We start from the raw sequence: 111157 nt of genomic DNA, 5'->3' as shown, positions 1-111157 counted from the left end.
GAGATCGCGCGGCAGGAATGGCGTATCGACCGGCACGCTGAGCAGCATATCCGCGCCCTGCTCCGCCGCCCAGTCGAGCGCGCTCAGGAGCCCCGCCAGAGGCCCCTCGCCGCGCCGCTGGGGCGGATCGGGCAGCACGGGGATCGGGGCGAATCGTAGCGCCGCGCCATTGGCCGAGATCGCGAGTCTGGCCACCTGCGGGCCGATCCGGGCTGCGACATGGGCGAACAGCGGTCGCCCGGCGAGCATCACCGTCGCCTTGTCGACGCCGCCCATGCGCCGACCCTGCCCGCCTGCAAGGATCACCGCGACCACACGCGGCCCGACATCTTCGCCAGCGGTCAAGATGATTGCCTCCAATACAATCGCGCGCTTTGCCTTTGCCCGCATCCTTCCCTATCTGTCCCGCAACTGAGAACGGGAGACAAGCATCATGTCGGACATGACCGCGAACGGGACGGCCCCGAAAGGCACGATCCGAGCCGCCTATTGGCGCGGATTTCGGCATGGTCTGCCGTTCCTCCTGGTAATCATGCCCTTCGGGCTGTTGTTCGGGGTGGCGGCGACCAGTGCGGGGCTCGATCTGGCGCAGGTCATGGGCTTCTCGGTGATGGTCATCGCGGGCGCTGCGCAATTCACCGCGCTGCAGCTGATGGGCGATCACGCGCCGGTTCTGCTGATCCTCGCGGCCTCGCTTGCGGTCAACCTGCGCATGGCGATGTATTCGGCAGCGCTGACGCCGCATTTCGGCAAGGCGAAGACATGGCAGAAGGCGCTGGTGGCCTATTTCATGGTCGATCAGTCCTATGCGATGGCGGCGAACGAATACGAGGCCGAGCCGGAGATGAGCCGCGCCGAGAAGCTGGCCTATTACGCGGGCGTCTGCAGCCCGATCTGCCCGAACTGGTATGTCGCGACGCTGCTCGGCGCGCTGGTGGGGGCGAAAATCCCGCCGGAATTCGCGCTCGATTTCGCGGTGCCGATCACCTTCCTCGCGATGATTGGACCTGCCCTGCGCACGCTCGCTCATGTCGCAGCGGCGGCGGTCTCGGTCGTGGGCGCGCTGGCGTTGAGTTTCCTGCCCTCGGGTGTGGGGCTGATGATCGCCGCGGTCGCCGCGATGGTGACGGGCGCGCAGGTCGAGCTTTGGGTCGCGCGTAGAAAGGCGGTGCGGGAATGAGCGGGTATTCGGACGCCCTGATCTGGGGAATCATCATCGCGCTGGGGATAGGCACGTTCTTCCTGCGTTTCTCTTTCATGGGCTTTCTCGGCGACCGGCAATTGCCGGAATGGGCGCTGCGCTACCTGCGCTATACGCCGGTCGCGGTTCTGCCGGGGCTGGTGGCGCCGCTGGTGCTGTGGCCTGCGGCCACGGGCGGTGAGACCGACCCTGCACGGATGATCGCAGCCTTCGCAACGCTTGGGGTCGGGATTGCGACGCGCAACACGCTGTGGGCGATTCTCAGCGGGCTCGCCGCGCTTTACCTGTCACTGTGGCTGGTGGGGTGAGCCGCGTCTCGGAGGGCTTCCAGTGGAAGCCCTCAGCGGCGAACGCGCCGACCGTGGAGGCGCCGGGGCGCGATTGCTGAAAGTGCAGATCGGGGGCTCCAGCGAAGCCACCGAAGCGGCGAACGCGGATTGCGCGAGCAATGCGCCGGGGACGCCCCACTAACTCCGCCTTAGGCCTCCAGAGGGCCGCGCCCGACCTCGGGTGGGCGCTTTGCAGCGCTCGGTGGCTGGGTGCTTTATCTCGCAAGCCCGAAAGACGCACGTGCCTGCACTGACATCGCCGATGCGCCCTCCCCGGGGGAGGTCGGGCGCGGCCCGGGCCGCTTCGCGGCTGATCCGGGCATAGGTCCCTCGCAACCGACAAAGAAAAAGGCCGTGCCCGGAGGCACGGCCTTCTAACCGTCAAGGTCAGGCGATCTTACTTGATCTTGCCTTCCTTGTATTCGACGTGCTTGCGCACGACCGGATCGTATTTGTTCACGGTCATTTTTTCGGTCATGGTGCGGGCGTTCTTCTTGGTCACATAGAAGTGCCCGGTGCCCGCCGTCGAGTTCAGACGGATCTTGATCGTCGTCGGCTTCGCCATTGTTTATCTCCTAGCTCCGGGCATCGAAAAAACTACGCACCCGCGGAATCCTTGAAGCCCGCCTTTTAGCGATGCGCGATGCGGAGTCAACCGGCAAACCGGGCCGCAGGCTGAAAATTCTTCGCCCACGGCTCAGAAAGCGGTGACGCCCTTTCCGCTCAGATCAGCGGCTTGCCCATCGTCTCGTGAATCTGGGCGACTTTCTCCGTCTCGAGGCCCAGCGCCGCAGCCAGATTCGCCAGATATTGCTTCTCTGCCTCGGTATCGACGGTGATCGGCAGAAGCGCAGACGAATAGACCTGCGACTTCATGTGATCCGAGGTGGCATTGGCCAGAGCGGTGATGTCGATCGGGCCGTCGAGTTCGGATTTCACGAAGGCGATCTCTTCGTCGGAGGCGTCGGACAGGTGATCGAGGATGGTCTGGCGCTCGGTCTCGTCGATCTCGCCATCGGCTTTCGCGGCCTGAATCATCGCGCGGATCATCAGCTTGGCCTGATCCTCCATCATCGCGTTGACCGGTGTGCCCGAGGTCACGGACCCGAGCATTTCCGAGATATTGCCTGCGCCCGTTTTCGCAGCGCCGGTCATGGCACCGATCAGCGCGCCAAGCCCCGCCTCGGTCGCCGCCGTCGCGGAGGCTGCCTGAGAGCCGAACTGGCCGAAGAGACCGCGCACGGTCTCCTTGCCGCCGGGCATGCCCATCTTCTCGGCCCACTCGCCCATCTGGTCACCCATACCGCCGGGCTCGCCCGCCTTGCCGAGCGCATCCTTCATGCCGTCGAGACCGCCCATCTTGTTGAAACGCTCCACGCCCTTGGCGGCGGCGAAGCCCACCGCGAGCGTGGCCAATGTCTTCACGAAGCTCATATCATTCCCCCGAAATGCGGTTTCCTGTTGAGACAGCTTCGCGCGCAGGGACGCGCTTGGCTAGAAAAAACTCACGCGATTTACAGCTTGGCAACCACGTCGGCGAGCATCTGGCGTACCTGGCTCGCGACTTCGGTGAGGTCGTCATTCTCGACCGCGAGCATCGAGGCCACGGGATCGACGGCGCTGACCTCGATCCCGTCCTCCACCTCGCGCAGCACCACGTTGCAGGGCAGCATCGCCCCGATCCGCGGCGCGACGCCGATCGCCTCATAGGCAAGCTTGGGGTTGCAGGCGCCGAGGATCTTGTAGCGCGGCATGTCCTTGTCGAGCTTGGCCTTCATCGTGGCGGACACGTTGATCTCGGTCAGCACGCCGAAGCCCGCCTCGGCCAGCGCCTCGCGCACTTTCGCCTCGACCTCGTCGAATGCCCCGGTCATCACCTTGTCGATCGTATAGCCCATGGCAATCTCTCTCCCCTAGTTGGTCTCGGCTGTTCGCGCCTTTGCGTCGAGCGTGGCCAATTCGATGCGAAACGCAAGTCACGATCATGGAGAGGCCTGTGCTTCAATGCGCGCTCACTGTGCCGCAGTAGCGGGAACCCGTGCGGGCGGTGGCTTGTTCCTTGCCCTCGATCTTGAAGCGAAAGAAGAATTTGCGCGGATGGCCTGTAAGCCGGATTTTGTCCCGGGGGCTTGCACCCCCATGGATGACCATTCCTCTCGCCCTGCGATTGCTCACAGGGTCTAGCTGCCAACCCGGACCGCTCGGGGCGAAGCTCCCCTGCCGTCACCGCAAGCGGCGCAGCGCGCGATCCCTATTCGGCGTTGCTCCCGGTGGGGCTTGCCGTGCCGGTCCTGTTACCAGTCCCGCGGTGGGCTCTTACCCCACCGTTTCACCCTGACCCCGGCCGAAACCGAGGCGGTTTGTTTTCTGTGGCGCTTTCCGTCGGGTTTCCCCGCCCGGGCGTTACCCGGCACCGTTGCTTCATGGAGTCCGGACTTTCCTCGGGCCCCCGGCTACCCGCATACACGGGGCTACGGGAACTCGCGGCCATCCAGCCATCCGCGCAAGGCAGCAGATAAACACTCGCCCCCGCGCGGTCAATCGCCCCCGCGCACGCATGTTCCGTCAGCAAGAAACGCCGCCCCCGCATCACGAGGCCGTGAAATTTCGGGAGCAGTCCGTGCAACCACTTGCTTTTCAGGTGCGGCACGTTGACGCTGGCCGTCCATGAAGTGAAAGGGAGATCACGATGGTAAAGGGAGGACTCCGCCTCGGCCTTGCGCTCGCGGCGATGGTTTGGGCATTGCCCGCTATGGCGAATGAGAAAATCGCCATTCAGGTCAACAGCGCCGATCCGCAAGTGATGAACATGGCGCTGAACAACGCGCTCAACATGATCAAATATTACAAAGACAAAGGCGAAGAGGTCCAGATCGAAATGGTCACCTACGGGCCGGGGCTCAACATGCTGCGCGCCGACACCTCGCCGGTGAAAGCCCGCGTCGAGGAAATGGCGATGCTGGGCGAACCGATCCATTTCCGCGCCTGCGCCAATACGCTCGCGGCGATGACCAAGAAGCTCGGGAAGGAGCCTCCTATGGTCGAAGAGGCGGAAATCGTCCCCTCCGGCGCGGCCTATCTCGTCGATCTGCAACGCGATGGCTACGCCTATCTGCGGCCCTGACGGACGAAAGCGCGGGTGGCCCTTCGCTTTCCGCGCGCTTCGGTTTGAATCGCGACCCAACTCGCCCCGCACGGTATCTCGTGCGGGGCGGTTTACGTTACAGGCAGGGCTGTTTGATTGACCCCCCGGCAGGATCGGCTATCCTCTTGACAAACAAGAGCAGAAACGGGCCCGCATGACCGCCCTCTCCGAATATGAACGCCTCGAGGCGATCGGTATATGGCGTCCCGATGCGGACGCGCAGCGCCGCGAGGTGATCCTCTCGCTGGGCGACGCGACGCTTGTGCTGTCGGAGGCGCGCTCCGGCACGGCGCTCGCGCATTGGTCGCTGCCTGCCATGCATCGCCGCAATCCCGGCAAACGCCCCGCGATCTTCGCTCCTTCCGAGGAGCCGGGCGAAGAGCTCGAGATCGAAGACGAGACGATGATCGCCGCGATCGAGAAGGTCCATGCGATCATCGCGGCAAAGCGCCCGCACCCGGGGCGGCTGCGCGGTGTGCTCATCGGGGCGGTGCTGCTGTCAGTCGGCGCCGTGGCGCTGTTTTGGCTGCCCTCGGCGCTGGTCGATCATGCCGCGCGCGTCGCCCCCCAGGCGAAACGCGTCGAGATCGGCCGCAAGCTGCTCTCCGAGATGGTGAAAATGACCGGCTCGGCCTGTCACAGCCCCGGCGGCGATCGCGCCCTCTCCGCACTGGCGGAACGGCTGCCCGGACAATCGGTCATCGCGGTCCTGCCGCAGGCGCTCGAAGGGGCGCGGCTGTTACCGGGCGGGATGACGGTCGTCGGACGCGATACGATCGACGGGCCGGATACGCCCGAGGTCGTCGCGGGCTACATCATCGCCGCGCAGAACAGCGCCGCCGGAGGGCGCCCGCTGCACCGGATGCTCGACCGTCTCGGCCCCGCGGCAGCTCTGCGGCTGCTGACGACAGGCGATCTTCCCGAGAGCGGGCTTGCCGAATATGCGCAGGACCTGCTGCAGCATCCCCCGGCGCGGGCCGATGGCGACACGCTGCTGCGCGCCTTCCGCGACGCCGGGGTCAGCGCGACGCCCTATGCCTACGCGCTCGACCCGACCGGAGAGTCGGTGTTGGGCCTGATCGAGGCCGACCCGTTCAAGGGCCAGCCTGCGCCGAAGCCGGTTCTGGAAGATGCGCAATGGGTGGCGCTGCAGGACATCTGCTCTGCGCAATGAAAAACGGCCCCGAAGGGCCGTTTGATCTCTCCCGAAATTTCACGCCGCGTCAGCGCACGAGCGCATCCGGGAAGCCCGCCCGACGCGCCGAGGCCAGCGCCGAATTCAGCTTCGCGGTATCGTAAAACGGCCCGGCATAGACCACCGTCAGCTCCTGCGTCTTGGAGGTCGCGACCGGCAGTCCCAGCGCCTGCAGACGCTTCGTTGCAGCGGCGACATTCGCGACATTGCCGAAGCTGCCGACCTGCACATATTGCTTGCCGTTCGAACCGACCGGCGCGACCGATTTGCTCGACACGGTGACGGTCGGCACCACCACGATGCGCGGCTTCGGCACCGGCGGATAAGAGCCCTCGACATAGACCTGATCCGGCGTCGCGGTGGGGCGAAGCTGCATCGGCGTCTCTTCGGTCCAGCGCGCGCGCATCTGTGCATTGCCGTGGACGGTGCGCGGGCCGCGATAGGGGTTCAGCCGCCCATCGTCGAAGGCATTCGTCCAGCCATTCTGCGGCTTGGGCGCGTGGGTCATCACCGGGGCGAGCCCACCGACGCTCACGCTGTGAGACACGCGCGACGGATCGCGCAGCACAGGCGGAGAGGTCGGGGTCGGCGAATAGGGCGCGCGCATCGCGGCAGTGGCGCGGGCCGCAGGGTTCGCAGCCACGGTTACCGACGCAACCGGCACGGTGGGCGCCACGCTGGGCGTATGGCCGCAGACGATGCCGCGGTCGCTATTCATCTGCGGCACCCAGCGCACGGCGCCGCCATAATCCGCGCGCACGAACACGCAGCCCTGACTGTCGACATATTGCGGATCGGTATAGCTCGCCGGGGGCATTTCGGCGGGCGCATATTGCTGCGCCTTCGACTCCGATGCGAAGCCTCCCAGCCCCAGCGTGAGAATCGCGCACAGACCAGCCGCCGCCCCTGCTTTCAGTCGCATATCCACCCCCTGATGTTTTCAAGGGGAGGATAGCCGGGTTTGCCTTTGAGTAAAGGGTGTTGGCCTTACTTCGTCCCGAACATCCGGTCGCCCGCATCGCCCAGACCCGGCACGATATAGGCGTGATCGTCGAGCCTCTCATCAAGCGCGGCGGTCACGATCGGCACATCCGGATGCGCCTCTTTCATGCGCGCGACGCCCTCAGGGGCGGCCAGCAGGCACATGAAGCGAATGTTCTTCGCACCCTTTTCCTTGATCAGGTCGATCGCCGCGACCGAGGAGTTTCCGGTGGCCAGCATCGGATCGACCACGATGGTCAGACGATCTTCGAGCTCGCTCGGCAGCTTGCAATAGTATTCGACCGGCTTCAGCGTCTCGGGGTCGCGGTAGAGGCCGACAAAGCCCACGCGCGCCGCCGGGATCAGCTCCAGCACGCCATCCAGCAGACCGTTGCCCGCCCGCAGAATCGACACCAGCGCGAGTTTCTTGCCTGCGAGGATCGGCGCGTCCATCTCCTGAAGCGGCGTCTCGATATTCTTCGAGGTCAGTTCCAGCTCCGAGGTGATCTCATAGGCCAGCAGCAGGCTGATCTCGCGCAGCAGACGACGGAAGGACGCGGTCGACGTGTCCTTCTCGCGCATCAGGGTCAGTTTGTGCTGCACCAGCGGATGTTTGACGACGGTCAGATGGTCACTCATTGTGTTGTCCCTCACAGAAAGCTTTTGCCCGGCCCTTGCGCCGGAATGTTCAGATGCGTGGCGAGCGAAGCCGCGAGATCCACATAGCCCACATTGCCCACGCTGCGCGACCCGATACCGGGGCCCGCGCCCAGAACCGGCACGCGTTCGCGGGTGTGATCGGTGCCGCGCCAACTTGGATCGTTGCCGTGATCGGCGGTGAAGATCGCCAGATCGCCCGGTTGCAGGCGGTCGAGGAATTTGGCCGCCACCGTATCGAACCATTCCAGCGCGCGGGCATAGCCCGAGATGTCGCGGCGATGGCCGTAGAGGCTGTCGAACTCGACGAAATTGGCGAAGGTGAGCGAGCCGTCCTCGGCCTCATCCGCCAGCCGGATCAGGTGATCGGCCAGATCGGCATCGCCCTTGCCCTTGTGCAGATGCGTGATGCCGCGATGCGAGAAGATATCCCCGATCTTGCCGATCGCATGGGTCACGCGGCCCGCATCATAGGCCCAGTCCAGCAGCGTCGGCGACGGCGCCGGGATCGCGTAATCGCGGCGGTTCGGCGTGCGGGTGAATTGCCCGTTCTCGCCGATGAACGGCCGCGCGATCACGCGCCCCACCTTCATCGCGTGGAGCGTCGGCGCGAGCCCCTCGCAGAGCTTCAAAAGGCGGTCGAGGCCGAAATGCTCCTCATGGGCTGCGATCTGGAAGACGCTATCGGCGGAGGTGTAGCAGATCGGCCAGCCGGTGCGGATATGCTCGTCGCCCAACTCCTCAATGATATTGGTGCCCGAGGCGTGGCAATTACCCAAGATGCCGTCCGTGCCTGCGATCTCGCAGGCTTTCGCGACCAGATCGGGCGGGAAGCTGTTCGTCTGATCGGGGAAGTAATGCCATTCCCACGGCACCGGCACACCGGCCAGTTCCCAATGGCCCGAGGGCGTGTCCTTGCCGGGAGAGATCTCGGTGGCCGCGCCCCAGAGCCCGACAGGTTCGACCATCAGCCCCGGCGCCTCCTCGCCCGAGGCGAGCTTCACGCCCGCGCCCAGACCAAGCCCTGCCAGCGTCGGCATATTCAGCGGACCCGAACGGCCTTCCTCAGCGCGCCCCTCAGCGCAGGCCTGCGCGATATGGCCCACGGTATTCGCGCCCGTATCCGGCGCACCGTCGTTGAAGAAGCGATCCGCATCGGGCGCGCCGCCGATCCCGACGCTGTCCATCACGATCAGAAAGGCGCGGCTCATTGCACATCCTCCGGGCCGATCCGCTCGTGGATCAGGGGCGGCTCTTCGGGGGCCTCGTCACTCAATTCGATCGCGGCCAGAAGGGCGGCTTCGGCGGCATCGGCGTCGCGGTCATTCGCGGCATGGATCGTCACCAGCGGCTCGCCCGCGGCCATGTCCTCGCCCAGCGCCACGATCTCCCACAGACCGACCGAGGGGTTGATCTTGTCGGTGCCGACCAGACGCCCGCCGCCCAGATGCACCACCGCCTCGCCCACCGCGCGGGTGTCGATGCGGCTGACGAAGCCCGCGCGCGGGGCCTCAACCGCCCGGATCACCGGGGCCGAGGGTAGTCGGTCGAGGAAGCGTTCGACGAAATCGCTCGGACCACCCAACGCCGCCACCATCTTGCCGAAGACCTCGACCGCGCGCCCGTTGCTGAGCACCTCGTCGATCCGCGCCGTGCCCTCGACCGCGTCCTTGGCCAGCCCCGCGAGCACCAACGCTTCGCCGCCCAGCGCCGCAGTCACATCCCACAGCGCCTCGTTCACGCCGGTGCCGGTCAGCGTCTCCATCACCTCGATCACCTCCAGCGCATTACCCGCCGAATGGCCCAGTGGCTGGTCCATATCGGTTATCAGCGCCGTAGTCTTGCAGCCCGCGCCATTCGCGGTGGCGACAAGGCTCTGCGCCAGCGCCTTCGCATCCTCAGGCCGCGCCATGAACGCGCCCGAGCCGACCTTCACATCGAGGGTCAGCCCTTCCAGCCCGGCGGCCAGCTTCTTCGACAGGATCGAGGCGGTGATCAGGTCGATGCTCTCGACCGTGCCGGAGATGTCGCGGATCCCGTAGAGGCGCTTGTCGGCCGGGGCGATCTCGCCCGTGGCACCGACGATCGCGCAGCCGACTTCGGCCACGACCTTGCGCAAAGCGCCGATGCCGGGGGTCGCGTCATAGCCGGGGATCGCTTCCATCTTGTCGAGCGTGCCGCCGGTATGGCCCAAGCCCCGCCCCGAGATCATCGGAACGTAGCAACCACAGGCCGCCAGCGCCGGCGCGAGCAGCAGCGAGACGGAATCCCCCACCCCACCAGTCGAATGCTTGTCGATCACCGGGCCGGGCATGTCCCAGCGCAGAACCTCGCCGGAATCGCGCATCGCTTGCGTCAGCGCGACGCGCCCCTCGGTGCCGATGCCTTTCAGCAGAACGGCCATCGCGAAGGCCCCCGCCTGCGCATCCGAGACCGAGCCATCGGCCAGACCGCGCGCGAACCATTGGGCTTGATCTGCGCTCAGGCTTTTGCCGTCGCGCACCGATTGAATAATGCTGCGGGCGTCCATCAGGTGTTTTCCATATGGCTCATGTCGAAGCGACCGGGCAGCAGATCGCCCACCGTCGTGTCGAGCCGCTCGCCCTCGGTGGTGGCCAGCGTCACCGGCGTGTCGTGGCGCGCGAATTCCGCCAGCTTCTGACGGCAGCCGCCACAGGGCGGCACGGGCGTCGGGCTGTCGGCGATCACGGCGACCTCGGTGATCTCGGTCTCCCCGGCCGCCACCATCGCGGCGATCGCGCCAGCCTCGGCACAGGTGCCTTCGGGATAGGCCACGTTCTCGACATTCACGCCGCTATAGATGGTGCCGGACGCCCCGCGCACCGCCGCACCGACCTTGAATTTCGAATAGGGCGCATAGGCGTTTTCGCGCACCTGACGGGCAGAATCGAGCAACGACATCGGCGGTCTCCGGGCCATGGCCGGAGCGTAAAATTTGTCCAGCCGGTTGAGTTCTCCCGATCCTGCGCCGCACCTGCGCCGGATGCAAGCGCTCACCTCGCGCCATCCGCCGCCTCGCGCGGAGTTCATGCCGCAGCGTAATTTCATGGGGTTGCAATCACCCCCTTCGTGCTATCTAGAACGGCGGGAGAGTCGCGCGCGAAAAATTAGTTTAGCGCTAAACCAGTTTCGGGAGGATCTCATGGAAGAGCTGCGTCAGGACAACCTGCGTCAGTCGGCACTGGACTATCACGCCAAGCCGAAACCCGGAAAACTGGAAATTCGCGCGACGAAGCCGCTCGCCAACGGACGCGATCTGGCCCGCGCCTATTCCCCCGGCGTGGCGGAGGCCAGCCTTGCGATCAAGGAAGATCCCGACACCGCACGCGACTATACCGCGCGGGGCAATCTGGTCGCCGTCGTCACCAATGGCTCGGCCGTGCTGGGCCTTGGCAATATCGGCCCGCTCGCCGCGAAGCCGGTGATGGAAGGCAAGGCGGTCCTGTTCAAGAAATTTGCCGATATCGACTGTTTCGATATCGAAGTCGCCGAGAAAGACCCCGAGAAGCTGGCCGAGATCGTCTGCGCGCTCGAGCCCTCTTTCGGCGCGATCAACCTCGAAGACATCAAGGCCCCCGACTGCTTTATCGTGGAGAAGATTTGCCGCGAGAAGATGAACATCCCGGTCTTTCACGACGACCAGCACGGCACCGCGATCGTCGTGGGGGCCGCAGCGACCAACGCGCTGCGCATCGCGAAGAAGAACTTCGAGGACATCAAGATCGTCTCGACCGGCGGCGGCGCGGCCGGCATCGCCTGCCTTAACATGCTGCTGAAGCTGGGCGTGAAGCGCGAGAATGTCTGGCTCTGCGACATCGAGGGGCTGGTCTACAAGGGCCGCGAAGCTGACATGACGCCGCAAAAGGCGGAGTATGCGCAGGACAGCGATCTGCGCACGCTCGACGATGTCATCGAGGGCGCGGATATGTTCCTCGGCCTCTCCGGCCCCGGCGTGCTGAAGCCCGAGATGGTGCAGAAGATGGCCAAGCAGCCGATCATCTTCGCGCTGGCGAACCCGAACCCGGAAATTCTGCCCGACGTGGCCCGCGAGGTCGCGCCCGATGCGATCATCGCGACCGGGCGCAGCGACTTCCCGAACCAGGTCAACAACGTGCTGTGCTTCCCCTTCATCTTCCGGGGCGCACTGGACGTGGGCGCGACCACGATCAACGACGAGATGCAGATCGCCTGCGTCGAGGGGATCGCGAAGCTCGCGCGGCAAACGACCTCTGCCGAGGCCGCTGCCGCCTATCGCGGCGAGAAGCTGACTTTCGGGGCGGATTACCTGATCCCGAAACCCTTCGATCCGCGGCTGATCGGCATCGTCGCCTCTGCCGTGGCGAAGGCCGCGATGGAGACTGGCGTGGCGGCCCGCCCGCTGGAAAATCTGGATGCCTACAAGGTTCAGCTCGACGGCTCGGTGTTCAAATCCGCGCTGCTGATGCGCCCGGTCTTCGATGCCGCCGCGACCGCAAGACGTCGCATCGTCTTCGCCGAAGGCGAGGATGAGCGCGTGCTGCGCGCCGCCAACGCGATGATCGAGGAGACCACCGACACGCCGATCCTGATCGGTCGTCCCGACGTGATCGAGATGCGCTGCGAACGGGCGGGGCTGCCGCTCGATCTGGGCGCGGTCGAGATCGTGAACCCCGAAAACGACCCGCGCTATCGCGACTATTGGGGCACCTATCACGAGCTGATGGCCCGGCGCGGCGTCACCCCCGATCTGGCGCGCGCGATCATGCGCACCAACTCCACCGCCATCGCCGGGGTCATGGTCCATCGCGAGGAAGCGGATTCGATGATCTGCGGCACGTTCGGGCAATATCTCTGGCACCTGAAATACGTGCGCGAAATCCTCGCCCGCGACGGGCTGCATGCCCAAGGCGCGCTGAGCCTGATGATCCTCGAAGACGGCCCGCTTTTCGTGGCCGACACCCATGTCCATCACGCGCCCACGCCCGAGCAGATCATGGAGACGGTCTGCGGCGCCGCGCGCCACGTCTCGCGCTTCGGCCTGAAGCCGAAGATCGCGCTGTGCTCGCATAGCCAGTTCGGCAATCTCGACAGCGACTCGGGCGAGCGGATGCGCGCCGCGATGAATCTGCTGATCAGGCGCGAGGTGAATTTCGACTTCGAGGGCGAGATGCATGTCGATGCGGCTCTCGATCCCGAGACCCGCGCCCGGCTGATGCCGAATTCGCGCTTCGAGGGGGCGGCGAACGTGCTGGTCTTCGCCAATACCGACGCGGCCTCGGGCGTGCGCAACATCCTCAAGATGAAAGCAGGCGGCCTCGAAGTCGGGCCGATCCTGATGGGGATGGGCAACAAGGCGCATATCGTGACGCCCTCGATCACCTCGCGCGGGTTGCTGAACATGTCGGCCATCGCGGGCACGCCGGTCGCACACTACAGCTGAGTCGCGTGCACCTGCGAAATTTGCAAACCCCTCCCAGGCTGCAAAGAAGCTGAATACTCGCCCGCAGTTTGCAAAAGTTTGCGGGCGATTTTTCGCGCTTTCTGCAAATTTTTTGGCGTCGCACCCGATTGTGCGCGGTAACATTCTTGCGCCAACGCGTTGCGCTTCGTAACACATCTCCAAATTCCTGAGGAGGAGATGTTCGCATGGGCTACAAAGAGGTCTATTCCGCCTGGCAGGCCGATCCCGAGAAATTCTGGATGGACGCCGCCGAGAAGATCGACTGGGACGAGAAGCCCTCGAAGGCCCTGTTTGACGGAAACGCGCCGCTCTACGAATGGTTCTCGGACGGGATGGTCAACACCTGCTGGAACGCGGTCGACCGCCATGTCGAGCAAGGGCGCGGCGATCAGATCGCGATCATGCATGAGAGTCCGATCACCCACTCGACCAAGGGCATCACCTACAAGGAACTGCAGACCCGTGTGGCCTCGCTCGCGGGCGCGCTGAAGATGCGCGGCGTCGAAAAGGGCGACCGCGTCATCATCTACATGCCGATGATCCCCGAGGCGCTGGAGGCGATGCTCGCTTGCGCCCGGATCGGCGCGGTCCATTCGGTCGTGTTCGGCGGCTTCGCGGCGCACGAGCTCGCGGTGCGGATCGACGACTGCACCCCCAAGGCGATCATCGCGGCAAGCTGCGGCCTCGAGCCCGGGCGCACCGTGCATTACAAACCGCTTCTGGACGAGGCGATCGAACAGGCCGAGCACAAGCCGGAATTCTGCGTCATCTTCCAGCGCGAACAGGAAGTGGCGAAGCTGATCGAGGGGCGCGACTTCTCGTGGCACGGCTTCCAATATGGCGTGAAACCCGCGGACTGCGTTCCCGTCGAGGGCAACCACCCGGTCTACATCCTCTACACCTCCGGCACGACCGGCCAGCCCAAGGGCGTCGTGCGCCATACCGGCGGCCATCTCGTCGCGCTGCAATGGTCGATGAAGAACATCTACAATATCGAGGCGGGCGACCGCTTCTGGGCGGCGTCCGATGTCGGCTGGGTCGTGGGCCACTCCTACATCTGCTACGGCCCGCTGATCGCGGGCGCGACCACAGTGGTGTTCGAGGGCAAGCCGATCGGCACCCCGCATCCGGGCGTTTTCTGGCGGATCATCCAGAACAACCGCATCAAGAGCTTCTTCACCGCCCCCACGGCGCTGCGCGCGATCAAGCGCGAGGATCCGAACGGTGAATGGATCAAGCGCTACGCGCTGCACGATCTGCAGGCGCTGTTCCTCGCAGGCGAGCGGGCCGATCCCGCGACCGTCGAATGGGCGCAGAAACATCTCGGCGTTCCGGTGGTCGATCACTGGTGGCAGACCGAGACCGGCTGGGCCATCGCCGCGAACCCGATCGGGATCGAAGAGCTACCGACCAAGGTAGGCAGCCCCTCAGTGCCGATGCCGGGCTACGACATTCAGGTGCTCGACGAGGGCGGCCATCCGGTCGAGACGGGCCAGCTTGGCGCCATCGCGATCAAGCTGCCGCTACCTCCGGGCACGCTGCCGACGCTGTGGAACGCCGAGGCGCGCTTCAAGAAAAGCTACCTCGAGCAATTCCCCGGCTATTACGAGACGGGCGACGCGGGCTATGTCGACGAGGACGGCTATCTCTACATCATGGCGCGCACCGATGACGTCATCAACGTCGCGGGCCACCGTCTCTCGACCGGGGCGATGGAAGAGGTCCTTGCCGGACATCCCGATGTTGCCGAATGCGCCGTGATCGGCGTGGCCGACGACCTGAAGGGGCAGACGCCGATGGGCTTCCTGTGCCTCAATTCGGGCTGCAACCGCCCGCATGAAGAGGTCGTCAAGGAATGCGTGAGCCGCGTGCGCGAGCAGATCGGCCCGGTCGCGGCCTTCAAACTCGCCACCGTGGTGGACCGCCTGCCGAAGACCCGCTCGGGCAAGATCCTGCGGGCCACGATGGTGAAGATCGCAGACGGGCAGGAGTGGAAAATGCCCGCGACGATCGACGACCCCGCGATCCTCGACGAGATCACCGAGGCGCTGAAAGGGCTTGGCTACCCGAAGAAATGAGCGGCGCTCATCATAAGCAACGCTCATTGTGAGCGAAGCAGATAAGCACCACATCAAAAGTTTACGCCAGAGTTAAGAAGCCGCATCCACAATGGGTGCGGCTTTATGTTATTGTTTATGCTATCGAAGGTTAATTTGAGACCCGTACCCCGGAACCATCCATCGAGGGGTTATTTTGACGAACCGAAAGTTGCCCGATCCCGCTGCGCAGGAGCCATTCGCATCGTTGCGATGCGATCTCGGTCCTTTATGGCAGCACGATCTGCGCGCCGCGCTTGCAGATGTGATGTGCGGTCTGGATGCGGCGCTCGCCGATCCGGGCGGGCAAAGCACGCATGGACAATTGGAGCGCGCGCGCGAAGCGGCGAACGATCTGGCACAGCTTCTCGATCTGGACGGGGCGAAGGAAACTGCGCCCGCCGTGCCGAGCCATGAAGTGGCAAGCAAGCTTTCCGACGTCCCCGAGGCAAGCCCCGCTCCCCCGCATTTGGTCATTGCCGATGCGCTTGAACGGGTGCGCCGCCGCTGGACAAGCGCGGCCCATGTTCGGGGCATGTCGCTCGCGATCCACATGGCCCCTGATCTGCCGCCCGTTCTGGCGATCGATCGCGTGCCGCTCACCCGCATCTTCGCCAATCTGATGCGCAACGCGCTGTGCTATGCCCAGCGCGGCACGATCCACCTGTCGCTCGACTTCGACCCGACCGAGGGGCTGCTGCTGACCGTGCGCGACGAGGGCGATGGCTTCCCAGAGGAACGTCTGCGCGCGCCAGCCTGCGCAGGGCAGCGCAGCGAGCCCGCCACGTTCCGCAACCCCGAGGGGCAAGGTCTGGGCCTCGCGATCTGTCACGCGCTGGTGGCAGAGGCCGGCGGCAAGATCGACCTCGCCAACGCGCCGCAAGGCGGAGCCGAAATCCGCGTGTCGCTCCCGGCCCGTCCCGTCGATATCAGCTCCACGATGCGCGATGCCCCCCTGCCCGATCTGAGTGGGTGGAACGTGCTCGTCGCCGATGACAGCGAGATGAGCCGCGCCGTGCTCGAACAATTCCTGAGCGCGATGGGCGCGCAGGTGACCGGGCTGCGTCGTGGCGACAGTGCGGCCGCGCAACTGCGGGCCGAACGCTTCGATCTCGCGGTGCTGGATGTCGAGATGCCCGGCTGCCGCGGCCCAGAGGTGATCGCCAGCATTCGCCGCTCCGGCCTGCCTTGGGCGGACCTGCCGATCATCCAGTGCAGCGGCTATCGCGACGTCGAGAAAGGCGCGGCCGATGCCTGCCTGATCAAGCCGGTGCTGGGCCTGCAGCCGATCCTGCGCGCCTTGGAAGAGGCTGGTTGCATGACGACCGTGCCACGCGTAACGACGCCGCCGCGCGGTTTGCTCGCCCATCTGCGTCTTGCCGAGAAGGCATTGCCAGCGGGGCTCGGGCAGGAACTGATCGCCGATCTCGAGACGGTACGTCACGGGCTGTCGCTCGCACTGCCCCCTTTCGACCTCTGCGCCCTGCAATTGCTGAGCCATAAGCTCAGTGCGGTGGCCGGAGTGGCGGGTGATCACCCCCTCTCGCGGCATGCACGCGCGCTTGACAGTGCAACCCGACATGGGACTTATGAAGATATTCAAGATCTTGGCCGGGTCGCCCTCATTTTCATCGACCGGCTGATAGCCACCACCCGAAATAATTTGAACGCGAAGACTGATTTACAGCATGAGAACTAGTGACTCCGATACGACCACCCCGGACAGGGATACCAGCTCCAAGACGGATAGTCCGCAACACGGCCTCAGTCGAAACGGGCGGAACAGCGTCGACACCGAGACCGAACATTTTCTATTGATCGAAGATGTGGGATCGCTCCGGGCGATCTATGACGCCTATCTGCGCAACGCCGGCTTCATCACCCATCTCGCGGCAAGCGCCGAGGAAGGGATGCGCATCTTCCGCGACAACCCGATCCGCATGGTGCTGCTGGACCTGATGCTGCCCGATCGCGACGGCGACACGCTGATCGCCGAAATGCTGGCCCTGCGCCCCTATGCGGCGATCATCGCAGTCACTGCCGACCGCTCGATCGATCGCGCGGTGCGGGCGATGCAGGAGGGCGCGATCGACTTCCTCGTCAAACCGATCGACGAACCTCGCCTCAGAAGCGCCATTGAGAGCGCGCGCAGCCTGTCGCTGCGTTCGGATGTCGACGACGCGAGCGCCAGCGAGGAGACGGTCGGGGACTTCGTCGGCAACGCGCCGCAGATGCGGGCACTCTACGCCCGGACCCGCGCTGCCGCCCGCTCGACCGCGCCTGTCTATATCTGGGGCGAGAGCGGCACCGGCAAAGAGCTTTGCGCCCAGGCGGTTCACGCCACGAGCCCCCGCGCCGATGGCCCCTTCATCGCGCTCGATTGCGGCGCCCTGGCCGCCGAACGCGTCGACAGCGAACTCTTCGGCCATAACCGCGGGGCCTTCCCGGGCGCTTTGGAGGACAAGGACGGCGCGCTCCTCGCCGCCGATGGTGGCACGCTTCTGCTCGACAATATCTGTGAACTTGCCCCCACCGCGCAGATCAAGCTGCTGCGGTTCCTGCAGAGCGGCCAAGTCAAACCGCTCGGCGCCAGCCAGCCGGTCGACGTCAATGTGCGGATCGTCTGCGCGGCCAAGAGTTCGCCTACCGCCATCCTGCAAAACGGCGTGCTCCGCGAGGACCTCTATTACCGGCTGATGGTGCTCACGATCGAGATGCCGCCGCTGCGGATGCACCGCAAGGATATCGGTCCGCTGGCAAGGATGGCGCTGGAGCGGTTCGCCTCCGAGGAGCAGCGCGACTTCAGCGGGATCGAGCCGGAGGCAATCACCCGGCTGGAGGACCGCCCGTGGCCCGGCAATGTCCGTCAGCTTATGAACGTCATCCGCGCAGCGATCGTGATGCATGAAGGGCCGGTGCTGCGCGCTCATATGCTGCCGGAATTCGATCCGACGACGAGCCGGGCTGCGTCCACCACCGCTCCAGCGGCCGATCCTTTCGCGGACCGTACTCTGGCCGAGATCGAGCGCGCCGCGATCGAGGCCGCAATCAAACGGCATGACGGATCGATCCCGCGCGCGGCGCTGGAACTGGGGGTCGCGCCCTCTACGATCTATCGCAAGCGCGACGCGTGGCTGTCGAAGGACTGAGCCTCAGGCGAACTGTTCGCGCATCAGCCGCTCTTCGAGCCCGTGACCGGGGTCGAAGAGGATGCAATGCTCGATTTCCGGCTCGGAGCGCACCTCGACCCATTTGACCGGCTTGACCGAGCGGCTGTCCGCATCGGCCATGACCGGGCGCTTGTCGGGTTCGAGAATATCGAAGCGCACCAGCGCGGAGGATGGCAGGATCGCGCCCTGCCATCGCCGCGGCCGGAAGCTCGCGATGCCGGTCAGCGCCAGCACGTCCGAGCCGATCGGCAGGATCGGCCCATGCGCGGAGAAGTTGTAGGCGGTCGATCCGGCGGGGGTCGAGACGATCGCGCCGTCGCAGACCAGCTCCTGCATCCGCACCTTGCCGTTGATCGAGATCTTCAGCTTCGCCGCCTGCGGGCCCGCGCGCAGCAGCGAGACCTCGTTGATGGCGAGCGCCTCATGCAGCAACCCGTCCTGGGTCTCGGCCTTCATCGACAGCGGATTGATCACCGCCTGCTCCGCCGCTTCGAGCCGCGCGGGCAGATCGTCGGCGACATAGTCGTTCATCAGGAAGCCGACCGAGCCGCGGTTCATCCCGTAGACCGGCAGCCCCGTGCCCTCGTGCAGGCATTGCAGCATGAACCCGTCCCCGCCAAGCGCCACGATCACATCGGCCGCATAGCGCGGCACCTGCCCGTAGCGCGCGACCAGATCGGCCTGCGCCGCCTGCGCCGTCTCCGCGTGGGAGGCCGCGAAATGGATATGGGTATACTGGTTCGCCACCGCGCGGTCCTCCTGCTTGTCCAAGGTGTTGCAAGGGCTTGGACGAAAGACAAGCGTCAATCCGGCGCGGAAATGACCGATTTGGTCGTTTGTCTGCTTTCAGCCCTGTGAAATCTGCGCTAAACGGTCGGCGACCGGATCTTTGCGAGGAATGGCCATGAAAGACCAACGCGATGCGGGCTTCTTCACCGAAAGCCTCTCCAGCCGTGACCCCGAACTCTTCAAGTCGATCACCGATGAACTCGGTCGCCAGCGCGACGAGATCGAACTGATCGCCTCGGAAAACATCGTCTCAAAGGCGGTGATGGAGGCGCAGGGTTCGGTGATGACGAACAAATACGCCGAAGGGTACCCGGGCAAGCGCTACTATGGCGGCTGCCAATATGTCGACGTCGCGGAGAACCTCGCGATCGACCGCGCCAAGGAACTCTTTGGCTGCGAATTCGCCAACGTCCAGCCGAACTCGGGCTCGCAGGCGAACCAGGGCGTGTTCACCGCGCTCGTGAAGCCGGGCGACACCATTCTCGGCATGAGCCTCGATGCGGGCGGCCACCTGACCCACGGCGCCAAGCCGAACCAGTCGGGCAAGTGGTTCAACGCGGTGCAATACGGCGTGCGCAAGCAAGACAGCCTGCTGGACTACGATCAGGTCCGCGAACTGGCGCTCGCACACAAACCGAAGCTGATCATCGCGGGCGGCTCGGCCATTCCGCGTCAGATCGACTTCGCCAAGTTCCGCGAGATCGCGGATGAGATCGGCGCGTATCTCATGGTCGACATGGCCCACTTCGCGGGTCTCGTGGCCGGTGGTCAGCACCCCTCGCCCTTCCCCTATGCCGATGTCGCGACCACCACGACGCACAAGACCCTGCGCGGTCCGCGTGGCGGCATGATCCTCACCAACAACGAGGAGATTGCGAAGAAGGTGAACTCGGCGATCTTTCCGGGCATTCAAGGCGGTCCGCTGATGCATGTCATCGCCGGCAAGGCCGTGGCCTTCGGCGAGGCGCTGCGCCCCGGGTTCAAGGACTACGCCGCTCAGGTCGTGAAGAACGCTCAGGCGCTGGCTGACGAGCTGATGAAGGGTGGCCTCGACATCGTCACCGGCGGCACCGACACCCACGTGATGCTGGTCGACCTGCGCCCGAAAGGCGTGAAAGGCAACGCGACCGAGAAGGCTCTGGGCCGCGCGCATATCACCTGCAACAAGAACGGCATCCCGTTCGACCCGGAGAAACCGATGGTCACCTCGGGCATCCGTCTGGGCACCCCGGCGGGCACCACCCGCGGCTTCGGCGAGGAAGAGTTCCGCGAGATCGCACGCCTGATCGTCGAAGTGGTCGACGGGCTCGCCGCGAATGGCGAAGAGGGCAATGGCGAGGTCGAAGAGGCCGTGAAAGCCAAGGTCGCGACGCTGCTCAGCGGCTTCCCGATCTACCCCGAACTGTGATCCGGTTCCGAGATTGAGTTGAAGGCCCCCGCGATCCGGGGGCCTTTTTCATGTCTGGGGGGTGTGGGGCGATCAGATCGCTCCGGTCCAGACCATCGCGGCCAGCAAGGCGCCGCCCACGATCACCACAATCACGGCGATCGAACTGGCGAGGCCAAGCGCAGCGGCGCGCAGCCGCTCCGCCGCGCCCAGCGGTTCGAGATAGTCACGACAGGTCGCGAAAGCGCCCTCCACCCGGCGGGCATCCAATTGCCGGGCGATCTTGGGCGCGTGCGCTTTGCGCTCGGCATCGACCAGCACGAGCGCCGCCTTGCGCACCTTGCGCGGCAGCGCCCGGGCCCGCGAGGCGACCCGCGCCTCGAGTGTCGGCCCCTTCGCGCCCAGCCGCTGCGCCAGAAGCCGCGAGACCTGCCCTACCATCTGATTGATCTTTTCCGGCCCCATCCGGCCCTCTCCTTACGCAGCGTTCAGCAATTCCGCACCGGACGCTATCCGCCGCGCGAGATCAGCGCAACTGCGCGCATGGACGCAGATTTTTTCGCATCCGCTCTGGAAGCGCCCCGGGAGGCGATCTAGCTTAGGCGCCATGTTGAACACGACCCCCTACACCTCCGACAGCAATCCCGGCGCGCGACCGCTGATCATCGCCCCCGGTCTTTTCGGATCGGCCCGGAACTGGAACGCGATCGCCAAGCGGCTGAGCGCGGACCGCCCCGTCATCGCGCTCGATATGCGCAATCATGGCGACAGTTTCTGGGACGACGATCACAGCTATCAGGCGATGGCAGGCGATATCGCCGAGGTGATCGAGGCGAATGGCGGGGTCGCGGATGTGCTGGGCCATTCGATGGGCGGCAAGGCGGCGATGACCCTCGCCCTGACGCAGCCGCAACTCGTCGCGCATCTCATCATCGCGGATATCGCGCCCGAAAACTACGATCATGGCGACAACCACAGCGCGCTGATCGAGGCGATGCAGGGGATGGATATCAGCGACCTCACCTCTCGCTCCGCCGCGGACGAGCGGCTGGGAGAGCAGGTCTTCGATCCGGGCACCCGTGCCTTCCTGCTGCAATCGCTGGTGCTGCGCGACGGCCCGCCGCGCTGGAAGTTCAACCTTGCCGCGCTGAAGGCGAATATGGACGACATCCTCGGCTGGCCCGAGGCGCTGGAGGGCAAGCAGTACGACGGCCCGACGCTGTTCTTGTCGGGCGCGGACTCGCATTACGTGCGGCCGGAAATGCACGACCGTATCCGCGGCTTCTTCCCGCAGGCGCGTTTCGAGGAAATCGACAATGCGGGGCACTGGCTGCACGCCGAGAAGCCCCGCGAGTTCGAAGCCGACGTGGCGCGTTTCCTCAACTCCGCGAACTGAGGAAACCGCGCCGCTGCGCTCACGCGCCCGGCTTCATCATCCGCCGGATCAGGTGATCGCGCTTGACGTATTGGTGATAGAGCGCCGCCGCCACATGCAGCCCGGCCAGCCACAGCAACACCGTGGTCAGGATCGAGTGCGTCTCGGCCGCCAATCCAAGCTGCCCGTAATAGGCCACGAGCCCCGCAATCGGGATCGCGAACAGCAGCGCATAAAGCAGCCAATGGACTGCAGCCGCGCCGCGCCGGAAAATGGCGGGATCGTTCTCCGGCGGCTCGGGCGCGCCGTGGCTCGCGCGCAGTATCAGACGCCAGATCGCAAGCACGAGCACCGCGATACCGAGGACGATGTGACCATAGGTCAGAACCCCGGCGCTCGCCGATCCGCTCTCCATGAGGTCGTGGAAGGTGTGGCCCATCGCGTCATTGAACAGATACTGGACGATGAGCAGCAGAACGACGGCCCAGTGGAGCCAAATCTGGGTTTTCGAATAGCCGGGAGCGTAGGACATATTACCTCTTTGAATTGACGAAACGCCGCCGCGCCTCGCCGGACTAGCGCGGCGAAGGCGCAGAGGTTCCGCCCTTCACGAAGTTGGGATTTTCCCGACGCCTGTGCCGCCCGCGCCGTCAGGCGTTTTCGCGGATCATTTTGGCGATATACCACGCAACTGGCACGGCGACGAGGAACCCGATTACCGCGGAGACGATCATCGCGTTGGTCGTGAACATGTTCATCGTCAGCGCGGCAGTGATGAGAATACCCGCGAGGGTCGGTCCGACGAGGGCGTAGATGATACCGAAGAGGCGCATGTCTGATCTCCATTGAGCGGCGCATTTCGGTCGCCAGACTGACTCCGATCACGCGGATGTGACCTTGATCCGCATCAAGTCCGCGCGGTCGCCGCTGCGGCAGGGCGTCGCATCAGCAATCGAGCTGGAAGCGCGCCTCGCCCGTATCGCCGGGCAGCGAGGGCGATCGGTAGAGCCCGCCCGCCGGTCCCGCGACCTTGCAGCCCGAAACCTGCTCTGCCGCGCGGATCATCAGCGGCGGCACGCGCCCCCGCTCTGCCCGGCTTAGATAGCCCATGCGCACCACCTCCGCCCGGTCTCCCTTGAGGAAGACGACGAAGTCGATGCCGTCGAGCGTGAGGTCATGCCGCGATGCCCCGAAGAACTGCGGCGCCGGAGAGGCGCAGCCCGTGAGAAGACCAAGAATAAGGAAAAACGGGGCTTTAGACATTGAAAGGCTCCGGGGAGGGACAACCCGGAGCCTTTCAGAGCTTAATTAACAAGAAGTTAACCAGCTCGGGCGGAGTGTGCGGCCCCCGCGAGGGACAAAGCAGGGGCCGCAAGACCGTTCTGACAGGGATCATGCCTGGCGGGGCGGCCAGAACGGGTCATTCCTTTTGATACGCCGCTCGGTCCAGAAACCTGCGGGAATTCCTAAGACAAGGCCGACGATCACGGCGAACGCGAATTCCTGCCATCCGACAAAGCCGAAAGTCAGAGCTGCGATCACCACGACCCCGGTCACGACGAGGGCCGAGAGGGCGGCGAGGAAAAGGCGCAGAGGCTTCTTCATTCGGGCTCTCCCTTATGTGTTCGAGGGCAAAACGCCGCTCCTTGCCTCCAGTTCCACGGAACCGTAAATTTTTTCGTACGTTGGCCGGTGATGGCTTAATAGGAGAGCGAAAGAGATGACGAAATCGGTTCAAATGGCGGCAATGACCGTGATCCTTCTGGGCCTCGCGGCCTGCAACACCGTGCAAGGCGCAGGCCAGGACCTGTCCGTTGCAGGCAATACGATCGCGGGCGAAGCGCGTCAGGCGCGCTAAATTCCAAGCCTGACAGCCAAACGAAAAAGTCAAAGGCCCCGGAGTTTTCCGGGGCCTTTTTCTTGCCTCTGACGTCAGGGACGCGCCCGGCTCAGTAATTCACATGAGCGACACGGTCCTTCATCGACTCGCCCGGGTCCGACGACAGCAGGATCTTCGCGCCTGCGACCAGCGCGTTGCCGCTCTCCCAGATTTCGGCCTGATCCGGATCGAAGCGCAGCAGCACCAGCTTGGGGTCATCCTTGCCCTCGTACCAGGCGCCGATGAAGGGGTTCCAAAGCCGCTCCACGGTCTCGGGGTCGGTATGTTCGGTCAGACGCCCCGTGACGGTCGCGAAGACCTTGTGGCCCTTGTCCGAGAAGGTGAACATCGCCCCTGCTCCGGGGGCCAGCCCGTCCATCAATTCCGTGTCGCGCGCGGTGAAGAACCAGACAGGGCCGGGCTTCTCCTCGACGATCGCCGTCATCGGGCGTGGCGCTGCCGTCTCGACGCCCGCGCGCGCGAGCATCACGGTGCGATCCGATGCGAGCGCGTCCCAGAAATCTTTTTCGATCTTGGCTTGGTCGGTCATATCGTTTCCTCCTGAAATAGGTCTGGGAGGAGAACGTGGGGGTGGCGTCGCATGTTCCGACTTGAAGAAAAGCGCGGCAACCGCCGCGCTTTTCCGAAGATCAGTTAGGTGCAGGTGTTCGGAACACCTTTTGAGACAAGCTCTTGCCAATCAGCGCCAAGCTGCTCCCGCGCCGAAAGAGCGTTGCGCGCCTCGGGCGAACCCTCAGGGATCATGCGCACAACCATGCCCTGAGCGTAATTCGTGTTGAAACCGCTGAAGATATCGCCCTGCATCCCCATGTCCGAGCGGTCACCCATAATGATGAACTTGTCGCCGCCGCGCCGGATCACCTCGATCGCTGCGGCCCGGAATGCAACGTTGCGTGCGCCTGTCGGACCACAAGCCGGGGCGGCATGCGTGTCGATCTTGAACGTATCGCGCGACATTGGCTGCACATCGGTTGTCGCACAGCCCGCAAGGGTCAGCGCGGCAAGGGTAACAATAAGGGAGTATCTATTCATTTCACTGCTTTCTTAATGGCTTAGTGTTTTGTGATACACGATATCTCTCGCCCAAATCGGGCGATGAAACGGCATCAAAGCAGTTGAAATCTGTTATGCGCTCACAACTATGTGAGGAGAGGTGAGGCGACCTAGCGTCACCTCACTCATCCATCTTCAGCGCCGCGATAAACGCGCTCTGCGGGATTTCGACCTTCCCGAACTGGCGCATCTTCTTTTTACCGGCTTTCTGCTTTTCCAGCAGCTTCTTCTTCCGGCTCGCGTCGCCGCCGTAGCATTTCGCGGTCACGTCCTTGCGCATCGCCGACAGGGTCTCGCGCGCGATCACGCGGCCACCGATGGCGGCCTGGATCGGGATCTTGAACATGTGACGCGGGATCAGGTCTTTCAGCTTTTCGCACATCGCGCGGCCGCGGGCTTCGGCGCGGTCGCGGTGGACCATGATCGAGAGCGCATCGACGGGCTCGTCATTGACCAGAATCGACATCTTCACGAGGTAGTCCTCGCGATATTCGGTGATCTGGTAATCGAAGCTGGCATAGCCCTTGGTGACCGATTTCAGGCGGTCGTAGAAGTCGAACACGACCTCGGCGAGCGGCAGGTCATATACCACCATCGCGCGGCCACCGACATAGGTCAGGTCCTGCTGGATGCCGCGGCGGTCCTGACAGAGCTTGAGCACATCGCCCAGATATTCGTCCGGCACGAGGATCGTCGCCTTGATGCGCGGTTCCTCGATATGGTCGACATAGGTCAGGTCGGGCATGTCGGCGGGGTTGTGAAGCTCGATCACCTCCCCGTCCTTCATGTGGATCTTGAACACGACCGAGGGCGCGGTGGTGATCAGGTCCAGATCGTATTCCCGCTCCAGACGGTCGCGCACCACTTCGAGGTGCAACAGCCCGAGGAAGCCGCAGCGGAAGCCGAAGCCGAGCGCTGCCGAGGTTTCCATCTCCGCCGAGAAGCTCGCATCGTTCAGCTGCAGTTTCTCGATCGCGTCGCGCAGCGCCTCGAAATCGTTCGCATCGACCGGGAAGAGACCGCAGAACACCACCGGGATCGAGGGTTTGAAGCCCGGCAGCGCCTTGGCGCAGGGCTTTTTCTCATGGGTGATCGTGTCGCCGACCTTGGTATCGCGCACCTGCTTGATCGAAGCGGTGAAGACGCCGATCTCACCGGGGCCAAGCTCGTCGATATTGACCATCGCGGGTTTCAGAACGGCGAGACGGTCGAGCTTGTAGGTCGCTCCCGTCTTCATCATCTTGATCTGGTCGCCCTTCTTGATCACGCCATCCATGACGCGGATCAGAACGACGACGCCCAGATAGGGGTCATACCACGAATCCACCAGCATCGCTTTCAGCGGCGCGTCGCGGTCGCCCTGCGGCGCCGGCAGACGTTGCACGATAGCTTCCAGCACGTCCGGGATGCCCAGACCGGTCTTCGCCGAAATCTCGACGGCATCCGAAGCGTCGATCCCGATCACGTCCTCGATCTGCTCTTTCACGCGCTCGGGCTCTGCCGCGGGCAGGTCGATCTTGTTCAGGACCGGCACGATCTCGTGATCCGCATCGATCGCCTGATAGACGTTGGCCAGCGTCTGCGCCTCGACGCCCTGCGAGGCATCGACAACCAGCAGCGAGCCCTCGACCGCCTGCATCGAGCGCGACACCTCATAGGCGAAGTCGACGTGGCCGGGGGTGTCGATCAGGTTCAGCACATAGGTTTTGCCATCCTTGGCGGGATAGTCGATCCGCACCGAGTTGGCCTTGATCGTGATGCCGCGCTCTCGCTCGATATCCATCGCGTCGAGGAGCTGGTCCTTCATATCGCGTTCGGCCACGGTACCAGTCAGCTGAATAAGCCGGTCGGCGAGCGTGGATTTACCGTGGTCGATATGCGCCACGATGGAGAAATTGCGGATGCGATCAAGATCAGTCATGGGCGCGCGTATACAGGGGAAAAAGCGGGCCGGGAAGAGGGATTGAACGCCATCTGCCATTGACCTCGGCCCGGTCGCGTCCGACATATCCCTGAGACACGAAACACGGGAGACGCAAGATGATCTATTCCGTTCCGAACATGACCTGCGGCCACTGCAAAGCCTCGGTCGAAGCCGCGATCGAAGAGGTCGGCGGCAAGGCCGATGTCTATCTGGAAGATCGCGAGGTCGAGGTGGAAGGGCTGCCCGAATCCACCGTGATCAGCGCCCTGAAAGGCGCAGGCTACGAGGCCACCCCGGTCGAAGAGTGATCTGGAGGGCGAACGCCATCCAGATGTAGTGGGCCCGTGCACGCGCAACGCGACGACTAGAAAACGGGTTCCCTCCCCTGCCCCGAACCGGCGGAATCCTGCCTGTTTTGTTGCCCGCTTTTTGAATTTGAGTTAGAATCGCGGACAAATGAGCAGGCAGGATCGGCAATCACATGCCGGCCGCAACGACAAAGGGGCAGTAGATGATTTTCAAGACCACACTCGGACTCTGTGCATTCTCGGGCGCCATGGCGCTTGCTTCGATGGCTTCGGCCGGGCCGATCGACAACGCGTGTCAGAAAGCGGGCCGCGCCAGCAATCCCGGCACCTGCGGCTGCATCCAGCAAGTCGCGGACATGACGCTGAGCCACCGCGACCAGCGCCGCGCCGCCAGCTTCTTCCACGATCCCGACCGCGCGCAGGAAGTGCGCATGTCCGACCGCCAGTCGGATTCGGACTTCTGGGACCGATACAAGAATTTCGCCGCGACGGCGGAAGGCTTCTGCAAGTAAGCGCTTGATCGGCGGCGTGCGGTCTACTGCCCGCGCCGCTTTTCTTCCTCGTCGGCCAGCAGGTCGGCGATCAACTGATCCGCGCCCGCCTCGATCAGATCGAGGGCTCCATCGAAATTGCGGGTGAAATAGGGATCGGGCACATCGCGCGGCCCGTCCGGCCCGTCGATGAACATTTGCACCTGTGCGCGCATCTCGCGCGGCGCCCCGTCGAGCACATCGCGCAGGTTATTCTCATCCATCGCCAGGATCACATCGAACCCGTCGTAATCGGCGGGCTGGATTTGCCGTGCGCGCAGGCTGCGCATGTCGTAGCCGCGCGCTTCCGCCGCCGCGATCATCGGATCGTAGGGCGGCTCGCCCAGATGCCAGGTGCCGGTGCCTGCACTGTCGAACTCGATATCGAGCCCCGCTGCGGCGGCCTTGTGACGGGTCACCGCTTCGGCGGCGGGCGAGCGGCAGATGTTGCCAAGGCAGAGAAAGAGGATACGCATAGGGGAAGTGATAACGGAGGGCGCAGCGATGGCCAAGGTCGTGATTCTGACCGGCGCGGGAATTTCTGCCGAAAGCGGCATCCGCACGTTTCGCGCAAGCGACGGTCTGTGGGAAGAACACCGCATCATGGACGTGGCGACGCCGGAGGGCTTCGCGCGCGACCCCGCGCTGGTGCACCGCTTCTACAACGCGCGCCGGGCGGCGGCGCGGGCGGCCCAGCCGAACCCCGCCCATCTCGCGCTGGCCGAGCTGGAGGCCGATCCGGGCCACGAGGTTCTGGTGGTGACGCAGAATGTCGATGACCTGCACGAGCGCGCCGGGTCTCAGAACGTGATCCACATGCATGGCTCGCTCTTCGGCGCGCTGTGCCACGCGTGCGACCATCGCTGGCCCGCGCCCGAGGCGATGCAGCCGCAAGACACCTGCCCCGAGTGCGGGCGCAAAGCCACGCGACCCGACATCGTCTGGTTCAACGAGATGCCCTATCAGATGGATCGGATCATCCACGAGCTGGAGGCGGCGGACCTGTTCGTCTCGATCGGCACAAGCGGCAATGTGTATCCAGCGGCAGGCTTCGTGCAGGACGCCGCGATGTGCGGGGTGGAGACGCTGGAGCTGAACCTCGACCCCTCGGCGGGCAGCACGATGTTCGACACATCGCGCCAAGGCCCGGCAAGCGTGCTGGTCCCTCAATGGGTGCGCGAGCGGCTGGGGTCGCGGTGAGAGGAACGCGGGGCGGCTGACCGCCCTGCCCTCTCGTCAGTAGCTGTATTCGGCGTAGATCTTGCTCAGATCGCCATTCCACTCGCCGTGATATTTCTCGAGAAGCTCGTCGGCAGGCACGCGGCCCGTCTCGACGCTCTCTTCCAGCGCGTTGAGGAAATGGGTCTCGTCGGGGATCATCCCGCCCGCGCCGGGCTTCGCCCGCGCCGCCAGACCGGATTTCGCGATCGCCACCGTCTCGCGTGCGAGGTCGTGCAACTTCACGCCGTTGAACTCGCCCTGCAGCGCATCGACCGCCGCCGCACGGCGCAGACCTTCGCGGGTCTCGTGATCGAAGCCCTTCACCAGATCCCATGCCGCATCCAGCGCGGTCTGGTCGTAAAGCAGACCGACCCAGAGCGCGGGCAGCGCACACAGACGCCGCCACGGGCCGCCATCGGCACCGCGCATCTCGATGAATTTCTTCGCGCGCGCCTCGGGGAAGACGGTGGTCAGGTGATCGGCCCAATCGCTCAGCGTCGGCTTCTCGCCGGGCAGCGCGGGCAGCTCGCCCTTCAGGAAGTCGCGGAAGGACTGGCCCAGAGCGTCGATATATTTGCCGTCGCGATAGACGAAATACATCGGCACATCGAGGACGTAGTTCACGTAAGCCTCGTAGCCCGCGCCCTCTTCGAACATGAAGGGAAGCATGCCGGTGCGCGCATCGTCGAGGTTCTGCCAGATATGGCTGCGCCACGATTTCATGCCGTTGGGCTTACCATCGAGGAAGGGCGAATTGGCGAACAGCGCCGTCGCGACCGGCTGCAGCGCCAGCGCCACGCGCATCTTCTGCACCATGTCGGCTTCCGAACCGAAGTCGAGATTCACCTGCACGGTGCAGGTGCGATACATCATTTGCGTGCCCAGCTCGCCCACGCGGCCCATGTAATCGGTCATCAGCCGATAGCGCCCTTTGGGCATCATGTGCATCTGGTCCTGCGTCCAGATCGGGGCCGCGCCCAGACCGATGAACTTCACACCGATATCGTCGGCGACCGACTGCACTTCGCGCAGGTGTTCGTTCACCTCGTCGCAGGTCTGGTGGATCGTCTCGAGCGGCGCGCCCGACAGTTCCAGCTGACCGCCCGGCTCGAGGCTCACATTCGCGCCATTCAGTTCCAGCCCGATAATCTTGCCCTGCTCTTCCACCGGCTTCCAACCGAAGCGGTCGCGCAGACCTTCCAGCATCGCCTTGATCGACCGCGGGCCGTCATAGGGCAGCGGCAATTGCTTGTCCGCGCAATAGCCGAATTTTTCATGCTCGGTGCCGATGCGCCAGTCGTCGCGCGGCTTCTCACCTTCGGCCAGATATTCGGCCAGTTGCTCGAAGCGCTCGATCGGGCCACCGCCCTGCTGCGGAATGGACATGTCTTTTCTCGCGTCGCTTTATGGAGCGCCACAGGTGGCGCGGGGGCTAGCTCAAGTCAAGCGTGAAACCTGTTTGCGGGTCCAGAGGCTCTGTGCGGCAGTCTTTTGGTCAAGCGCGGCAGAGATCTTCCCCATATCGATCCCCGGCAAGCTCGCGAAGGCATCGTAGAGCGCATCCGCCCCCGCCGCGTCGAGCGGGATCAGCAGCGCCTCGCCCGAGAGGCTGCGCAGCCGCCAATATTGCTGGCCCTGCAGCGTCAGCAAACGGATTTCCGCCAGTTCGCGCAGCGGCAATTCGCCGCCCATCCCGAGGGCCGAGACATTGCTGCCCGGCCCTGCAATGGCGCGCGCCCGGCTGGCCGCGAAATAGGAGATACGGCCCTCGTCGATCTCGACCAGACCCGGCGCATTTGTTTCACGCGCGAAGCGCAACCGACGCCAGCCGATCAGCGCCCAGCCGAGCCCGAGCGCGACCGCGACCAGTCCCAGCGGCATCAGGATCAATCCGCCGAGCCAGATCAGCCACGCACCGAACGCCACCACGACGCCAGCCGCGATCACCTCGCTCCAGCGCTTGAACCCGTCTGCGACCTCGGGACGGATCACCGCCAGTCTCCCAGCGCCGATTGCCACAACGTGATCGCCGCGCAGACCGCCGTATCGGCGCGCAGGATGCGCGGGCCGAGACTGACGGGGGTCACGAAATCGAGGCTGCGGAGCGCTTCGCGCTCGGCCTCCGAGAACCCGCCTTCGGGACCGATCAGGATCGCCCAAGGGCCGGGCTGGAGCCCCGCGAGCGTCTCTGCAGGCCCAACCAAAGCCTCGTCGGCCCAGAGGATGCGACGGCTCGGATCCCAGCCATCCAGCAGCTTCTTGAGACCCTGCAAATCCTCGACCGGGGGCACATAGGTGCCCAGACATTGCTCTGCCGCTTCCTTGGCATGGGCCTGCAAGCGGTCCTGCCGGATGCGCGCGGAATTGGTGAACTCGGTCTGCACTGGCAGCACCTTGGCGCAGCCCAGCTCGGTCGCCTTCTCGACGATGAAATCGGTGCGCTCTTTCTTGATCGGCGCGAAGATCAGCCAGAGATCGGGCGGCGCGAGCTGCGGCGCGGCCTGCTCGACGCAGGCCAGAATACCGCGCTTCTTGTGGGCCTCGACGACCTCAGCCGTCCACTCGCCATCGCGCCCGTTGAACAGCGCCACACGGGCGCCCACGGCCAGCCGCATCACCGCAAAGAGGTAATGCGCTTCGTCCTGAGTCAGAGGCACGGCTTGCCCCGCGCCCAGCGGGTGCTCTACACAGAGCCTGATCTTGGCACGTTCCATGAGGCGGACTGTATGAGCGGAAAAACCGAAACGCCAGAGGCGGCAAACGCGAGCACGGGCGAGCCCCCGAACGACGCGAACGGCACGGTTGCGGATGCCTATCGCGGCAACTGGGTCGACCGGCTGGCCCCGGCATGGACGCGGCCCTACCTGCGGCTCAGCCGTGCCGACCGACCGATCGGGACATGGCTGTTGCTCCTGCCCTGCTACTGGTCGATCGCGCTGGCGGCATCCTCGACGGGCGGCTTCATCTGGTGGGACCTTTGGCTTGCCATCGGCGCTTCCATCGGGGCTTTCCTGATGCGCGGCGCGGGCTGCACATGGAACGACATCACCGACCGCGACATCGATGCGGGCGTGGCCCGCACCCGCTCGCGGCCGATCCCCTCGGGGCAGGTCTCGACGAAACAGGCGCTGGCCTGGGCGGTGATCCAGTCGCTGATCTCCTTCGCGATCCTGCTGACCTTCAACACGCCCGCGATCATGCTCGGGATCGTCTCTCTCGGGCCGGTCGCGATCTATCCCTTCGCCAAGCGCTTCACCTGGTGGCCGCAGATCTTTCTCGGCATCGCGTTCAACTGGGGGGCGCTGCTGCTATGGGTCGCGCATACCGGCAGCCTCAGCTGGCCGCCCGTCGTGCTTTACTTCGCGGGCATGGCCTGGACGCTGTTCTACGACACGATCTATGCGCATCAGGACAAAGAAGACGACGCGCTGATCGGGGTGAAATCCACCGCGCGGCTCTTTGGGGACGATAGCGCGAAATGGCTCGGCGGCTTCCTGATGACTTCTGTTGCGCTGATGACCATCGCGGTGATGGGTGCGCTGCTGCCCGGCGCGCCGCCGCTGCGCCTCGCGATCTCGCTGCTCGCGCCCTGGGCGATGGGGTGGCACATGCTCTGGCAGATGCGCCAGCTCGATATCGACGAGCCGGACACCTGCCTGAAACTGTTCCGCGCGAACCGCGACACGGGCCTCATCGCTGCGCTGTTTCTCGCCGTTGGCGCAATCGTGTAACGGCGTTTCGATTGATCCCCGCGCCCCTGCGCCTTAAGGAAACGGGATAAAGATTCCCTGGGGGAGGGCCTGAGACCGATGCGCAGCCGCGCCACCTTGTTGACGATCGCCGCCTTTGTCCTCGCACTCGTCGTCTCCGCAGTCATTGCGGGCGGCGCTGCGACCGTTGTCGAGAAATCCACGAAACAAGAAGTACGCGTCGCGATGGAGGCGCAGGGCTACGGCTGGATGCGGATCCATACCGACGGGCTGCAAGTCCTCCTCTCCGGTACCGCCCCGACCGAGGCCGAGCGCTTCCGCGCCGTCTCGGAGGTCGACAAATACGTCGATAGCTCGCGGGTCGTCGACAATACCGACACGCAGATCACCAAGCCGATCACGCCCCCCGCCTTCTCGCTGGAGATGCTGCGCAACGAGAACGGCATCTCGCTGATCGGGCTGGTGCCCTCTTCGGTCGACCGCGATGCGATCGTCGAGAAGCTCTCGAAAGTCGCGGGCGAGGATGGCGTCACCGACATGCTGGAGAGCGCCGATTACCCGGTGCCCGGCGGCTGGGACGAGGCGATGCAATTCGCGATGACCACGATCGAGACGCTGCCGCGCTCTAAGATTTCGGTCACCGCCGGCAAGGTCTCGGTGCAGGCGATCACCGACAGCCCCTCCGAGAAAGGCCGGGTGGAGACGTCGCTCGCACGCCGCCGCCCCACCGATCTCAAGCTCAGCTTCGACATCTCCGCGCCGCGCCCCGTGATCACCCCCTTCACGCTGCGCTTCCTCATCGACGACGAAGAAGGCCCGCATTTCGACGCCTGCTCCGCCGATAACGAGCGCGCGCGCGACCGCATCCTGACTGCCGCCCGCGCGACAGGCGCGAAAGGCACGCTGACCTGCACCATCGGCATGGGCACCCCGTCGCCCGATTGGTCCAAGGCCGCGCAGATGGCGATCAAGGCGGTCGGCGATCTCGGCGCGGGTTCGGTGACCTTCTCCGATGCCGATATCGCACTCGATGCCCCCTCGACCGTCGATCAGCAGAAGTTCGACGATGTCGTGGGCGAGCTGGAATCGAACCTGCCCGGAGTGTTCTCGCTCAAGGCCAAGCGCGAACCGGCCCCCGATGCGAAAGCCGCCGAGGCCAGCTTCACCGCGACCCGCGACGGCGACGGCCATGTCGAGCTCAAGGGCCGCGTAACCGATGCGCGCGAACGTCAGACCATCGAAAGCTACGCCCGCGCCAAGCTCGGCCATGACAATGTCCATGGCGCGACCCGCGTCGACAAGGAGCTTCCCGCCGGTTGGCCGGTGCGCACGCTGGCCGCGCTCGATGCGCTGTCGGTGCTCCATGACGGCAAGGTCACGGTCACCCGCGACGGCATCTCGGTCAACGGCATCTCGGGCGATCCGCAGGCTTCCGACACGATCTCGCGCATCCTGACCAGCCAGCTTGGCGAAGACGCGCAGATCGACCTGAGCGTGAAATACGACAAGCGCCTCGATGAGCAGCTCGCCCTGCCCACCGGCAAGGAATGCGTCGCGCGCCTCAACGAGACGCTGCAGAAGAAGAAGGTCGATTTCGATCCGGGTTCGGCGCAGGTCGCCTCGGAAAGCCTGGACGCGCTCGACGCTTTGGCAAAATCGATGAAGAACTGCACGGACTTCAAGATGGAAGTGGCCGGTTACACCGACAATCAGGGCCGCGAGGAAATGAACCTGCAACTGTCGCAACAGCGCGCGCAGGCGGTGATCCGCGGGCTTCTCGACCGTGGCGTGCTGATCGGCAATCTCGAAGCGAAAGGCTACGGCGAAGCTCAGCCGATCGCCTCGAACGACACCGAGGCAGGCCGCGAGAAAAACCGCCGGATCGAATTCGTCCTGCTGGACGAGGCGCCGGTGGGCGACGACGCGCTGCCTGATGCCACCGCAGATGCGACGGGCGCAGCAGACGATGGCGAGCCGCATTGGAACGGCGCCGTGACCGACGACGGTGCGCCCGCCACCGAAGACGGCGCGCAAAGCGAAAACGGCGATGGGGACACCGCCGCCAAACCGGGGGAAAACACCCCGCAAGAAGAAGAAATTCCGGTCGAGACGCCCGGCGATCAAACGCCGCGCCCGCAATCCCGGCCGGAGGACCTGTCGAAGGGCTGAAGGGACGTCATATGAACAGAACCGAATTCATCATCGCCACAGCGATCATCCTTTTCGTGGCTTTCGCGCTCGGCTGGTTCGCGAGCTGGTTGATCCACCGCCTCACCCGCGTGAGCCAAGCCGATATGGGCGAACTGGAGCAGATGGCGCAGGCGTTGCATGAAGCCGAGGAGACCCGCGATCAGGCACTCGTCTATGTCGAGCAGCGCGAGGCGGAACTGGCCAATCAGCTCAGCCAGACCGAGGCGGAACTGCGCGCGGCGATGGATGGTCTGCGCGACGCGCGCCACGAGGCCGAGGAACTGCGCGCCTATATCGAGCGCTCGAAAGAGGCCTGAGCCATCGCAGCCCCGCGCTCGCCGAGGGCGCGGCATCGCGGCCACGCCCGGCGAAACTCGGACATCTCGCGCTTTGGCCCGCCTGTCGAAAGTGGTATCGCCCTCTCTGTCCGCCATGCGCGGCAGCCCCGCCAGCCAATAGGTGCGCCATGCTCCAGACCCTTCCCGTGATGCGCGTCCCCACAGGCACACCCGCATGAGCGCCGACCCGATGCCCCGAGCCGCAGGCCGCGCCCTTCCCGATGCGATCTGGCCCCTGAGCATCGTCGCCTATTTCGCCTTCCAGACCCTCTACCGCACCGCCTTGGGCGGCGCGCTCGGGCTCGACGATGCGCAGATGATCTTCGATGCGCGCAGCTTTGAGTGGGGCTACGGCCCGCAATTGCCGCTCTTCGCATGGCTGCAACATCTGGTCTTCATGGTGACCGGGCCGACGATGTTCGGCCTCGCGGTTCTGAAAAACACCCTGCTCTGCGGCACGGTCTTGACCTGCTACGGGCTGATGCGCACGCGGCTCGATCCGCGCCGGGCATGGGTCGCGACGCTGGGCCTCGTGCTGCTGCCGCAGATCGCGTGGGAGAGCCAGCGCGCCCTGACCCATTCGGTGCTTGCGACCTTTTCGGCGGCGCTGTGCTTCGCGACGATCTGGTGGATCGCGCGCCGCCCCAGCCTTGCGGGCTTCGTGACGCTCGGACTGGTGCTGGGCATGGGGCTGCTGTCGAAATACAACTTCGTTCTGCTGCCGATCTCGACGTCCCTCGCGCTGATCGGCTTTCCGGAGCTCCGTGCGTCCTTCCGCGACCGTCGCCTGTTCCTGTCCCTGCTGATCGCCGCCGCCATTGCGCTGCCGCCGTATGTCTGGATCCTGAACCACCCCGAGATCGCCTTCGCCTCGGCAAAGAAATTCGACGCCGCCGAAGACGTCTCACTGGGCGCGCGGCTTGTCGGTCCGGTTCTTGCAACCGGTCAGGGTGTTCTGAATTTCCTCGCTTTGCCGCTGCTGGTCGGCGGGCTGCTATACTGGCGCTACCGGGAGAGCAAACCCGACGCGCCGCAACCGCTGCTGCGGCTGATGCTGCGCGTGATGGTGATCGGGCTCTTGCTGCTGCTGATCGGTGCGCTTGCGGTCGGTGCGGGGCAGATCAAGGATCGCTGGCTGCAACCGCTGCTGTTCCTCGCTGGGCCCGCGCTTGGCCTTTGGCTCCTGCCCCGGCTTAGTGCGACCGGGCTGCGGCGGCTGCAACAGGTCTACGCGGTGCTGCTCGTGCTGGTGATGATCGCGCTGCCGATCCATTTCTTTCAGGGCAAGAGCCGTAACGCGGCCCCCTTCGAGACGCTGGTGCCGCAGCTGGTGGCCGCCGTTGGCGCGGATGCGACACTGATCGCGCCGCAATGGGAGGGCGCGAATATCCTCTATCGCGCGCCTCAGATGACAGTTCTGAATGCCAGTTCGGACTTTACGAAACCTATGCCCGACGGCCCGGCCTTCGTGATCTGGGACGGCACGAATGCGACAACCGGCGCGGACCTTCTGCGCGCCACTTACCCCGATCATCCCGACTGGACGACCGGAGAGGTGCAGCAGCTCGCGGCCCCCTACCCCTTCGCGGATGGAAAAAACTTCACCCTCTCCTTCGCGCCGGTCGTGAAGCCCGGCGATCAGCCGCGCTGAGGGGGGCGGATCTGCGGGAGCGCCGCCTTCACCAGCGGATGCAGGTCCAGCTTGTCGGCCGCCGCAAGGAATGTGTCGCGCATCGTGGGCGCCCAGTTGGCATTGATGTGATCGGCCACGGCATGCGCCTGATCGCCGGGCTGGCTCTCGAAGAACTGTGCGATCTGATTGGCCATCCCGGCGAGTTTCTCAGGCTTCATGCGGTGGCCTCCTGCGGCGCGGTATAAAGCGCGAGGCCCCGGCCTGCGCGCGCGATAACGGTAAGGCCCGCGTCCCTCGCCTCGCTCACCGCAAGCGCGGTCGGGGCGGACGGACCGACGATCACCGGGATACGTAGCGTCACGACCTTCTGGATCAGATCGACCGAGAGCCGCGAAGTCATCACTAGCGCGCCGCCTGCGGGATCGATCCCTTGCCGGATCAGCGCCCCGATCAGCTTGTCGAGCGCATTGTGCCGCCCGACATCCTCGCGCGTCAGCACGATCCCCTTGCCCGGTTGCCAGAAGCTCGACGCATGGGCGGCGCGGGTCTCGTCCTGCAGCGGCTGGTGGTCGCGCAGGGTCTCGAGCGCCTCCGTGGCCTGCTCCGGCGACATGGTGAATCGCGGCGGTGCGACCGGCGGAAGCTTACGGCGCGCTTCTTCCAGCTGTTCGATGCCGCAGAGCCCGCAGCCCACCGGGCCCATCGTAGCGCGGCGGCGTTCGGCAAAGCGTACGCCCGCAGGTGCTGCCAGCCAGTTGCGGGCCTCGATCCCGGCCTCGGTCACCTCGAGCTCTTGCCGGGTGATCTCGGACGCGTCCGCGATCAGCCCTTCGGAGAGCGCGAAGCCTAGGGCGAAATCCTCCAGATCGGCGGGGCTTGCCATCATCACCGCCTGCGTCACCCCGTCGAAAGACAGCGCCACCGGCACTTCCTCGGCGAGCCGCTGCACCGCGCCGCTGGGCATGTCCCAATCGGTTGCCGTCATTCAGCCGCCTCGACGCGGCGTGTCAGCTTGGTCTGTGCCGTGTAAAGCTCCTGCCAGTCCGAGGGCCCGTTCGACAGCCCGACCTGCACCGCCGTCACCTTGTATTCCGGGCAGTTCGTCGCCCAGTCGGAATTGTCGGTGGTCACGACATTCGCCTGCGTGTCGGGGTGGTGGAAGGTCGTGTAGACGACGCCGGGCGAGACCCGATCCGTGATCGTCGCGCGCAGGCTCGTCTCGCCCGCACGGCTCGCCAGACGCACCCAATCGCCGTCGCGGATACCGCGGGTCTCGGCGTCATGCGGGTGGATTTCCAGCCGGTCCTCGGCATGCCAGACGGAGTTCTCGGTCCGCCGCGTCTGCGCGCCCACGTTATACTGCGACAGGATGCGCCCGGTCGTCAGCAGCAGCGGGAAGCGCGGTCCGGTGCGTTCCTCGGTCGCGACATAGGCGGTGCGGATGAACCGCCCGGAGCCGCGCACGAAGCCATCCTCATGCATCACCGGCGAGCCTTGCGGGTGCGCATCGTTGCAGGGCCACTGCACCGACCCCACGCGATCGATCAAATCATAGGTGACGCCCGCGAAGGCCGGAGTCGTGCGCGCGATCTCATCCATGATCTCGGAGGGGTGGGTGTAGCTCCACCCCGCGCCCAGCGCATTGGCCAGCGCCTGCGTCGCCTCCCAATCGGCCAGCCCCGCCTTCGGTGCCATGACCTTGCGCACCGGGTTGATGCGGCGCTCGGCATTGGTGAAGGTCCCGTCCTTCTCGAGGAAGGTCGAGCCCGGCAGGAAGACATGGGCGTAGCGCGCGGTCTCGTTCAGGAACAGGTCATGCACGATCACACACTCCATCGCGGCGAGGCCAGCGGCCACGTGATGGGTATCGGGATCGGATTGCAGGATATCCTCGCCCTGAATGTAGATCGCCTTGAAGTCCCCCGAGACGGCGGCGTCGAGCATGTTGGGGATGCGCAGCCCCGGCTCGGGGTCGAGCGTGACGCCCCATTCCACCTCGAACCCGTGGCGCGCGGTATCGTCCGACACATGGCGGTAGCCCGGCAATTCATGCGGGAACGAGCCCATATCGCAGGAGCCCTGCACGTTGTTCTGCCCGCGCAGCGGGTTCACGCCCACACCGGGTCGCCCGATATTGCCGGTCATCATCGCGAGGTTCGCAATCGCGATCACGGTGGTCGAGCCCTGGCTATGCTCGGTCACGCCCAGCCCGTAATAAATCGCCCCGTTGGGCGCCGCCGCATAGGTGCGCGCGGCCTGACGCAGCGCCTCGGCCGGAACGCCTGTCAGTTCTTCGACGGCTTCCGGCGAGTGGGCCGGATCGGCGGCGAATTCGGCATAATCCGTCCATTCGTCCCAGTCGCAGCGCGCGCGGATGAAGGCCTCGTCGAACAGCCTTTCCGTCACGATCACATGGGCCATCGCGGTCAGCACCGCGACATTGGTGCCGGGACGCAGCGGCAGGTGATGCCCCTCGCCCATATGCGGGGTCTCCAGCAGGTCGATCCGGCGCGGGTCGACCACGATCAGCTTCGCCCCCTGCCGCAGCCGCTTGCGCAGCCGCGAGCCGAAGACCGGGTGACCATCGGTCGGATTCGCCCCGATCACCACGGCGCAATCCACCTGCTCGACAGAGTCGAAATCCTGCGTGCCCGCAGAGGTTCCGAAGGTCTGCTTCAGCCCGTAGCCGGTCGGCGAATGGCAGACGCGGGCACAGGTGTCGGTGTTGTTCGTCCCCATCACCGCGCGGGCAAGTTTCTGCACGAGGAAGGTTTCCTCATTGGTGCAGCGCGAGGAGGTAATGACACCGACGCTGTCCTTGCCGTGCTTGGCCTGCGCACGCTTGATGCCGTTCGCGGCAAACTCCAGCGCCTCTTCCCACGACACTTCGCGCCACGCATCGGTGATGCTGTCGCGGATCATCGGGTTGAGGATGCGATCGCCGTGGTTCGCATAGCCCCAGGCGAAGCGGCCCTTCACGCAGCTATGGCCGCGGTTCGCCTTGCCCTCTTTCCACGGGACCATGCGCACCAGTTGGTCGCCGCGCATCTGCGCCTCGAAGGAGCAACCCACGCCGCAATAGGCGCAGGTGGTGACCACCGACCGCTCCGGCACGCCGATCTCGTCGACGGTCTTCTCCTGCAGGGTCGCGGTCGGGCAGGCCTGCACGCAGGCACCGCAGCTGACGCAATCGGAGTTCAGGAAATCCTCCGTCCCGGTCGAGATGCGGGCGTCGAAGCCGCGCCCATCCACGGTCAGCGCGAAGGTGCCCTGCACCTCTTCGCAGGCGCGCACGCAGCGCATGCAGACGATGCATTTCGACGGGTCGTAGAAGAAATACGGATTGGAATCGTCGCGCGGGATGTAGAGCGGATTGGCCCCCTCCGCCGCGCGCGTCTCGACATGGTTCTCGCCCGGCGCATAGCGCACGTCGCGCAGGCCCACGGCCCCCGCCATGTCCTGCAATTCGCAATCGCCATTCGCAGCGCAGGTGAGGCAATCCAGCGGGTGATCGGAGATATAAAGCTCCATCACCCCACGCCGCAGCCGCGCAAGCTGATCGGTCTGGGTCTTCACAACCATGCCCTCGCGCACGGGGGTGGTGCAGGACGCAGGCGTACCGCGCATTCCTTCGATCTCGACCACACACAGGCGGCACGAGCCGTAAGCATCCAGCATGTCGGTCGCACACAGCTTCGGCACGGTGATCCCGGCCTCGGCGGCGGCGCGCATCACGGAGGTGCCCTCGGGCACACTCACATCCATGCCGTCGATCACCAGCGTCACGGGCGGGCCCGATTTTTCAGGCGTGCCCATATCGGAGAGTTTCGGCCCGTGCACTCCGTCGGGGATGATAAAATCCTTCATTCCGCAGCCTCCTGTGAGAGCGAGAATTCTTGCGGGAAAAGCCGGATCGCCGAGCGCACCGGGTAGGGCGTGAAGCCCCCCATCGCGCAGAGCGAGCCCTTCTCCATCACTTCGCATAGCTCATGCAGCAACTCGATCGCCGCCGGATCGCCCGCCGCCACGCGGTCGAGCGTCTCGATGCCGCGCACCGCGCCGATCCGGCAAGGCGTGCATTTCCCGCAACTCTCGATAGCGCAGAACTCCATCGCGTAGCGGGCGAGCGCGAGCATGTCGGCGCTGTCGTCATGCACCACGAAGCCGGCATGGCCCACCAGCCCGCCCTGATCGGCGAAGGCCTCGTAGCAGACCGGCAGATCGAAATCGTCGGGGCCGTGATAGGCGCCCAGCGGTCCGCCGACCTGCACCGCCTTGAACGGACGGCCCGAGGCGGTACCGCCGCCGATCTCGTTGACCAGCGTGCCAAGCGACATCCCGAAACCGGTCTCGAACAGCCCGCCATGTTTGACATTGCCTGCGATCTGGATCGGGATCGTCCCGCGCGAGCGACCCAGCCCGAACTCGGCATAGGCTGCGCCACCATGGACCAAGATCCACGGCACGGCGGCCAGCGAAAGCACGTTATTGACCACGGTCGGCCTGCCGAACGCGCCTTCCAGCGCAGGCAGCGGCGGCTTGGCGCGAACCATCCCGCGCTTGCCTTCGAGCGAATTCAGGAGCGAAGTTTCCTCGCCGCAGATATAGGCGCCCGCGCCGACGCGAACCTCCAGATCGAAGGCCGGTCCCTGCCCCATCAGGCTGTCGCCGATGATCCCCGCAGCGCGCGCCGCCTTGATCGCCGCGTTCAGCGTGCGGATCGCGTGCGGATATTCCGAGCGGACATAGATGAAGCCCTTGGTCGCGCCGACCGCGAGCCCGGCAATCGCCATGCCCTCGATCAGGCAGTAGGGATCGCCCTCCATCAGCATCCGGTCCGCGAAAGAGCCGCTATCGCCCTCATCCGCGTTGCAGACGATGTATTTCTGCGGCGCCTCCGCCCCGGCGACGGTCTTCCACTTGATCCCTGTCGGGAAACCTGCCCCACCGCGTCCACGCAGACCCGAGGTCGTGACCTCCTCGATGGTGTCCGCGCCGCCCAGTTCCAGTGCGCGTTTGAGACCCTGCCAGCCCTCATCCGCCTCGTAATCGGCCAGAGACAGCGGATCGGTGCGCCCGCAGCGCGCGAAAGTCAGACGGGTCTGTTGCGCGAAGAAGGGAATTTCCTCGACCGGGCCGAGCGCCTTCGGGTGATCGCCGTCCTCGAACAGCGCGGGCACGTCCTCGGGCACCATCGGGCCGAAGCCGTGGCGCACACCGTCGCGCTCGATCTCGACCAGAGGCTCAAGCCAGATCATCCCGCGCGTGCCGTTGCGGATGATCTCGACGCTCTCGCCGCGCAGCCCGGCCGCCGACGCGATCGCGGCAGCGACCTCATCGCCCCCACAGGCGACAGAAGCGGCATCGCAGGGAACCCAGATCTTCATGCCGAGACCTCCGCGACCAGAGCCTCGATCCGCTCGGGCGTCGCCCGCCCGACCAGTTGATCGCCCACCATCGCGGCAGGCGCACAGGCGCATAGCCCGAGGCAATAGACCGCCTCAAGGGTCACATCGCCCCTCGTTTCCCCGACTTTCATGCCCAGCGCCCGCTCCAGCCGCGCGATCATCTCGGCCCCGCCCATCGACTGGCAGGCCTCGGCGCGGCACAGCTTGATCACATGCTTGCCCGCGGGCGCATCGCGGAAGTCGTGATAGAAGGAGACGACGCCCGCCACCTCGGCCCGGCTCAGACGCAAAGCATCGGCAATGGGCTGGTAGCAATCGGCGGGCACGCAGCCGTAAGCGGCCTGCACATCGTGAAGAATGGGCAGCAGCGCACCTTCGCGCCCCGCATGATCCGCCAGAATCACGGCGAGCCTGTCGTCTTCGGTCATATCCATCCTCCCGGCCCCGATGATGGGGCGAGCATGCCCCGGCCAGCAAGTCACGACTGGTTCAATCGCGAACAGGCGCGGACAGGAACCGTCATCGCTGCGCTTGCGCGGGCAGGGGTGAGCCTCTACATCCCTCACATGAGCCTGATCCAACGCCTCCCTTTCGTCAAGAAATCGCCCTTCGTCGCGGTTATCCGTTTGCACGGCGCCATCGGCGTCTCGCGCCCCGGTGCGCCCGGCCTGTCGGATGCCGCCATGGCCCCGATCATCGAGCGCGCCTTCGCGCGCGGCAAACCGGCCGCGGTCGCTCTGCTGATCAATTCGCCCGGCGGATCGCCCGTGCAATCGGCGCTGATCGCGGGACGCATCCGCAGGCTTGCGGATGAAAAAGGCATTCCCGTCCATGCCTTCGTCGAAGACGTCGCGGCTTCGGGCGGCTACTGGCTCGCCTGCGCCGCAGACCAGATCTGGGCCGATCCGACCTCGGTCGTGGGCTCGATCGGGGTGATCTCGGCAGGGTTCGGCCTCGACGAGTTCATCAACCGCCACGGCATCCAGCGCCGCGTTCATACGGCAGGCGGCTCGAAAAGTTTCATGGACCCGTTCCGCCCCGAGAAGGACGAAGACGTCGCGCGGCTCAACAAGCTGCTCGACGACATGCATGTCTCGTTCAAGGAGCATGTGCAGTCGCGGCGCGGCGCGAAGCTGCCCGAAGATCGCGACCTCTTCACCGGCGACATCTGGACCGGGCGGCAGGCGCTGGCCGAAAACACCGGGCTGATCGACGGGCTCGGCCATGCGGTGCCGAAGCTGAAAGAGATCTACGGCGAGAAGACCCGCATCGTGCCTTACGCGCCCAAACGCTCGATCTTCCGGCGCTTCGGCGCGCAGATCGGGGGCGAGATGGCTGCGGCCACCGCAGGCGCTCTGATCGATACCGCCGAGGAACGCGCGCTCTGGGCGCGCTACGGGCTGTAACCGGATGCTCATCAAGGGCATGACACTCTTCCTCGTCGTCATGGCGGTGCTCGCCATGTTCGGCAAACTGCGGATGCCGAAACTCAAGGGCCCGCGCGGACCCGGCAGGCTATCGGCCCGTTGCCCCGACTGCGGACGTCCGAAAATCGGCCGGGGCCCCTGCCCCTGCAAGACGACCTCCAATAGCAAGAGTGCGAAGACGACGGAGCGCCGTAAATGATCTGGGATTTCGGCGAGATCATTGCCGGGCTGGTACTGCTGGTCGTGGCGGGTGACCTGCTGGTGAAAGGCGCAGTGGCAATGTCGCTGCGCCTTGGCATTCCCGCGCTGATCGTCGGCCTGACCGTGGTGGCCTTCGGCACCTCCGCGCCCGAGCTGATGGTCTCAGTCGCCGCCGTCCTCGATAAGGCACCCAGCATGGCGCTCGGCAATGTCGTGGGCTCAAACATCGCCAATATCCTGCTGGTGCTGGGCCTGCCTGCGATGATCTCCGCGATCCGCACCGACTTGCACGACACGCGCGAGAGCTTTGTGCTGATGATGGGCGCGACGATCCTCTTCATCCTCGTCTGTTTCATGGGGCCGATCGGGTGGGCGCAGGCGCTGCTTCTGCTCTTCGCGCTCGGCATCATCCTGTTCCGGCAGATCCGCGAGGCGCGCGCCCATCGTGCCAATCGCGGCGCGGGCTCCGGTCCCGAGACCGAAGCCGATGAAGAGGTCGAGAGCGTCGATCCGAAAATGCCGCTCTGGCGCATCGGGCTCTACGTTCTCGCAGGCCTCGTGGGGCTGCCTCTGGGGGCGAGCTGGCTGGTCAGCGGCGCGTCGGAAATCGCAAGCGCGATGGGCGTCTCGGATGCGGTGATCGGCCTGACGCTGGTCGCGCTCGGCACCTCGCTGCCGGAGCTGGCCACGTCAATCACCGCGGCGATGAAGGGCCGTTCGGACCTCGCGCTCGGCAATGTCGTGGGCTCCAACATCTTCAACCTGCTTTGCATCATCGGCGTCGCGGGCCTGTTCGGCGACATTCCGGTGCCGAGCCAGATGCTGCATGTCGACCTTTGGGTGATGGCGGCGGCGTCGATCGCGCTTGCCCCATTCATCTTCGGCAACCGCGTGATCACCCGAGGCATCGGCATCGCTTTCACCGCGGCTTACCTGGCCTATATGGTGGCCCTCTTCATTGGAGGCAGCGCATGAAACGAGCATTGGTGACAGGCGGCGCGAAACGGCTGGGACGCGCGATGGCGCTCTATCTGGCCGATCGCGGCGTGGACGTCGCAATCCATTATCACGGCTCCGCAGAGGACGCGGAGGCAACAGCGGCGGAGGCCCGTTCGAAAGGCGTGCGCGCCGAGATCGTGCAGGCCGATCTGCTGGACGAGGCCGCGACGGCGGAACTGGTGCCCCGCGCGGCGCAGGCGCTCGACGGGCCGCTCGATCTGCTGATCAACAACGCCTCGATCTTCGAATACGACACGATCCGCTCGGCCACGCGCGAAAGCTGGGACCGGCATATCGGGTCGAACCTGCGCGCACCCTTCGTGCTGATCCAGCATTTCGCGGCGCAGGCCCCGGAAGCCGACCGCTCGGGCGCGGAGCCCAAGGCCCGCGCGCTGGTGATCAACATGGTCGACCAGCGGATGCGCAAGCTGACGCCGGAGTTCATGACCTACACGCTCGCGAAGATGGGTCTGTGGATACTCACGCAGACGAGTGCGCAGGCGCTGGCTCCCGCTATACGTGTGAACGCGATCGGCCCCGGCCCGACCCTGCAAGGCGCCCGCCAGTCTGAAGAGCACTTCAACCGGCAGCGCGCGGCGACGATCCTCGAACGTGGCGCAGACCCCGCAGATATCGTCGCGGCGCTGGGATATTTCATGGACGCACCCGCCGTCACAGGGCAGTTGCTCTGCGTCGATGGAGGCCAACATTTGGGCTGGCGGACCCCCGATGTATTAGGTCCGGAATGAGCCTGAAAACGAATCGCAGGCCAAAGTTGTGCACTGCGCGGCGGCTTGTAACAGTACCGTCACAAAAGTAGTAATCCTTTCAATAGCTTGGCGAGTGTGCGAAAAATTTCTCAATGAAATCAACGCACTCGTAACTTGCTCAAAAAATGAGCAAACACTCTATCAACCCTTATATTAAGGTCGGAACCCACGGTCCCACATGTTTGCCAACAGAGTTATCCCCAAATTTCGTGGACATGTTTTTCCTTGAAAACGTCTTCGCGAGGTTGCAGCCACAGGGGAGAATCGAAGCCTGCTCATGAATGACGATGTAAACAGCAATGACGCCCTCGATCCCCCGGCGGCCACGCGCCCGCAACACGGGATGACGGGCCATGCGCTGATCGCGGATTACCTCAAGCGTCTAGACGGCTCGCCCGGCGTCTATCGGATGCTGAACGCGAAGGGCGAGGTGCTCTATGTCGGCAAGGCGCGCAACCTGAAGGCGCGCGTTTCGAACTATGCACGCCCCTCGGGACACTCGGCGCGGATCGCCCGGATGATCCATGAGACCGCCTCGATGATGTTCCTCACGACGCGGACCGAGACCGAGGCGCTGCTGCTCGAGCAGAACCTGATCAAGCAGCTCAAGCCGCGCTACAACGTGCTCGCGCGGGACGACAAAAGCTTCCCCAATATCCTGATCGCGACGGACCACCCCTATCCGATGATCAAGAAGCATCGCGGCGCGCGCAAAGAGAAGGGCCATTACTTCGGTCCCTTCGCGAGCGCGAGCGCGGTGAACCGCACGCTCAACCAGCTGGAGCGGGTCTTCCTGCTGCGCAACTGCTCGGACTCGATGTTCGAGACCCGCACGCGCCCCTGCCTGCAATATCAGATCAAGCGTTGCTCGGGGCCCTGCGTCGGCAAGATCTCCGAGGAGGAATACGCAGCGCTCGTCGACGATGCGAAGCGGTTCCTGCAAGGCAAGTCCACCACGATCCAGCGCGAGCTGGCGGAGCAGATGCAGCAGGCCTCCGACGATATGGAATTCGAGCGCGCCGCTGCGCTCCGCGACCGGATCAAGGCGCTGACCAACGTGCAGCAGAGCCAGGGGATCAACCCGCGCAGCACCGCCGAGGCCGATGTCATCGCGCTCCATCAGGAGGGCGGGCAGGCCTGCGTGCAGGTCTTCTTCATCCGCGCGAACCAGAGCTGGGGCAATCACGACTTCTATCCCAAGACCGGCTCCGGCGCCGAGGCGCCTGAAATCCTGCAGGCCTTCATCGCGCAGTTCTACACGAACCGCCCGCCGCCGAAGCTGATCCTGCTGTCGCACCCCGTCGAGGATGAGGAGCTGGTGAGCGAATTTCTCTCGGAACGCGCCGAACGCCGCGTCGAGATCACGGTCCCGCAGCGGGGCGAAAAGGCAGAGCTGGTCGAGAATGCCGCGCGCAATGCCCGCGAGAGCCTCGGTCGGAAAATGTCGGAATCTGCCGCGCAGGCGAAACTGCTGGCGGGCGTGGCAGAAGCCTTCGGGCTGGAGAAGCCGCCCGAGCGCATCGAGGTCTACGACAACTCGCATATTCAGGGCGCACATGCCGTCGGCGGCATGATCGTCGCGGGGCCTGAGGGCTTCATCAAAAGCCAGTACCGCAAGTTCAACATCAAGAACGCGGACCTGACGCCGGGCGACGATTTCGGGATGATGAAAGAGGTGCTGACGCGCCGCTTCACCCGGTTGCTGAAGGAAGACCCGGAGCGCAAATCCGAGGCGTGGCCCGATCTTCTGCTGATCGACGGTGGCGCCGGGCAGGTTTCGGCGGTGCGTGAGATCATGGACGAGATGGGCGTGAGCGACGTCGCAATGGTCGGTGTCGCGAAAGGCGTGGACCGCGACCACGGCAAGGAAGAATTCCACCGCACGGGTCAGCGCCCCATCGCCCTGCCCCGGCAATCGCCGGTTCTTTATTACATCCAGCGCCTGCGCGACGAGGCGCACCGCTGGGCCATCGGCACCCACCGCGCGAAACGCGCCAAGGCGCAGATGGCGAACCCGCTGGATGAAGTCCCGGGCATCGGCGCGGCCCGCAAGCGCGCGCTGCTCGCGCATTTCGGCTCGGCCAAGGCGGTCAGCCGCGCCGCTCCCATCGACCTGATGGAGGTCGACGGCATCTCCGAGGCGATGGCCGAGACGATCCACAATTTCTTCAACGAGAAGGGCTGAGATGACCGATCACAGCCGCCACCCCCGCGCGCTGACCCGCGTGGCCGATCTCGAACGCGACGGGCTAACCTCCACGGAAGCGCGCGCAGATCTGGAGCGGGTGGCCGAGGAATTCCGCATCCGCGTCACACCCGAGATGCGCGAGGCGATTGCCGATCCGACCGATCCGGTGGCCGCGCAATTCGTGCCCTCCGCTGGCGAACTGCTCACCCGTCCCGAAGAGCTCGAAGATCCGATCGGCGACGACGCGCACTCCCCCGCTCCGGGGCTGACGCATCGCTATCCCGACCGGGTGATCCTGCACATTACGAAGACCTGCGACGTCTATTGCCGCTTCTGCTTCCGCCGCGAGACGGTGGGCGAAACCGGGCCGCTGCCGGAAAATCAATTGACGCAGGCGCTCGATTATATCGCGGCGACCCCGGCCATTCGCGAGGTGATCCTGACCGGGGGCGATCCGCTGACGCTCTCGACGCGCAGGCTCGGCGCGGTGCTCGACTGCCTCTCTGCAATCGCGCATCTCGACCAGATCCGGCTGCATACCCGCGTGCCGGTCGTCGCCTCCGAGCGGATCACCGAACAGCTCTGCACGATCCTGCGCGCCGCGCCGACCGCGTGGATCGTGCTGCACACCAACCACGCGCAGGAACTGACGCCCGCCGCCCGCGATGCTATCGCGCGACTGGTGGATCACGGCATCCCGATGCTGTCGCAAACCGTGCTGCTGCGGGGCGTCAACGCCAGCGCCGACGCGCTAGAGGCGCTGTTCCGCGCCCTCACCAAGCTGCGGGTCAAACCCTATTACCTGCACCATTGCGATCTCGCGCGCGGCACCTCGCATTTCCGCACCTCCATCGCGGAAGGCCGCGCGCTGATGGCCGAGCTGCGCCGCCGCTGCTCGGGGACGATGCTGCCAACCTACGTGCTCGACATCCCCGGCGGGCACGGCAAGGTGCCAATCACCTCGGAACACTTCGCACCGGGCGACAGCCCCGGAGATTGGTGCGTTACCGACCGCAATGGGACGGTGCATGCATATCGCGATCCCGCGACCCGTTAACGCGCCCTCTTCCGCTTTGCGAACCACGCAGCTAGGTTGCCTCCCATGAAATGGACCCTTCCCAATATCCTGACTGTGCTCAGGCTCTTGGCTGCCCCCGGTGTGGCGGTCTTGTTCCTTTATTTTTCTCGCCCATGGGCCGACTGGCTGGCGCTTGCGCTCTTCATCAGCGCGGCGATCACCGACTGGTTCGATGGCTATCTCGCCCGGGCGTGGAAACAGGAGAGCCGCTTCGGCGCGATGCTCGACCCGATCGCCGACAAGGCGATGGTGGTGATCGCGCTGGTGGTGCTGACCGGCTATTCGGGCATGAACCCGTGGCTGATCCTGCCCGCCACCGTAATCCTGTTCCGCGAAGTCTTCGTCTCGGGGCTGCGCGAATTCCTCGGCGCGGATGCCGGGCGGCTGCGGGTGACCAAGCTCGCAAAGTGGAAGACGACCGCGCAGATGGTGGCGATTGCCGTGCTGTTCCTCGGCACCGGGCTCGCCTATCTCGAACAGGGTCAGGCCCCGCGCGCCGGCGAGGGCGATATCCGCTTGGGCGCCACGCCTGCCGATTTCGCGACCCATGTCGGCCTCGCGCTGATCTGGATCGCCGCCGTTCTGACCGCGATCACCGGCTGGGACTATTTCCGCAAGGCCCTGCCCTATCTGAAGGAGCCGAGCCATGATTGACGTGCTCTATTTCGCCTGGGTCCGCGAACGGATCGGCGTTCCGCGCGAAAAGGTCGAGACGCAGGCCGCAACCGTGGCCGACCTCGTCGAGGAGCTGAAGTCGCGCGAGCCGCGCTACGAGGCGGCTTTCGCGGATATTTCTGCGCTGCGCGTCGCGCTCGATCAGGATCTGGCGGAGTTCGACGCGCCGCTCGAAGGCGTGCGCGAGGTGGCCTTCTTCCCGCCGATGACAGGGGGCTGAGATGAAAGTCTCCGTTCAGGCCGAGCCCTTCGATCTGGGCGCAGAACTTGCCGATTTCGGCACGGGCCGTGCGGATGTCGGCGCCGTCGTCAGCTTCACCGGCATCGTGCGCGACGACACCGGCGCGATGGAGGCGCTGGAGCTGGAGCATTACCCCGGCATGACCGAACGCGCGATCGCTGGCATCGTCGATCAGGCGGTCGAGCGTTGGTCCCTGTCGGATGTGACCGTGATCCACCGCCACGGACGGCTGGGCGTGGGCGAGCAGATCATGATGGTCGCCACCGCCGCGCGCCACCGCGTCGCGGCGTTTGAAGCCGCCGAGTTCCTGATGGATTACCTCAAATCCCGCGCGCCCTTCTGGAAGAAGGAACACGGGCCCGAGGGCACTTCCTGGGTCGCCGCGAAGGATGAAGACGAGGACGCGCTGAAGCGCTGGTGATCAGTCGCCCAGCTTGGCGTGCACCTCGTCCAGATCGACCTCTCCAATCGGCAGCTTGTTGTCCGGATCGTCGAAATCGTATTGGAACAGCTGGAAATCCTTCTTGTAGATTTCCCAGATCAGGTGGCGCGACAGGTCATCGAAATAATCGCTCACCTTATGCGCGCGCTTCGGCCCGTGCCCTTCGGATTCGTTGAACCGCGGCACCTCGGCCAGATCGACCTTCACCGGCGTTTCGACCGCGTCGAGCACCGACTGCATGCCCTCGTTGAATTTCTCGGTGAAGAAGATGTTGTCGTAGCGCCCGCCATTGACGATGAAGGTCGAGATGTGACCCGACATGGCCGACCAGTGAATGTCCGGCTCCATCGGGCGGCGCCAGCGGATCGTGTCGCGCGCAAACAGAAGGAAGCGGCGGAACGAGGCGATCTGGTCGAAATCGAAATTATCCTCGGGCGAGCCGACCTCGATCCCGTATTTCTGGATCAGCTGCGGCACCAGCTTGCCGCGATAGCGTTTGCCGTTGCGCTGGATGCCCGCGATCTTGTCGAAGAAGGACGACAGGATGCGCTGATAGGGATTGCGCACGCAGGTGAAGGCGTAGCTTTTGTGGGCCACCACGTTCTCGGTGATCGGCTGCTGGCTTTCGTCCTGCGACCACTTGTGCAGCCCGGCCTTGGAATCGTGGATGTCGCCGTCGAAGAATTTCCCGTGATCGGAATAGAACATGATCTGCCCGATGGAGGAGCAGGCGCATTTCGGCACGACGCGATACACCATGCTTTCGCTCTCGGTCATCCAGGTTCCGGGAAATCCCATTCAAAGCCCTCCAGAAGGTCGCATACCCGTGACCGGGTAACGCAGACATAATAAATATCGAGTAAAGAGCAAAGAAGTCCTGTCTTTTCAACGCTCATTCCGGCTAACAAGTCGGATAATACCAGCAAGTGACATCGCATCGTTTCCCGTATGGCCCGAATCGCCTTTATTCTTCTGACCCATAAGGATCCTGACGGGATCATCGCGCAGGCGGAACGGCTGACGCAGACGGGTGATTATGTGGCGATCCATTTCGACGCGCGCGCCAAGCCAGAGCATTACCGCAAGCTGCGCAGCGCGCTCGATGCCAATCCCAATGTCACTTTCGCGAAAAAGCGCGTCAAATGCGGCTGGGGCGAATGGAGCCTCGTCGCCGCGACTCTGGAAGCAGTAAAAGCCGCGGTCGCCGATTTCCCGCGCGCCACGCATTTCTACATGCTCTCGGGCGATTGCATGCAGATCAAATCGGCCGAATACGCGCATAACTTCCTCGATGCGGAAGAGGTCGATTATATCGAAAGCTTCGACTTCTTTTCGTCGGGCTGGATCAAGACGGGGATGAAGGAAGACCGGCTGGTCTATCGCCACTGGTTCAACGAGCGCAATCAACCCAAGCGGTTCTACCTCGCCTATAACCTGCAAAAGCAGCTGAAGCTGTCGCGCGAGGTGCCCGGCGATCTTCAGATGATGATCGGCTCGCAATGGTGGTGCCTGCGCCGCCGCACGATGGAGCAGGTGCTCGATTTCATCAAGGCGCGGCCCGATGTGATGCGGTTCTTCCGCACGACATGGATCCCCGACGAGACCTTCTTTCAGACCATCGTCCATCACCTGATCCCCGAGACCGAGATCCGCACCCGGACGCTGACCTTCCTGATGTTCACCGATTACGGGATGCCCGCGAATTTCTACAACGACCATTACGATCTGCTGCTGGCGCAGGATTACCTCTTCGCGCGCAAGATCAGCCCCGAAGCGCGCGACCTGAAGCAGCGTCTGGGCGAGTTGTGGACGCGCGAAGGCGTCGAGTTCGCCGTTTCGAACGAGGGCCGCGCGCTGCATCGCTTCCTCACCGGACGCGGCCGGATCGGCCGTCGCTTCGCACCGCGCTTCTGGGAGGCGGAGGCGACCTTGGGCCGCGAGCGCACGCTGACCCTGATCCTGTGCAAGAAATGGCATGTCGCGAAACGGCTGGTGACCGAGTTCCGCAAACGCTCCTCGATCCCCGCGCTCGATTACGTCTTCAACGAGATGGGCCCCCTGCCCGATCTCGGCGGCATCGAGACCAGCCCGGAAAAGCGCAACCGTCACCGCCGCGCGCTGATGCGGATGGTCTTCGACCACGAGAACGCCGACCGCATGGTGATCTGCGTCGATCCCGCCGAACTGGACGTGATCGAGGATTTCACCCGCGACAAATGCCAGACCCGCATCCTCGAGATCGAGTGTCAGTTCTCCGACGACTATCTCAAGGGTCACGCGCAGCGCGTCGGCCTCGCGGGGCAGCATACGCCGCCACAGGTGGTGGAGCAGATGCTGCCGACGATCCGCGCCGATCTGCACCACGAGTCCGAACGGCTCCGCGATGCCGAGTTCGAGAATTACGCGCTCATGCGCGAGGGCGGCGAGATCGAAGACAACGCCCGCGCGCTGGCCCATGCGCTCGACATCCCTTCCGATATGGCGCAGGAATTGGCCGAACTCGACTACATCTTCCGCGATTGAGGAGAGAGGCCATGGCCTATACCTATGACGACCAGAACATCTTCGCCAAGATCCTGCGCGGCGAGATCCCGAACGACACCGTTCTGGAGACGGAGCACACGCTGGCTTTCCGCGACATCGCCCCGAAAGCGCCCGAGCATGTGCTGGTGATCCCGAAAGGCGCCTATGTCGCGCTCGATCATTTCTGCGCCGAAGCCAGCGATGCCGAGATCGTCGATTTCCACCGCACCGTGGCCGAGGTCTGCAAGATGACCGGCGCGAGCCCGGGCGAAGGCGGCGAGGGCTATCGCGGCATCACCAATGCGGGCGAGAACGGCGTGCAGGAAGTGCCGCATTACCACCTGCACATTCTCGCAGGTCGCCCGCTCGGGCCGATGCTGCTGATGCGCTAAGTCTGGCGGCGCGCCCTAGGCATGGGCGCGCCTAAGAGGCTCAGATGAGGCCGCGCTCTGCAAACAGCGCCTTCACATCGATCTCGGGCCGTGCGCCGTAATGGCCGATCACCTCGGCCGCCGCAGCGCAGCCCATCTTGCCCGCAGTCTCTAGGCTCTGCCCCGTCGCGTAGCCGTAAAGGAAGCCGGCAGCGAACTGATCGCCCGCGCCTGTCGCATCGACCGGCACCACGCGCTTGACCGGAACCGTCGCGCGTTCCTCGCCACGGATCAGGATCACGTCGTCGCCCGAGCGGGTGCAGACCACCAGCTCGCATTCCTCAGCGGCCTGCTTCAGCGCCGCGTCCAGATCGGTCTGGTAGAGCGATTCCCATTCATGCTGGTTGCCGATCACGTAATCCATCTGGTCGCGCACGAGACGGCGGAAATCGGCGCGGTGACGATCGACGCAAAACGGGTCCGACAGCGCGATCCCGGCCTTGCCGCCGCCCCGGTGACAGCCCTGCGCCGCCTTCAGGAACGCGGCCTTCCCATGATCCTTGTCGAAGAGATAGCCTTCGAGGAACAGGATCTGCGTGTTCTCCACCACCTCGAGGCTCACATCCTCGGTCGAGACCTCCGCCGAGATCCCCAGATAGGTGTTCATCGAGCGCTCACCGTCCGGCGTCACGAAAATCATCGAACGCGAGGTCGGCAGCTCGCCATCCTTCACTGGCGGGTTCGGGAAATCCGTGCCCTCGCCATGCAGAGCCGCCTCGTAGAAGCGCCCCAGCGTGTCGTCGCGCACCCGGCCGATAAAGGCGGTCGTGAGCCCGAGATTGCCCAGCCCCGCGATTGTGTTGCCGACCGAGCCGCCCGGCGCCTGCGTGCGCTCTTTCATGGCACCGTAGAGCGTCTCGCCGCGTTCACGCTCGATCAGCTGCATGATGCCTTTCTCGATGCCCATATGCTCGAGAAAGCTGTCGTCGCATTGCGCGATCACGTCCACGACGGCATTGCCGATGCCGACGACCTGATACTGTTTCAAAGGTTTTTCTCCTCAAACTGGCACAGATCCTTGATCGGACAGGCCTGACATTTGGGTTTGCGCGCCACGCAGATATAGCGACCGTGCAGGATCAGCCAGTGATGGGCGTGGCGCTGGTATTCGACGGGCACGTTGTCTTCGATGGCGCGCTCGACCGCGTCCACATCCTTGCCCGGACAGATGCCGCTGCGGTTTCCGACGCGGAAGATATGCGTGTCGACCGCCTGCGCGGGATGGCCGAACCACATGTTCAGCACGACATTCGCGGTCTTGCGCCCCACGCCCGGCAGCGATTGCAGCGCGGCACGCGAGGACGGCACCTCACCGTTATACTGATCGACGAGGATCTGGCTCAGCTTGATGACGTTCTTCGCCTTCTGCCGGAACAGACCGATCGTCTTGATATGCTCGGTCACGCCCTCGAGGCCCAGCTCCAGCATTTTCTCGGGCGTGTCGGCCACGGCGAAAAGTTTCCGCGTCGCCTTGTTGACCCCCGCATCGGTCGCCTGCGCAGACAGCGCCACGGCCACCACCAGCGTATAGGCGTTGACGTGTTCGAGCTCCCCCTTGGGATGGGGTTCCGAGGCTTCGAACCGCGCGAAGACCTCTTTCATCGTGGCATAATCGAATTGCTTGGCCATGCTTTCCTAATGCCCGCCACGCGCGCGAAGGGCAAGGCCACCCGTGAAACCGCAGCTTTCGGGTCGCGCGCCTGCCGCCCGCGCCTTAGGATCGACCAGAACCAAGAGGTGCGTGATGAACGACCACAGCGACATTGCCGAGAGCTACCACTATCAGGTCATCGCCCGCGCGCTGGCCGAGATCGACGCAGCACAAGCGGCGGGTGAATTGCTGACGCTCGAAGCGATCTCGGCGCGGCTGTCGATGAGCCCCGCGCATTTCCACCGGCTGTTTTCGGCCTGGGTCGGGGTCTCTCCGAAACGCTACCAGCAATATCTGACGCTCGACTTCGTGCGTGAATTGCTGAGCCAGCGCCTGCCGCTCGACGAGGTCGCCGACCGCGCGGGACTGTCGGGCACGGGGCGGCTGCACGATCTGGTGCTGCGCTGGGAGGCGATGACGCCCGGCGCGTTTGCCCGCGGCGGCGAAGGTGTCGCGATCCGCTGGGGGCGGTTCGACAGCCCCTTCGGTCCGGTGATCGCGATGGGCACCGATCAGGGTCTCTGCGGTATGGGCTTCACCGCCGAGATGGGCGAACGCGAGACCTTTGACGACCTCGCCCGCCGCTGGCCCGACGCCTGCTTCACCGAAGACCCCGAGCCGCTGCGTCCTTGGGTCGAGGCCGCGTTCAGCCGCCACGGCGAGGCGAAGCTGACGCTGATCGGTGCGCCCTTCCAGATCAAGGTCTGGGAGGCGCTGCTCTCGATTCCTTCGGGGCAGGTCACCACCTATTCCGACATCGCCGAGGCGATCGGCAACCCCAAGGCCGTGCGCGCCGTGGGCACCGCCGTGGGCCGCAACCCGATCTCCTTCCTGATTCCCTGCCACCGCGCCCTGCGCAAATCGGGCGGATTGGGCGGCTATCACTGGGGTCTGGGCGTCAAACGCGCGATTCTGGGCTGGGAAGGCGCCCGCGCAGAGGCCGATTGAGCGTCCCTCCGCCGCTTCTACCGCCAGATGATGCGCGGATTTCCGCGCTTCACGAAAAGGGCATGGAACCTGCGCGAATTTTACGCGTATCTTCCGGCAAGCCTCGAGACATGGGGCGACCAGAGAAGGCAGAGACAGAACATGACCACCGTTCTCAAGACCAAAACCATTCTTCTGAGCGCCGCCGCTGCGATGGCGCTTACCGCTTGTGTGCCGGGCGGCTACACCGGGGCGAACAACCCCGACCAAAGCCCGAACGCAAACCGCAATGCCGGTGCGATCACCGGTGCGCTGATCGGCGGCGCCCTCGGCGCCAAGAGCAAAGGCGACGAAAAGCTGACCAAAGCCGCAGCCGGCGCGATCGTCGGCGGCGTGATCGGCGGCGCGATCGGTTCGCAGCTCGACCGTCAGGCGCAGGAACTGCGTCGCGACCTGACCACCAACGGCGTCAGCGTCGTGCGTCAGGGCAACCAGCTGATCGTGACGATGCCGCAAGACGTGCTCTTCGCGACCGACAGCGCGGCCGTGCGCCCCGATCTGCAGCGCGATCTGTACACGCTCGCAGGCAGCCTAAACCGCTATCCGGACACCACCGTCGAAGTCGTCGGCCATACCGACAACACCGGCGATGCGGCCTACAACATGCGCCTGTCGCGTCAGCGCGCGCAGTCGGTGGCCAATGTCCTGATCAACGGCGGCGTTCCGAGCTACCGCGTGATCCCGACCGGCCGCGGCGAGGATCAACCTATCGCGAGCAACCTGACCGCCGAGGGGCGTCAGGCGAACCGCCGGGTCGAATTCATCATTCGTCCGAACAACTAAATCGCTCATCAGAGTGGGAAAAGGGCCGGGGAAACCCGGCCTTTTTTCATTGCCGACGACCCGATCTGGTCATACATCTTTACCACATGGAGGGGTGCATGCCATTTCAGAAGATCGAATCCGAGAAGCTCGCGAATGCTGTCGTGCGCCAGATCGAGCAGCTCATCCTGCAGGGCATTCTGCGCCCCGGTGAGCGCCTCCCCTCCGAGCGAGAGCTGTCCGAACGTCTCGGCGTGTCGCGTCCGAGCCTGCGTGAAGCGGTCGCGGAGCTACAGGAGTCGGGTCTTCTGACCACACGCGCCGGGGCCGGGATTTATGTCGCCGAGGTGCTCGATTCCGCCTTCTCGCCCGCGCTGATCCGGCTGTTTGCGCGCAACGATCAGGCGCTGTTCGACTACATCTCGTTCCGCCGCGACATGGAGGGGCTCGCCGCCGAGCGCGCGGCGCAATGCGGCTCGGATACCGATCTCGCGGTGATCCAGACCCTGTTCTCGCAGATGGAAGCGGCCCATTCCAAGCGCAATCCCACGCAGGAGGCGCAGCTCGATGCGCAGTTCCACATGGCGATCATCGAGGCGAGCCATAACGTCATCATGATCCACATGATGCGCGCGATGTTCGACCTGCTGGCAGAGGGCGTATTCTACAACCGCTCGATGATGTTCCGGAACCGGGGCACGCGCAGCAAGCTGCTCGACCAGCACCGGGCGATCAACGAGGCGATCCAGCGCCGCGACGCCTCTGCCGCGCGCAAGGCCATCGCGGCCCATATGGAATTCGTCGAAGTCGAGATGGCGGCGATGCGCCGGGCCGAGCGCAACGAAGCCACCGCGCGCTTACGTCTCGAACATAATCGCTGAGCCCACATAACCTCTGAGCTCAAGACAAAGAAAAACCCCGACCCATCGGACCGGGGTTTTCAATGTCACCCGTTAGGGGGAGATCAGTTCAGGCGCTGTTCGACTTCCGAAAGCGAGCTGTCGATCATCGCGGCACGGTCCGACGCGCTCAGCTGCTTGGCGAGCACGTCACCAGCGGCGGCCACGGCGACCGACACGGCACGGTCCTTGACCTCTTTCAGAGCCTGCGCCTCGGCCGAGGCGATCTGCTCGTCAGCGGCCTTCAGGCGGCGCTCGATCGAGACCTTCAGGTCTTCCTTGGCCTTCTCGGCAGCGGCTTCGGCGTCGCGCTTGGCGGCGGCGACGATCTGGTCGGCCTGCCCCTGCACTTCGCGCGATTTGCGCTCGTAGCTGGCGAGAACTGCTTGCGCCTCGTCACGAAGCTTGCGCGCTTCGTCGAGATCCGAGCGGATGTTCGTCGCGCGCTTGTCGAGCATCTTGCCCAGCATGCCCGGCACCTTCGCGTAGAGCACGATGCCCACGAAGATGATGAAGGCGATGGTCACGATGAAGTTCGTGTTCCAAAGCGAGAAGAACGGGCCCGTCGCTGCGAAGGCGGGCTGTGCCGCCACGAACGGAAGGAGAAGCGAGAGTTTCTTCATCGTCTTACCCTTTCAGCCGTTGTTCGACAGCCGCGTTGACAGCCGATGCGTCCGAATTGCCACCCAGAGCCGCGACGATCTCGCCGGCGGTGTCCTTGGCGACCTGATCGACCGCTGCAAGCGCGCCGTCACGGATTTCCGCGATGCGGGCTTCCGATTCCGCGGAGCGTGCGGCGATCTCGGCATCTGCCTTGGCGATAGCCGCGTCGAGGTCCTTTTGGATCTCGGCCTTGGTTTCGCCTGCGATCTTCTGCGCCTGAGCGCGTGCTTCGGCCAGAGCCTTCTCGTAAGCGGCTTCGGCCTCTTCGGCCTTGCGCTTGAAGTCTTCGGCCGCGGCGATGTCACCCGCGATCGTGCCCTGACGATCGGCGAGAACTGCCTCGATCCGGGGCAGTGCGATGCGCGTCAGCAGCCAGTAGATCGCGACCAGAGCGACCACGAGCCAGAAGATCTGGTTCGGGTAGCTCGAGAAGTCGAGCTGCGGCATACCGGCCTTTTGCGCGGTATGTGCCGCGCCTTGGGCCGCATCAGCGGCTGCGTGCGCTGTATTTTGCGTTTCGCTTGCCATGTCGTCCCTCGACCCTGATCACAAATCCCCTTGCGGGTCACGGGATGGGCTCCGAATGAGCCCACCCGCCCTCAAGGAAAAGCGTGCTGGATCAGACGGCGAACATCAGCAGCAGCGCGACGAGGAACGAGAAGATCCCGAGCGCTTCTGCGAAGGCGATGCCGATGAAGAGGGTCGCGGTCTGGCCAGCGGCCGCCGAGGGGTTGCGCAGTGCGCCCGACAGGAAGTTGCCGGCAACGTTGCCCACACCGATAGCCGAGCCGCCCATGCCCATGCAGGCCAGACCAGCGCCGATGTAAGCACCCATTTGAACGATATTGCCTTCCATTGTCGTAACTCCTTGAGGTTGGAAGTGGCAGAAATTTGGTGAACTGGTTCGATCCGTTATCCGGTCAGTGTGCCGGGTGAAGCGCGTCGCGCAGATAGACGCAGGTCAGGATCGTGAAGACATAGGCCTGAATGAAGGCCACGAGAACTTCGAGCCCGTACATCGCGGTGATCGCGAGGATCGACAGCGGGGTGACGGCGATGCCGACGCCCGAGAACAGGATCAGCGGCGCGAAGGCGGCGAAGACTTTCATAACCGCGTGGCCAGCCATCATGTTGCCCGCAAGACGAATGGAGTGGCTGACGGGGCGCACGAAGTAGGAGATGATCTCGATGATCGCGAGGATCGGGCGCAGCGCCAGCGGCGCCGAGGCCACCCAGAACAGGCTCAGGAAGCCCGCGCCGTTCTTGACGAAACCGATCACGGTCACCGCAACGAACACGGCGATCGCCAGCAGACCGGTCACAGCGATATGCGAGGTCGTGGTGAAGCCGCGCGGCAGCAGGCCGAGGAAGTTCGAGAAGACGATGAACAGGAAGACCGTGAAGATATAGGGGAAGAACTTCAGCGCGTCCTTGCCCGCCACGTCCTCGACCATCTTGTGAATGAAGCCGTAGGACAGCTCCGCGATCGACTGGGCGCGCGAGGGCACCACGGCACGGCCGCGGGTGCCGATGACGAGCATGAAGAAGATCGCCAGAACGGCGATCGCCATCCACAGCGTCGCATTGGTCGGCGTGTACCAGTGCACCGGGCCATCGCCGAAGAGGGGCTTAACGATAAACTGATCCATCGGGTGGAAGGTCAGTTCACTGCGCATTTCCTGTTCAAGAGTTGCCACGGTCGTCTTCCTCTTCATCGGCCATGTCGGCCGCACGCTCTTCGTTCATTTCCTTGGCCGAGCGAAGCATCACCTTCACCCCGGCCGCGAGCCCGAGAAGCGTGAACAGCACCATCATCCAAGGCATCGTGCCCATAAGCACATCCAGCCCGTATCCGATGCCGAAGCCGATCCCCAGCCCCGAAACCATTTCGATCACCATACGCCAGGCCATATTCGCCTGGGACAGATGATGATCGGCACGTTGCGGAGGCGGCTCTTGCGTCTTTCTCACTGCCGCAAGCTTCTTCTCAAGCGCTGCGAGGCGCTCGGGATCGGGCTCGTCGGAGCGGTGATCAGGCATGGTTCGGCCCCCACTCAGGTCTCGGCCGTGATAGCCGTGGCCCCCGCCTGAGTCAATTCCGGATAGGCCCCTTAAAGCACCCCACAACCCATTGATCCGTAACGATTTTGAAAATAGGCCTCAAATTCGCGCCGCGCCAAGCTCACGCGAATGCGAGCAATCGCATATTCAACCGATCGGTTGACGTTTATCGCGCGCCACCCCATCAAGGAGCTATGCTACCGCCGCCCACCCCTTCTCTCGATGCGATCTTCGCCGCGCTCGCCGATCCGACGCGGCGGACGATCCTGACGATGCTGCTCGAAGACGACATGGCGGTGACCGACGTAGCCGAGCCCTTCGAGATGTCGCTCGCGGCCGTCTCCAAGCACCTCGCGATCCTGACCAATGCCGGGCTGATCTCTCAGGAGAAACGCGGCCGGGTGAAATGGTGCAAGCTGGAGCCGCTCGCGATGTCCGCCGCCACGACATGGATCCAGGGATTCGGCCAGTTCGAGCCACTGGATTTCGACGCGTTCGAGAAATTCCTCGAAGCTGAACTGGCGCAGATCGAGATCGAACCGGAGGAAATCGGGCCGGTGGAGAATGGGCAAAGCGACGCGCCGCCCGGCAGCGCGCCGCAACACGATTAAATCGAGCCCGCCTCGACCATGTAATTGTTCGCGGTACACATCGCCGCATCGTCCGAGGCGAGGAACAGCACCATCCGCGCGACATATTCCGGCTGGATCAGATCGGGCAGGCATTGGTTGCGACGATGATCCTCCAGCGCCTCGGGCGTGGCCCAGAGCGTTTTCTGCCGATCCGTCATGATCCAGCCCGGCACGACCGTGTTGACCCGGATCCGATGCCCGCCCAATTCGCGTGCCATCGTGCGGGTCAGCCCGTGCACCGCCGCTTTCGCCGTCGCATAGGCCGGAAAGCCGCTGCCGGCCTCCCACCACGAATTCGAGCCCATATTGATAATCGATCCCGCCCCTTTCGAGATCATGTCCGGCGCAACCGTCTGGATCGCGAAGAACATGTGGCGCAGGTTCGTGTGCTGGCGCTCGTCCCAATACTCGGCATCGATCTCGCGCCAGTCGTGACGGTCGTCGCGCGCGGCATTGTTCACCAGCACATCCGCCGGGCCAATTTTCTCGCATAGCCGACCCAGCGCCTCTTTCATGGCGGCGATGTCGCGCAGGTCGCACAGCTCGTAATCGACGCCGAACCGTTTCGCGATCGCCGCGCTCCCCTCGGCATCACGGTCGAGAAACCCGACCTTCGCCCCTTGCGCGGCGAAGCCTTCGACGATCAGCGCCCCGATCCCCGAGGCGCCCCCGGTCACGATCACGGATTTGCCTTTCAGGCTTGGATAGTTCGCGAATTCCGGCATCTGCTCCTCCTCTTTTCGCGGCGAGCATCGCGCCCGACGCCACGACTGTCCAGACGGCGGCGACAGGGCCTGCGTCACAAATCCTTCGCCCCGGCGTCAGCGGGCTGTCACAGCCCGAGGTATTATGACGCCCGAAGCCCCGAGCCGACGACCCGCCGTCCGACACGGCACCTCGCCCTCAGGGCCTTCGTCACATCAAGTCACATTTGGGGGTATATATGCCACGCCTTTCCCGTTCGTTCACGCTGTCCGCAGCGCTCACCGCTGCCCTTCTCTCGACCGCGCTGGTGGCTCCGGCCCATGCGCAATCCGCCTCCGATGCGGGCGTTCTGAAGGTCGCGCTCTGGGGCGACGAGTTCTACAGCAAGGACCCCGAAGAGAAGGCGAACTGGATCGACCAGACCGTCGCCTCGATGAACGATCACGATCTCGACTTCACGATCTTCGCCGGCGACACCAAGAGCGGCAGCAGCGAATGCACCGATCAGGCGATCGGGGCGGACGTGCAGGCGATCTTCAACCGCCTCGACATGCCGACGCTCTACGCCCTCGGCGACAATGAGTGGGTCGACTGCCACCGGACCAACAACGGCAGCTACGACCCGGTCGAGCGGCTCTCCTACCTGCGCAAAACCTTCTTCGATGCCGCGAAGTCGCAGGGGTCGAACCCGATCGACGTCGAACGTCAGGGCGCTCCGGGCGAAGCCTACAGCGAGAACAGCCGTTTCGAGCGCAACAACGTGATGTTCGTCGCCCTCAACGTGCCGGGCAGCAACAACAACCTTGTCGCGACCGACAAGCAATGCACCAAGAAGTCCGACCGCACGCAGGCCGACTGCGATGCCGCGACCGCGGAATACGAAGCCCGCAATCCGAAGAACGTGGAATGGCTCAAGGAGTCCTTCGCGAAGGCGCGCGAGAACAACGACGCGGGCATCCTGATCGACATTCAAGCCGACATCTTCTTCCCGTTCGAACTGAGCGACGGCGGCTACGAAGACGATTTCCTGCCGACCCTCGACGACAAGAATGGCTTCACCGATTTCTACAAGACCCTCGTCGAGGAGACGCATAACTTCGACGGTCAGGTCCTGCTGGTCCACGGCGACTCGCATTACTTCAAGGTCGACAAACCGATGCTCCAGTCCGATGGCCGCAGCACCGCGAATTTCACCCGCGTCGAGGTCTTCGGCAGCAGCGACAACAGCTGGGTCGAGATGACGGTCGATCCGAAATCCGATGGCGTATTCTCGTTCCAACCCGTGGTGCTGAAGCAGTAAGCCGCGCCTATCGTGGGAGATCGTCGGGTCTCCGGCAGCTCACACCAACCTTTAAGATACGGGCGGCGGTTCATCCGTCGCCCGTGTTCCTATTAATGCCTCAACGACGCGACCCGTTGCACCGCAACGACAAAGGCCGCCCCCGATGGAGCGGCCCTGATCTTCGCGATGGCGACAACTTACTTGCGGTTGTCGTCCTCATCCTCGTCGTCATCGTCCTCGGGCAGGTTGAAGAAGCTGTCCGCGTCCGAGTAATCGGCGTTATCCGCAGCATCGTCCTCTTCCTCGGTCTCCTGCTTGAGATCGGAGGAGGAGAAGTTCTCCAGACCGGCGATGCCGGAGGGCAGGCGCGGCTCGTCGGGCATGCCCAGCGACTGCTCGGTCGAGACCAGCTTGCGACGCTCGTCATCGCTCATCACGCCTTCGGCGGCGGCTTTCTTCGCGGCCTTCTGCACTTCGATATCCAGTTCCGACTGGCGGCACAGACCCAGCGCGACCGGATCGATCGGGGTCATGTTCTGGATGTTCCAGTGCGTGCGCTCGCGGATCGACTGGATCGTGGGCTTGGTAGTGCCGACGAGACGCGCGATCTGCGCATCGGCCAGTTCCGGGTGGAATTTCACCAGCCACAGAATCGCGTTCGGACGGTCCTGACGCTTCGACAGCGGCGTGTAACGCGGGCCGCGACGCTTGTCCTCGCCGACGGCAGCTTTGTTGAACTTCAGCTTGAGCTTGTGCATCGGGTCTTTCTCGGCCTTATCGATCTCTTCCTGATCGAGCTGGCTCGAGGCGACCGGATCGAAGCCCTTCACGCCGGTTGCGACGTCACCATCGGCGATGCCCTGCACTTCCAGTTCGTGCAGGCCACAGAAATCCGCGATCTGCTTGAAGCTGAGCGTCGTATTGTCCACCAGCCACACGGCGGTGGCCTTTGCCATCAGGGGCTTGTTCGTCATTGCAGCCATCCTTTACATATCTCTCCCGGGCCGAGAAATCGGCTGCGGCGCGGGAATTCCCTGCCGCGGTCCATTTCTGGAAGGGGAATTGCCGCCTCATATAGTCAATCGCGCGTCAGGAGAAAAGAGAAAATGACTCGTTTGAGCCTTCTGGCCGCAGCCCTGCTTGCGCTTTCGACCGCCGCCCTGCCCGCCCATGCCGAAGGCGAGCGCGCGGGCGATTTTGACTATTACGTCCTCTCGCTGAGCTGGTCGCCCACTTGGTGCGCCCTGACCGGCGATGCGCGCAACTCTCCGCAATGCGATCCGAAGCACGATCATTCTTTCGTGCTGCACGGGCTTTGGCCGCAATACGAGCGCGGCTGGCCGAGCTTTTGCCGCACGCCGCATCGCGATCCCTCGCGCCAGCAGACCGCCGCGATGGAGGATCTGACCGGCGCGCCGGGGCTGGCCTGGTACGAGTGGAAAAAACACGGGCGCTGCTCGGGCCTGTCGGCCACGGACTATTTCGCGCTGGAACGCGAAGCCTATGCGAGCATCGAAATCCCGGAGGTGCTGGCCAACCTCGACCGCGACGTGAAACTGCCCGCGAAGGTGGTGGAGCAGGCGTTTCTGGAGGCCAATCCCGGCCTCGATGCCGACGAGATCACCATCACCTGCAAATCGGGCCGCATTCAGGAGGCCCGCATCTGCCTGACCAAGGATCTCGAGCCGCGCAAATGCGGCTCCGATACGATCCGCGATTGCAGTCTGCCCAACGCACTGATGGAAAAGGTGCGCTGAGGGATCAGTCCTCGAGCGGCGGCTGGCGATCTTCCAACGTCGGCAGCTTATGCGTCGCCGCAACGTCGTGGCTGTGGTCTTCCTCAGCCTTGCCCGCGGCACAAATCCACGCCTTGGCCTGATCCAATTCGCTCAAGCGGAACAGCTTGACCGTGCCGGGGATCATCGGCGCGAAGGCCTGCACGCCCCAGCGGATCCAGTCGACATCGCTGACCAGCGCCACCGCGGCGAAATCGCCCAGATGCGACAGGCCCAGCTTGGTGTCGTCCCATGCCGCTTTTGCGGTGTAGCCGTCGAATGCGTCGCCGATGATATAGAGCAGCTTCACCTTGCCCTCGGCGGCGATCTTGGCCTCCACCGCCGGGATCAGATGCTGCTCGTAAGCCTCCGCGCCGATCGTGCCCTTGGCCTCGAATGCCAGCACATCGGCCGGATACCCATCCAGAAATTCAAAGCGTCCGTCGCTCATGACCGCCTCCCCTCGTTGGTCCGCGCACGCCGGAAGCATACACCCGGCGCACGCGGGACGAAAGTTCAGCCGCCTGCAACTTCCAACACGATCTTGCCAATATGCTGGCTCGTCTCCATCCGCTCATGGGCTTTTGCAGCCTCGGCCAGCGGGAAGGTGCTGTCATGGATCACGCGCAGCTTGCCCGAATTGATCATCGGCCAGACATTGGCGCGCAGCTGCCGCGCAATCTCGGCCTTGGCCGCATCCGATTGCGGGCGCAGCGTGGCCCCGGTGATCGTGAGACGCTTCACCATGACCTGCGCGAAGTTGATCTCGGCCTTGGGTCCGCCGAGGAAGGCGATGAAGACGAGGCGGGCATCATTGGCCATCGCCTTGATATTGCGCGCGATATAGTCACCGCCCACCATGTCGAGCACGAGGTTCGCCCCGCCTTCGGCCTTCAGCACATCGACGAAATCGCCCGTCTTGTAGTTGATCGCCGTCGCGCCAAGCTCTTCGCAGACCGCGCATTTCTCGGGGCTGCCTGCCGTGGTGAAGACCCGTGCGCCCAGCGCCGTCGCGATCTGGATCGCCGTCGTGCCGATCCCGGAAGAACCGCCATGCACCAGGAATCGCTCGCCCGCCTGCAATCCGCCGCGCATCACCATGGTCGACCAGACGGTGAAGCAGGTCTCGGGCAGACAGGCCGCCGATTTCAGATCGAGCCCCGCAGGCACGGGCAGCGCATGTTCGGCCGGACAGGTCACATACTCGGCGTAGCCGCCACCGGGTAGCAGCGCGCAGACCTGATCGCCCACCTCCCAATCCGTGACACCCGGCCCGATCGCCGCGACCCGGCCCGAGCATTCCAGCCCCGGCAAATCCGACGCGCCCGGCGGCGGGTTGTAGGCGCCCGCGCGTTGCAGCGCATCGGGGCGGTTCACCCCGGCATAGGCCACCTCGATCAGGATCTCCCCATGGCCCGCAACCGGCACGGCGCGGGTGACTTCCGTCAGCACCTCCGGCGCGCCATGTTCGGAAATCTCGACGCAGCGCATCTCGGTCGGCATCTCGACAGGTTTCATCAATGCGCCTCCCGGCCCGGCATGTCGTCAGTGCCTTTCGGCGCACGGATGCCGCCGAGAAGCTTCGGCAGGAAAGGCAGCTTCATCGCCGCGCCTTTCACCTTTTCGAACTGCATCACATCCTCGATGCGGCGGTCGAGGAAGGCCCAGGTGTCGGCCTTGCCCTCGCTCTCATCGCCCATCCAGTAAAGCACGGTCGAGCTGTAGACCCCCGAAAGCGTCATCCGCTTCGTGTACCAGTTGTAATCCTCGCTGACGTCGCCCAGCGCGCGCCAGATCTTGTCCGAGGTCTCCCAGATCAGCTTCGAGCCGGTCGTGGCATTCTGCGGCAGCGCGAAGATCGCGGCCCCGCGGCGCACCAGCTCCGGATCGGCCTCTTCCAGACGGAAGCGCACGGCGGTCGCGATCCGGTCGCGGAACTTCATCCCCGACAGATCGGCCTCTTCCAGACGCTTGAGCATCGCGGCATCGCCCTCGCGGTGATAGGCCACCGCCAGATCGACGGCGCCGCGCGGACACACGACCCGCGCCAGCCCCGGATCGAGCCCCAGGTCGGAGACCGCGAGCTTGAAGGCAGGCTCGGACCAGCCGTCGAAAGGCACATGCGGCTTGATCGCCGCCAACAGCTCGGATCGCGTGCGGTCCATATCGAGATGGTCGTTTTTCATCGCGTTTCCTCTCTCAGCTTTGGCGGTAGACAAACCGCCTTTTGGTGACTATATGGAGCGCTCCTGCAAGCAACTGCAACTCTAACTTAGGAAGGTGGTGACACCACATGCAGGTCAGCGTTCGCGACAACAACGTCGAACAGGCGCTCCGTGCTCTGAAGAAAAAGCTTCAGCGCGAGGGTGTGTTCCGCGAGATGAAGCTCAAGCAGCATTTCGAGAAACCCTCGGTCAAAAAAGCGCGCGAGAAAGCCGAAGCCGTCCGCCGTGCCCGTAAACTGGCACGCAAGAAGGCTCAGCGCGAAGGCGCGCTCTAAGCGCACCGCTCCGCGTCTGCAAAGGCGCCTGAAAATGCTGGCGGGCTTGCCCGCACCGATGACCCCCGAGGCTTGGCCGCGGGGGTTTTTGGTTTCTGGAAGACACCTCCACAAGAAAGCACGGCCGCCGCCGCTTTGATCTTGCCTAAAGCGCCGCGCCCCCTACCCTAGCGCCAGCACTTCGTTCTGGCGGGAACCGCTTTCACATGTCCGATATCCGGCCCGTCCTGCATCTCTTCGGCCTGATCCTCGCGGCCCTCGGGACCGCGATGCTGGTGCCCGCGGCGCTGGACTTCAGCGACCTCAATCCGAACTGGCAGGAATTCTTCGAGGCAGCGGTCGAGACCGCTCTGATCGGGATGGTTCTCTCGCTCGCGACCCGAACCAAAAGCGCGAACGGGCTCAACACGCGGCAAGCTTATCTGCTCACGGCGGCGATCTGGCTCGGTCTGCCGATCTTCGCAGCCCTGCCCTTCATCGAGGGCGCGCCGCACGCGACGTGGACCAACGCCTATTTCGAGGCCGCCTCGGGCATCACCACCACCGGCTACACAGTCTTCGAACATCTCGACACGCTGCCGCGCGGGGTGGTGCTCTGGCGCGGGATGCTGAACTGGTTCGGCGGGCTGGGGATCGCCTTCGTCGCGATGATCTTCCTGCCGGTGCTGCGCATCGGCGGTATGCGCTATTTTCAGGCCGAAGGGTTCGATACGCTGGGCAAGGTGATGCCGCGCGCCCATAACATCGCGCGCTCGCTGCTCTGGGTCTATGTTTCGCTGACGCTGGCCTGCGCAATCAGCTATGCCGCCGCGGGCATGAGCTCGTTCGACGCGATCTGCTACGCGATGGCGACGATCGCGACAGGCGGCTTCGGCACCCATGACAGCTCCTTCGCGAGCTTTTCGCCGGGCGCGCAATATGCCGGTGTCATCTTCATGCTGGGCTCGGCGCTGCCCTTCATCCGCTATGTCCAGCTTGGCCGCGGCGATCTGCGCCCGTTCTGGGACGACCCGCAAATCCACGCCTTCCTGCGCTGGTTCGCCCTCGCGCTCGCAGCACTCCTGATCTGGCGCTACACCCACGCGCCCGACGGGATCGAACCAACCTTCCGCTCCGCCGCCTTCAACCTTTCCTCGATCATGACCGGCACCGGTTTCGGCACCGCCAATGTCGCAAATTGGGGGAGCTTCGCGATGGTGCTGGCCTATTGGGTCGGGCTGATCGGCGGCTGCACCGGGTCAAGCTCGGGCGCGCTCTCGGTCTTTCGCTGGCAGGCGCTCGGCGCGGTGATCCGCGCCGCCGTGCGCCGCCTTCAGATGCCGCACCGAGTCCTGCAACCGCGCCTTGGCGACAAGCTGTTGGAGGAGGACGTGCTCTCCTCCCTCATCCTCTACTTCACCGGCTACATGCTGACGCTCGGCCTGATCTCGGTCGGGATCTCGATGACCGGCGCGGATTTCGTCTCGGCGCTCTTCGCGACATGGGGGGCGCTTGGCAATATCGGCTATGGGGTCGGCCCACTGACCGATCGCACCGGTACGATGATCGATTTCAGCGACGCCGCGACATGGCTGCTGACGCTCGCAATGCTGCTGGGCCGGATCGGGATGCTCGCGATCCTCGTAGTGTTCCTGCCGCGCTTCTGGCGGGCCTGAGCCTCAGACCGGCATCGCCGTGGTCGAGACTACGCATTTGAGCGAAAAGCTCGACTGAATCTGCGCCACGCCCGGAATGTTGGCGAGCTTCGCCCGGTGCAGCCGCGCGAAATCCTCGGCATCGGCCGCCACCACCTTCAGCAGGTAATCCGCAGCCCCCGCCATCAGGTGACATTCGAGCACCTCGGGCACCTGCTTCACGCCCTTCTCGAACGCGTCCAGAACCTCGTCCGCCTGGCTCGACAGCTTGATCTCGACATAGACCGTCGTGGTCCGCCCCAGCTTGCGCGGGTTCAGCAGGGCGACGTAATCGCGGATGTAGCCCTCCTCCTCCAGCCGCTGCACCCGGCGGTGGCAGGCCGAGGCCGACAGGTTCACCCGCTCGCTCAGCTCGGCATTGGAGATTCGCCCCTGCCGCTGCAAAACCTCCAGCAGCCGACGATCTGTCGCGTCCAGCTTGTCGCTCATGCAATATCCTGCCGATCTTTGCGCATTTCATCGAAGATACGAGCGACCCACCCCGCCCACAACCGGCAAATTGGCAAAGCACTTGCTTGTGACGGAGCGCATACTGGGGGCAGGACGTTTCCATTTTTTGGAGGAGGACACGCGATGAAGATCGGAACGGTGCGCGAGATCAAGGCGCAGGAATTCCGCGTCGGGCTGACCCCGGCTGCGGCACAAGAGGCGGTGGCCCATGGCCACGAGGTGCTGGTCGAGACCGGCGCAGGTCAGGGCGCGGGCTTCACCGACAGCGATTACGAGGCGGCTGGCGCGAAAATCCTCGGCGATGCGGCGGATGTGTTCGCGCAGGCCGAGATGATCGTGAAAGTGAAAGAGCCGCAGGCCTCCGAGCGCGCGATGCTGCGCGAAGGCCAGCTTCTCTTCACCTATCTGCATCTGGCCGCCGACCCGGCGCAGACCCATGACCTGATGAAATCGGGCGCGACCTGCATCGCCTACGAGACGGTGACCGCGAAGGACGGCACCCTGCCGCTGCTCGCGCCGATGTCCGAAGTGGCCGGTCGCCTCGCGCCGCAGATGGGGGCCTGGACGCTGCAGAAAGCCAATGGCGGGCGCGGCGTGCTGATGGGCGGCGTGCCGGGCGTGTCGCCCGCGAAGGTCGTCGTGATCGGCGGCGGCGTCGTGGGCACCAACGCCGCGCGCGTAGCTGCCGGGATGGGGGCGGATGTGACCGTGCTCGACAAGTCGCTGCCGCGTCTGCGCTATCTCGATGACACGTTCGGCGGCACCTTCCGCACCGCCTATGCTTCGAAGGCCGAGACCGAAGCGCTGGTCGCAGCCTCCGATCTGGTGATCGGCGCGGTGCTGATCCCCGGGGCCGCCGCCCCGAAACTGGTGACCCGCGAGATGCTGAAGACGATGAAGCCCGGCGCGGCGATCGTCGATGTCGCAATCGATCAGGGCGGCTGCGTCGAGACCTCGCATCCCACGACTCATGACGACCCGATCTACGAGGTCGAGGGCGTGATGCATTACTGCGTGGCCAACATGCCCGGCGCGGTCGCGCGCACCGCGACCCTCGCCCTGTCGAACGCGACGCAGCCGTTCCTGCTGGCGCTGGCCGACAAGGGATGGGAGCGCGCCTGCGCCGAGGATCCGCACCTGGCCGCGGGCCTCAACGTCCATGCGGGCAAGGTGACCTACAAGGCTGTGGCAGAAGCGCTCGACCTGCCGCTCGATGCGCCAGACGCGGTGAAGCACGCAGCCGAATAAGGGTCGCCCTGCCCCACGAACGAAACGGCCCGGAGCTTTGCCCCGGGCCGTTCTCATATCTGCCGGCGACGTCTGCCTGAGACGCCCCGCGCCGTCACTTCCGAAGCGCGTCGCGAATCTCGAGCAGCACGTCGAGCTGGCTCGGCCCGGTTTCCACCGCGGGCGCGACATCGTCGGGCTTCTCCGCCGCGGCCTTCACGCGATTGACCATCTTCACCAGCATGAAGACGACGAACGCGATGATGAGGAAGTTGATCACTGCCATCACGAAGGCACCATAGGCGAAGACCGACGCCCCCGATTTGCGCGCCTCGTCAAGGCTTGCCCCCGCGGGAACCTCGCCGGAGAGCACGGCATAATTATTGGTGAAATCGACCCCGCCCGTGAACAGGCCGATGATCGGGTTGATGATGTCGCCGACGAGCGACGTGACGATCGCAGTGAAGGCCGCGCCGATGATGATACCAACCGCCATGTCCATGACATTGCCCTTGGCGATGAAATCCTTGAATTCCTGAATCATTTCAGACCCTCTTTCCGATGCGCCTTTTGCGCCGCAACAGGCTAGCACGATCTTCGGGTCTGCATAGCCTCCAACGCAGGGCATAGCTGGCCGTATCAAGATGGGATCGCGGCTCAGCAAAGTCTCCGGCGCGCATCCTCGACAAGGCGGCGGGCGACCTGTGCCGCCGTGGTCCCAGTATCACCGCCGCGGCGAGGCGAGAGAGGCGAGGCGACCGGCAAGGCCGCGAAGCCGTCGCTGAGACGTGCGCGCGCCTCCTGCCGGGCGATATCGGCGATGGCTTCCGCATCGAAACGCAGCGCCTGCTGGATCTGATCCGCCGCGTCCTCGCACGGCCCTGCCCCAGCGCGGCCACACGCGCAGGCACAGCCGAAATGGTCTGGCATCTGGGAAATGTTGCGCAGGCGGCGTTGTGCGGCGCGGATGCGCTCGCAGGCCGCGTCGCGCTGATCGGCGCGCAGGGAAAGCTCGAGCGGCAACGTCTCCGCCAGAGTCGCGCGCTCTTCCTGCAGCCCTTCGGCCGCTACGCGCAGGGCCGCTGCCGTGTCCGGCTCGGCCGTTTCCGCATCCTCAAAGCAACCCGAAATCATCTCGTCCAAGACCGCGACCCGGTGACGTGCGATCAGGTCGGCCGCCTCGGCAAAGGCGAGATCGGAGACCGCCTGCCGCAACTCTTCCAACGCGCGGTCGACGGCGCAATCGCCCGGCCCGTGCAGCGCAGTCAACGCACGCTGTTCAAGCGCGATCGACGTAGCTCCGTATTCCTGTCCAACCATGGCGGCATCCCTTTCTGGTAACCGCATCAGGCTGGCACAACGGAATGAACGAAAGGTGAACCTTCGTCCGCCTTTCGCCGCCACATCTAAATTTCAAAGATTTATCAGTCGTTTGACCGAAGCGCCTTCGTGAGGGCCGGGAACATTTCGGCATTCGACGCGATCACCGAGCCCGATTCGAGAACGCCGCGACCTTCGCGCACGGCTTCCACGAAACCGCCCGCTTCCTTCACGAGGAGCATGCCCGCAGCCACGTCCCACGCGTTCAGCCCGCGCTCCCAATAGCCCTCGTAGCGGCCCGCCGCGACATAGGCCAGATCGAGCGAAGCCGCACCCCAGCGCCGGACACCCGCGCATTGCGGCATCAGCTTGGCAAGGTCCTTCAGCGTCGCCGGAAGCGTCGATTTGCCGCCGAAGGGCACGCCGGTCGCGAAGACCGATTCGATCATCTTGTGACGGCCCGATACGCGCAGACGGGTGTCGTTCATGAAAGCGCCGAGGCCCTTCTCGGCGAAATACATCTCGTCTTTCGCCGCGTCGAAGACCACGGCTGCGATGATTTCGCCCTTATGCTCCAGCGCGATCGAGATCGCCCAATGCGGCAGGCCGTGCAGGAAGTTCGTGGTGCCGTCGAGCGGGTCGACGATCCAGCGGCGGGTCGGGTCGTCGCCCGCCTCTTCGCCGGTTTCCTCGCCGATCCAGCCATAGGAGGGGCGCGCCCCGCGCAGCTCGTCCTTGATGATCTTCTCGGATTCGCGGTCGGCCTTCGAGACGAAATCACCCGGGCCCTTCGAGGAGACCTGAAGGTTCTCGACCTCGCGGAAATCCTTGACCAGCGAGCGGCCTGCCTTGCGGGCGGCCTTGATCATCAGGTTGAGGTTTGCGCTGCCTTGCATCTCTGGGCTCCTTCGCGTTTCAAGCGGTCGCCTTACAGGGGTTGCGTGGAAAATCCAAGACCTTTGGCGCGTCAGGCAAACTGAGGAGGGGCTCTGCCCCGCTCGCTGCCGGCCCTTCGCTTGCGCTCCGGGCGTTCGGCGGAGCGACCTTCCACTGGAAGGCCGCCATTTTCCGCCTCACCCCCCGGGATATTTCGGTCGAGAAGAAGGCTCAGGCGCGTTGCAGCTTCACCGGCTCGGTGCGCGCAAGCCGCAGGAAATGCGCCATGAAGGGCTGCGTCGCGTCCTCGGAGCGCGTCGCGGCATAGAGCCGCTTGGTCAGCCCGTGTTCGGTCACCGGCTTGGTGATGTAGTCGGGTTGGTATTTCACCTCGCGCAGCACCCAGTCGGGCAGCACCGCCACGCCGCGATTCGAGGCGACCAGCATCAGGATCACCGCGGTCAGCTCCACCTGCCGCACGGCTTTCGGTTCGACCCGGGCAGGCGTCAAAAGCTGCGTGAAGATGTCCGAGCGGCCCCGGTCGATCGGATAGGTGATCAGCGTCTGATCCGCGAAATCCTGCGCCTCTATATAGGGTTTCGCGGCCAGCGGCGAATTCGCGGCGGCGATGAAGGTCGGCGCGTAGTCGAAGAGCGGGTTGAAAGTGACGCCGTCGATCTTCTCGGGATCCGAGGAGATCACCAGATCGACCTCTTCGCGGCTCAGCGCGGGCAAAGCGTTGAAGGCCAGACCGGGCCGGATATCCACGTCGATATCGGGCCAGGCGTGGCGGAAGCGCTCCAATACCGGGAACAGCCAGTCGAAACAGGCATGGCACTCGATAGCGATGTGCAGGCGCCCCGCGCGGCCCGACCGCAACGCGTCGAACTCGGCCTCTGTCGCGGCGATCTCGGGCAGGATGCGTTCGGCCAGCCGCAGCAGCTTCTGCCCCGCCGCCGACAGCTTCAGCGGCTTCGAGCGACGCACGAACAGCTCCACCCCGGTCTGGTCCTCGAGCCCTTTGATTTGGTGCGACAGCGCGGATTGTGTTATGTGCAGCACGTCCGCTGCCTTCGCGAGCCCCCCGGCATCGTGAATCGCCTTGATTGTGCGCAGGTGACGGAACTCGAGATGCATCTTGTTGTTACACTCATAACGATTTTGAAGATTATGAGTTTGTCTCACAAAGCCCGATCTGGCACAAGAGAGCGAACGAAAGGATAGATTCCCATGACGACGCCCAAGGTCAGCTTCGAATTTTTCCCGCCGAAGACGCTCGATGCGTCGTTCCGGCTGTGGGAAACCGCGCAGGTTCTGGCACCGCTGAAACCCGAGTTCACCTCCGTGACCTACGGGGCGGGTGGCACGACGCGCAAGCTGACCCATGAGGCGGTCGGCACGATCCACAAGAATTACGGCCTCAATGTCGCCGCGCACCTGACCTGCGTGGAAGCGACCAAGGCCGAGACGATGGAGATCGTGGACGCCTATGCCGAGGTCGGCGTGACCGAGATCGTGGCGCTCCGGGGCGATCCGCCGCAGGGCGCCAAGCATTTCACGCCGCATCCCGAGGGCTTCGCCTCTTCGGTCGAGCTGATCGAGGCGCTGGCCGAGGATGGCCGCTTCACGATCCGCGCGGGCGCCTATCCCGAGCCGCATCCCGACGCCGCCGACAATATGGCCGACGTGCGCTGGCTCAAGCGCAAGGTCGAGGCGGGTGCGACCTCGGCGATCACGCAGTTCTTCTTCGAGCCCGAGACCTTCTTCCGCTTCCGCGACGCCTGCGAGAAGGAAGGGATCGACGCGAAGATCATCCCCGGCATCCTGCCGATCCAGTCGTGGAAAGGTGCCAAGAAATTCGCGCAAAGCTGCGGCACCTCCATCCCCGCATGGGTCGAGGAAGCCTTCGAGGCCGCGATCCGCGACGGGCGCGAGCATCTTCTGGCGACCGCGCTGTGCACCGAGTTGTGCGACAAACTGATCGAGGGCGGCGTGGAAGACCTGCATTTCTACACGCTCAACCGCCCCGGCCTGACCCGCGACGTCTGCCACGCGCTGGGTGTGACGCCCGATACGGTGCTGGAGAAAGTGGCCTGAAAGGGCGTTTGAGCGGATTGAACGAAGGGGCCCGGCTGGGCCCCTTTTTTCTTTTACGGTGGCGAGGCGGGTGTGCGGTTTCAGTTTTGCGGAACTCACCAAGCGCAGATTGAAAGTTCGTCATCCTCCCAACATGCACGGTCCCCGTGAGAACGATTTAACTCGTGCAGTCGACCGTGCATGTGGCTAGCGTAAGCTTCTTCGGTCCAGAGACCCAAAGCGTGCTCCCGGTCAACGAGATCGACAGAAGCTGCGTATTTCGCGTTCCCCGTCACGATGGTGAACGAACCCTGTTCCCGAGCTTGAAAATAACAAGTTCCATTGTGATAGATTTTGCCATGATCCGCGATACGGCAGATAATTTCTCGAGGGCTAGCGCCCTCAGGATCCATGTATGGCATGTAGGGCTCATCTGCATACAAAGCACAGGGCAAGAAACCAAGTAATAGAGCGGAAACCGCCGAAAAGGTTTTCTCAAGCATAATCTCTCCTTCAGTGATGCGAAGATCATTGGAGGAATAATGTGGCAATAATTCGGCTCTTTTCTCCCTTGCGACACTGCATTTTGTACCTCCAACAAATGGGAACAGAAGATGCCGACTTTCGGCGCGATCGGAAGCGCTCTATCTTCCCCAATTCCTGCCCCGGAAAAGGAACCAAAGATGCCCGACCAGTATTTTGCCGAAGGACCCGACGATTTCCTCCCGCTCGAGGAGGTCCTCTCGATGTCGGGGCTAGACTACGTCCGCAAGATGGTCACCGGCGACGTCCCCTCCCCCACCGTGCAGAAGCTGATGGCCTATCGGATCACCGAGGCCGAGGAAGGCCGCGTCACCTGTCGCGGCACGCCGGGCCATCCGCAGACCAACGGCTATGGCGGCATTCACGGCGGCTGGTATGCGATGATGCTCGATACGGTGATGACCTGCTCGGTGATCACCGGGCTGAAGAAGGGTCAGACGCAGACGACGCTCGAATTCAAGGTGAACCTGATCCGCGCGATCAAGCCCGGCACCGAGGTGATCGGCGTGGGCCAGCTCGATCATATCGGGCGGTCAACCGGCGTCGCGCGGGGTGAGATCCGGGGCGCCGAGGATGGACGCCTCTACGCGACCGGCACCGCCACCTGTTTCGTCATGACGCCCGATATCTGAGGCAGGGGCGGAGCCGCGCGCGAGGCGGCGAATTTCGGGGCGCAGGATGCGCGGTCGGAAAATCGCGCGCGAGCCTTCGGGCAAGACGACGCTCTCATGCAGCCCCTCAGAAGGATCGCGCCCCACGACACGCGGCGCACGCAGCCAGAACAGCTTGCTCCATCCGGTCCATGTGCCGACGGATGGCGCATTCGGATCGCGCGGGAACTCCGCCTGCCAGCCGGGCGGCAGGCTCAGGCCCAGCGACTCGGCGCGTTCCAGCATCCACACGAGCGGAATATTGGCGAGCGGCCGGGCATCGCCGAAATGGCCCAACATCCCGCCGATATCGCCATGCGCACCGCGAAACCAGCGCTGCTCGATCCGGGTCGCGGGAGGCGCTGCCTCCGAAGCCCCCTCGTCGCTTTCCCAGACCAACGGCTCCAGCACCGAGCGCCGCTCGTCGAGCGCGAGCGCCTGAAACCCGTGGCGCACATGATCGCTCAGGTGGTGGTCGTGAAACCGCACGCGCTCTTCGCTGACGATCCAGAAGAACGGCACGCGGATGCCCAGCGCCTGCACCGTGTCGAACGCGCCGACCATCTCGATCTCGACATTCTCGTGGCACAGGCTGTTGCGAAAGCTTTGCAGGATGTCCGCGGGCGTCTCTTCCTCGTAATGGCGCCAGGCGAGGCGGGTGTTCCGCTCGATCGCATGTTCCGGACGCAAGAGACCGATCCGCCCGATCATCCCGGCGAGCGAGCGCGCCGCGAAGGCGCCCCGAGAATAGCCGATCAGGAAAATCCGGTCGCCCGGACGGTAGCGCATCGCGAGCCAGCCATAGGCGCGTGAGATCTGCTGGTTCACGCCCCAGCCGAACCAGACGTCCGACATGTCGTGCCAGTCCCGCCAGCGCAGCCCGCGCCCGTAATAGACCGACACTTTCGGCGCGGCCCGGCGCAGGAAGCGATAGATCAGCCCAATCGAGGTGAGGCGGTCGGGCCGCAGCGAGCCGAGCGTCCCGTCGAGCAGCACGACATGATCCACCGGCCCGCGGCCCGCACCAGCTGCCGCGCGCGCCTCGGCCCGTTCCGGGCTGCGGCGACGCAAGGCAGAGATCACACGCTCGAAGAGACCGCGCATATCAGCGCTCCTCAGATAAGTTGGGCTTATACTATCCAATGTAGGATAAGTTTCTCTTATCTTCAGGGGCAATCGCGGCAGTTTGTTGACCCGATCGTGCCCGCCGCGCTTTTTGGACCGGCGCGCACGGGGTTTTCCTTGCCGCCTGCGCGGGCTAAACAGCCCTCAAGCCGAGCCAAGGATGCCTGACATGACGATGGACAAGACTTTCGATGCCGCGAGCGCCGAGCCGCGGATCTACGCGAAATGGGAAGAGGCCGGAGCCTTCAAGGCCGGGGCCAACGCATCGCGCGACGAGACCTTCTGCGTGATGATCCCGCCGCCCAACGTGACGGGCGCGCTGCATGTGGGCCACGCCTTCAACAACACCGTGCAGGATATCCTCGTGCGCTGGCACCGGATGCGCGGTTTCGACACGCTCTGGCAGCCGGGTCAGGACCATGCGGGCATCGCGACCCAGCTGATGGTCGAGAAGGAACTGGCCAAGACCCAGCAGCCCAAGCGTGTGGAGCTGGGCCGCGAGAAATTCCTCGAGAAGGTCTGGGAGTGGAAGGGCGAATACGGCTCGACCATCATCAACCAGCTCAAGCGTCTGGGCTCGAGCTGCGACTGGTCGCGCAACGCCTTTACGATGTCGGGTGCGCCCGGTGCGCCGGAGGGCAACGAGGGCAATTTCCATGACGCCGTGATCAAGGTCTTCGTCGACATGTACGAGAAGGGCCTGATCTATCGCGGCAAGCGGCTGGTGAACTGGGATCCCCATTTCGAGACCGCGATCTCCGACCTCGAGGTGGAGAATATCGAAGTCGCCGGTCACATGTGGCACTTCAAATACCCGCTCGCAGGCGGTGAAACCTACACCTATGTCGAGAAGGACGAGGACGGGAATGTCCTCTTCACCGAAGAGCGCGATTACATCTCGATCGCGACCACCCGCCCCGAGACGATGCTCGGCGACGGTGCGGTTGCGGTTCATCCCTCGGATGAGCGTTACGCGCCGATCGTCGGCAAGCTCTGCGAGATTCCGGTGGGCCCGAAAGAGCATCGCCGCCTGATCCCGATCATCACCGATCAATACCCCGATCCCGAATTCGGCTCGGGCGCGGTGAAGATCACCGGCGCGCATGACTTCAACGACTACATGGTCGCCAAGCGCGGCGGCATTCCGATGTATCGCCTGATGGACACCAAGGGCGCGATGCGCGCCGACGGGCTGTCCTACGAGGAATGCGCGGCCCGCGCGATGGACATCTCGAAAGGGGCCGAGTTCACCGAGGCCGAGATCGATGCGCTCAACCTCGTGCCCGAGGAACTGCGCGGGCTCGACCGGTTCGAGGCGCGTGAGGCCGTGATCCGTCAGATCACCGACGAAGGCCTCGCGGTGACGATCACGAAGACCGTCACCGACGAAGACGGCAACGAGACGGAAACCACCGTTCCGTATGTCGAAGACAAGCCTATCATGCAGCCCTTCGGCGATCGCTCGAAAGTGGTGATCGAGCCGATGCTGACCGATCAGTGGTTCGTCGATGCCGAGAAGATCGTGGGCAAGGCGCTGGATGCGGTGCGCAACGGCGACACGGTGATCATGCCCGAGGCCGGCGAGAAGACCTATTTCCACTGGCTGGAAAACATCGAGCCGTGGTGCATCTCGCGCCAGCTCTGGTGGGGTCACCAGATCCCGGTCTGGTACGGTCTGGATATGGACGCGCCCGATTTCCGCGATGACGAGGGCGACGGCACGATCGACCTCGTGGAGATGGGCCGTCTGCTCGTCGAGACCAAAATGGTGCATCGCGACGACCGCTACCACTGCGCCTCCGATTTCGAGAGCGTCATCGGCTGGTTCAAGGCGCAGAATGCCGAGCTGCCAACGCCGCTGAACGTGGCGCGCATCGTCGAGGTGGAAGACCGCCACAAGGCGATCGAAGTGCTGGCCGCGAGCCTCGCGCAATACGAGATGACCGAGGATCCGACGCAGCTCGTCTACCCGGTCTGGCGCGATGCCGATGTCCTCGACACCTGGTTCTCGTCGGGGCTCTGGCCGATCGGCACGCTCGGCTGGCCCGAGGATACCGAGGAGATGCGCAAGTATTTCCCGACCGATGTCCTCGTGACCGGCTTCGACATCCTGTTCTTCTGGGTGGCGCGGATGATGATGATGCAGCTGGCCGTCATGGATCAGGTGCCTTTCCACACCGTCTACCTGCACCAGCTCGTCCGCGACGAGAAGGGCAAGAAGATGTCGAAAACGACGGGCAACGTGATCGACCCGCTCGAGATCATCGACGCTTACGGCGCGGATGCGCTGCGCTTCACCAATACCGCGATGGCGGCGATGGGCGGCGTGCTGAAGCTCTCGGAAGAGCGCATCAAGGGCTACCGGAACTTCGGCACGAAGATCTGGAACGCGACGCGCTTCGCCGAGATGAACGGCGTGTTCGACGGCCCGGTCGTGACCGAGATTCCGCAGCCCACCCACACGGTGAACCGCTGGATCATCGGCGAGACCGCGAAGATCCGCGAGCAGGTGGACGAAGCCTTCGCCGCCTATCGCTTCAACGACGCGGCGCTGGGGCTTTACGGCTTCGTCTGGGGCAAGGTCTGCGACTGGTATGTCGAGTTCGCCAAGCCGCTGTTCGACGGCGAGCATGCGGAGGAAACCCGCGCCACGATGCGCTGGGTGCTCGATCAGTGCTACACGCTGCTGCACCCGATCATGCCCTTCATCACCGAAGAGCTGTGGGAGTTGACCGCGCCGCAGGGCGACCGCGCGAAGATGCTCGTCCATGCCGATTGGCCGGAGTACAAAGCCGCCGATCTGGTGGACGAGGCCGCCGACCGCGAGATGAACTGGGTGATCGACCTGATCGAGGCGATCCGGTCGTCGCGCACGCAGATGGGTGTCCCGGTGGGTCTGAAGCTGCCGATGGTTCTGGCCGAGGCCGATGACGCCGCGCGCGCGGCGCTCGCCAATAACGAGGCGCTGATCTTCAAGCTGGCGCGCATCGAGAGCATCACCGAGGCACCGATCCCGAAAGGGGCGATCTCGATCCCGGCGCAGGGCGCGCTGTTCGGGTTGCCGCTGGAAGGCGTGATCGACATCGCCAAGGAGAAGGCGCGTCTGGAGAAGGCTCTGGGCAAGATGGAGAAGGAAATCGGCGGCATGAAGGGCCGTCTGAACAATCCGAAATTCATCGCCAATGCCGATCCCGAGGTCGTCGTGGAAACCCGCGAGAACCTCGCCCGCGCCGAGGAAGAGGCCGAGAAAGTGCGTCAGGCCGTGGCGCGTCTGGCCGAGATGGGCTGAGCGAGGCCTTTAGCGATCAGGGCCGCGCCTGACCCTCGGGTGGGCGCGGCTCAACATGTGAGGTCCGCACTTTATCTCACAAGCCCGAACGACGGATGAGCGCGCGCGATATCGCAATGCGCCCTCCCGGGGGGAGGGTCGGGCGCGGCCCGGGGCTGCTCGCCCCGTGCCATGAGCTGAACGGAGGCCTTAATCCGACACTTCCTTCATCGTGAAGGCCACGCCCGAGGCGACCACGCAGATCCCCGCATAGACGATCAGCACCATTTCCGGCCCCGCCATCGCGAGCGCCGAACTTGCCGCCCCGAAGGCCAGCAGCATCACCCCCACGGTCGTATTCGACACCGCTGTATAGGCCGCGCGGTCATCCCTGGGCGACATATCCACCAGATAGGTCGAGCGGCCCAGCCGCACCCCTTGATAGCCGATCATCAGCCCGAACAGCGCCACCGGCGATGCCCAGATCGTGCCCATCAGCCCCGACCAGCCCAGCACCACCGCCAGCGCCAGAAACGCGGCTGCGACCAGCCCGGTGAAGATCAGAACCTTGCGCGAGGACCGATCCGCGAGCCGCCCCCAGATATAGGAGCTCACCAGCGAGGCCAGCGCCGAGGCCAGCACCATCGCCCCCAGGGCGCCGAACCGGTTATCGCCCGCCTGGGCCGCGAGCAGCACGATATAGGGCGGCGCGAGCGCGGTCGGCAGCAGCAGCACCCGCGCGATCACAAACTTGCCCAGATCGGCGTCGTTCCACAGCAGGCTCAACTCGGACAGGCCGATGCTGGCCTTATCCTCGCCCGGCTGGTCTTCTTCCGTCAGCGTCGAGAACAGCGCCGCCGCTGCGACCCAGAGCACGGCGGCCAGCGAGATCGCCCCGATCACGAGGCTCATCCGCTCCACCACGCCGGTCATCAGGATGATCGCGAACAGGATCACCCCGGCGGCCGAGACGCTCGTCGCGATCCCGGTCGTCGTGCCGCGCCGCGTCCGGTCCACGGTCTTTCCCAGCACATCCTTGTAGCTCACCGAGGACAGCGAGCGCGCAATCGCCAGCACGCCCAGCGTAACCAGCATCGCAAGCCCCGCGGCCATCCCCTGCATCGTCAGCGCGATCACCACGATCGCAGCCGCCGCCAGCCCCTGGATCAAGCTCCCCGCCGCCCAGGCCCATTTGCGCTGCGGCATCTGGCGGACATGCGGCGCGGTGAACAGCTGCGGCAACAGAGAGCCCGCCTCGCGCACCGGCACCAGCCAGCTGACCAGCGCGGCGGGCGCGCCCACCGCCTGCATCAGCCAGCTCAACACCAGTTTCGGATCGATCAGCCCGTCGGCGAGCTTCGTCATCGACAACGAGCCGACATGGCGCAGGAAACTGCCGGGTTCGTGCTCGGCGGCGCTCTCGCTCAACTCCTTCACATTTCCCGGGCGGTCCCCTGTCAGCGTCTCGAACAGGGAGGTGGAGAAAGAGGTGTCGCTGGCGCTCATCGGCTGGCTTCCCAAACATATGTGATTTTTAAAGATTACGCCGGGACAAGCCCTTAGCCTAGTCCCCGGTTCCGGTGTTCCGGCTTCCCTCGCTACCTATTGAAGCGCCCTCTTGCCGCATGACCGCTTTGCGCTTACGCCTGTAGCCATGACCGGACCCCGATATACCCGCCTGATCGACAGCCTTCCCGCCACCGTGCCCTTCGTCGGGCCCGAGGAACACGAGCGCCTTGCCGGCCGCCGCTTCGCCGCGCGGCTGGGTGCGAATGAAAACGGCTTCGGCCCCTCGCCGCGCGCGATTGCCGCGATGGCGGCGGCGGCAGGCGATGTCTGGAAATACGGCGACTCGACCAGTTTCGAGCTGCGCACGGCGATTGCCGAGCATCACGGTGTCGCGGTCGAGAATGTGCTGGTCGGTGAAGGGATCGACGGGCTCCTGGGCTATCTGTGCCGTCTGGTGATCGAACCCGGCGACCCTGTCGTCACCTCGGACGGGGCCTATCCGACCTTCAACTACCACGTCGCAGGCTTTGGCGGGGTGCTGCACAAAGTGCCCTATGCCGATGACCACGAAGACCCGCAGGCGCTGATCGCGAAGGCAGCGGAGGTGGGCGCGAAGCTCGTCTATATCGCCAATCCCGACAATCCGATGGGCACCCATCACCCGCGCGAGACGATCGAGGCGATGATCGAAGCCGTGCCCGAGGGCACGCTGATGGTGCTGGACGAGGCCTATGTGGAATTCGCCGACGACGGGACCGAAGCGCGCATCGCCGGCGACGATCCCCGCGTAATCCGGATGCGGACCTTCTCGAAGGCGCATGGCTTGGCGGGCGCGCGCGTGGGCTATGCCTTGGCCGCGCCCGAGCTGATCGCGGCCTTCGACAAGATCCGCAATCATTTCGGCATGTGCCGCATTTCTCAGGCAGGCGCGCTGGCCGCGTTGCAGGACAAAACGTGGCAGGCCTATATGCGCCTGCTGGTGGCCGGTGCACGCGACCGGATCGACGTGATCGCAAGGGAGAACGGGCTGAGCACCCTACCCTCGGCCACGAATTTCGTCGCCGTCGACTGCGGGCAGGACGGCGATTTCGCGCGGGCTGTACTGCGGGAACTCGATGCGCGCGCGGTGTTCGTGCGGATGCCTTTCGTCGCCCCGCAAAATCGCTGCATCCGGGTTTCAGTCGGACCGGAGGCCGAGCTCGACGCCTTCGCTGCGGCTCTGCCCGACGCGCTGAAAGCCGCCCGCGCGCGCTGAGCTGCGCGCCCTCTCAGACACAATTCCGCCGATCAAATCGGCAAAAAAGCACCGGCGTCGGCGCGTCTCGCCGCAAGGTGAGTTGCGCCGACTCGGGGGCGCGCCCATGTTTTGCTCAACAACAGGAGCAGACCCATGAGCCGCAAGACTCGCAACGCCCGTATCGCAATGCTTAGCCCGCTGGCCTTTGCCTTGGCCTTCGGCGCTTATGCAGGCATGACCCAATCCAGCCGCGAGATGAAACTCTCGACGTCACGCACCGAAGCCCCGCAAATCTCGCGTGAAGCTTCGGAAGAGGTCGAACAGCTCACCGACTGGCTGGAGCGTCACGGTCAGGCCTGACCGGCGCCTTTCGCAATCGCGCCGGCCGCCGCGGCGATGCCGCCGGGGTTGTGCGGGATTTTCAGCGCCTGCATCCCGGCCTCCATCGTCGCCAGCGCGCCCAGCGTCATATGGGCGTTCACGTGGCCCATATGAGCGACCCGCAGGAAATCGTTGGCCTCGGGCGTGCCGGGTTCGGCCATCCCGAGCCCGATCCCCAGCGTCACCCCCGCCTCGCGCTCCAACCAGCTGCGCAGCCGCTGGGCATTACCGCCTCCGATCCGCGCCGCAGTCACCGAATGGGCGCGATGGGCCGGGTTCGCGATGTTGAGCGCGATGTCGCCCTCCTGCCCCCAGGTCTCGAAAGCCGCCCAGACGGCGGAGGCGAGCGTCGCGTGACGCGCCCAGATATGGGTCAGCCCCTCTTCCTCGAGGATCATCTTAAGCGATTCATCGAGGCCAAAGAGGTGATGGGTCGGCGAGGTGCCCCCGAAATACTGATAGACCATTTCGGGGAAGGCGCGCGGCTGCCAGTCCCAATAGGGGGTGACCATATCGGCCTCGCGGCTGGCGGCCAGCGCCTTGTCGGAGAACCAGACGAAGCCCAGACCGGGCGGCACCATCAGGCCCTTCTGGCTGGCGGCGACCATCACGTCGACGCCCCAATCGTCCATCCGGAACTCGTCGCATCCCAGAGAGGCGATGCAATCGACCATCAAGAGCGCCGGGTGACCCGCCGCGTCGATCGCCGCGCGGATCGCCGGCACGTCGTTGACCACCGAGGTCGCGGTATCGACATGGGTGAGCAGCACGGCCTTGATCTCGTGGGTCTTGTCGGCCCGCAGCGCCTCTTCGACCTTTGCAGGATCGGCCGGTGCCTTGATGCCGAATTCCAGCCGCTGAACGTCCACGCCCATCGTGGCCGCGTTGCGCGCCCAGATATTGCCGAAGCGCCCGGTCACGAGGCTCAGCGCCTTGTCGCCGCGCGAGAACACGTTGGAGATCGACGCCTCCCAAGCGCCGTGCCCGTTGGCGATATAGATCGCGACATGGGACGAGGACATCGCCACCCGACGCAGGTTCGCCGCGACCCGCGCCGCGATCTCCTCGATCTCGCCTTCGTAGATATTGGGCGCGGGACGATGCATCGCGGCCAGAACACGGTCAGGCATCGTCGAGGGGCCGGGAATGGCGAGGTAGGGGCGACCTTGGGCAAGGCTCATCGGGTATCTCCGTCTGGCACAACGGACAATCGGTAATCCCGCCCGCCCGCCGCGTCAATCTCGCGCCCGGCTTGCACGTGCCCCCTATCTCGCGGTAATTCACGGGCTTAACCGCGTGCCGAATGGCGCGCCTATCGCATGGTGCCTCGTGGCCAAGACTGCAAATCCTTACACGTCGAAACACCTCGCGGGCCGGATGTGGCGCGATTATCTGCTCAAGCACTGGCCAATGATCGGCGTGTCGATGGTGCTTCTTATGATCGAAGGCTCGACGCTGGGCGCGCTGAGCTGGATGCTCAAGCCGCTCTTCGACAAGGTCTTCGTGCAAGGCGAAAGCGATCTGATCTGGTGGGTCGGCGCCGCGATCTTCGGGCTGTTCCTGATCCGCGCCGTGACCTCGGTGGCCTCGCGCACGGTGATGACGAGCGTCTCGCTGCGCACCTCTAGCGATATGCAGATCGACCTGTTCCGGCACATGCTGCGGCTCGACCAGCATTTCTATCAGGCCAACCCGCCCGGCGCGCTGATCGAACGCGTACAGGGCGACACCTCCGCCGTGCAGAACGTGTGGAAGATCTTCATCTCCAGCACCGGGCGCGACGCGGTCTCTCTGATTTCGCTGTTCGGCGTCGCGGTTGCCATCGATCCCGGCTGGACGCTGGGGGCCGTGATCGGCGCACCGCTCCTGATCCTGCCGGTCGCGATGGCGCAACGCTATATCCGCCGCAAGACACGCCAGATGCGCGAAAGCTCTTCCGAACGCGCGACCCGGCTCGACGAGGTTTTCCACGGCATCGCCGCCGTGAAGCTCAACGGGATCGAGGAATATCAGGCGGGGCGCTTCGCCCGACTCGTGAACGAAGTCCGCATCGCCCAGATCAAGACCACCTTCATCTCGGGCCTCGTGCCCGCGATGATCGACATCATCACCGGTCTCGGCTTCTTCGTGGTGCTGATCCTCGGCGGCCAGCAGATTCTGGAGGGCGAGCGCTCTGTCGGCGATTTCATGTCCTTCTTCACCGCGATGGCGCTGGCCTTCCAGCCGCTGCGCCGTCTCGCGAATTCGGCAGGTGCGTGGCAAACGGCGGCCGCGAGCCTCGAGCGGATCTATCGCCTGTTCGACACCCAACCCGCGATCACCTCGCCTGCGCAGCCTGCCGCCCTGCCCGAGACCACGCGGATCGAATTCGACGACGTGCATCTGCATTACGGCGACAAGCACGTCCTGCGCGGCCTCAGTTTCGTTGCCGAACCCGGCCAGACCACCGCGCTTGTTGGCCCCTCGGGCGCAGGCAAGACCACCGTGTTCAACCTGCTGACCCGGCTCGTCGATCCCGATAGCGGGCGCATCACGCTGGGCGGCACGCCGCTGAACGCTCTCGGCCTTGCCGAACTGCGCCAGCATTTCTCGACGGTGTCACAGGATTCCGCGCTGTTCGACGAGACGATCCGCGAAAACGTTCTGCTCGGGCAGCAGGAGGTCGACCCTGACCATATCCAGACCGCGCTCGAAGCGGCCCATGTGACCGAATTCACCGACCTTCTGCAAAACGGCATCAATACCGGCGCTGGCCCGCGCGGCTCGGCGCTCTCGGGCGGGCAACGCCAACGGGTCGCCATCGCGCGCGCCGTGCTGCGCGACGCGCCGATCCTGCTGCTCGACGAGGCGACCTCCGCGCTCGACACTGTCTCCGAGGCCAAGGTCGCGCAAGCACTGTCCGACCTGAGCGAGGGTCGCACGACGCTGGTCATCGCCCACCGCCTGTCGACCGTGCGCAACGCCGACAAGATCGTCGTGGTGGTCGAAGGTCAGGTCGTGGAACAGGGCACGCATGACGAGTTGCTGGCCAAGAACGGGCCCTATGCCGGGCTCTGCCGGATGCAGCTTCTCGATTGAGTTGGCATTCCCGTCCTGGCTGCCTACATGGGCGGGGAAAGGAGACCTCTATGGCCGAGCGCATTCTCTACGAGATCACCGGTGCGGATCGCGAGCACTTCCTGCAAGGGCTAGTGACGAACGACGTGAGCCACGTGAAAGACGGGCTGGTCTATACCGCCCTGCTGACGCCGCAGGGCAAATACCTTGCCGATTTCTTCCTGCTGGCGCGGGGCGAGGCGATCGTGCTCGATATCGACGCCAGCATCGCCGAGGCGACGATCAAGCGGCTGGGCATGTACAAGCTGCGTGCGGATGTCGCGATCGCCCCCTCCGATCTGAAGGTCTATCGCGGTACCGGGCCCGCGCCCGAGCGCGCAATGGCCGATCCGCGCCATCCCGACATGGGCTGGCGGCTCTACGGGGACGAAGCGGGCGATGACGGCACCGATTGGGATGCGATCCGGGTTGCGCATTGCATCCCTGAGACCGGTATCGAGCTGACCCCCGACACGTTCATCCTCGAGGCCGGGTTCGATCGGTTGGCCGGCGTGGATTTCCGCAAAGGCTGCTATGTCGGCCAGGAAGTCACCGCGCGGATGAAGCACAAGACCGAGCTGCGCAAAGGCTTCGTCACGGTCGATGTCAAAGGCCCCGCCGAGCCGGGAACCGAGATCACCTCGGACGGGCGCAGCGTCGGGCGTCTTTTCACCCGTTCCGGCGATCGCGCGATCGCCTATCTGCGCCTCGGGCGCGCATCGGGCGAGATGTCGGCGGGTGACGCGGTGGTCACTTATTTATGACCAGCAAGGATCAAATGTTTCGGAAAGCGCAAGCCCCATCCATGCGTTTTACGGAACATCGTGACGCAGAGGAAACGACCGCAAGAAATCCTTCGTAATACGAACGAATTCGCGCGATCTGAAGGCCATCAATAGAGCGCAATTTCAATCACTTAGAAGACCATCTAGGCCTTTGTGCGTTCGCGCTTCGCAAATAGCCGGCCTTGAATTCCAGCGGCACACGCTTACTTCGCGTGCATTGCGATCCCTTGTAAGGGGGCTAGCTTTTGGTGAACGGCAAAGGTGATATGCGCCAGGCGCATACCTGCCATGTGACCCAAGGCATATCGAATCGGGGGCCGAACGGCCTAGATGGCCCTCACGCCAGGAAACGCAAGAGCAATAACAAAGGACGGAAGAATGCGCGATTTCGTTGACGGCTCGGCCTTCAATTACGAGCAGGGCCAACGAGCCCGCAAACTGTTCGCCGCTGTGGTTCTCGCGGCGCTGGATGATGCGATTGCAGACGACAAGAAATACGGCAACGGTCCCGAGCAGATCGCCCGCTGGGCACGCTCGCGCGATGGTCGTGAAGTTCTGTCCTGCGCCGGCATCGATCCGAACGAGCGCGTCGTCCGGGGTTTGATGGAATTCGTCGGCAAAGGTGTCCGCACGTCGGTCGCCCTGTCGCGCGAAGAAAGCGAACGCCGTCTCGCCGCGATTTCGGACGAGCACGAGGCCGAAGCCGCCTGATCCTGTCAGGCGCCACGGCGACAGTTGGATACACAAAACGGCGCGTCCCACAGGGCGAGCCGTTTTGAATTTCTTGGGCGTGTTCTTCTCAGCGATCAAGAAGGGCGGTTTGCGCTCCCTTCCGTGCGAGAGCTTCCCAGTCAATGTAAGCCATGATCGCACCGCGTAGGGCAAAGTCGCATCGCGTACCCTGCCCCGGCTTTTCCCCGACCCGAAAAGCTTCAGTCCAGATCGCGGCTCATCAGAGCGCGCTGCACTTCGCGACGCACCATCTTGCGCAGATTGCGCGTGATCTTCGCACCGAGCGCGCCTTGAAGCTCTTCGCGCAGCAGCGACGACACGAGGTGCCGAAGCTGGGTCTCGGTCATCGATTGCGCCAGCGGATGCAAGGCGGCATCGGGCTGGTCCGAGGTGGACGCAAGTTCGGCCTCGAGCGCGGCGATCTCATCCGCCTCGAAATCTTCCTCGAGCGACGCACGCAGCTCCGCATAGCTGGACGTCCGCGGCTCCGGCTCCGGGGCACGCGCCCCGGCATCGCTGAGATGCAGGCGACGCGGCGGTGTGTCAGCCGCGGTGTCGCTCGCCTGCATGAACTCGGATGCACTGTCAGTGTCGTCGTCCATCTCGGGCGTGAGATCTTCCCAATCCTGCGCTGCGGTGGCGTCCTGCAGCGACTCAGGCTCTGCCTCGGCCCCCGGCGGCACGTCGAAGCCGATCACGGCCTCGGTCCCGAAGGTCTCTTCCTCCGCGCTGATGTCTTCCGGCTCGGCCTCTGAAGGAGAGGCGTCATCGAAATCGAGGCCCGCCAGAGGATCATCCTCGGCGCTTTCAAGCGTCTCGCTGGCGATATCCGTGTCACCATCCGCCGCGTCGGCTTCCGGCGCTTGGGGCGCGACAAAGCCGGCCACGTCCTCCCACTCTGCGCTGGTGAAGGTCTGCTCCGGATCGGAGCCCTGATCCCAAACCGGCGTAAAACTTTCGGGCAATTCGGTCAGCGGCGCGGTGCCTGCCGGTTCGAACCGGTCGCCCGTCTCGGATTCGTAATCGGCACCATCGCGCGCCACTTCTGCCTCAAGCTGGGCGAGCGAGCCCTCCAGCCGCTTGAGCTCATCGTCAAAGCTGCCCTGCGGCAATTCCGCCTCCGAAGGCCAGGGCTCGGCCTCTGCATCATCGAATTCGGGTTCAAAATTCTGCGGCTTGCGACGGGCCTCGGACAGCTGTGCAGGCTCCACCGACTCGGTGGGCGCCTCCGACAGTTCGACGGCGTCATCCTGCGCCGCCGCGGCTTCCTCTTCCGGCGAAACACCCGGCGCGGACCATTCGAGATCGTGGATATCGCCTTTCGACCCCGCCTGAGACTCCGACACGAGATGCGCGGGCGTCAGAACCAGCGGATCGGGCATCGAGCGCTCCCCTTTCGAGGTTGGATAACTCTCGGCCACACGCGGGCTGTCCTGCGACACCAGTCGCCGGATCGATGCCAGCACATCTTCGATTTCGGGTCTGGGTCGGGTATCAGCCATGATCACTCCATCCTGCCGCGCGCACGCGCGCCTGTCCAGCCGTGACGGATCCGAAACTGCGAGGGACACCCGGAGGCTGCGATGCCTGCGCCACAGCGGCGCGGCAGGCGGGCCCGAAAGCCCGCCGAAACACCGTTCGGTCGTTACTGGCCGATGGCCTTGAGCACACGATCCAGACGCTTGCCCTGCGGGCTGAGCGTGAGGGGCGCGGTGCGGACCGAGTTGTAATAGGCCGCGGGATCATAGGTCGGAATTCCAAGCTTCAGGTTTTCTACCGTCAACAGACCCATAGCGGACAAAAGTTGATAATAAGCTACCTGCAGAGTGGCCGCCGCGTCGATCCGGCCCGCCTGCGCATCCAGCAGGTCCTGTTCAGCCGAAAGCACGTCGAGCGTGGTGCGCGCGCCCAGAAGCGCCTCTTCCTTGACGCCCTGATAGGCGGTCCGGGCTGCGGTGATCTGCTGATCGTAAGCCGAAATCTGCGCCTTCGCGATGTCGATCGCCGCCCAGGCGTTGGCCACGTTTTGCGAGACAGTCACACCGGCCTGGCTCAGCTGCGCGCGGGCCGATTGATCGTTCGCCACGGCCTGACGCTGCGCCGAAAGAAGCGCGCCACCCGAATAAAGCGTCTGGTTCAGCTCGATCCCGGCGGATTGCGTCTGCACGCCCTGCTCTTGCTGGCGCAGGCCAAGCGAACCGGTGATTTTCGGCAGGCGATTGGCGCGGGCGTAATCCACACCGAGGTCATAGACCGCGACGGTGTGCTGCAGCTGCTTGATGCTCGGATGGGTGCGCAGCGCGATGTCGCGCGCCGCATCCAGCGAACCCGGCAGAGACGGACGCTTCGGGAAGGCCGCGAGGTTGCTCGGATAGTGGCCAGTGGCCGCCTTGTAGGCCTCGCGTGCGGAGCGCAGGTTGCCCTGTGCCGCAGCGAGCGAGGCACGGGCGGACGCGAGCTGAGCCTGTGCGAGCGACACGTCGGTCTTCGTGACTTCACCAACTTCGAAACGGTCGTTCGAGGCCTTGAGTTCTTCGTTCAGGACGCGCGCCGAGTTCTGGTTGATCGCGACCTGCTCGGAGGCCGATTTCACGTCCGAATAGGCCTGAATCGCCGAGAGCAGCACGTTTTGCTCGACCGAGCGCAGACCCTCGCGGGTGGCCAGCACGGTCTCTTTCTTCATCGAGACATTGAGCTTGTTGCGACCGAAATCGAACAGCGTCATCGACGCACCGAGCGAAGTCGAGGCGCTCTGCGAGATCGCCCCCGTGGCGTCGGAATTCAGGTAATCGTAGCTCGCGGTCCACTGCAGGACCGGGCGCAGATTCGCGACGGCTTGTGCGACGTCTTCATCGGCGGCCCGCAGCGCGGCCCGGTTCTGCTCCAGCAGGTTCGAATTGCGATATGCAGAGACCAGCGCATCGGCGAGCGTCTCCGCCCCTGCCGCGGCCGGCCCAAATGCGGTAGCCGCGACCAAAGCGGTCATAGTCAGAGTCTTGCGCAGCATCGAATATCCCTCGTTTCCTGTATCGCCGCAGATGCAGGTGTTGTCCCTCTGCCGCCGGGCGCGATTACTTCAAATTCTATCGGCTCAGCGTCCGATTGCATATCCTGCAAAACAGCTAGCCTATTCGATGTGCTCCTCAGAGCACGAATTCACGCGGCTTCACGAACCCCTGGAGGACAGGTGCGGTGCCATTGAAAAGATCGCGCCAGCTCATCGCACCGTCGATCTTGTAACCGATCCGGGCGACCCCGAGGGCGCCTTCCATGAAAATTGCGGTGATCCGGCCGCCTTCTTTGAGTTGCTCGATCAGCGCCGCGGGAACGGTTTCGACCGCCCCTTCGATGAGGATCGCGTCATAGGGGCCGTGCTGTGCTGCGCCCTCGGTCAGCGCGCCGGTGACGACGGCGACATTGTCGGCCCCCGCCTCTGCCAGCGCGGCCTCTGCCTGCGATGCCATCTCCTCGTCTTCGAGCGCGACGACCGCCTCGGCCATCCGCGCGATCACGGCGGAGGAATAGCCGAGCCCCGCGCCCACATCGAGGACCAGATCATCGGGCTGGATGTCGAGCGCATCGAGCATCTTCGCGAAATTGCGCGGTTCCAGCAGGACGCGGCCCGGCGCCAGTTCGAGGTTCTCCCCGATATAGGCGGCTTCGCGCTTGGCCGCGGGCACGAATTGCTCGCGCGGCACATGCAGCATCGCCGCGATGATCGGGAATTTGGTCACATCGCTGGGACGGACCTGCGTGTCGACCATCATGGTGCGGCGCGTAGCGAAATCTTGCATGTCGAGAACTCTTCGGTAGCAAACCCTTGTGGCCGGTTTTGCCACAGAAGCAGGGTCTGAGCAAGTTATGCGAGAGGGCCTTCGGACCTGCCCTCGCGCTCAGAGCCGACGTCGCCTGCGCACAATGCGCCAAAGGCACAACTCGCCTCTTGCGCGGGCGCTTGCGATACCGTATCTGACGCCAACACCACGGCGGCGAGTTGGCGGAGTGGTGACGCAGCGGATTGCAAATCCGTGTACACCGGTTCGATTCCGGTACTCGCCTCCAAATTTTTCAATGACTTACGTCGCGCTTTCTCGTTCAGAAATCGGATTTTGAAACAAGCGTTGAAACTTTCACGTTCCCTTCTTGTTCTGTTCCATTCGATTCCGGGCTTCTTGGGCCTGCTGTGCAAAAAGTCGCTGTCGGACCTCACCACCATATTTTTTCAGCATTTCTACGCCCGAGTGACCTGTGACGGCCTTCACCATTTCGTCGTCGCATCCAGCTAAGTAGAGCTCGATCGTCGCATTCTTGCGTAGACCGTGCGTGACATATTTCTTAGCTTGCGGGTGCTTCATGCTTGCCTTCACCTTACGCATCTCCTCGGCGATCATGCGGTAGCTTACTGGCCGCCCCTTCGCATCTGTGATCACGTTAAGTCCCTTCTTGGGAACCGCAGATAGATACTCCGCCAAGCGTTCGGTGAGCGGGATCCACAACTCCTTGTCAGTTTTGCCTTGCTTAACCCGATAGACGCCCTCCGAAAGGTCGCCCCAACGGATCTTCACCACATCGCCAATGCGCTGGCCGGTCCCGATACAAAGTTCGTAAACAAGCCTTGCTCTCGCTGTCGCAACTTCTTCGAACTCTTCGCGCACATCCTGCGGCCACGGCTCCCAGCCGTCACTTTTTTGCTTCAGGAGAGGAACGCCATGCGCCGCGGTTTTGTCACCGGTTCCTTTAATAAAGCCTTTCAGTCTTGCATGGTTGAGGAGCACCACCATAACCTGAACGAGATAGTTCGCTTGGCGCCAATGATGCCTGTTCGCTTGCTGTAACTCGTAGATGTGCGTTGTTTCGATCTTAGCCGGCTCATAGTCGCCCCAAATATCTCGAATATGGCTAATATACTTGTGGTAGTCGCTTTTCGTGCGGGGAGCGAGTTTCTGAAAAGCCTCGCTTTCATAATAGCTTAGAATAAGGGCCTCAAAGTTCCTCTTGGAAGGAGCTGACTTTTCTGCCTTAAGAAGCCGATTATAATGATCCCAGAATTCTGGCGACCCCGGTTCCTCGTGCATCATCTCTGACTGGCCGCGAGCCCGGCGAATAAACCGAACATACTCACGATCTTCGTAGACATATTTAGGGAGCGCTCTCCTCGTCATTTCTTCCTCATCCTCAGATCACCGCTGAGGAAGTCATCAGGGTGTTCTTGTTCAATCTTCGTCATGTGGAGGATGACACAGCCATCTGGCTTAATCTCGATCCGCGCGCCGGCCAATCCAGCGTCGGACAATTCGCGCACAAGTGTGGCGACAAGTCTTTTCGAGTGTGCCTGGGGGCTTGTGGCCATCTTCTTTTCCTAGCGATATTCCCTCTTGGGGCCTGAATTTCCGAGGTTTTGGCCCCGCATTCCCTATTGTGGTGCTTTGGGGTGAAATACCGAAGAGGTTTCGTTCCTCAATCCACAGGAAATCGTGGACAGGATGTAGCCGCTCCCTACGCCACATGGGTCCAGGCGCGGCTCTTCTGCTTCGGCGTGAGGATTAGCTTGATTGATCTGGAGCTTTGATTTTCTTTACTTCGACCTGGATCGGCAGCCATTCTCTTGTGAATAAACCGCGCGGATCGAGCACACGAAGTTTTCTTCAGTCACGTGTTCGGAACACGTGGGAGACCTCAGATGACATCCAACTCGAACGCTCCGGCAAAAGAAGATTTCACAACCTTCAGCACGCAAAGGGCGGCCTTCGTCGTGCTGCATCAGTAACGCTCCCCACTCCGCCTGGTGTGCCACGCAATCACTCTGCGTCTGCAAACAAGCTGAAACGCGCGACCAACGCTAAATTCTCGGGAGAGAGCGCACCTTCATGACACTGCCCCCGAGGCGTCTTTCACGAAAGCGAATAGCACCTCCTGTTTGTGAAGAAGATGAACCTTTGCCGCGCGGCTCCAATATTCGGAAGACAAGCGAAGCAACGCCTTCTTCGCGGAAACACCTCACGCTTCGATCAGTGCCCCGTCGCGGAGATGGATCAACCGATCGAAGCGGTCGAAGATTTTCTCGTCATGCGTCACGGTGAGAATACAGGCTTCCTGCTCGACGGCGAGCTTTCGCAGCAAATCCATCACAAGCTGAGCCCGCACGGAATCGAGAGCCGCCGTTGGCTCGTCGGCAAGAATGATCCGGGGTCGGTTCGCCAGCGCGCGCGCGATGGCAACGCGCTGCGCTTCCCCGCCTGACAGATGCGCGGGCTTGACCCCGGCGCGATGTCCGACCTCGAGATAATCCAGCAATTCGCGTGCCCGTGCTTTCGCCGCCGCAGGCTTCCAGCCCGCGAGATTCAGCACCACCGAGACATTCTCTTCGGCTGTGAGGAACGGAAGCAAGTTATGCGCCTGAAAGATGAAGCCGATCTTGTCGAGACGAAGTTGGCGCAGGTTGCCACGCAGCCATCGGCCGTCAAACACCGTCTCGCCATCAAGCAAGAGACGGCCTGCCGAGGGGTCAACAATGCAGCCGATAATGTTGAGCAGTGTGGTCTTTCCCGAACCCGAAGGGCCGAGCATCGCCACCACCTCGCCCGCATGGATCTGCAATTCGACCACGCGCAATGCATCGACGCGTGTTTCACCCTCGCCATAATGCTTGGCTACGCCTGACACATCGACGAGAAGATCACCAATTGCCATCTCAGCCTCCAATCGCCGTCGCAGGGTCGACCTTGAGCGCGGCACGGATACCGAGCCCGGAGGCCACGATGCAGACACCAACGATGATCCCGGCAAGCACCAATGCGTTGGTGGGCTCCAGCACAACACGGCGAGGAAAATTGTCTTTCACCAGCAAAATCAAAGACAGCCCGATCGCCCAGCCGGAAATTCCCAGGATCAGAGCCTGCTGAACGATGAGACCGAGGATCGTGCGATCTGGTGCCCCGATCAGCTTGAGCGTCGCGATCTGTTTAAGCTTCTCCATCGTCATCGTGTAGATGATCAGCGCTATCACCACCGCCGAGACCGTCAGCAGGATTCCCAGAAACAGCCCGATCTGGCGGCGTGCGCGATCGACAACCGATGCGAGCAAAAGTTCTTCTTGCTGTGCCTGGGTCAGAGCGCCCAAATGCTTCCATTGCCTGATCGTCGTAGCCACCCGCTCAACATCGGCATCGGGCTCAATCCGTGCAATTACTGCGGAGACATTGCTGGCGTCTGGCGACGTAGCGCCACGCGCCGCGCGGACCCTCTCGGCAGCGGGATCGAGTTCGCTTTGCAAAGCCATTGCATCGGAAAGCGTCATGAAGACCGCGGGGTCACCGCCGGAGTTCATCGCATTTTCTGTCAGCCCGACGACGGTAAACCGGTTACGTCCGATACGGATCGTGTCGCCGACCTGAAGCCCTGACTTTCGATCGGCCACCAATTCGTAGTGGCTGCGCCCAAGCCCACGCCCATCAGTGATGGTGAAGGGACCTCCCGGACGACCGCGCTCGTAACCTATAACATATAGCCGGAGCGTCTGCGTCCCGTGCTGTGCCTCGATCGTCTGGTAAGTGATCGCGCCCGCGTCAGAGATCCCCGGAAGGCGCGCCACCGCATCGCGCGTCGCGGAAGGTAGCGAAGACGCCTCGGCAAAGGGCCCCTGAGTATTCGCCTCAACGACCCAGAGATCTGCGCGCGGTGCTTTAACCGCCGCAAGTGCATCCGAAACAAGACCGTTATAAATCCCGATCATCGCCAGCACGACAGTCATCAGTAACCCCAACCCGAAGCAGGTCAGGACAAAGCGAAACAGGCTATGCCGGATATCCTTGAGCGCAAGATTCACTCGTCCACCTCGACGCTCACCTTTCGGCCTTCGACCGCGCCTTTGGGAACCGGCGAAACAACCTCTGCGCCTTCCGGCAGACCGTCCGTCACCTCTGCGCGGCCGAGATCGTCGCGCGCACCGAATTCCAGGGTCGCCTGCGCGAGCGCACCATCCTGCGCGATCCAGACCGTTCCCGAAGCACCGTCGAAGCCCGTGATATCGACCTCGGGCACCATCAACGCCCGATCGCGATGACCGGTCGTGACCAGAGTCTCAGCCTGTTCGCCCAGATACATTTCGGCGGGGCAATCCGTGCAGGCGAGCCAGACCTTGCGCTCCTCGTTGACGCGGTCGCTTTCCAGCCCGATCCGCACGATTTCGCCATGAAACTCTTGTTGCGGGCGCGAACGAAGACGGATGGCGCCCACCTGCCCCAGCGCAAGCTGACCCGCGCGCTCCTCGTCGATATAGGCCTGAATCCAGATCGTCTGCGGATCAATCAGGCTGAAGATCGTGTCACCCGCCTTGACCACCGTGCCGGCCTCCGCCTTGCGCGCAATGATCAAGGCATCATAGGGCGCCGCTAGAACGTGTTTTTCCAGAAGCGTGCGGGCCGATTGCAGATTAGCATCCGCTTCCGCCGCCTGAGCCCGCAGCACCATCAGCTCGGTTTCAGCCACCGCGAGATCGGCGCGCGCCACATCGAGATCGCGCTGGGTTTCCTCCGCGCTCTGCTTTGAGGCGCGATCCGTTCGTGCAAGTTCCTGCTGGCGCGTATTGGCCGCCTCGCGCTGTGACAAAACCGCCTGAGCGCGTGGCAGGGCAGCTTCCGCCTTGGCGAGCGCTGCACGTGCCGCTTCCACCCCCGCATCAGCCTGGGCAACGCGCGCCTGTTGTTCTTCGGGATGCAAACGCGCCAATTCCTGCCCAGCCATAACACGATCACCAGCATCTGCTGACAGGCTCTGCACGGCGCCCCCCAGTTCGAAGCCAACGGCGCTCAGCACACGTGCCTCAACTGTTCCCAAACCATAAATCCGGAGCGTGACATCCGTCTCTGGCGAAAGCACCGTTACCGGCAGCGGACGGTGGCGCAGCACCCAAATCCCAACCGCCAGCGCGACTGCGGCTACACCGACGACAAACCAGCTCTTACGCATCTCTCAGCCATCCTTCCTGCATTCGAGCAAGCGCAGTTGCACATCCAGCAGCGCCAGCCCGGTCTCTTCCATTGACGTCGTGCGCGGCCCGAGCGCCCATCGGATCGCGGCGCCCTGGACAAGCGAGCTCAGCAGATAAGCAGCATCACGCGGCATGAGATCGACCGATACCCGCCCCTGTGCTTGTGCGGCGGCGATGTCCGCCTCAAGCGTTTCATGGAATACGCTTAGGCGCTCCCGAAAAGCCCCGCGCAGAACTTCGTTCTCGGTCGTCAATTCTCGCGAGAACAGGAGCATTGGGATCGCCGGAGTGCGCGCGATCACCCCAAGCTGTGCCGCCACCAATGCGCGCACCCGGTCCAGCGGATCTGACACACCCTCGAGCGCTGCCTCCCAGGCTGCCGCCAGGGTGTCGGTGACATGCTCGGCGACCGCACCCCAAAGCTCCGCCTTGGACGGGAAGTGCCGGAACAGAGCCGCCTGTGTCAGCCCGATCTGTTTCGCGACCGCATTCGTAGTCACGCGATCAGGGCCGATCTGGTCGGCCATCTCGAGGACGGTCGAAACGATTTCTGCTTTTCGTAGATCTGCGGATTTTCGCATCACATGCCCATTAGTAAGTTATTGATTACTTACTAATGGGTGGCTTTCGAAACGTCAACTGGCTCTTAGAACTGAAACCAATCCCGCATTGCCAGCGACCATTGCTCTCGGAATTTGCGAAATCGAAAGCACCCTCGGTGGCCCGTCAGGCGCCCACAAGACCGCGCGCATCGTCGAACCAGTCGTTGAGCGCCTCGAGTGAGAAAGGAAGGCGACAACCATATCCGCCCGTAAACTCGTCATAAGCAAGTTCGTTCAGGCCGTTGATACCAACGAGGACGGGAATTCCCTGCAGTATAGCTTCAGCAATCACCGGGCGAAACCCGCGCCCCTCGGACTCCATCTTACCGAACTTATTCACGACAAGCAGATCGGCTCCACATGCAAGGCTATGTGAAACCGCTGCGACAGAAGCCTCAAGCGCTGCAGGATCAAGGCGGCAGCCGCGAGATCCCTCGCCAAGTGATTGCGAGATCGATAACACCGGCCCGTCGGGCAAAACCTTAATATCCATATCGCAGGCATGGCTTTTAGGCCGATCAATATTGACCTGAACAACGCCGCACACGCGATGCCCTCGCGCAATCACCTGTCGGGCAAAGCGCGCCATCAGAAAGTCCACGTCGCCCCGGCCAGGGCTTTGAATAGCTGCGATAGAAAACATTTCATGTCCTTTCCAATCAATCATTCGCCAAGATTCAGCGCTGCACATCCTCACCGAAAACGCTCGCGCGCGTGATGGTGCAGTCGAGGTCAGCGAGAACCCCGTCCTTGAGCCCATAGATCAATCCGTGAACCTTGACGGGCTCTCCTGCGGTCCAAGCTTGCTGAAGAATTGGTGTCTCAGCTATGCGTCGCACACCCTCGATCACGTTGAGCTCGGCCAAACGGTCGCGCCGGGCCTCGATATTGGCCAGCTGCCCCAGATCAATCGCATAGGCGCGCGCAAGACGACGAATTGGTTCAAGCCAATGGTCCGTGAGACCGCCGAGCATCTCCTCGGTCGCAGCTTTGACACCGCCGCAGCCGTAATGACCACAAACGATAATCTCGCGAATACCAAGGCTTTCGACGGCAAATTCAAGCGCACTCAGCAAGTTCATGTCTGAAGAATGCACGACGTTGGCGACGTTCCGGTGGACGAAGACCTCGCCGGGATCAAGCCCCGCAACAACATTCGCAGGCACGCGGCTATCGGCGCAACCAACCCAGAAGAACTCCGGGTTTTGCCGCGTCGCAAGACGTGAGAAATAGCCAGGCTCCTCCGCCTTGCGGCGTTCCGACCAAGTGCGGTTGCGGGTGAAAAGATCGCTCAGCATCGCTTTCGTCCCTATGCCGCCAGATCGACCCCAGAGATATCTGCTCGTGCGGCGAGCTCCGCCACGAAGGCGCGCACTGCGCGTGTCCAGGCTGCCTTCTCCATCGCTTCGGCAATACGCGGACGCACGGTCTCGTATGGCAGTGGAGCGCCTTCGGCGACCGCATCGAGCCGGATCACATGCCAGCCGAAGCGACTGAGCACGGGCTCCGCGGTAAGCTCTCCTTCGCCAAGCGCACGCAGCGCTTTCTCGAACTCAGGAACGGTGTCGCCCGGGCCGAGCTGGCCGAGGAAGCCGCCCTCGCCGCGCGACGAGCAGTCGCTATTCTCCTTGGCTAGACGCGCAAAGCTTTTGGGTTTTTCGATCGCCTCTGTCGCCAAGGCGCGCGCGCGGGCCTCAGCTGTCTCGCGTTGCGCCTCGTTGCGCGGATCGCAGGCGATCAGTATATGCGCGGCTTCCCAAAGCGGCGGGGCGCGGAACCGCGTGGGATCACGGCTCCATTCGACTTGGATATCCTCCTCGGAGGGAGGCGTCACCTCGACGGCATCCTCGAGAAGCGCACGGATCAGAGCCTCGTCCTCGGTCTCGATCTGTCCCGGAGCGACCTCCTGAGGGTCGACGTCAATCGCACGTTGCTCCGCTTCTTGCAGAAGAAGCGCGCGAACCGCGAGCGCATTGGCCGCCTTGCGCCAGGCAATGCCGGGTTTGTCACTCGGGCCGTTATGATGCTGGGCTTCCGCAGCAATCGCCGCGGAAGGGATAGTCTGGCCATTCACGACCACATCGGGAAAGAGCGGTTTGGTCATTGCTCTCACTCCGCAGCCGAAGGTCGCTTCGCCGCAGCGATACGCCTCTTATTGATGTCTGCAGCACTGCGCTCAGGCAACTTGGAGCTCCGGCGAGACCGCACGATCTGATAACCGGGGCGCAGCAGCAAATAACGTAGCGGCGCGAAGATCCCCGAAGCTATGTGAACGAGGCGGGTGAAGGGGACCAACAGGAAAATGGTCAGTCCGAGCGCGATGTGCAGCTTGAACACAAGCGCCGCGCCCGCGACATAGTCCGCAGCACCCGGCTGGAACGTCCAGATCATCTGCGCCCATGTCATGAACTTGACCATCTCGTGACCGTCGGAGTGTTGCCAGCTCACCGGAACCGTCCCGAGACCGAGCAGAAGCTGAGCCAGCAGGAGCACGAGGATCGCGATATCGGCAAAGCTCGACGTCAACCGGATACGTTGGTCGGTCCAGCGGCGATAGAGCAGCATCCCGCCGCCGATCGTCGCCATCACGCCCGCGATCCCGCCTGCCACGATTGCGAGGATTTGTTTGGCGCCGTGGCTGACATGGAGCATGTCGAATACCCAGATCGGCGTCAGAAGGCCGACGACATGGCCCACGAAGATCACAAGAACCCCGACATGGAACAGGATCGACGCGATCGCGAAATGACGCTGTCGCAGCAACTGGCTCGACGAGGTTTTCCAAGTGAAGGGATCACGATCGTAACGCGCGATCGATCCCAGGAAGAGCACGGAAAGTGCGATGTAGGGGTAGATGCCAAAGAGAAACGTATTCATCTGAGCCTCCGTCATTCCGCCGCAGTTTTCGCGTGGCGCAGTTTGGGCGGATCCATCTGCGCGAGCATGTCGCGCACCTGCGGACAGCCTGCATTCGGGTCGGGACCGAAGGTAACCTCGGTTTCTTCCCAGATCTTGTCGATCTCCTCGAGATCGTCGGGGGACGGATCAGGTCGCGCGAGAATCTCGGCCACAGCCTCCTCGTCAGCCATCTCACCCGACATTTGCACGAGCGCCGTGAAGATCGCCGCATAGGCGCTCTCGCGCTTGCCCAACCGTTCCCCGACCGCAGCGAGGATATGGGCTGCATCCGCCAGCATATCGCGCGCTTCCTCGGGCGGACGAGCCGCAAGGAACTCGAGCAGCACGGGAAGATGGTCGGGCAGTTCGGTCGTTGCTGGCTCAAAACCTGCCGCACGATAGGTCTCGAGCAGGTCGACCATGGCACCGCCACGATCACGGCTTTCTCCATGGACATGTTCGAAGAGGTTGAGCGACAGGCTGCGCGAGCGGTCGAAGAGCATCACATAGTCCTCTTCGAGCGCGTAGATGTCACGGGCACCGAGTTCTTCGATCAGCGGGCGCAAGTCCCGCCGTGCCACCGCCGTGAGCCGCGTCTCGGAGGCGAGAACGCCCCCGATTTCCGGCATCGCTTGTTGCAGTTCCTGCGTCGGATAGCTCAGCAGGACCGAGAAGGCCTTGAGCGTGCGATCGTTGAGTTGATGGTCCATCACTGCACCTCCTGCGGCATCTTGAGCGGTCTTTTGGAGCCCCCGAAGAGCGAGCCCTTCGAGATCCCGGTCGAGCAGCCGTTGCAATCGGTGAACCCGGTGCCCGCGCGCAGGTCATAGGCATCCTCGACCTGTTCACGATGGGTCGTCGGGATCACGAAGCGGTCCTCGTAATCGGCGAGCGCCATGATCTTATACATATCCTCGATCACACGACCCGAGAGACCGACACGTGCGGCGATCCCTTCGTCGCGAACCCCGTCGACGGTCTTGGCCCGCATGTAGGAACGCATCGCAAGCATCCGCTCAAGCGCGGTAGCGATCGGCGCCTCGTCACCGGCTGTCAGCATGTTGGCGAGGTAGCGCAGCGGAATACGCAGGCTCTTCACGTCCGGCATCGCGCCATCCATGCCGATCGCGCCCGCCTCGGCGGCGTTCTGGATCGGTGAGAGCGGCGGAATATACCAGACCATCGGCAGCGTCCGGTATTCGGGATGCAGCGGGAAGGCGACCTTCCACTCCATCGCCATCTTCCAGATCGGGCTTTGCTGCGCCGACTTGATCCATTCCTCCGGAACGCCATCGGCTCGTGCGGCCTCGATTACGACCGGATCGTTGGGATCGAGGAACACGTCGAGCTGCGCGTCATAGAGCTGCTGCTCGGAGGGCGCATTCGCCGCTTGCTCGATCTTGTCGGCATCATAGAGCATGACGCCGAGATACCGAATCCGGCCCACGCAGGTTTCCGAACAAACGGTCGGGTTGCCGCTCTCGATCCGCGGGTAGCACAGGGTGCATTTCTCGGATTTTCCGGTCGACCAGTTGTAAAAGACCTTCTTGTAGGGGCAGCCCGAGACGCACATCCGCCAGCCGCGGCATTTTTCCTGGTCGATCAGGACGATGCCGTCTTCCTCACGTTTGTAGATCGCACCCGAAGGACACGACGCTGCACAGGCCGGATTAAGGCAATGCTCGCACAGTCGCGGCAGATACATCATGAAGGTGTTCTCGTATTCCCCGTAGATCTCCTTCTGCACCCCCTCGAAGTTGTAGTCCTTCGAGCGTTTCGAGAATTCGCCGCCAAGGATTTCTTCCCAGTTCGGCCCCTTTTCGATTTTCTCGATCCGTTCGCCAGTGATCTTGGAGAGCGGGCGGGCGGTCGGAAAAGCCTTCATCTCGGGCGCGTTGGCGAGATGCTCATAGTCGAAATCGAACGGCTCATAATAATCGTCGATCGCAGGCAGGTCGGGGTTGGCGAAGATATTCGCCACGATCCGCCATTTCGAACCCTGCCGCGGGATCAGCTTACCGGAACGGGTGCGTTTCCAGCCACCGTTCCAGCGTTTCTGATTTTCCCAGTCGGTCGGGTAGCCGGTGCCGGGCTTAGTCTCGACGTTGTTGAACCAAGCGTATTCGACACCGTCGCGGCTGGTCCAGACGTTCTTGCAAGTCACGGAGCAGGTGTGACACCCGATACATTTGTCGAGGTTCAGCACCATGCCGATTTGTGCGCGGACTCTCATTCTGCTGCCTCCTGGGTAGCGGGCTCATCGAGCCAGTCGATCTTCTTCATCTTGCGGACCACGACGAATTCGTCGCGGTTCGCACCCACGGTGCCGTAGTAGTTGAACCCGTAGGAAAGCTGGGCGTAGCCACCGATCATATGCGTGGGCTTGAGCGTCGCGCGGGTCACCGAATTGTGGATGCCTCCACGCAGGCCGGTCTTCTGAGAGCCGGGCGTATTCACGATCTTCTCCTGGGCGTGATACATGAAGATCGTGCCTTCCTTCATCCGCTGAGAGACAACCGCCCGCGCGGTCAGCGCGCCGTTAACGTTGTAGGCTTCAACCCAGTCGTTATCTTCGATTCCCGCTTTCTTCGCGTCGGTCTCCGAAATCCAGACCACCGGCCCGCCGCGGTTCAGCGTGAGCATCAGCAGGTTGTCGGTATAGGTGGAGTGGATGCCCCACTTCTGGTGCGGAGTGATGAAGTTCAGCACAACATGCTTGTCGTCGCCGGCGAGCACATCTTGCGTCACAGTCTTCAGGTCGACCGGCGGACGATAGGACACGAAGCCCTCGCCGAAAGCGCGCATCCAGAGGTGGTCCTGATAGAGCTGCTGACGACCTGAAAGGGTGCGCCATGGGATCAGCTCATGCACGTTGGTGTAGCCGGCGTTGTAGCAGACTTCCTCGCTCTCGATACCCGACCAGGTCGGGGACGAGATGATCTTGCGCGGTTGCGCGGCGATATCACGGAAGCGGATCTTCGTGTGCTCCTGCCCTTCGGCAAGGTGCTTATGCCCGCGGCCGGTGGGCTTCTCGAGCGCCCCCCAAGCCTTGACCGCAACCTCGCCGTTGGTTTCGGGCGCGAGCATTAGGATCACCTCGGTTGCGTCGATGTCGGTATCGATTTTCGGACAACCTTTGGTGGGACCATCCTCCCATTCGCCATTGAGTTTGCGAAGCGCTTCGACCTCGTGCTTGGTATCCCAGCCAATGCCCTTGCCGCCATTGCCCAGCTTGTCCATCAGCGGACCGAGCGCCACATACCGATCGTAGATCGCACCGTAGTCGCGCTCGACAGTGACGTAGTTAGGCGCGGTTTTACCCGGGATCAGGTCGCATTCACCCTTCTTCCAATCGCGCACCTCGGGCTGAGCCAATTCGCCTGCCGTGTCGTGCAGGATCGGCGCCTGGACAATGTCGGTTTCCTGACCAAGAACCTCCGGCGAAACCTCTTGGAATTTCTTGGCGATCGCCTTGAAGATCTCCCAGTCGGACTTCGACTCGTAAGCTGGGTCTACAGCCGCTTGAAGCGGGTGAATGAACGGGTGCATGTCCGAGGTGTTGAGGTCGTTCTTCTCATACCACGAAGCGGTCGGCAGAACGACGTCGGAATAGACTGCGGTCGTCGACATACGGAAGTCGATGCAAACGAGCAGGTCGAGTTTGCCTTCCGGTGCCTCGTCATGCCAAACGGCCTCCTTCGGCTTCGCCCGACCTTCCTCGCCGAGATCCTTTCCGAGAATCCCGCTGTCGGTGCCGAGTAGGTGACGAATGAAATATTCGTGCCCCTTGCCCGACGAACCCAAGAGGTTCGAGCGCCACACATAGAGATTGCGCATCCAGTTTTCAGGAGCGTCAGGGTCCTCGCAGGACATCTGCAGCTCACCGGACTTCAGCTTTTCGGCCACGTAGTCTTTGGGATCCATGCCCGCTGCCTTGGCAGCCTTGGTGACCTCAAGCGGGTTCGTCTTGAGTTGCGGCGCCGAAGGCAACCACCCCATACGCTCGGCGCGTATGTTGTAGTCGATCAGCGAGATGTCCCAGTCACCCTTCGGCGCGGTCGGAGACAGGATCTCGTCCACCCCGAGCGTTTCGTAACGCCATTGGTCGGAATGGGCATAGAAGGCTGAGGTGCCGTTCATCTGACGCGGCGGGCGCCCCCAATCCAGAGCGAAGGCGAGCGGAAGCCAACCCGTTTGCGGGCGCAGTTTCTCCTGACCGACATAGTGGCTCCAACCACCACCTTCCTGACCGACGCAACCGCACATCACCAGCAGGTTGATGATGCCACGGTAGTTCATGTCCATATGATACCAGTGGTTCAGACCCGCCCCCAGGATCACCATGGATTTGCCGTGAGTCTTTTCGGCATTGCTGGCGAACTCGCGTGCGACCGCGATGATCTTGTCGGCGGAGACCCCGGTGATCTTCTCGGCCCATTTCGGCGTGTAGGGCAGGTCCTCATTGAAGTCATGGCTGACCCAGTCGCCCCCCAGACCACGATCGAGACCGTAATTCGCACAAAGGAGGTCAAACACGGTCGCGACCATGGCCTCGCGGCCATCAGCGAGCGTGACCTTTCTAACCGGCACGTTTCGGGTCAGGACGTCAGGGTGTTGGCACTTGACGAAATTCTCCGTAGCGGCGCCGCCGAAATAGGGGAAATCGACACCGACGACATCGTCATGGCACTCTTCCATAACCTGGCTAAGCCGAAGCTTCGCCTCTCCCGTGCTGGCGCGGTCCTCGAGGTTCCACTTGCCCTCTTCCCCCCAACGGAAACCGATGGACCCGTTCGGCACGACCATCGCCCCGGAGGCTTCATCATAGGCAACGGTCTTCCATTCGGGGTTGTTGCTCTCACCCAATCCGTCTGCGAGGTCCGAAGCCCGAAGCATCTTGCCGGGGATGTGGCGGCCATCCTCCTCATCGAGCAGCACGAGCATCGGCATGTCCGAATAGCGACGCGCATAATCCTCGAAATACTCGGCCTGACGGTCGAGATGATATTCGCGCAGGACCACATGCCCCATCGCCATCGCCAGCGCCGAGTCGGTGCCCTGCTTGGGATTGAGCCAGATGTCACCGAATTTCGAGGCTTCCGAGTAATCAGGGCAAATCACGGCGGATTTGGTGCCGCGGTAGCGGGCCTCGGTATAGAAATGAGCGTCCGGCGTGCGGGTTTGCGGCACGTTCGAGCCCCAAATCAGCAGATAGCCCGCATTATACCAATCCGCAGATTCCGGGACGTCGGTCTGCTCGCCCCAGGTCTGCGGCGAGGCAGGCGGAAGATCGCAATACCAGTCATAGAAGGACAGACAGGTGCCGCCCAGCAGAGACAGGTAACGCGCACCTGCAGCGTAGCTGACCATCGACATGGCCGGGATCGGCGAGAAGCCGAAGACGCGATCGGGCCCGTAGGTCTTTGCAGTATAGGCATTGGCGGTCGCAGCGATCTCGGTAGCTTCGTCCCAGCTCGCGCGCACAAAACCGCCCTTCCCGCGGGCCTTGGTGTATTCGGCGCGCAGCAGAGGATCGCTCTGGATGGCAGTCCATGCTTCGATTGGCGACTTGGTCTTGCGCATCTCGCGCCACATTTTCAGCAGCTTGCCACGCACCATCGGGTGCTTCATCCGCGCTGCGGAATAGAGATACCAGCTATAGGAGGCGCCGCGGGCACAGCCGCGCGGCTCGTGGTTGGGCAATCCGGGACGCGTGCGCGGGTAATCGGTCTGCTGGGTCTCCCATGTCACGATCCCCGACTTCACGTAAATCTTCCAGCTGCAAGACCCGGTGCAGTTCACACCATGGGTCGAGCGGACGATCTTGTCGTGACGCCAGCGGGACCGATAGGTCTCTTCCCATTTACGGTCCTCGCGGGTCACCTGCCCGTGGCCGTCGGAGAACTGCTCCAACTCCTTGGATTGCAGGAAATTAAGTCTGTCGAGCAAGTGGCTCATGTCGCGTCTCCTTGCGGAAATGGATTGGAAGCGCGCGCCGCGGGACGCCACGGCGCGCGCCGGTCGCGTCAGCAGGGAACGGAGGCGCCCTTGCGGCTGTAGAAGAACCACGTCACCACCACGCAGAGCGCGTAGAAGATCATGAAGCCCCACAGAGCTGCGTTGGGAGCGCCGGTCAGGCTGATCGACGTGCCGTAGAATTTCGGGATGAAGAAGGCACCATAGGCCGCGATCGCCGAGGTGAAGGCGATGATCGCCGAGCTCTCCAGCTCCGATTGCTTGAGCGTGGCGGCCGCGTCGAGATGCGGGTTCAGACGCGGCACTTCCTGACGCATGATCGAGGGGATCATCTGGAAGGTCGAGGCATTGCCCACGCCGGTCAGGAAGAACAGCGCCATGAAGCAGGCGAAGAAGCCCCAGAAGCTACCGGCGTCACCGGCCGAGGGCAGGAACTGCAGCACCCCCCAGACGGCGACGATCATGCCGACGAAGGTCCAGAAGGTCACGCGACCGCCACCGAACTTGTCGGAAATCCAACCCGTGCCGGCCCGGCTCAGCGCGCCCACGAGCGGCCCGAGGAAGGCGAACTGCAGCACGTCCACCTCAGGAAACTGCGTCTTCATGAGCAGCGGGAAGCCAGCGGAATAGCCGATGAAGCTTCCGAACGTGCCGGTGTAGAGGACGCACATCACCCAGTTGTGGAAGCGCGAGAAAATCACTGATTGCTGTTTGAACGAAGCGCTGGCCGATGCGATGTCATTCATCCCGAACCATGCGGCGATCGCCGAAAGGACGATGAAGGGCACCCAGACGAAACCAGCGTTCTGCAGGAAGAGCTCACCCCCTGCCGACAATTGCTGGGGCGCGCCGCCGAGGGAGCCGAAGACGCCCGTGGTGATCACGATCGGCACGAGGAACTGCATCACCGAGACGCCCGCGTTGCCGAGGCCTGCATTGAGAGCCAGCGCGTTCCCCTTGGTCTTCTTGGGGTAGAAATAAGCGATGTTGGCCATCGAGGAGGCGAAGTTTCCACCACCGAAGCCGCAGAGCAGCGCGAGCAGCAGGAAGATGGCGTAGGGGGTCTCGGGGTTCTGCACCGCAAAGCCGATACCGAGCGCGGGCAAAAGCAGCGTGGCGGTCGAGAAGGCCGTCCATTTGCGGCCGCCGAAGATCGGGATCATGAAGCTGTAGAAGATGCGCAGTGTCGCGCCCGACAGGCCCGGCAGTGCCGCCAGCCAGAACAGTTGTCCGGTAGAGTAGTCGAAGCCGATTGCGGGAAGCTTGGCGACCACGACGGACCACACCATCCAGACCGAGAAGGCGAGGAGAAGCGCGGGGATCGATATCCAGAGGTTGCGGGTGGCGATCGCATGCCCGCGGGTTTTCCAGAACTCCGGATCCTCGGGACGCCAGTCGGTCAGCACGTGGCCGCTTTGACCGGAGGTTGCTGTTGTGGTGGCCATTGGAGTGGCTCCTTCAGAAATGTGCGAGGGGGGCGGGCCACCCAGCGGGAAGCCCGTTGGGTATTCATCAAGGCATGGACTTCGCGAGCGGCTCATCGGGCACATCGGAAAGATACTTCTCTCCTTTGAGACCAGGATGCCGTGCATGTTCCATGCGGCGGATGGCGATGTGCATCCAGACCGTCGAGACGAGGACCAGCACGAAGAGCAACATGAAGGGAGCAGTCCAGACACCGCTTTGGTCGAGCAAGAAGCCGAAGCTGATGGGCAGGAAGAAACCACCCAGTCCCCCGATCATGCCGACGAGTCCGCCAACGGCCCCGACGTGATGCGGGTAATAAACCGGGATATGCTTGTAGACGGCAGCCTTTCCGAGGCTCATCACGAAGCCCAAGATCACGGTCATCACCATAAACATCGTCGCGTTGAGGCCGAAGGTGAACGAGATCGGGCCGTGGATGCCTTCAACTGTGTAGCTGGTCTCGGGGTAGCTCATGACGAACAGGAGCACGAGCGAGACAATGAAGGTCAAATACATGACGAAACGCGCGCCCCATTTGTCGGACATCCACCCACCAAGAGCGCGGAAGACGGAACCAGGCAGGGAGTAGAAGCCAGCAAAGACTCCGGCCGTCGTGAGCGGCAGCCCATAAGCCCCGACATAGTAGCGCGGCAAGAACGAGGCGAGCGCAACAAAACCGCCGAAGACGAAGAAGTAATAGGTAGCGAAACGCCAAACCTGGATATTCTTGAGCGGTGCGAGTTGGTCCCCTGCAGATACCGGTTTGGCGCCAGTCTTCTTGCGTTCCTGTTGCACCGGATCGGTCTTCGCAGTCAGGTAGAAGAACACTGCCGTTGCAGCGAGAACGACGGCATAGACCTTCGCAGTCCCTTCCCAGCCAAGCGCGACGACAAGGAAGGGAGCAGCGAAGTTCGTCACCGCAGCGCCGACGTTGCCCGCGCCGAAGATACCCAAGGCGGTGCCCTGACGTTCTTTCTCGAACCAGCGTGACGTGTATGCGACGCCGACAATGAAGGACCCCCCCGCCAGGCCAAGGCCAAGTGCTGCGATCAGGAAAACCTCGTAGGTGTGAACCGTTGCCAGCAGCCAGACAGCAACTGCCGTAATGAGCATCTGCAGCGGAAACATGATCCGGCCACCGAACTGCTCGGTCCAGACGCCAAGGAAGATACGGCTGATCGAACCCGTCAGAACCGGGGTGGCAACCAACAGTCCGAACTGCGTATCGGACAAGCCAAGCTCCTGCTTGATCCGGACGCCAATGATCGAAAAAATCGTCCAGACCGCGAAGCAGACGGTGAAGGCGAAAGTGCTGAGCCCCAATGCCCGGTATTGGTCCGAACGAGTGACTCCATCGAGTGTATGCATGTTCTCTCTCCGCAGTTGGGCCGACGTGAACCGCCGGTCTGGTTGCGGACAGATCAACAGGCAGGGAGACTGGAAAAGGTTGATCGAAATCAAACCGATTAGCTGGTAGGATCGAAATAAGTCACCGCTCGGCAAGGATCACGCCGACAGAAAACACCTATCAACCCGCTCGCCAATCGGTGACAATTGACCGCTTGATATTTATCAAGCATCACCGTCAGGCACGATTAGAGGTGAAGCATGGCCATCCGCTTGCGCGACGATGAATCTTCCGAGATTCGCGCGCTACGACTGTTTTCCGGGATCGACGACGAGAATTTTTCTGCGTTGATCCGAGGTGCCTATGTCCAAAACTTTCCGCCGCAAATCGAGTTGTTCACTGAGGGCGAGACTAGTGATTTCCTTCACGTCGTCATCAGTGGGTCGGTGGAATTGTTCGCAACATGGAATGGGCGCGAAACGACGATGGAGACGCTGCAGCCCGTCTCAACCTTCATCGTGGCGGCTACCGTCAAAGCAGCGCCCTACCTGATGTCTGCGCGCACGCTTGAAAAGTCGCGCATCATCTTGGTGCCATCAGAGGATGTTCGTGCAATCTTCGATGCCGACCAGACATTCGCACGCAACGTCGTAACAGAGCTCGCTCAGGGATATCGTGGGGTTGTGCGGAACACAAAGAACCTAAAGCTCCGAACTTCCCTTGAGCGCCTGGCCAACTACCTTGTTCATCGCCACACATGCGAGGATAAGGCAGATGTCTTTGATCTTGGGATCGAAAAACGGCGTCTGGCTTCTTACTTGGGCATGACACCAGAAAACCTGAGTCGAGCGATCCGTCAGCTGGAACCCTACGGCGTGCAAGTTGACGGAAGCTGCGTTACGATCACCGATGCAAAAGATCTTCGTGCTTTTGCCAAACCTTCTGAACTGATCGACGATCCCTGTTCCTGAAGGTCAGCGCCTTCCCTCGGCCTCGTCGATCACCCCCTTCACCCAGAGCGAGAAACCCCATGAGGCGGGCACGCCCAGCGGCAGCGAGAGCGCCAGCGCCACGAGCGGCGGGATTGCGGGCAGGCCGATCCATTGCCCCATCAGCCCCAACATGAAGAGGTTGATCGCGACCGCTGCCGCGGCGAAGGGATAGGGCAGCAGCATCAGCCGCGACAGGCGCGGTCCCTCAGTGGCTGGTGCCGTCATCGAAGGTGATCTTGTTCCAGACATTGTATTTCCCCGAGGGCTTGCGCATCGGCAGTCGCTTCGGCTTGTCGAGCTTGCAGGAATTTGAAGGGGGCCCAACCGACGGCCCCAAGAAGAAATTCGGAGATCTTTACGATCGACTGACCTTCGATCTGACGAATGAGGACTACGCTCCTTTCCGAAACCTGCTACGCGATCACATCCTCAAAACTTGGCCGCTCGGCCCTGGGGATGACCTGATGGGTGAGCCTGTTTTAACGCGCCACCTTCACTCGGTGCTCACCGCATCTCGGGAGTATGGCATCGACAGTCGACGGCTGCGAAAATTGCTCGTCTCCGCAGGGGTAGTGCGTCCGGTCGAGCAAGGTCGGTCAGATGCCTGGGAACTGTTCACCCCCGAAGACGCTGAACCGGTCCTAAGCCGTCTGGAGACGCTTGTCTCCGCAACAGATCTTCAAGATGCGCTCCTCATTTCGCGCACGCATTTTGAATCCTTGCGTAAGGACGGCTACTTCGCGCCGACATTGGAAGGTCCTGAGCACAAACCACTTTGGGACCTCCGTGAAGCTCGCAGTTTTATCGACGGTCTCCTGCAAGGAGCGGAGCCTGTCTATGTCCCGATGCACAGCTGGGCTTACCTGTCGGATGCAGCTATCCGCCTGACCACCAGGCGCAGAAACAGATCATCAGCTGCGCAGCGCACGAATGTCAGAATAGCGCGTATTCCGTTGAAAAACTCGCGCTTGATTGCTGGGCGTGGCGCTGATTCAATTCCGACATCAGGTGGGAGGATTGGCG

The 111157-nt window shown here is 63.6% G+C and carries 114 protein-coding genes, 1 tRNA gene, 1 other RNA gene and 1 pseudogene (1 of these 117 cut by a window edge); 48 read left to right on the top strand and 69 right to left on the bottom strand.

Annotated features, from left to right (window positions below; translation table 11 throughout):
• Positions 1-345 carry the 5' portion of a molybdenum cofactor guanylyltransferase MobA gene (gene mobA / locus BMI87_RS15475; protein ID WP_256376244.1) on the bottom strand. It extends 258 nt beyond the left edge of the window, so the window shows 345 of its 603 coding nt (coding positions 1-345); it begins with the start codon at positions 343-345; its stop codon lies off the left edge, out of view.
• An 88-nt stretch (positions 346-433) separates the two neighbouring features.
• Between mobA and BMI87_RS15470 the strand changes: the two genes are divergently transcribed.
• Together BMI87_RS15470 and BMI87_RS15465 are read left to right on the top strand one after the other, a co-directional pair.
• Complete coding sequence (locus BMI87_RS15470) at positions 434-1180, top strand: AzlC family ABC transporter permease (RefSeq protein ID WP_246832714.1); 747 nt, start codon at positions 434-436, stop codon at positions 1178-1180.
• A complete protein-coding gene (locus tag BMI87_RS15465; RefSeq protein ID WP_078522516.1) occupies positions 1177-1509 on the top strand; it encodes an AzlD domain-containing protein in 333 nt (110 codons plus the stop codon). The genes BMI87_RS15470 and BMI87_RS15465 overlap by 4 nt, the downstream gene beginning before the upstream one ends.
• A gap of 418 nt (positions 1510-1927) precedes the next feature.
• On the opposite strand, the gene rpmG is transcribed toward BMI87_RS15465, so the two are convergent.
• From rpmG to rnpB, 4 genes are all read right to left on the bottom strand, one after another.
• On the bottom strand, positions 1928-2095 hold the full coding sequence (gene rpmG / locus BMI87_RS15460) for a 50S ribosomal protein L33 (protein ID WP_011750518.1): 168 nt from the start codon (positions 2093-2095) through the stop codon (positions 1928-1930).
• A gap of 158 nt (positions 2096-2253) precedes the next feature.
• Positions 2254-2964 (bottom strand): tellurite resistance TerB family protein, encoded by a 711-nt coding sequence (locus tag BMI87_RS15455; protein ID WP_078522515.1) that lies wholly within the window; start codon positions 2962-2964, stop codon positions 2254-2256.
• An 80-nt stretch (positions 2965-3044) separates the two neighbouring features.
• Positions 3045-3428, bottom strand: a complete 384-nt coding sequence (locus BMI87_RS15450; RefSeq protein ID WP_078522514.1) for a DUF302 domain-containing protein — start codon at positions 3426-3428, stop codon at positions 3045-3047.
• Between the two features lie 191 nt (positions 3429-3619).
• An RNA gene (rnpB, locus tag BMI87_RS15445) (RNase P RNA component class A) lies at positions 3620-4033 on the bottom strand.
• Between the two features lie 186 nt (positions 4034-4219).
• Between rnpB and BMI87_RS15440 the strand changes: the two genes are divergently transcribed.
• Positions 4220-4654: a DsrE family protein gene (locus tag BMI87_RS15440; protein WP_078522513.1), complete on the top strand. Its 435-nt coding sequence runs from the start codon at positions 4220-4222 to the stop codon at positions 4652-4654.
• Between the two features lie 175 nt (positions 4655-4829).
• Positions 4830-5849: a hypothetical protein gene (locus BMI87_RS15435; RefSeq protein ID WP_078522512.1), complete on the top strand. Its 1020-nt coding sequence runs from the start codon at positions 4830-4832 to the stop codon at positions 5847-5849.
• Between the two features lie 49 nt (positions 5850-5898).
• On the opposite strand, the gene BMI87_RS15430 is transcribed toward BMI87_RS15435, so the two are convergent.
• The 5 genes from BMI87_RS15430 to BMI87_RS15410 all read right to left on the bottom strand — a co-directional run bounded on the left by BMI87_RS15430 (position 5899) and on the right by BMI87_RS15410 (position 10430).
• Complete coding sequence (locus BMI87_RS15430) at positions 5899-6792, bottom strand: SPOR domain-containing protein (protein ID WP_078522511.1); 894 nt, start codon at positions 6790-6792, stop codon at positions 5899-5901.
• Positions 6793-6857: 65 nt separating this feature from the next.
• Positions 6858-7490 (bottom strand): uracil phosphoribosyltransferase, encoded by a 633-nt coding sequence (upp, locus tag BMI87_RS15425; RefSeq protein ID WP_078522510.1) that lies wholly within the window; start codon positions 7488-7490, stop codon positions 6858-6860.
• Between the two features lie 11 nt (positions 7491-7501).
• Positions 7502-8719 carry a phosphopentomutase gene (locus BMI87_RS15420; protein ID WP_078522509.1) on the bottom strand — a complete coding sequence of 406 codons (1218 nt, stop codon included), beginning with the start codon at positions 8717-8719 and terminating at the stop codon, positions 7502-7504.
• Complete coding sequence (locus tag BMI87_RS15415) at positions 8716-10038, bottom strand: thymidine phosphorylase (RefSeq protein ID WP_078522508.1); 1323 nt, start codon at positions 10036-10038, stop codon at positions 8716-8718. The genes BMI87_RS15420 and BMI87_RS15415 overlap by 4 nt, the downstream gene beginning before the upstream one ends.
• Complete coding sequence (locus tag BMI87_RS15410; protein ID WP_075773944.1) at positions 10038-10430, bottom strand: cytidine deaminase; 393 nt, start codon at positions 10428-10430, stop codon at positions 10038-10040. The genes BMI87_RS15415 and BMI87_RS15410 overlap by 1 nt, the downstream gene beginning before the upstream one ends.
• Positions 10431-10671: 241 nt before the next feature.
• Between BMI87_RS15410 and BMI87_RS15405 the strand changes: the two genes are divergently transcribed.
• From BMI87_RS15405 to BMI87_RS15390, 4 genes are all read left to right on the top strand, one after another.
• On the top strand, positions 10672-12948 hold the full coding sequence (locus tag BMI87_RS15405) for an NADP-dependent malic enzyme (RefSeq protein ID WP_078522507.1): 2277 nt from the start codon (positions 10672-10674) through the stop codon (positions 12946-12948).
• A gap of 206 nt (positions 12949-13154) precedes the next feature.
• Positions 13155-15047, top strand: coding sequence for a propionyl-CoA synthetase (locus BMI87_RS15400; RefSeq protein ID WP_078522506.1), 1893 nt, complete (start codon positions 13155-13157; stop codon positions 15045-15047).
• Between the two features lie 226 nt (positions 15048-15273).
• Positions 15274-16764 carry an ATP-binding protein gene (locus BMI87_RS15395; RefSeq protein ID WP_078522505.1) on the top strand — a complete coding sequence of 497 codons (1491 nt, stop codon included), beginning with the start codon at positions 15274-15276 and terminating at the stop codon, positions 16762-16764.
• Complete coding sequence (locus BMI87_RS15390) at positions 16754-18214, top strand: sigma-54 dependent transcriptional regulator (protein ID WP_078522504.1); 1461 nt, start codon at positions 16754-16756, stop codon at positions 18212-18214. Before BMI87_RS15395 ends, BMI87_RS15390 begins: the two co-directional genes overlap by 11 nt.
• Positions 18215-18217: 3 nt before the next feature.
• On the opposite strand, the gene BMI87_RS15385 is transcribed toward BMI87_RS15390, so the two are convergent.
• Positions 18218-18982: an NAD kinase gene (locus BMI87_RS15385; RefSeq protein WP_232621656.1), complete on the bottom strand. Its 765-nt coding sequence runs from the start codon at positions 18980-18982 to the stop codon at positions 18218-18220.
• A gap of 157 nt (positions 18983-19139) precedes the next feature.
• On the opposite strand from BMI87_RS15385, the gene glyA reads away from it, so the two are divergent.
• Complete coding sequence (glyA, locus tag BMI87_RS15380; RefSeq protein WP_078522502.1) at positions 19140-20432, top strand: serine hydroxymethyltransferase; 1293 nt, start codon at positions 19140-19142, stop codon at positions 20430-20432.
• Positions 20433-20504: 72 nt separating this feature from the next.
• On the opposite strand, the gene BMI87_RS15375 is transcribed toward glyA, so the two are convergent.
• On the bottom strand, positions 20505-20876 hold the full coding sequence (locus tag BMI87_RS15375; protein WP_078522501.1) for a hypothetical protein: 372 nt from the start codon (positions 20874-20876) through the stop codon (positions 20505-20507).
• A 142-nt stretch (positions 20877-21018) separates the two neighbouring features.
• On the opposite strand from BMI87_RS15375, the gene BMI87_RS15370 reads away from it, so the two are divergent.
• Positions 21019-21807: an alpha/beta fold hydrolase gene (locus BMI87_RS15370; protein ID WP_078522500.1), complete on the top strand. Its 789-nt coding sequence runs from the start codon at positions 21019-21021 to the stop codon at positions 21805-21807.
• Between the two features lie 19 nt (positions 21808-21826).
• On the opposite strand, the gene BMI87_RS15365 is transcribed toward BMI87_RS15370, so the two are convergent.
• From BMI87_RS15365 to BMI87_RS15350, 4 genes are all read right to left on the bottom strand, one after another.
• Positions 21827-22318 carry a cytochrome b gene (locus tag BMI87_RS15365; protein ID WP_078522499.1) on the bottom strand — a complete coding sequence of 164 codons (492 nt, stop codon included), beginning with the start codon at positions 22316-22318 and terminating at the stop codon, positions 21827-21829.
• A gap of 118 nt (positions 22319-22436) precedes the next feature.
• Positions 22437-22619 (bottom strand): hypothetical protein, encoded by a 183-nt coding sequence (locus BMI87_RS15360; protein ID WP_078522498.1) that lies wholly within the window; start codon positions 22617-22619, stop codon positions 22437-22439.
• A gap of 112 nt (positions 22620-22731) precedes the next feature.
• Entirely contained in the window at positions 22732-23049 is a 318-nt protein-coding gene (locus BMI87_RS15355; protein ID WP_078522497.1) for a hypothetical protein, read from the bottom strand.
• Positions 23050-23178: 129 nt separating this feature from the next.
• Positions 23179-23391 carry a hypothetical protein gene (locus BMI87_RS15350; RefSeq protein WP_078522496.1) on the bottom strand — a complete coding sequence of 71 codons (213 nt, stop codon included), beginning with the start codon at positions 23389-23391 and terminating at the stop codon, positions 23179-23181.
• A 115-nt stretch (positions 23392-23506) separates the two neighbouring features.
• On the opposite strand from BMI87_RS15350, the gene BMI87_RS22180 reads away from it, so the two are divergent.
• Positions 23507-23644: an entericidin A/B family lipoprotein gene (locus BMI87_RS22180; protein WP_108722389.1), complete on the top strand. Its 138-nt coding sequence runs from the start codon at positions 23507-23509 to the stop codon at positions 23642-23644.
• A gap of 91 nt (positions 23645-23735) precedes the next feature.
• Here the strand turns inward: BMI87_RS22180 and BMI87_RS15345 are convergent, their stop codons facing one another.
• From BMI87_RS15345 to lepA, 3 genes are all read right to left on the bottom strand, one after another.
• Positions 23736-24215 carry a pyridoxamine 5'-phosphate oxidase family protein gene (locus BMI87_RS15345; protein ID WP_078522495.1) on the bottom strand — a complete coding sequence of 160 codons (480 nt, stop codon included), beginning with the start codon at positions 24213-24215 and terminating at the stop codon, positions 23736-23738.
• Between the two features lie 104 nt (positions 24216-24319).
• The gene (locus tag BMI87_RS15340) at positions 24320-24718 is read right to left on the bottom strand and encodes a hypothetical protein (RefSeq protein ID WP_078522494.1); all 399 of its coding nucleotides are present in this window, start codon (positions 24716-24718) and stop codon (positions 24320-24322) included.
• 142 nt (positions 24719-24860) lie between these two features.
• Positions 24861-26660: a translation elongation factor 4 gene (lepA, locus tag BMI87_RS15335; protein ID WP_078522493.1), complete on the bottom strand. Its 1800-nt coding sequence runs from the start codon at positions 26658-26660 to the stop codon at positions 24861-24863.
• A 119-nt stretch (positions 26661-26779) separates the two neighbouring features.
• Between lepA and BMI87_RS15330 the strand changes: the two genes are divergently transcribed.
• On the top strand, positions 26780-26971 hold the full coding sequence (locus BMI87_RS15330; protein WP_075773932.1) for a heavy-metal-associated domain-containing protein: 192 nt from the start codon (positions 26780-26782) through the stop codon (positions 26969-26971).
• 203 nt (positions 26972-27174) lie between these two features.
• Positions 27175-27483: a hypothetical protein gene (locus BMI87_RS15325; protein ID WP_078522492.1), complete on the top strand. Its 309-nt coding sequence runs from the start codon at positions 27175-27177 to the stop codon at positions 27481-27483.
• Between the two features lie 23 nt (positions 27484-27506).
• Here BMI87_RS15325 and BMI87_RS15320 read toward each other — a convergent pair whose 3' ends face one another.
• Positions 27507-27977, bottom strand: coding sequence for a low molecular weight protein-tyrosine-phosphatase (locus tag BMI87_RS15320; RefSeq protein WP_078522491.1), 471 nt, complete (start codon positions 27975-27977; stop codon positions 27507-27509).
• 28 nt (positions 27978-28005) lie between these two features.
• Between BMI87_RS15320 and BMI87_RS15315 the strand changes: the two genes are divergently transcribed.
• Positions 28006-28701: an NAD-dependent deacylase gene (locus tag BMI87_RS15315; protein WP_078522490.1), complete on the top strand. Its 696-nt coding sequence runs from the start codon at positions 28006-28008 to the stop codon at positions 28699-28701.
• Positions 28702-28737: 36 nt separating this feature from the next.
• Here BMI87_RS15315 and BMI87_RS15310 read toward each other — a convergent pair whose 3' ends face one another.
• Genes BMI87_RS15310 through BMI87_RS15300 form a run of 3 tightly spaced genes read right to left on the bottom strand, consistent with a single transcriptional unit; the run spans position 28738 to position 31436 of the window.
• A complete protein-coding gene (locus BMI87_RS15310; RefSeq protein WP_078522489.1) occupies positions 28738-30108 on the bottom strand; it encodes a glutamate--cysteine ligase in 1371 nt (456 codons plus the stop codon).
• Between the two features lie 51 nt (positions 30109-30159).
• Entirely contained in the window at positions 30160-30714 is a 555-nt protein-coding gene (locus BMI87_RS15305; protein ID WP_078522488.1) for a hypothetical protein, read from the bottom strand.
• A complete protein-coding gene (locus BMI87_RS15300) occupies positions 30711-31436 on the bottom strand; it encodes a 16S rRNA (uracil(1498)-N(3))-methyltransferase (protein ID WP_078522487.1) in 726 nt (241 codons plus the stop codon). Before BMI87_RS15300 ends, BMI87_RS15305 begins: the two co-directional genes overlap by 4 nt.
• Positions 31437-31448: 12 nt before the next feature.
• On the opposite strand from BMI87_RS15300, the gene ubiA reads away from it, so the two are divergent.
• The 4 genes from ubiA (at position 31449) to BMI87_RS15280 (ending at position 36611) form a co-directional block, all read left to right on the top strand.
• A complete protein-coding gene (gene ubiA, locus BMI87_RS15295) occupies positions 31449-32453 on the top strand; it encodes a 4-hydroxybenzoate octaprenyltransferase (RefSeq protein ID WP_078522486.1) in 1005 nt (334 codons plus the stop codon).
• Positions 32454-32531: 78 nt separating this feature from the next.
• The gene (locus BMI87_RS15290; protein WP_078522485.1) at positions 32532-34601 is read left to right on the top strand and encodes an OmpA family protein; all 2070 of its coding nucleotides are present in this window, start codon (positions 32532-32534) and stop codon (positions 34599-34601) included.
• A gap of 11 nt (positions 34602-34612) precedes the next feature.
• Positions 34613-34939, top strand: a complete 327-nt coding sequence (locus BMI87_RS15285; RefSeq protein ID WP_078522484.1) for a hypothetical protein — start codon at positions 34613-34615, stop codon at positions 34937-34939.
• Between the two features lie 196 nt (positions 34940-35135).
• The gene (locus tag BMI87_RS15280) at positions 35136-36611 is read left to right on the top strand and encodes a glycosyltransferase family 39 protein (protein WP_078522483.1); all 1476 of its coding nucleotides are present in this window, start codon (positions 35136-35138) and stop codon (positions 36609-36611) included.
• Here BMI87_RS15280 and BMI87_RS15275 read toward each other — a convergent pair.
• From BMI87_RS15275 to BMI87_RS15255, 5 genes are read right to left on the bottom strand one after another with little or no spacing between them, the layout of a single operon-like run.
• Positions 36599-36811, bottom strand: coding sequence for a formate dehydrogenase subunit delta (locus BMI87_RS15275; RefSeq protein ID WP_078522482.1), 213 nt, complete (start codon positions 36809-36811; stop codon positions 36599-36601). The genes BMI87_RS15280 and BMI87_RS15275 overlap by 13 nt on opposite strands.
• Positions 36808-37578, bottom strand: coding sequence for a formate dehydrogenase accessory sulfurtransferase FdhD (gene fdhD / locus BMI87_RS15270; protein ID WP_078522481.1), 771 nt, complete (start codon positions 37576-37578; stop codon positions 36808-36810). Before fdhD ends, BMI87_RS15275 begins: the two co-directional genes overlap by 4 nt.
• Positions 37575-40460, bottom strand: coding sequence for a formate dehydrogenase subunit alpha (gene fdhF, locus BMI87_RS15265; RefSeq protein WP_078522480.1), 2886 nt, complete (start codon positions 40458-40460; stop codon positions 37575-37577). The genes fdhD and fdhF overlap by 4 nt, the downstream gene beginning before the upstream one ends.
• Positions 40457-41980, bottom strand: coding sequence for an NADH-quinone oxidoreductase subunit NuoF (locus BMI87_RS15260; RefSeq protein WP_078522479.1), 1524 nt, complete (start codon positions 41978-41980; stop codon positions 40457-40459). Before BMI87_RS15260 ends, fdhF begins: the two co-directional genes overlap by 4 nt.
• A complete protein-coding gene (locus BMI87_RS15255) occupies positions 41977-42429 on the bottom strand; it encodes a formate dehydrogenase subunit gamma (RefSeq protein WP_078522478.1) in 453 nt (150 codons plus the stop codon). The genes BMI87_RS15260 and BMI87_RS15255 overlap by 4 nt, the downstream gene beginning before the upstream one ends.
• Before the next feature lie 144 nt (positions 42430-42573).
• On the opposite strand from BMI87_RS15255, the gene BMI87_RS15250 reads away from it, so the two are divergent.
• The 8 genes from BMI87_RS15250 (at position 42574) to BMI87_RS15210 (ending at position 50001) form a co-directional block, all read left to right on the top strand.
• A complete protein-coding gene (locus tag BMI87_RS15250; protein WP_348638972.1) occupies positions 42574-43407 on the top strand; it encodes a S49 family peptidase in 834 nt (277 codons plus the stop codon).
• 216 nt (positions 43408-43623) lie between these two features.
• Complete coding sequence (locus BMI87_RS15240; protein WP_078522475.1) at positions 43624-44604, top strand: calcium/sodium antiporter; 981 nt, start codon at positions 43624-43626, stop codon at positions 44602-44604.
• Positions 44601-45377, top strand: coding sequence for an SDR family oxidoreductase (locus tag BMI87_RS15235; RefSeq protein WP_078522474.1), 777 nt, complete (start codon positions 44601-44603; stop codon positions 45375-45377). Before BMI87_RS15240 ends, BMI87_RS15235 begins: the two co-directional genes overlap by 4 nt.
• 364 nt (positions 45378-45741) lie before the next feature.
• Positions 45742-47583: an excinuclease ABC subunit UvrC gene (uvrC, locus tag BMI87_RS15230; protein WP_146681633.1), complete on the top strand. Its 1842-nt coding sequence runs from the start codon at positions 45742-45744 to the stop codon at positions 47581-47583.
• 1 nt (position 47584) lies between these two features.
• The gene (locus BMI87_RS15225; RefSeq protein WP_078522472.1) at positions 47585-48643 is read left to right on the top strand and encodes a lysine-2,3-aminomutase-like protein; all 1059 of its coding nucleotides are present in this window, start codon (positions 47585-47587) and stop codon (positions 48641-48643) included.
• A gap of 45 nt (positions 48644-48688) precedes the next feature.
• Positions 48689-49318 (top strand): CDP-diacylglycerol--glycerol-3-phosphate 3-phosphatidyltransferase, encoded by a 630-nt coding sequence (pgsA, locus tag BMI87_RS15220; RefSeq protein WP_078522471.1) that lies wholly within the window; start codon positions 48689-48691, stop codon positions 49316-49318.
• Positions 49311-49559 carry a molybdopterin converting factor subunit 1 gene (gene moaD / locus BMI87_RS15215; protein WP_146681626.1) on the top strand — a complete coding sequence of 83 codons (249 nt, stop codon included), beginning with the start codon at positions 49311-49313 and terminating at the stop codon, positions 49557-49559. Before pgsA ends, moaD begins: the two co-directional genes overlap by 8 nt.
• Position 49560: 1 nt before the next feature.
• The gene (locus tag BMI87_RS15210) at positions 49561-50001 is read left to right on the top strand and encodes a molybdenum cofactor biosynthesis protein MoaE (RefSeq protein ID WP_078522470.1); all 441 of its coding nucleotides are present in this window, start codon (positions 49561-49563) and stop codon (positions 49999-50001) included.
• Here BMI87_RS15210 and BMI87_RS15205 read toward each other — a convergent pair whose 3' ends face one another.
• A complete protein-coding gene (locus tag BMI87_RS15205) occupies positions 50002-50820 on the bottom strand; it encodes a sulfotransferase family protein (RefSeq protein WP_078522469.1) in 819 nt (272 codons plus the stop codon).
• Positions 50821-50970: 150 nt separating this feature from the next.
• Here BMI87_RS15205 and BMI87_RS15200 point away from each other — a divergent pair, with 150 nt between their 5' ends.
• Both BMI87_RS15200 and BMI87_RS15195 read left to right on the top strand, forming a co-directional pair.
• Positions 50971-52545, top strand: coding sequence for a DUF5928 domain-containing protein (locus BMI87_RS15200; RefSeq protein WP_078522468.1), 1575 nt, complete (start codon positions 50971-50973; stop codon positions 52543-52545).
• Positions 52546-52556: 11 nt separating this feature from the next.
• The gene (locus BMI87_RS15195; RefSeq protein ID WP_075773907.1) at positions 52557-52937 is read left to right on the top strand and encodes an HIT domain-containing protein; all 381 of its coding nucleotides are present in this window, start codon (positions 52557-52559) and stop codon (positions 52935-52937) included.
• Positions 52938-52977: 40 nt separating this feature from the next.
• Here the strand turns inward: BMI87_RS15195 and BMI87_RS15190 are convergent, their stop codons facing one another.
• Both BMI87_RS15190 and nth read right to left on the bottom strand, forming a co-directional pair.
• Positions 52978-53964, bottom strand: coding sequence for an adenosine kinase (locus BMI87_RS15190; RefSeq protein ID WP_078522467.1), 987 nt, complete (start codon positions 53962-53964; stop codon positions 52978-52980).
• Positions 53961-54605, bottom strand: coding sequence for an endonuclease III (nth, locus tag BMI87_RS15185; RefSeq protein WP_075773905.1), 645 nt, complete (start codon positions 54603-54605; stop codon positions 53961-53963). The genes BMI87_RS15190 and nth overlap by 4 nt, the downstream gene beginning before the upstream one ends.
• 115 nt (positions 54606-54720) lie before the next feature.
• Here nth and BMI87_RS15180 point away from each other — a divergent pair, with 115 nt between their 5' ends.
• The 3 genes from BMI87_RS15180 (at position 54721) to BMI87_RS15170 (ending at position 57257) form a co-directional block, all read left to right on the top strand.
• The gene (locus BMI87_RS15180; protein ID WP_078522466.1) at positions 54721-55575 is read left to right on the top strand and encodes a methylated-DNA--[protein]-cysteine S-methyltransferase; all 855 of its coding nucleotides are present in this window, start codon (positions 54721-54723) and stop codon (positions 55573-55575) included.
• A gap of 141 nt (positions 55576-55716) precedes the next feature.
• The gene (locus BMI87_RS15175) at positions 55717-56397 is read left to right on the top strand and encodes an OmpA family protein (RefSeq protein WP_078522465.1); all 681 of its coding nucleotides are present in this window, start codon (positions 55717-55719) and stop codon (positions 56395-56397) included.
• Between the two features lie 98 nt (positions 56398-56495).
• Entirely contained in the window at positions 56496-57257 is a 762-nt protein-coding gene (locus BMI87_RS15170; protein ID WP_078522464.1) for a FadR/GntR family transcriptional regulator, read from the top strand.
• Between the two features lie 83 nt (positions 57258-57340).
• Here the strand turns inward: BMI87_RS15170 and BMI87_RS15165 are convergent, their stop codons facing one another.
• The 5 genes from BMI87_RS15165 to BMI87_RS15145 all read right to left on the bottom strand — a co-directional run bounded on the left by BMI87_RS15165 (position 57341) and on the right by BMI87_RS15145 (position 59978).
• Positions 57341-57898 (bottom strand): F0F1 ATP synthase subunit B, encoded by a 558-nt coding sequence (locus BMI87_RS15165; protein ID WP_078522463.1) that lies wholly within the window; start codon positions 57896-57898, stop codon positions 57341-57343.
• A gap of 4 nt (positions 57899-57902) precedes the next feature.
• Positions 57903-58466 (bottom strand): F0F1 ATP synthase subunit B', encoded by a 564-nt coding sequence (locus BMI87_RS15160; RefSeq protein WP_078522462.1) that lies wholly within the window; start codon positions 58464-58466, stop codon positions 57903-57905.
• Between the two features lie 91 nt (positions 58467-58557).
• Positions 58558-58794 (bottom strand): F0F1 ATP synthase subunit C, encoded by a 237-nt coding sequence (locus tag BMI87_RS15155; RefSeq protein ID WP_038144344.1) that lies wholly within the window; start codon positions 58792-58794, stop codon positions 58558-58560.
• Positions 58795-58858: 64 nt separating this feature from the next.
• Entirely contained in the window at positions 58859-59614 is a 756-nt protein-coding gene (locus BMI87_RS15150; RefSeq protein WP_093476999.1) for a F0F1 ATP synthase subunit A, read from the bottom strand.
• 7 nt (positions 59615-59621) lie between these two features.
• Positions 59622-59978: an AtpZ/AtpI family protein gene (locus BMI87_RS15145; RefSeq protein ID WP_078522460.1), complete on the bottom strand. Its 357-nt coding sequence runs from the start codon at positions 59976-59978 to the stop codon at positions 59622-59624.
• Positions 59979-60193: 215 nt separating this feature from the next.
• On the opposite strand from BMI87_RS15145, the gene BMI87_RS15140 reads away from it, so the two are divergent.
• Positions 60194-60610 carry a helix-turn-helix transcriptional regulator gene (locus BMI87_RS15140; RefSeq protein WP_078522459.1) on the top strand — a complete coding sequence of 139 codons (417 nt, stop codon included), beginning with the start codon at positions 60194-60196 and terminating at the stop codon, positions 60608-60610.
• On the opposite strand, the gene BMI87_RS15135 is transcribed toward BMI87_RS15140, so the two are convergent.
• Positions 60607-61356 (bottom strand): SDR family NAD(P)-dependent oxidoreductase, encoded by a 750-nt coding sequence (locus tag BMI87_RS15135; RefSeq protein ID WP_078522458.1) that lies wholly within the window; start codon positions 61354-61356, stop codon positions 60607-60609. The genes BMI87_RS15140 and BMI87_RS15135 overlap by 4 nt on opposite strands.
• Before the next feature lie 218 nt (positions 61357-61574).
• On the opposite strand from BMI87_RS15135, the gene BMI87_RS15130 reads away from it, so the two are divergent.
• Complete coding sequence (locus BMI87_RS15130) at positions 61575-62636, top strand: hypothetical protein (RefSeq protein WP_078522457.1); 1062 nt, start codon at positions 61575-61577, stop codon at positions 62634-62636.
• 179 nt (positions 62637-62815) lie between these two features.
• On the opposite strand, the gene BMI87_RS15125 is transcribed toward BMI87_RS15130, so the two are convergent.
• Positions 62816-63592: a DUF1013 domain-containing protein gene (locus tag BMI87_RS15125; protein WP_078522456.1), complete on the bottom strand. Its 777-nt coding sequence runs from the start codon at positions 63590-63592 to the stop codon at positions 62816-62818.
• 132 nt (positions 63593-63724) lie between these two features.
• On the opposite strand from BMI87_RS15125, the gene BMI87_RS15120 reads away from it, so the two are divergent.
• On the top strand, positions 63725-64375 hold the full coding sequence (locus tag BMI87_RS15120) for a ribonuclease T2 (protein ID WP_078522455.1): 651 nt from the start codon (positions 63725-63727) through the stop codon (positions 64373-64375).
• A 4-nt stretch (positions 64376-64379) separates the two neighbouring features.
• Here BMI87_RS15120 and BMI87_RS15115 read toward each other — a convergent pair whose 3' ends face one another.
• From BMI87_RS15115 to BMI87_RS15105, 3 genes are all read right to left on the bottom strand, one after another.
• Positions 64380-64844: an STAS/SEC14 domain-containing protein gene (locus tag BMI87_RS15115; RefSeq protein ID WP_078522454.1), complete on the bottom strand. Its 465-nt coding sequence runs from the start codon at positions 64842-64844 to the stop codon at positions 64380-64382.
• A 65-nt stretch (positions 64845-64909) separates the two neighbouring features.
• Positions 64910-65896: an NAD(P)H-quinone oxidoreductase gene (locus BMI87_RS15110; protein ID WP_078522631.1), complete on the bottom strand. Its 987-nt coding sequence runs from the start codon at positions 65894-65896 to the stop codon at positions 64910-64912.
• Positions 65897-65910: 14 nt separating this feature from the next.
• Positions 65911-66579, bottom strand: a complete 669-nt coding sequence (locus BMI87_RS15105) for a COQ9 family protein (RefSeq protein ID WP_078522453.1) — start codon at positions 66577-66579, stop codon at positions 65911-65913.
• A gap of 107 nt (positions 66580-66686) precedes the next feature.
• On the opposite strand from BMI87_RS15105, the gene rpsU reads away from it, so the two are divergent.
• Both rpsU and BMI87_RS15095 read left to right on the top strand, forming a co-directional pair.
• Positions 66687-66893 carry a 30S ribosomal protein S21 gene (gene rpsU, locus BMI87_RS15100; protein ID WP_011748553.1) on the top strand — a complete coding sequence of 69 codons (207 nt, stop codon included), beginning with the start codon at positions 66687-66689 and terminating at the stop codon, positions 66891-66893.
• Positions 66894-67099: 206 nt separating this feature from the next.
• On the top strand, positions 67100-68548 hold the full coding sequence (locus BMI87_RS15095; protein ID WP_078522452.1) for a TrkH family potassium uptake protein: 1449 nt from the start codon (positions 67100-67102) through the stop codon (positions 68546-68548).
• Positions 68549-68551: 3 nt separating this feature from the next.
• Here BMI87_RS15095 and BMI87_RS15090 read toward each other — a convergent pair whose 3' ends face one another.
• Positions 68552-69016, bottom strand: a complete 465-nt coding sequence (locus BMI87_RS15090) for an Lrp/AsnC family transcriptional regulator (RefSeq protein ID WP_078522451.1) — start codon at positions 69014-69016, stop codon at positions 68552-68554.
• A 144-nt stretch (positions 69017-69160) separates the two neighbouring features.
• Between BMI87_RS15090 and ald the strand changes: the two genes are divergently transcribed.
• Positions 69161-70285 carry an alanine dehydrogenase gene (gene ald / locus BMI87_RS15085; protein WP_078522450.1) on the top strand — a complete coding sequence of 375 codons (1125 nt, stop codon included), beginning with the start codon at positions 69161-69163 and terminating at the stop codon, positions 70283-70285.
• A gap of 94 nt (positions 70286-70379) precedes the next feature.
• Here the strand turns inward: ald and mscL are convergent, their stop codons facing one another.
• The 4 genes from mscL to BMI87_RS15065 all read right to left on the bottom strand — a co-directional run bounded on the left by mscL (position 70380) and on the right by BMI87_RS15065 (position 73597).
• The gene (mscL, locus tag BMI87_RS15080) at positions 70380-70808 is read right to left on the bottom strand and encodes a large conductance mechanosensitive channel protein MscL (RefSeq protein ID WP_078522449.1); all 429 of its coding nucleotides are present in this window, start codon (positions 70806-70808) and stop codon (positions 70380-70382) included.
• Between the two features lie 113 nt (positions 70809-70921).
• Positions 70922-71584 carry a hypothetical protein gene (locus tag BMI87_RS15075; protein ID WP_078522448.1) on the bottom strand — a complete coding sequence of 221 codons (663 nt, stop codon included), beginning with the start codon at positions 71582-71584 and terminating at the stop codon, positions 70922-70924.
• Positions 71585-71688: 104 nt separating this feature from the next.
• Positions 71689-72480: an inositol monophosphatase family protein gene (locus tag BMI87_RS15070; RefSeq protein WP_078522447.1), complete on the bottom strand. Its 792-nt coding sequence runs from the start codon at positions 72478-72480 to the stop codon at positions 71689-71691.
• A 211-nt stretch (positions 72481-72691) separates the two neighbouring features.
• Positions 72692-73597 (bottom strand): LysR family transcriptional regulator, encoded by a 906-nt coding sequence (locus BMI87_RS15065; protein WP_075773886.1) that lies wholly within the window; start codon positions 73595-73597, stop codon positions 72692-72694.
• A gap of 93 nt (positions 73598-73690) precedes the next feature.
• Here BMI87_RS15065 and metF point away from each other — a divergent pair, with 93 nt between their 5' ends.
• Positions 73691-74557 carry a methylenetetrahydrofolate reductase [NAD(P)H] gene (gene metF / locus BMI87_RS15060; protein ID WP_078522446.1) on the top strand — a complete coding sequence of 289 codons (867 nt, stop codon included), beginning with the start codon at positions 73691-73693 and terminating at the stop codon, positions 74555-74557.
• Positions 74558-74652: 95 nt separating this feature from the next.
• Here the strand turns inward: metF and BMI87_RS22175 are convergent, their stop codons facing one another.
• Entirely contained in the window at positions 74653-75039 is a 387-nt protein-coding gene (locus tag BMI87_RS22175) for a hypothetical protein (protein WP_146681625.1), read from the bottom strand.
• 180 nt (positions 75040-75219) lie between these two features.
• Here BMI87_RS22175 and BMI87_RS15055 point away from each other — a divergent pair, with 180 nt between their 5' ends.
• The gene (locus BMI87_RS15055; protein ID WP_078522445.1) at positions 75220-75711 is read left to right on the top strand and encodes a PaaI family thioesterase; all 492 of its coding nucleotides are present in this window, start codon (positions 75220-75222) and stop codon (positions 75709-75711) included.
• Here the strand turns inward: BMI87_RS15055 and BMI87_RS15050 are convergent.
• Positions 75613-76833 (bottom strand): DUF2235 domain-containing protein, encoded by a 1221-nt coding sequence (locus tag BMI87_RS15050; RefSeq protein WP_078522444.1) that lies wholly within the window; start codon positions 76831-76833, stop codon positions 75613-75615. The genes BMI87_RS15055 and BMI87_RS15050 overlap by 99 nt on opposite strands.
• A 190-nt stretch (positions 76834-77023) precedes the next feature.
• Between BMI87_RS15050 and BMI87_RS15045 the strand changes: the two genes are divergently transcribed.
• A complete protein-coding gene (locus BMI87_RS15045; protein WP_078522443.1) occupies positions 77024-80143 on the top strand; it encodes a valine--tRNA ligase in 3120 nt (1039 codons plus the stop codon).
• Positions 80144-80332: 189 nt separating this feature from the next.
• Here the strand turns inward: BMI87_RS15045 and BMI87_RS15040 are convergent, their stop codons facing one another.
• A complete protein-coding gene (locus BMI87_RS15040; protein ID WP_078522442.1) occupies positions 80333-81628 on the bottom strand; it encodes an MFS transporter in 1296 nt (431 codons plus the stop codon).
• 148 nt (positions 81629-81776) lie between these two features.
• Here BMI87_RS15040 and BMI87_RS15035 point away from each other — a divergent pair, with 148 nt between their 5' ends.
• Positions 81777-82886 (top strand): pyridoxal phosphate-dependent aminotransferase, encoded by a 1110-nt coding sequence (locus tag BMI87_RS15035; protein ID WP_078522441.1) that lies wholly within the window; start codon positions 81777-81779, stop codon positions 82884-82886.
• A gap of 135 nt (positions 82887-83021) precedes the next feature.
• Positions 83022-83228, top strand: a complete 207-nt coding sequence (locus tag BMI87_RS15030; RefSeq protein WP_078522440.1) for a hypothetical protein — start codon at positions 83022-83024, stop codon at positions 83226-83228.
• Here the strand turns inward: BMI87_RS15030 and BMI87_RS15025 are convergent.
• Positions 83219-84430 (bottom strand): alanine--glyoxylate aminotransferase family protein, encoded by a 1212-nt coding sequence (locus BMI87_RS15025; RefSeq protein ID WP_078522439.1) that lies wholly within the window; start codon positions 84428-84430, stop codon positions 83219-83221. The genes BMI87_RS15030 and BMI87_RS15025 overlap by 10 nt on opposite strands.
• Before the next feature lie 196 nt (positions 84431-84626).
• Between BMI87_RS15025 and BMI87_RS15020 the strand changes: the two genes are divergently transcribed.
• The 3 genes from BMI87_RS15020 to BMI87_RS15010 all read left to right on the top strand — a co-directional run bounded on the left by BMI87_RS15020 (position 84627) and on the right by BMI87_RS15010 (position 87841).
• Complete coding sequence (locus BMI87_RS15020) at positions 84627-86327, top strand: ABC transporter ATP-binding protein (protein WP_078522438.1); 1701 nt, start codon at positions 84627-84629, stop codon at positions 86325-86327.
• 50 nt (positions 86328-86377) lie between these two features.
• Positions 86378-87109, top strand: a complete 732-nt coding sequence (locus tag BMI87_RS15015; protein ID WP_078522437.1) for a folate-binding protein YgfZ — start codon at positions 86378-86380, stop codon at positions 87107-87109.
• Positions 87110-87508: 399 nt separating this feature from the next.
• Positions 87509-87841, top strand: a complete 333-nt coding sequence (locus BMI87_RS15010; RefSeq protein ID WP_075773874.1) for a DUF6280 family protein — start codon at positions 87509-87511, stop codon at positions 87839-87841.
• A 221-nt stretch (positions 87842-88062) separates the two neighbouring features.
• Here the strand turns inward: BMI87_RS15010 and BMI87_RS22575 are convergent, their stop codons facing one another.
• The 3 genes from BMI87_RS22575 to BMI87_RS14995 all read right to left on the bottom strand — a co-directional run bounded on the left by BMI87_RS22575 (position 88063) and on the right by BMI87_RS14995 (position 91656).
• Entirely contained in the window at positions 88063-89364 is a 1302-nt protein-coding gene (locus tag BMI87_RS22575) for a hypothetical protein (protein ID WP_078522436.1), read from the bottom strand.
• A 143-nt stretch (positions 89365-89507) separates the two neighbouring features.
• Positions 89508-90869 carry a TolC family outer membrane protein gene (locus BMI87_RS15000; protein ID WP_078522435.1) on the bottom strand — a complete coding sequence of 454 codons (1362 nt, stop codon included), beginning with the start codon at positions 90867-90869 and terminating at the stop codon, positions 89508-89510.
• Between the two features lie 136 nt (positions 90870-91005).
• Positions 91006-91656 carry a protein-L-isoaspartate O-methyltransferase gene (locus tag BMI87_RS14995; RefSeq protein WP_078522434.1) on the bottom strand — a complete coding sequence of 217 codons (651 nt, stop codon included), beginning with the start codon at positions 91654-91656 and terminating at the stop codon, positions 91006-91008.
• 194 nt (positions 91657-91850) lie between these two features.
• Between BMI87_RS14995 and BMI87_RS14990 the strand changes: the two genes are divergently transcribed.
• A tRNA-Cys gene (locus BMI87_RS14990) sits at positions 91851-91924 on the top strand.
• A 68-nt stretch (positions 91925-91992) separates the two neighbouring features.
• Here the strand turns inward: BMI87_RS14990 and xerC are convergent.
• The 15 genes from xerC to BMI87_RS14915 all read right to left on the bottom strand — a co-directional run bounded on the left by xerC (position 91993) and on the right by BMI87_RS14915 (position 109162).
• On the bottom strand, positions 91993-93024 hold the full coding sequence (gene xerC / locus BMI87_RS14985) for a tyrosine recombinase XerC (protein WP_078522433.1): 1032 nt from the start codon (positions 93022-93024) through the stop codon (positions 91993-91995).
• Positions 93021-93212, bottom strand: coding sequence for a hypothetical protein (locus tag BMI87_RS14980; protein ID WP_078522432.1), 192 nt, complete (start codon positions 93210-93212; stop codon positions 93021-93023). Before BMI87_RS14980 ends, xerC begins: the two co-directional genes overlap by 4 nt.
• Before the next feature lie 647 nt (positions 93213-93859).
• Positions 93860-94564 carry an ABC transporter ATP-binding protein gene (locus BMI87_RS14975; protein ID WP_240497842.1) on the bottom strand — a complete coding sequence of 235 codons (705 nt, stop codon included), beginning with the start codon at positions 94562-94564 and terminating at the stop codon, positions 93860-93862.
• Entirely contained in the window at positions 94554-95687 is a 1134-nt protein-coding gene (locus BMI87_RS14970) for an ABC transporter permease (RefSeq protein ID WP_078522430.1), read from the bottom strand. The genes BMI87_RS14975 and BMI87_RS14970 overlap by 11 nt, the downstream gene beginning before the upstream one ends.
• Positions 95684-96829 (bottom strand): efflux RND transporter periplasmic adaptor subunit, encoded by a 1146-nt coding sequence (locus BMI87_RS14965; protein ID WP_078522429.1) that lies wholly within the window; start codon positions 96827-96829, stop codon positions 95684-95686. Before BMI87_RS14965 ends, BMI87_RS14970 begins: the two co-directional genes overlap by 4 nt.
• Before the next feature lie 3 nt (positions 96830-96832).
• Positions 96833-97378 (bottom strand): TetR/AcrR family transcriptional regulator, encoded by a 546-nt coding sequence (locus tag BMI87_RS14960; RefSeq protein ID WP_246831736.1) that lies wholly within the window; start codon positions 97376-97378, stop codon positions 96833-96835.
• 199 nt (positions 97379-97577) lie between these two features.
• Positions 97578-98096 (bottom strand): DUF2478 domain-containing protein, encoded by a 519-nt coding sequence (locus BMI87_RS14955; protein ID WP_143594845.1) that lies wholly within the window; start codon positions 98094-98096, stop codon positions 97578-97580.
• A 34-nt stretch (positions 98097-98130) separates the two neighbouring features.
• On the bottom strand, positions 98131-98751 hold the full coding sequence (locus tag BMI87_RS14950; RefSeq protein WP_078522426.1) for a carbonic anhydrase: 621 nt from the start codon (positions 98749-98751) through the stop codon (positions 98131-98133).
• Between the two features lie 11 nt (positions 98752-98762).
• Positions 98763-99557: a peptidylprolyl isomerase gene (locus BMI87_RS14945; RefSeq protein ID WP_078522425.1), complete on the bottom strand. Its 795-nt coding sequence runs from the start codon at positions 99555-99557 to the stop codon at positions 98763-98765.
• 5 nt (positions 99558-99562) lie between these two features.
• On the bottom strand, positions 99563-100330 hold the full coding sequence (gene narI, locus BMI87_RS14940; protein WP_078522424.1) for a respiratory nitrate reductase subunit gamma: 768 nt from the start codon (positions 100328-100330) through the stop codon (positions 99563-99565).
• An 11-nt stretch (positions 100331-100341) separates the two neighbouring features.
• Positions 100342-101061 (bottom strand): nitrate reductase molybdenum cofactor assembly chaperone, encoded by a 720-nt coding sequence (narJ, locus tag BMI87_RS14935; RefSeq protein ID WP_078522423.1) that lies wholly within the window; start codon positions 101059-101061, stop codon positions 100342-100344.
• Entirely contained in the window at positions 101061-102584 is a 1524-nt protein-coding gene (narH, locus tag BMI87_RS14930) for a nitrate reductase subunit beta (protein WP_078522422.1), read from the bottom strand. Before narH ends, narJ begins: the two co-directional genes overlap by 1 nt.
• Positions 102581-106309, bottom strand: coding sequence for a nitrate reductase subunit alpha (locus BMI87_RS14925; protein ID WP_078522421.1), 3729 nt, complete (start codon positions 106307-106309; stop codon positions 102581-102583). Before BMI87_RS14925 ends, narH begins: the two co-directional genes overlap by 4 nt.
• Positions 106310-106377: 68 nt before the next feature.
• Complete coding sequence (locus BMI87_RS14920) at positions 106378-107772, bottom strand: NarK family nitrate/nitrite MFS transporter (RefSeq protein WP_078522420.1); 1395 nt, start codon at positions 107770-107772, stop codon at positions 106378-106380.
• A gap of 67 nt (positions 107773-107839) precedes the next feature.
• The gene (locus tag BMI87_RS14915) at positions 107840-109162 is read right to left on the bottom strand and encodes a nitrate/nitrite transporter (protein WP_078522419.1); all 1323 of its coding nucleotides are present in this window, start codon (positions 109160-109162) and stop codon (positions 107840-107842) included.
• Between the two features lie 240 nt (positions 109163-109402).
• Between BMI87_RS14915 and BMI87_RS14910 the strand changes: the two genes are divergently transcribed.
• Positions 109403-110113 (top strand): cyclic nucleotide-binding domain-containing protein, encoded by a 711-nt coding sequence (locus BMI87_RS14910; RefSeq protein WP_093477004.1) that lies wholly within the window; start codon positions 109403-109405, stop codon positions 110111-110113.
• A gap of 3 nt (positions 110114-110116) precedes the next feature.
• Here BMI87_RS14910 and BMI87_RS14905 read toward each other — a convergent pair whose 3' ends face one another.
• Entirely contained in the window at positions 110117-110359 is a 243-nt protein-coding gene (locus BMI87_RS14905) for a hypothetical protein (protein ID WP_246831737.1), read from the bottom strand.
• 11 nt (positions 110360-110370) lie between these two features.
• Between BMI87_RS14905 and BMI87_RS22160 the strand changes: the two are divergent.
• Positions 110371-111157 (top strand): annotated as a pseudogene (locus BMI87_RS22160) (hypothetical protein); the annotation flags it as partial.

Source organism: Thioclava sp. F28-4, assembly GCF_002020045.1.
GTDB classification, from domain to species: Bacteria; Pseudomonadota; Alphaproteobacteria; order Rhodobacterales; family Rhodobacteraceae; genus Thioclava; species Thioclava sediminum.
Note: the sequence above shows the minus strand (reverse complement) of the source record. Positions and strands in the feature narration are given on the sequence as shown.

Excerpts from the sequence above, each read along its gene's own strand:
- BMI87_RS15195 (WP_075773907.1), top strand. The coding sequence starts at position 52,557 with ATGGCCTATACCTATGACGACCAGAACATCTTCGCCAAGATCCTGCGC.
- BMI87_RS15065 (WP_075773886.1), bottom strand. The coding sequence starts at position 73,597 with ATGCATCTCGAGTTCCGTCACCTGCGCACAATCAAGGCGATTCACGAT.
- BMI87_RS15285 (WP_078522484.1), top strand. The coding sequence starts at position 34,613 with ATGAACAGAACCGAATTCATCATCGCCACAGCGATCATCCTTTTCGTG.
- BMI87_RS15140 (WP_078522459.1), top strand. The coding sequence starts at position 60,194 with ATGCTACCGCCGCCCACCCCTTCTCTCGATGCGATCTTCGCCGCGCTC.
- BMI87_RS15225 (WP_078522472.1), top strand. The coding sequence starts at position 47,585 with ATGACCGATCACAGCCGCCACCCCCGCGCGCTGACCCGCGTGGCCGAT.
- BMI87_RS15390 (WP_078522504.1), top strand. The coding sequence starts at position 16,754 with ATGAGAACTAGTGACTCCGATACGACCACCCCGGACAGGGATACCAGC.
- BMI87_RS15160 (WP_078522462.1), bottom strand. The coding sequence starts at position 58,466 with ATGGCAAGCGAAACGCAAAATACAGCGCACGCAGCCGCTGATGCGGCC.
- BMI87_RS15370 (WP_078522500.1), top strand. The coding sequence starts at position 21,019 with ATGTTGAACACGACCCCCTACACCTCCGACAGCAATCCCGGCGCGCGA.
- BMI87_RS15470 (WP_246832714.1), top strand. The coding sequence starts at position 434 with ATGTCGGACATGACCGCGAACGGGACGGCCCCGAAAGGCACGATCCGA.
- BMI87_RS15145 (WP_078522460.1), bottom strand. The coding sequence starts at position 59,978 with ATGCCTGATCACCGCTCCGACGAGCCCGATCCCGAGCGCCTCGCAGCG.
- BMI87_RS15415 (WP_078522508.1), bottom strand. The coding sequence starts at position 10,038 with ATGGACGCCCGCAGCATTATTCAATCGGTGCGCGACGGCAAAAGCCTG.
- upp (WP_078522510.1), bottom strand. The coding sequence starts at position 7,490 with ATGAGTGACCATCTGACCGTCGTCAAACATCCGCTGGTGCAGCACAAA.
- ubiA (WP_078522486.1), top strand. The coding sequence starts at position 31,449 with ATGAGCGGAAAAACCGAAACGCCAGAGGCGGCAAACGCGAGCACGGGC.
- BMI87_RS15045 (WP_078522443.1), top strand. The coding sequence starts at position 77,024 with ATGACGATGGACAAGACTTTCGATGCCGCGAGCGCCGAGCCGCGGATC.
- rpsU (WP_011748553.1), top strand. The coding sequence starts at position 66,687 with ATGCAGGTCAGCGTTCGCGACAACAACGTCGAACAGGCGCTCCGTGCT.
- BMI87_RS15440 (WP_078522513.1), top strand. The coding sequence starts at position 4,220 with ATGGTAAAGGGAGGACTCCGCCTCGGCCTTGCGCTCGCGGCGATGGTT.
- BMI87_RS15205 (WP_078522469.1), bottom strand. The coding sequence starts at position 50,820 with ATGGGATTTCCCGGAACCTGGATGACCGAGAGCGAAAGCATGGTGTAT.
- BMI87_RS15055 (WP_078522445.1), top strand. The coding sequence starts at position 75,220 with ATGCCCGACCAGTATTTTGCCGAAGGACCCGACGATTTCCTCCCGCTC.
- BMI87_RS22180 (WP_108722389.1), top strand. The coding sequence starts at position 23,507 with ATGACGAAATCGGTTCAAATGGCGGCAATGACCGTGATCCTTCTGGGC.
- BMI87_RS15355 (WP_078522497.1), bottom strand. The coding sequence starts at position 23,049 with ATGTCTAAAGCCCCGTTTTTCCTTATTCTTGGTCTTCTCACGGGCTGC.
- BMI87_RS15155 (WP_038144344.1), bottom strand. The coding sequence starts at position 58,794 with ATGGAAGGCAATATCGTTCAAATGGGTGCTTACATCGGCGCTGGTCTG.
- BMI87_RS15310 (WP_078522489.1), bottom strand. The coding sequence starts at position 30,108 with ATGTCCATTCCGCAGCAGGGCGGTGGCCCGATCGAGCGCTTCGAGCAA.
- BMI87_RS15175 (WP_078522465.1), top strand. The coding sequence starts at position 55,717 with ATGACCACCGTTCTCAAGACCAAAACCATTCTTCTGAGCGCCGCCGCT.
- rpmG (WP_011750518.1), bottom strand. The coding sequence starts at position 2,095 with ATGGCGAAGCCGACGACGATCAAGATCCGTCTGAACTCGACGGCGGGC.
- fdhD (WP_078522481.1), bottom strand. The coding sequence starts at position 37,578 with ATGACGGCAACCGATTGGGACATGCCCAGCGGCGCGGTGCAGCGGCTC.
- BMI87_RS15130 (WP_078522457.1), top strand. The coding sequence starts at position 61,575 with ATGCCACGCCTTTCCCGTTCGTTCACGCTGTCCGCAGCGCTCACCGCT.
- BMI87_RS15420 (WP_078522509.1), bottom strand. The coding sequence starts at position 8,719 with ATGAGCCGCGCCTTTCTGATCGTGATGGACAGCGTCGGGATCGGCGGC.
- BMI87_RS14955 (WP_143594845.1), bottom strand. The coding sequence starts at position 98,096 with ATGTTTTCTATCGCAGCTATTCAAAGCCCTGGCCGGGGCGACGTGGAC.
- BMI87_RS15050 (WP_078522444.1), bottom strand. The coding sequence starts at position 76,833 with ATGCGCGGTCTCTTCGAGCGTGTGATCTCTGCCTTGCGTCGCCGCAGC.
- BMI87_RS14960 (WP_246831736.1), bottom strand. The coding sequence starts at position 97,378 with ATGGCCGACCAGATCGGCCCTGATCGCGTGACTACGAATGCGGTCGCG.
- pgsA (WP_078522471.1), top strand. The coding sequence starts at position 48,689 with ATGAAATGGACCCTTCCCAATATCCTGACTGTGCTCAGGCTCTTGGCT.
- BMI87_RS15120 (WP_078522455.1), top strand. The coding sequence starts at position 63,725 with ATGACTCGTTTGAGCCTTCTGGCCGCAGCCCTGCTTGCGCTTTCGACC.
- BMI87_RS14950 (WP_078522426.1), bottom strand. The coding sequence starts at position 98,751 with ATGCTGAGCGATCTTTTCACCCGCAACCGCACTTGGTCGGAACGCCGC.
- narI (WP_078522424.1), bottom strand. The coding sequence starts at position 100,330 with ATGAATACGTTTCTCTTTGGCATCTACCCCTACATCGCACTTTCCGTG.
- metF (WP_078522446.1), top strand. The coding sequence starts at position 73,691 with ATGACGACGCCCAAGGTCAGCTTCGAATTTTTCCCGCCGAAGACGCTC.
- BMI87_RS15095 (WP_078522452.1), top strand. The coding sequence starts at position 67,100 with ATGTCCGATATCCGGCCCGTCCTGCATCTCTTCGGCCTGATCCTCGCG.
- BMI87_RS15280 (WP_078522483.1), top strand. The coding sequence starts at position 35,136 with ATGAGCGCCGACCCGATGCCCCGAGCCGCAGGCCGCGCCCTTCCCGAT.
- BMI87_RS15090 (WP_078522451.1), bottom strand. The coding sequence starts at position 69,016 with ATGAGCGACAAGCTGGACGCGACAGATCGTCGGCTGCTGGAGGTTTTG.
- BMI87_RS15235 (WP_078522474.1), top strand. The coding sequence starts at position 44,601 with ATGAAACGAGCATTGGTGACAGGCGGCGCGAAACGGCTGGGACGCGCG.
- BMI87_RS15125 (WP_078522456.1), bottom strand. The coding sequence starts at position 63,592 with ATGACGAACAAGCCCCTGATGGCAAAGGCCACCGCCGTGTGGCTGGTG.
- BMI87_RS15275 (WP_078522482.1), bottom strand. The coding sequence starts at position 36,811 with ATGAAGCCTGAGAAACTCGCCGGGATGGCCAATCAGATCGCACAGTTC.
- BMI87_RS15240 (WP_078522475.1), top strand. The coding sequence starts at position 43,624 with ATGATCTGGGATTTCGGCGAGATCATTGCCGGGCTGGTACTGCTGGTC.
- BMI87_RS15020 (WP_078522438.1), top strand. The coding sequence starts at position 84,627 with ATGTGGCGCGATTATCTGCTCAAGCACTGGCCAATGATCGGCGTGTCG.
- BMI87_RS15030 (WP_078522440.1), top strand. The coding sequence starts at position 83,022 with ATGAGCCGCAAGACTCGCAACGCCCGTATCGCAATGCTTAGCCCGCTG.
- BMI87_RS15350 (WP_078522496.1), bottom strand. The coding sequence starts at position 23,391 with ATGAAGAAGCCTCTGCGCCTTTTCCTCGCCGCCCTCTCGGCCCTCGTC.
- BMI87_RS14965 (WP_078522429.1), bottom strand. The coding sequence starts at position 96,829 with ATGCGTAAGAGCTGGTTTGTCGTCGGTGTAGCCGCAGTCGCGCTGGCG.
- BMI87_RS15315 (WP_078522490.1), top strand. The coding sequence starts at position 28,006 with ATGGCCAAGGTCGTGATTCTGACCGGCGCGGGAATTTCTGCCGAAAGC.
- BMI87_RS15170 (WP_078522464.1), top strand. The coding sequence starts at position 56,496 with ATGCCATTTCAGAAGATCGAATCCGAGAAGCTCGCGAATGCTGTCGTG.
- BMI87_RS15430 (WP_078522511.1), bottom strand. The coding sequence starts at position 6,792 with ATGCGACTGAAAGCAGGGGCGGCGGCTGGTCTGTGCGCGATTCTCACG.
- BMI87_RS22175 (WP_146681625.1), bottom strand. The coding sequence starts at position 75,039 with ATGCTTGAGAAAACCTTTTCGGCGGTTTCCGCTCTATTACTTGGTTTC.
- BMI87_RS15320 (WP_078522491.1), bottom strand. The coding sequence starts at position 27,977 with ATGCGTATCCTCTTTCTCTGCCTTGGCAACATCTGCCGCTCGCCCGCC.
- moaD (WP_146681626.1), top strand. The coding sequence starts at position 49,311 with ATGATTGACGTGCTCTATTTCGCCTGGGTCCGCGAACGGATCGGCGTT.
- xerC (WP_078522433.1), bottom strand. The coding sequence starts at position 93,024 with ATGACGAGGAGAGCGCTCCCTAAATATGTCTACGAAGATCGTGAGTAT.
- ald (WP_078522450.1), top strand. The coding sequence starts at position 69,161 with ATGAAGATCGGAACGGTGCGCGAGATCAAGGCGCAGGAATTCCGCGTC.
- BMI87_RS15340 (WP_078522494.1), bottom strand. The coding sequence starts at position 24,718 with ATGAATAGATACTCCCTTATTGTTACCCTTGCCGCGCTGACCCTTGCG.
- BMI87_RS15410 (WP_075773944.1), bottom strand. The coding sequence starts at position 10,430 with ATGTCGTTGCTCGATTCTGCCCGTCAGGTGCGCGAAAACGCCTATGCG.
- BMI87_RS15135 (WP_078522458.1), bottom strand. The coding sequence starts at position 61,356 with ATGCCGGAATTCGCGAACTATCCAAGCCTGAAAGGCAAATCCGTGATC.
- BMI87_RS15070 (WP_078522447.1), bottom strand. The coding sequence starts at position 72,480 with ATGCAAGGCAGCGCAAACCTCAACCTGATGATCAAGGCCGCCCGCAAG.
- BMI87_RS15035 (WP_078522441.1), top strand. The coding sequence starts at position 81,777 with ATGACCGGACCCCGATATACCCGCCTGATCGACAGCCTTCCCGCCACC.
- BMI87_RS15400 (WP_078522506.1), top strand. The coding sequence starts at position 13,155 with ATGGGCTACAAAGAGGTCTATTCCGCCTGGCAGGCCGATCCCGAGAAA.
- nth (WP_075773905.1), bottom strand. The coding sequence starts at position 54,605 with ATGGCCAAGCAATTCGATTATGCCACGATGAAAGAGGTCTTCGCGCGG.
- BMI87_RS15110 (WP_078522631.1), bottom strand. The coding sequence starts at position 65,896 with ATGCCGACCGAGATGCGCTGCGTCGAGATTTCCGAACATGGCGCGCCG.
- BMI87_RS15105 (WP_078522453.1), bottom strand. The coding sequence starts at position 66,579 with ATGAAAAACGACCATCTCGATATGGACCGCACGCGATCCGAGCTGTTG.
- BMI87_RS15180 (WP_078522466.1), top strand. The coding sequence starts at position 54,721 with ATGAACGACCACAGCGACATTGCCGAGAGCTACCACTATCAGGTCATC.
- BMI87_RS15010 (WP_075773874.1), top strand. The coding sequence starts at position 87,509 with ATGCGCGATTTCGTTGACGGCTCGGCCTTCAATTACGAGCAGGGCCAA.
- BMI87_RS14925 (WP_078522421.1), bottom strand. The coding sequence starts at position 106,309 with ATGAGCCACTTGCTCGACAGACTTAATTTCCTGCAATCCAAGGAGTTG.
- BMI87_RS15150 (WP_093476999.1), bottom strand. The coding sequence starts at position 59,614 with ATGCGCAGTGAACTGACCTTCCACCCGATGGATCAGTTTATCGTTAAG.
- BMI87_RS15025 (WP_078522439.1), bottom strand. The coding sequence starts at position 84,430 with ATGAGCCTTGCCCAAGGTCGCCCCTACCTCGCCATTCCCGGCCCCTCG.
- BMI87_RS15345 (WP_078522495.1), bottom strand. The coding sequence starts at position 24,215 with ATGACCGACCAAGCCAAGATCGAAAAAGATTTCTGGGACGCGCTCGCA.
- BMI87_RS15465 (WP_078522516.1), top strand. The coding sequence starts at position 1,177 with ATGAGCGGGTATTCGGACGCCCTGATCTGGGGAATCATCATCGCGCTG.
- BMI87_RS15075 (WP_078522448.1), bottom strand. The coding sequence starts at position 71,584 with ATGGTTGGACAGGAATACGGAGCTACGTCGATCGCGCTTGAACAGCGT.
- BMI87_RS22575 (WP_078522436.1), bottom strand. The coding sequence starts at position 89,364 with ATGGCTGATACCCGACCCAGACCCGAAATCGAAGATGTGCTGGCATCG.
- lepA (WP_078522493.1), bottom strand. The coding sequence starts at position 26,660 with ATGACTGATCTTGATCGCATCCGCAATTTCTCCATCGTGGCGCATATC.
- narJ (WP_078522423.1), bottom strand. The coding sequence starts at position 101,061 with ATGGACCATCAACTCAACGATCGCACGCTCAAGGCCTTCTCGGTCCTG.
- BMI87_RS15365 (WP_078522499.1), bottom strand. The coding sequence starts at position 22,318 with ATGTCCTACGCTCCCGGCTATTCGAAAACCCAGATTTGGCTCCACTGG.
- BMI87_RS15435 (WP_078522512.1), top strand. The coding sequence starts at position 4,830 with ATGACCGCCCTCTCCGAATATGAACGCCTCGAGGCGATCGGTATATGG.
- BMI87_RS15290 (WP_078522485.1), top strand. The coding sequence starts at position 32,532 with ATGCGCAGCCGCGCCACCTTGTTGACGATCGCCGCCTTTGTCCTCGCA.
- BMI87_RS15000 (WP_078522435.1), bottom strand. The coding sequence starts at position 90,869 with ATGCTGCGCAAGACTCTGACTATGACCGCTTTGGTCGCGGCTACCGCA.
- BMI87_RS15200 (WP_078522468.1), top strand. The coding sequence starts at position 50,971 with ATGGCCCGAATCGCCTTTATTCTTCTGACCCATAAGGATCCTGACGGG.
- BMI87_RS14995 (WP_078522434.1), bottom strand. The coding sequence starts at position 91,656 with ATGCAAGATTTCGCTACGCGCCGCACCATGATGGTCGACACGCAGGTC.
- BMI87_RS14920 (WP_078522420.1), bottom strand. The coding sequence starts at position 107,772 with ATGGCCACCACAACAGCAACCTCCGGTCAAAGCGGCCACGTGCTGACC.
- BMI87_RS15375 (WP_078522501.1), bottom strand. The coding sequence starts at position 20,876 with ATGGGGCCGGAAAAGATCAATCAGATGGTAGGGCAGGTCTCGCGGCTT.
- BMI87_RS15455 (WP_078522515.1), bottom strand. The coding sequence starts at position 2,964 with ATGAGCTTCGTGAAGACATTGGCCACGCTCGCGGTGGGCTTCGCCGCC.
- BMI87_RS15325 (WP_078522492.1), top strand. The coding sequence starts at position 27,175 with ATGATTTTCAAGACCACACTCGGACTCTGTGCATTCTCGGGCGCCATG.
- BMI87_RS15260 (WP_078522479.1), bottom strand. The coding sequence starts at position 41,980 with ATGAAGATCTGGGTTCCCTGCGATGCCGCTTCTGTCGCCTGTGGGGGC.
- BMI87_RS14945 (WP_078522425.1), bottom strand. The coding sequence starts at position 99,557 with ATGACCAAACCGCTCTTTCCCGATGTGGTCGTGAATGGCCAGACTATC.
- BMI87_RS15040 (WP_078522442.1), bottom strand. The coding sequence starts at position 81,628 with ATGAGCGCCAGCGACACCTCTTTCTCCACCTCCCTGTTCGAGACGCTG.
- BMI87_RS14905 (WP_246831737.1), bottom strand. The coding sequence starts at position 110,359 with ATGACGGCACCAGCCACTGAGGGACCGCGCCTGTCGCGGCTGATGCTG.
- BMI87_RS15450 (WP_078522514.1), bottom strand. The coding sequence starts at position 3,428 with ATGGGCTATACGATCGACAAGGTGATGACCGGGGCATTCGACGAGGTC.
- uvrC (WP_146681633.1), top strand. The coding sequence starts at position 45,742 with ATGACGGGCCATGCGCTGATCGCGGATTACCTCAAGCGTCTAGACGGC.
- BMI87_RS15330 (WP_075773932.1), top strand. The coding sequence starts at position 26,780 with ATGATCTATTCCGTTCCGAACATGACCTGCGGCCACTGCAAAGCCTCG.
- BMI87_RS14980 (WP_078522432.1), bottom strand. The coding sequence starts at position 93,212 with ATGGCCACAAGCCCCCAGGCACACTCGAAAAGACTTGTCGCCACACTT.
- BMI87_RS15405 (WP_078522507.1), top strand. The coding sequence starts at position 10,672 with ATGGAAGAGCTGCGTCAGGACAACCTGCGTCAGTCGGCACTGGACTAT.
- narH (WP_078522422.1), bottom strand. The coding sequence starts at position 102,584 with ATGAGAGTCCGCGCACAAATCGGCATGGTGCTGAACCTCGACAAATGT.
- BMI87_RS15115 (WP_078522454.1), bottom strand. The coding sequence starts at position 64,844 with ATGAGCGACGGACGCTTTGAATTTCTGGATGGGTATCCGGCCGATGTG.
- BMI87_RS15210 (WP_078522470.1), top strand. The coding sequence starts at position 49,561 with ATGAAAGTCTCCGTTCAGGCCGAGCCCTTCGATCTGGGCGCAGAACTT.
- BMI87_RS14915 (WP_078522419.1), bottom strand. The coding sequence starts at position 109,162 with ATGCATACACTCGATGGAGTCACTCGTTCGGACCAATACCGGGCATTG.
- BMI87_RS15165 (WP_078522463.1), bottom strand. The coding sequence starts at position 57,898 with ATGAAGAAACTCTCGCTTCTCCTTCCGTTCGTGGCGGCACAGCCCGCC.
- BMI87_RS15360 (WP_078522498.1), bottom strand. The coding sequence starts at position 22,619 with ATGCGCCTCTTCGGTATCATCTACGCCCTCGTCGGACCGACCCTCGCG.
- BMI87_RS14910 (WP_093477004.1), top strand. The coding sequence starts at position 109,403 with ATGGCCATCCGCTTGCGCGACGATGAATCTTCCGAGATTCGCGCGCTA.
- fdhF (WP_078522480.1), bottom strand. The coding sequence starts at position 40,460 with ATGAAGGATTTTATCATCCCCGACGGAGTGCACGGGCCGAAACTCTCC.
- BMI87_RS15300 (WP_078522487.1), bottom strand. The coding sequence starts at position 31,436 with ATGGAACGTGCCAAGATCAGGCTCTGTGTAGAGCACCCGCTGGGCGCG.
- glyA (WP_078522502.1), top strand. The coding sequence starts at position 19,140 with ATGAAAGACCAACGCGATGCGGGCTTCTTCACCGAAAGCCTCTCCAGC.
- BMI87_RS15255 (WP_078522478.1), bottom strand. The coding sequence starts at position 42,429 with ATGACCGAAGACGACAGGCTCGCCGTGATTCTGGCGGATCATGCGGGG.
- mscL (WP_078522449.1), bottom strand. The coding sequence starts at position 70,808 with ATGATTCAGGAATTCAAGGATTTCATCGCCAAGGGCAATGTCATGGAC.
- BMI87_RS15015 (WP_078522437.1), top strand. The coding sequence starts at position 86,378 with ATGGCCGAGCGCATTCTCTACGAGATCACCGGTGCGGATCGCGAGCAC.